106 protein-coding genes, 1 tRNA gene, 1 pseudogene and 1 riboswitch (2 of these 109 only partly in view) are annotated in these 115,343 nt (G+C 50.2%); of the genes and pseudogenes, 27 read left to right on the forward strand and 81 right to left on the reverse strand.

The genetic code is table 11. From position 1 onward, the window contains the following. Nucleotides 1–520 carry the 5' portion of a uroporphyrinogen decarboxylase gene (gene hemE / locus AB4124_RS00850; RefSeq protein ID WP_339266847.1) on the reverse strand. 539 nt of this gene lie to the left of the window's left edge, so the window shows 520 of its 1,059 coding nt (coding positions 1–520); it begins with the start codon at nucleotides 518–520; the stop codon falls past the left edge of the window. A 237-nt stretch (nucleotides 521–757) separates the two neighbouring features. Between hemE and AB4124_RS00855 the strand changes: the two genes are divergently transcribed. Next, nucleotides 758–1,969: an MFS transporter gene (locus tag AB4124_RS00855; RefSeq protein ID WP_076325712.1), complete on the forward strand. Its 1,212-nt coding sequence runs from the start codon at nucleotides 758–760 to the stop codon at nucleotides 1,967–1,969. A 233-nt stretch (nucleotides 1,970–2,202) separates the two neighbouring features. Here AB4124_RS00855 and AB4124_RS00860 read toward each other — a convergent pair whose 3' ends face one another. After that, entirely contained in the window at nucleotides 2,203–2,838 is a 636-nt protein-coding gene (locus tag AB4124_RS00860; RefSeq protein ID WP_441970617.1) for an O-methyltransferase, read from the reverse strand. Between the two features lie 162 nt (nucleotides 2,839–3,000). Between AB4124_RS00860 and AB4124_RS00865 the strand changes: the two genes are divergently transcribed. Both AB4124_RS00865 and AB4124_RS00870 read left to right on the forward strand, forming a co-directional pair. Beyond that, on the forward strand, nucleotides 3,001–4,149 hold the full coding sequence (locus AB4124_RS00865; protein ID WP_339291302.1) for a THUMP domain-containing class I SAM-dependent RNA methyltransferase: 1,149 nt from the start codon (nucleotides 3,001–3,003) through the stop codon (nucleotides 4,147–4,149). A gap of 105 nt (nucleotides 4,150–4,254) precedes the next feature. Next, the gene (locus tag AB4124_RS00870; protein WP_441970619.1) at nucleotides 4,255–6,240 is read left to right on the forward strand and encodes an LTA synthase family protein; all 1,986 of its coding nucleotides are present in this window, start codon (nucleotides 4,255–4,257) and stop codon (nucleotides 6,238–6,240) included. A gap of 192 nt (nucleotides 6,241–6,432) precedes the next feature. Here AB4124_RS00870 and AB4124_RS00875 read toward each other — a convergent pair whose 3' ends face one another. The 7 genes from AB4124_RS00875 to racE form a co-directional block, all read right to left on the reverse strand. After that, nucleotides 6,433–6,753 (reverse strand): hypothetical protein, encoded by a 321-nt coding sequence (locus AB4124_RS00875; protein WP_441970621.1) that lies wholly within the window; start codon nucleotides 6,751–6,753, stop codon nucleotides 6,433–6,435. 122 nt (nucleotides 6,754–6,875) lie between these two features. Beyond that, a complete protein-coding gene (locus tag AB4124_RS00880; RefSeq protein WP_076325705.1) occupies nucleotides 6,876–7,142 on the reverse strand; it encodes a hypothetical protein in 267 nt (88 codons plus the stop codon). 133 nt (nucleotides 7,143–7,275) lie between these two features. Next, entirely contained in the window at nucleotides 7,276–7,497 is a 222-nt protein-coding gene (locus tag AB4124_RS00885; protein ID WP_076325704.1) for a DUF1450 domain-containing protein, read from the reverse strand. 30 nt (nucleotides 7,498–7,527) lie between these two features. Beyond that, nucleotides 7,528–7,830: a HesB/IscA family protein gene (locus AB4124_RS00890; RefSeq protein WP_441970623.1), complete on the reverse strand. Its 303-nt coding sequence runs from the start codon at nucleotides 7,828–7,830 to the stop codon at nucleotides 7,528–7,530. A gap of 103 nt (nucleotides 7,831–7,933) precedes the next feature. Then, complete coding sequence (locus AB4124_RS00895; RefSeq protein ID WP_215158683.1) at nucleotides 7,934–8,209, reverse strand: hypothetical protein; 276 nt, start codon at nucleotides 8,207–8,209, stop codon at nucleotides 7,934–7,936. 198 nt (nucleotides 8,210–8,407) lie between these two features. Then, a complete protein-coding gene (locus AB4124_RS00900) occupies nucleotides 8,408–9,610 on the reverse strand; it encodes a M14 family metallopeptidase (protein WP_441970625.1) in 1,203 nt (400 codons plus the stop codon). Between the two features lie 231 nt (nucleotides 9,611–9,841). Next, the gene (gene racE, locus AB4124_RS00905; protein WP_441970627.1) at nucleotides 9,842–10,648 is read right to left on the reverse strand and encodes a glutamate racemase; all 807 of its coding nucleotides are present in this window, start codon (nucleotides 10,646–10,648) and stop codon (nucleotides 9,842–9,844) included. Between the two features lie 262 nt (nucleotides 10,649–10,910). Here racE and AB4124_RS00910 point away from each other — a divergent pair, with 262 nt between their 5' ends. Continuing rightward, on the forward strand, nucleotides 10,911–11,978 hold the full coding sequence (locus AB4124_RS00910; RefSeq protein ID WP_441971605.1) for a nitric oxide synthase oxygenase: 1,068 nt from the start codon (nucleotides 10,911–10,913) through the stop codon (nucleotides 11,976–11,978). Nucleotides 11,979–12,104: 126 nt separating this feature from the next. Here AB4124_RS00910 and AB4124_RS00915 read toward each other — a convergent pair whose 3' ends face one another. The 5 genes from AB4124_RS00915 to AB4124_RS00935 all read right to left on the reverse strand — a co-directional run bounded on the left by AB4124_RS00915 (nucleotide 12,105) and on the right by AB4124_RS00935 (nucleotide 15,601). Beyond that, a complete protein-coding gene (locus AB4124_RS00915; protein WP_430105628.1) occupies nucleotides 12,105–12,467 on the reverse strand; it encodes a YtxH domain-containing protein in 363 nt (120 codons plus the stop codon). Between the two features lie 15 nt (nucleotides 12,468–12,482). Continuing rightward, on the reverse strand, nucleotides 12,483–12,935 hold the full coding sequence (locus tag AB4124_RS00920; RefSeq protein WP_430105630.1) for a DUF948 domain-containing protein: 453 nt from the start codon (nucleotides 12,933–12,935) through the stop codon (nucleotides 12,483–12,485). 277 nt (nucleotides 12,936–13,212) lie between these two features. Further along, complete coding sequence (locus AB4124_RS00925) at nucleotides 13,213–13,635, reverse strand: DUF86 domain-containing protein (RefSeq protein WP_076325697.1); 423 nt, start codon at nucleotides 13,633–13,635, stop codon at nucleotides 13,213–13,215. Between the two features lie 44 nt (nucleotides 13,636–13,679). Continuing rightward, nucleotides 13,680–13,967: a Dabb family protein gene (locus AB4124_RS00930; RefSeq protein ID WP_076325696.1), complete on the reverse strand. Its 288-nt coding sequence runs from the start codon at nucleotides 13,965–13,967 to the stop codon at nucleotides 13,680–13,682. 197 nt (nucleotides 13,968–14,164) lie between these two features. Continuing rightward, on the reverse strand, nucleotides 14,165–15,601 hold the full coding sequence (locus AB4124_RS00935; RefSeq protein WP_441971607.1) for an NAD(P)/FAD-dependent oxidoreductase: 1,437 nt from the start codon (nucleotides 15,599–15,601) through the stop codon (nucleotides 14,165–14,167). 76 nt (nucleotides 15,602–15,677) lie between these two features. Further along, a riboswitch (purine riboswitch) is annotated at nucleotides 15,678–15,777 on the reverse strand. 287 nt (nucleotides 15,778–16,064) lie between these two features. On the opposite strand from AB4124_RS00935, the gene AB4124_RS00940 reads away from it, so the two are divergent. Then, nucleotides 16,065–16,661, forward strand: a complete 597-nt coding sequence (locus AB4124_RS00940; protein WP_076325695.1) for a helix-turn-helix domain-containing protein — start codon at nucleotides 16,065–16,067, stop codon at nucleotides 16,659–16,661. A 167-nt stretch (nucleotides 16,662–16,828) separates the two neighbouring features. Continuing rightward, entirely contained in the window at nucleotides 16,829–17,020 is a 192-nt protein-coding gene (locus AB4124_RS00945) for a hypothetical protein (protein ID WP_098748076.1), read from the forward strand. Between the two features lie 99 nt (nucleotides 17,021–17,119). On the opposite strand, the gene AB4124_RS00950 is transcribed toward AB4124_RS00945, so the two are convergent. The 10 genes from AB4124_RS00950 to AB4124_RS00995 form a co-directional block, all read right to left on the reverse strand. Then, nucleotides 17,120–17,848, reverse strand: a complete 729-nt coding sequence (locus AB4124_RS00950; protein WP_379414282.1) for a WD40/YVTN/BNR-like repeat-containing protein — start codon at nucleotides 17,846–17,848, stop codon at nucleotides 17,120–17,122. A 243-nt stretch (nucleotides 17,849–18,091) separates the two neighbouring features. Further along, nucleotides 18,092–18,823 (reverse strand): glutamine amidotransferase, encoded by a 732-nt coding sequence (locus tag AB4124_RS00955; protein ID WP_076325692.1) that lies wholly within the window; start codon nucleotides 18,821–18,823, stop codon nucleotides 18,092–18,094. Nucleotides 18,824–18,889: 66 nt separating this feature from the next. Beyond that, nucleotides 18,890–20,200, reverse strand: coding sequence for an ArgE/DapE family deacylase (locus tag AB4124_RS00960; protein WP_339266873.1), 1,311 nt, complete (start codon nucleotides 20,198–20,200; stop codon nucleotides 18,890–18,892). Between the two features lie 90 nt (nucleotides 20,201–20,290). Beyond that, nucleotides 20,291–20,800: an ureidoglycolate lyase gene (locus tag AB4124_RS00965; RefSeq protein ID WP_098748085.1), complete on the reverse strand. Its 510-nt coding sequence runs from the start codon at nucleotides 20,798–20,800 to the stop codon at nucleotides 20,291–20,293. A gap of 24 nt (nucleotides 20,801–20,824) precedes the next feature. Further along, nucleotides 20,825–21,856, reverse strand: coding sequence for an autoinducer 2 ABC transporter substrate-binding protein (locus AB4124_RS00970; RefSeq protein ID WP_441970633.1), 1,032 nt, complete (start codon nucleotides 21,854–21,856; stop codon nucleotides 20,825–20,827). A gap of 5 nt (nucleotides 21,857–21,861) precedes the next feature. Beyond that, nucleotides 21,862–22,806 (reverse strand): ABC transporter permease, encoded by a 945-nt coding sequence (locus AB4124_RS00975; RefSeq protein WP_076325688.1) that lies wholly within the window; start codon nucleotides 22,804–22,806, stop codon nucleotides 21,862–21,864. Beyond that, on the reverse strand, nucleotides 22,803–23,765 hold the full coding sequence (locus AB4124_RS00980) for an ABC transporter permease (RefSeq protein WP_098748090.1): 963 nt from the start codon (nucleotides 23,763–23,765) through the stop codon (nucleotides 22,803–22,805). Before AB4124_RS00980 ends, AB4124_RS00975 begins: the two co-directional genes overlap by 4 nt. Further along, complete coding sequence (locus AB4124_RS00985; protein WP_441970636.1) at nucleotides 23,762–25,273, reverse strand: sugar ABC transporter ATP-binding protein; 1,512 nt, start codon at nucleotides 25,271–25,273, stop codon at nucleotides 23,762–23,764. Before AB4124_RS00985 ends, AB4124_RS00980 begins: the two co-directional genes overlap by 4 nt. A gap of 156 nt (nucleotides 25,274–25,429) precedes the next feature. Beyond that, the gene (locus tag AB4124_RS00990) at nucleotides 25,430–26,338 is read right to left on the reverse strand and encodes a ribokinase (RefSeq protein ID WP_441970637.1); all 909 of its coding nucleotides are present in this window, start codon (nucleotides 26,336–26,338) and stop codon (nucleotides 25,430–25,432) included. A 16-nt stretch (nucleotides 26,339–26,354) separates the two neighbouring features. Beyond that, nucleotides 26,355–27,371, reverse strand: coding sequence for a LacI family DNA-binding transcriptional regulator (locus AB4124_RS00995; protein ID WP_430105643.1), 1,017 nt, complete (start codon nucleotides 27,369–27,371; stop codon nucleotides 26,355–26,357). A 1,378-nt stretch (nucleotides 27,372–28,749) separates the two neighbouring features. Here AB4124_RS00995 and AB4124_RS01000 point away from each other — a divergent pair. The 4 genes from AB4124_RS01000 to AB4124_RS01015 all read left to right on the forward strand — a co-directional run bounded on the left by AB4124_RS01000 (nucleotide 28,750) and on the right by AB4124_RS01015 (nucleotide 30,812). Then, nucleotides 28,750–29,502: a MerR family transcriptional regulator gene (locus AB4124_RS01000; RefSeq protein ID WP_441971609.1), complete on the forward strand. Its 753-nt coding sequence runs from the start codon at nucleotides 28,750–28,752 to the stop codon at nucleotides 29,500–29,502. 6 nt (nucleotides 29,503–29,508) lie between these two features. Beyond that, on the forward strand, nucleotides 29,509–29,871 hold the full coding sequence (locus tag AB4124_RS01005) for a DMT family transporter (protein WP_430105644.1): 363 nt from the start codon (nucleotides 29,509–29,511) through the stop codon (nucleotides 29,869–29,871). After that, on the forward strand, nucleotides 29,871–30,185 hold the full coding sequence (locus AB4124_RS01010) for a DMT family transporter (protein ID WP_441970640.1): 315 nt from the start codon (nucleotides 29,871–29,873) through the stop codon (nucleotides 30,183–30,185). Before AB4124_RS01005 ends, AB4124_RS01010 begins: the two co-directional genes overlap by 1 nt. Nucleotides 30,186–30,341: 156 nt before the next feature. After that, nucleotides 30,342–30,812 (forward strand): DinB family protein, encoded by a 471-nt coding sequence (locus tag AB4124_RS01015; protein WP_441970642.1) that lies wholly within the window; start codon nucleotides 30,342–30,344, stop codon nucleotides 30,810–30,812. 69 nt (nucleotides 30,813–30,881) lie between these two features. Here the strand turns inward: AB4124_RS01015 and AB4124_RS01020 are convergent, their stop codons facing one another. The 18 genes from AB4124_RS01020 to AB4124_RS01105 form a co-directional block, all read right to left on the reverse strand. Continuing rightward, nucleotides 30,882–31,112, reverse strand: a complete 231-nt coding sequence (locus tag AB4124_RS01020; protein WP_430105647.1) for a hypothetical protein — start codon at nucleotides 31,110–31,112, stop codon at nucleotides 30,882–30,884. 181 nt (nucleotides 31,113–31,293) lie between these two features. Further along, nucleotides 31,294–31,497, reverse strand: a complete 204-nt coding sequence (locus AB4124_RS01025; RefSeq protein WP_441970644.1) for a hypothetical protein — start codon at nucleotides 31,495–31,497, stop codon at nucleotides 31,294–31,296. A gap of 229 nt (nucleotides 31,498–31,726) precedes the next feature. Then, a complete protein-coding gene (locus tag AB4124_RS01030) occupies nucleotides 31,727–33,010 on the reverse strand; it encodes an MFS transporter (RefSeq protein WP_441970645.1) in 1,284 nt (427 codons plus the stop codon). Between the two features lie 404 nt (nucleotides 33,011–33,414). Beyond that, a complete protein-coding gene (locus AB4124_RS01035; protein ID WP_430105658.1) occupies nucleotides 33,415–33,675 on the reverse strand; it encodes a hypothetical protein in 261 nt (86 codons plus the stop codon). Beyond that, nucleotides 33,639–33,800 carry a glycerol-3-phosphate responsive antiterminator gene (locus tag AB4124_RS01040; protein WP_430105659.1) on the reverse strand — a complete coding sequence of 54 codons (162 nt, stop codon included), beginning with the start codon at nucleotides 33,798–33,800 and terminating at the stop codon, nucleotides 33,639–33,641. The genes AB4124_RS01035 and AB4124_RS01040 overlap by 37 nt, the downstream gene beginning before the upstream one ends. Nucleotides 33,801–33,820: 20 nt before the next feature. Then, nucleotides 33,821–34,696, reverse strand: a complete 876-nt coding sequence (locus AB4124_RS01045; RefSeq protein ID WP_441970648.1) for a metallophosphoesterase family protein — start codon at nucleotides 34,694–34,696, stop codon at nucleotides 33,821–33,823. Between the two features lie 4 nt (nucleotides 34,697–34,700). Next, nucleotides 34,701–35,009, reverse strand: a complete 309-nt coding sequence (locus tag AB4124_RS01050; protein ID WP_430105663.1) for an HAD-IA family hydrolase — start codon at nucleotides 35,007–35,009, stop codon at nucleotides 34,701–34,703. A 419-nt stretch (nucleotides 35,010–35,428) separates the two neighbouring features. Then, nucleotides 35,429–35,827 (reverse strand): VOC family protein, encoded by a 399-nt coding sequence (locus tag AB4124_RS01055; RefSeq protein ID WP_441970649.1) that lies wholly within the window; start codon nucleotides 35,825–35,827, stop codon nucleotides 35,429–35,431. A 171-nt stretch (nucleotides 35,828–35,998) separates the two neighbouring features. Next, on the reverse strand, nucleotides 35,999–36,151 hold the full coding sequence (locus AB4124_RS01060) for a hypothetical protein (protein ID WP_430105667.1): 153 nt from the start codon (nucleotides 36,149–36,151) through the stop codon (nucleotides 35,999–36,001). Between the two features lie 37 nt (nucleotides 36,152–36,188). Beyond that, complete coding sequence (locus AB4124_RS01065) at nucleotides 36,189–36,611, reverse strand: YciI family protein (RefSeq protein WP_430106789.1); 423 nt, start codon at nucleotides 36,609–36,611, stop codon at nucleotides 36,189–36,191. Between the two features lie 122 nt (nucleotides 36,612–36,733). Further along, complete coding sequence (locus AB4124_RS01070) at nucleotides 36,734–37,999, reverse strand: RNA polymerase sigma factor (protein ID WP_441970651.1); 1,266 nt, start codon at nucleotides 37,997–37,999, stop codon at nucleotides 36,734–36,736. Further along, entirely contained in the window at nucleotides 37,996–38,430 is a 435-nt protein-coding gene (locus AB4124_RS01075; protein WP_441970653.1) for a YciI family protein, read from the reverse strand. The genes AB4124_RS01070 and AB4124_RS01075 overlap by 4 nt, the downstream gene beginning before the upstream one ends. A 123-nt stretch (nucleotides 38,431–38,553) precedes the next feature. After that, nucleotides 38,554–39,216, reverse strand: a complete 663-nt coding sequence (locus tag AB4124_RS01080; protein WP_430105671.1) for a DUF998 domain-containing protein — start codon at nucleotides 39,214–39,216, stop codon at nucleotides 38,554–38,556. Between the two features lie 16 nt (nucleotides 39,217–39,232). Continuing rightward, nucleotides 39,233–40,039: an alpha/beta fold hydrolase gene (locus AB4124_RS01085; protein ID WP_430105672.1), complete on the reverse strand. Its 807-nt coding sequence runs from the start codon at nucleotides 40,037–40,039 to the stop codon at nucleotides 39,233–39,235. A 305-nt stretch (nucleotides 40,040–40,344) separates the two neighbouring features. Next, nucleotides 40,345–40,917, reverse strand: coding sequence for a dihydrofolate reductase family protein (locus AB4124_RS01090; RefSeq protein ID WP_441970656.1), 573 nt, complete (start codon nucleotides 40,915–40,917; stop codon nucleotides 40,345–40,347). Between the two features lie 462 nt (nucleotides 40,918–41,379). Continuing rightward, nucleotides 41,380–42,543: an MFS transporter gene (locus AB4124_RS01095; protein ID WP_441970658.1), complete on the reverse strand. Its 1,164-nt coding sequence runs from the start codon at nucleotides 42,541–42,543 to the stop codon at nucleotides 41,380–41,382. Nucleotides 42,544–42,614: 71 nt separating this feature from the next. Next, entirely contained in the window at nucleotides 42,615–43,193 is a 579-nt protein-coding gene (locus AB4124_RS01100; protein ID WP_430105676.1) for a TetR/AcrR family transcriptional regulator, read from the reverse strand. 32 nt (nucleotides 43,194–43,225) lie between these two features. Next, a complete protein-coding gene (locus tag AB4124_RS01105) occupies nucleotides 43,226–44,050 on the reverse strand; it encodes an SDR family NAD(P)-dependent oxidoreductase (RefSeq protein ID WP_441970660.1) in 825 nt (274 codons plus the stop codon). A 177-nt stretch (nucleotides 44,051–44,227) separates the two neighbouring features. Here AB4124_RS01105 and AB4124_RS01110 point away from each other — a divergent pair, with 177 nt between their 5' ends. Then, on the forward strand, nucleotides 44,228–44,701 hold the full coding sequence (locus tag AB4124_RS01110) for a tyrosine-type recombinase/integrase (protein ID WP_441970662.1): 474 nt from the start codon (nucleotides 44,228–44,230) through the stop codon (nucleotides 44,699–44,701). A 2-nt stretch (nucleotides 44,702–44,703) separates the two neighbouring features. Here the strand turns inward: AB4124_RS01110 and AB4124_RS01115 are convergent. Continuing rightward, nucleotides 44,704–44,790 (reverse strand) — tRNA-Leu (locus AB4124_RS01115). 636 nt (nucleotides 44,791–45,426) lie between these two features. On the opposite strand from AB4124_RS01115, the gene AB4124_RS01120 reads away from it, so the two are divergent. Continuing rightward, a complete protein-coding gene (locus AB4124_RS01120; RefSeq protein ID WP_441970664.1) occupies nucleotides 45,427–46,110 on the forward strand; it encodes a lysoplasmalogenase in 684 nt (227 codons plus the stop codon). Nucleotides 46,111–46,229: 119 nt separating this feature from the next. Here the strand turns inward: AB4124_RS01120 and AB4124_RS01125 are convergent, their stop codons facing one another. The 5 genes from AB4124_RS01125 to AB4124_RS01145 all read right to left on the reverse strand — a co-directional run bounded on the left by AB4124_RS01125 (nucleotide 46,230) and on the right by AB4124_RS01145 (nucleotide 51,628). Then, nucleotides 46,230–46,943: an MgtC/SapB family protein gene (locus AB4124_RS01125; RefSeq protein ID WP_098748124.1), complete on the reverse strand. Its 714-nt coding sequence runs from the start codon at nucleotides 46,941–46,943 to the stop codon at nucleotides 46,230–46,232. 44 nt (nucleotides 46,944–46,987) lie between these two features. Then, entirely contained in the window at nucleotides 46,988–47,593 is a 606-nt protein-coding gene (locus AB4124_RS01130) for a glycerol-3-phosphate responsive antiterminator (protein ID WP_076325856.1), read from the reverse strand. 67 nt (nucleotides 47,594–47,660) lie between these two features. Further along, nucleotides 47,661–48,473 (reverse strand): HAD-IIA family hydrolase, encoded by an 813-nt coding sequence (locus AB4124_RS01135; protein ID WP_441970667.1) that lies wholly within the window; start codon nucleotides 48,471–48,473, stop codon nucleotides 47,661–47,663. A gap of 335 nt (nucleotides 48,474–48,808) precedes the next feature. Then, nucleotides 48,809–50,572 carry a glycerol-3-phosphate dehydrogenase/oxidase gene (locus tag AB4124_RS01140; protein WP_441970668.1) on the reverse strand — a complete coding sequence of 588 codons (1,764 nt, stop codon included), beginning with the start codon at nucleotides 50,570–50,572 and terminating at the stop codon, nucleotides 48,809–48,811. Between the two features lie 198 nt (nucleotides 50,573–50,770). Further along, nucleotides 50,771–51,628: an AraC family transcriptional regulator gene (locus tag AB4124_RS01145; RefSeq protein WP_213643828.1), complete on the reverse strand. Its 858-nt coding sequence runs from the start codon at nucleotides 51,626–51,628 to the stop codon at nucleotides 50,771–50,773. A gap of 126 nt (nucleotides 51,629–51,754) precedes the next feature. Between AB4124_RS01145 and AB4124_RS01150 the strand changes: the two genes are divergently transcribed. Genes AB4124_RS01150 through AB4124_RS01160 form a run of 3 tightly spaced genes read left to right on the forward strand, consistent with a single transcriptional unit; the run spans nucleotide 51,755 to nucleotide 54,614 of the window. Beyond that, nucleotides 51,755–52,813, forward strand: coding sequence for a Gfo/Idh/MocA family protein (locus AB4124_RS01150; RefSeq protein ID WP_430105684.1), 1,059 nt, complete (start codon nucleotides 51,755–51,757; stop codon nucleotides 52,811–52,813). After that, entirely contained in the window at nucleotides 52,810–53,667 is an 858-nt protein-coding gene (locus AB4124_RS01155) for a sugar phosphate isomerase/epimerase family protein (RefSeq protein WP_441970670.1), read from the forward strand. Before AB4124_RS01150 ends, AB4124_RS01155 begins: the two co-directional genes overlap by 4 nt. A gap of 50 nt (nucleotides 53,668–53,717) precedes the next feature. Next, the gene (locus tag AB4124_RS01160) at nucleotides 53,718–54,614 is read left to right on the forward strand and encodes a sugar phosphate isomerase/epimerase family protein (RefSeq protein ID WP_441970672.1); all 897 of its coding nucleotides are present in this window, start codon (nucleotides 53,718–53,720) and stop codon (nucleotides 54,612–54,614) included. Nucleotides 54,615–54,771: 157 nt separating this feature from the next. Here AB4124_RS01160 and AB4124_RS01165 read toward each other — a convergent pair whose 3' ends face one another. Beyond that, entirely contained in the window at nucleotides 54,772–55,803 is a 1,032-nt protein-coding gene (locus AB4124_RS01165; RefSeq protein WP_441970674.1) for a Gfo/Idh/MocA family protein, read from the reverse strand. 23 nt (nucleotides 55,804–55,826) lie between these two features. Further along, on the reverse strand, nucleotides 55,827–56,714 hold the full coding sequence (locus AB4124_RS01170; RefSeq protein ID WP_441970676.1) for a sugar phosphate isomerase/epimerase family protein: 888 nt from the start codon (nucleotides 56,712–56,714) through the stop codon (nucleotides 55,827–55,829). Nucleotides 56,715–56,933: 219 nt separating this feature from the next. Here AB4124_RS01170 and AB4124_RS01175 point away from each other — a divergent pair, with 219 nt between their 5' ends. Beyond that, nucleotides 56,934–57,839, forward strand: a complete 906-nt coding sequence (locus tag AB4124_RS01175; protein ID WP_441970678.1) for an AraC family transcriptional regulator — start codon at nucleotides 56,934–56,936, stop codon at nucleotides 57,837–57,839. Here AB4124_RS01175 and AB4124_RS01180 read toward each other — a convergent pair. The 3 genes from AB4124_RS01180 to AB4124_RS01190 form a co-directional block, all read right to left on the reverse strand. Beyond that, entirely contained in the window at nucleotides 57,825–59,030 is a 1,206-nt protein-coding gene (locus AB4124_RS01180) for an aminotransferase class I/II-fold pyridoxal phosphate-dependent enzyme (protein WP_441970680.1), read from the reverse strand. The two genes, AB4124_RS01175 and AB4124_RS01180, sit on opposite strands and share 15 nt — an antisense overlap. 6 nt (nucleotides 59,031–59,036) lie before the next feature. Next, nucleotides 59,037–59,954 (reverse strand): D-alanine--D-alanine ligase, encoded by a 918-nt coding sequence (locus AB4124_RS01185; RefSeq protein ID WP_441970682.1) that lies wholly within the window; start codon nucleotides 59,952–59,954, stop codon nucleotides 59,037–59,039. 245 nt (nucleotides 59,955–60,199) lie between these two features. After that, a complete protein-coding gene (locus tag AB4124_RS01190; RefSeq protein ID WP_441970684.1) occupies nucleotides 60,200–61,654 on the reverse strand; it encodes an aminotransferase-like domain-containing protein in 1,455 nt (484 codons plus the stop codon). A gap of 248 nt (nucleotides 61,655–61,902) precedes the next feature. On the opposite strand from AB4124_RS01190, the gene AB4124_RS01195 reads away from it, so the two are divergent. Next, on the forward strand, nucleotides 61,903–63,147 hold the full coding sequence (locus AB4124_RS01195) for an acyl-CoA thioesterase/bile acid-CoA:amino acid N-acyltransferase family protein (protein WP_441970685.1): 1,245 nt from the start codon (nucleotides 61,903–61,905) through the stop codon (nucleotides 63,145–63,147). Nucleotides 63,148–63,239: 92 nt separating this feature from the next. Here the strand turns inward: AB4124_RS01195 and AB4124_RS01200 are convergent, their stop codons facing one another. The 14 genes from AB4124_RS01200 to AB4124_RS01265 all read right to left on the reverse strand — a co-directional run bounded on the left by AB4124_RS01200 (nucleotide 63,240) and on the right by AB4124_RS01265 (nucleotide 84,814). After that, a complete protein-coding gene (locus AB4124_RS01200) occupies nucleotides 63,240–64,904 on the reverse strand; it encodes a DUF4091 domain-containing protein (protein ID WP_076324095.1) in 1,665 nt (554 codons plus the stop codon). 464 nt (nucleotides 64,905–65,368) lie between these two features. Continuing rightward, nucleotides 65,369–65,878, reverse strand: coding sequence for a DUF4188 domain-containing protein (locus AB4124_RS01205; RefSeq protein WP_076324096.1), 510 nt, complete (start codon nucleotides 65,876–65,878; stop codon nucleotides 65,369–65,371). Nucleotides 65,879–65,884: 6 nt separating this feature from the next. Next, a complete protein-coding gene (locus tag AB4124_RS01210) occupies nucleotides 65,885–66,526 on the reverse strand; it encodes a TetR/AcrR family transcriptional regulator (RefSeq protein WP_076324097.1) in 642 nt (213 codons plus the stop codon). A gap of 173 nt (nucleotides 66,527–66,699) precedes the next feature. Continuing rightward, complete coding sequence (locus AB4124_RS01215) at nucleotides 66,700–67,872, reverse strand: glycoside hydrolase family 88 protein (RefSeq protein WP_441970688.1); 1,173 nt, start codon at nucleotides 67,870–67,872, stop codon at nucleotides 66,700–66,702. Between the two features lie 32 nt (nucleotides 67,873–67,904). Next, nucleotides 67,905–70,274 (reverse strand): helix-turn-helix domain-containing protein, encoded by a 2,370-nt coding sequence (locus tag AB4124_RS01220; protein ID WP_441970690.1) that lies wholly within the window; start codon nucleotides 70,272–70,274, stop codon nucleotides 67,905–67,907. Between the two features lie 147 nt (nucleotides 70,275–70,421). Next, complete coding sequence (locus AB4124_RS01225; protein WP_441970692.1) at nucleotides 70,422–72,125, reverse strand: alpha-L-fucosidase; 1,704 nt, start codon at nucleotides 72,123–72,125, stop codon at nucleotides 70,422–70,424. 10 nt (nucleotides 72,126–72,135) lie between these two features. Next, entirely contained in the window at nucleotides 72,136–73,014 is an 879-nt protein-coding gene (locus AB4124_RS01230; protein WP_076324101.1) for a carbohydrate ABC transporter permease, read from the reverse strand. Nucleotides 73,015–73,028: 14 nt separating this feature from the next. Further along, the gene (locus AB4124_RS01235; protein WP_441970694.1) at nucleotides 73,029–73,976 is read right to left on the reverse strand and encodes an ABC transporter permease; all 948 of its coding nucleotides are present in this window, start codon (nucleotides 73,974–73,976) and stop codon (nucleotides 73,029–73,031) included. 88 nt (nucleotides 73,977–74,064) lie between these two features. Next, complete coding sequence (locus tag AB4124_RS01240) at nucleotides 74,065–75,669, reverse strand: ABC transporter substrate-binding protein (RefSeq protein ID WP_379406337.1); 1,605 nt, start codon at nucleotides 75,667–75,669, stop codon at nucleotides 74,065–74,067. Nucleotides 75,670–75,900: 231 nt separating this feature from the next. After that, nucleotides 75,901–79,137, reverse strand: a complete 3,237-nt coding sequence (locus AB4124_RS01245) for a M60 family metallopeptidase (RefSeq protein WP_441971611.1) — start codon at nucleotides 79,135–79,137, stop codon at nucleotides 75,901–75,903. Between the two features lie 228 nt (nucleotides 79,138–79,365). Next, entirely contained in the window at nucleotides 79,366–79,935 is a 570-nt protein-coding gene (locus AB4124_RS01250) for a helix-turn-helix domain-containing protein (RefSeq protein WP_036660138.1), read from the reverse strand. A 33-nt stretch (nucleotides 79,936–79,968) separates the two neighbouring features. Next, nucleotides 79,969–80,937 carry an NAD-dependent epimerase/dehydratase family protein gene (locus tag AB4124_RS01255; protein ID WP_213643810.1) on the reverse strand — a complete coding sequence of 323 codons (969 nt, stop codon included), beginning with the start codon at nucleotides 80,935–80,937 and terminating at the stop codon, nucleotides 79,969–79,971. 16 nt (nucleotides 80,938–80,953) lie between these two features. Continuing rightward, the gene (locus tag AB4124_RS01260) at nucleotides 80,954–82,144 is read right to left on the reverse strand and encodes a glycine C-acetyltransferase (RefSeq protein WP_339291366.1); all 1,191 of its coding nucleotides are present in this window, start codon (nucleotides 82,142–82,144) and stop codon (nucleotides 80,954–80,956) included. Nucleotides 82,145–82,309: 165 nt separating this feature from the next. Further along, nucleotides 82,310–84,814, reverse strand: coding sequence for a M60 family metallopeptidase (locus AB4124_RS01265; RefSeq protein ID WP_441970697.1), 2,505 nt, complete (start codon nucleotides 84,812–84,814; stop codon nucleotides 82,310–82,312). Between the two features lie 197 nt (nucleotides 84,815–85,011). On the opposite strand from AB4124_RS01265, the gene AB4124_RS01270 reads away from it, so the two are divergent. Further along, nucleotides 85,012–85,845: an AraC family transcriptional regulator gene (locus AB4124_RS01270; RefSeq protein ID WP_441970699.1), complete on the forward strand. Its 834-nt coding sequence runs from the start codon at nucleotides 85,012–85,014 to the stop codon at nucleotides 85,843–85,845. A gap of 137 nt (nucleotides 85,846–85,982) precedes the next feature. On the opposite strand, the gene AB4124_RS01275 is transcribed toward AB4124_RS01270, so the two are convergent. From AB4124_RS01275 to uvrA, 4 genes are all read right to left on the reverse strand, one after another. Beyond that, on the reverse strand, nucleotides 85,983–86,885 hold the full coding sequence (locus AB4124_RS01275) for a LysR family transcriptional regulator (protein ID WP_076324109.1): 903 nt from the start codon (nucleotides 86,883–86,885) through the stop codon (nucleotides 85,983–85,985). A gap of 432 nt (nucleotides 86,886–87,317) precedes the next feature. Then, the gene (locus AB4124_RS01280; RefSeq protein WP_430105719.1) at nucleotides 87,318–87,707 is read right to left on the reverse strand and encodes a tautomerase family protein; all 390 of its coding nucleotides are present in this window, start codon (nucleotides 87,705–87,707) and stop codon (nucleotides 87,318–87,320) included. Nucleotides 87,708–87,802: 95 nt separating this feature from the next. After that, the gene (locus AB4124_RS01285; RefSeq protein WP_430105721.1) at nucleotides 87,803–89,566 is read right to left on the reverse strand and encodes an ABC transporter ATP-binding protein; all 1,764 of its coding nucleotides are present in this window, start codon (nucleotides 89,564–89,566) and stop codon (nucleotides 87,803–87,805) included. A gap of 30 nt (nucleotides 89,567–89,596) precedes the next feature. Next, nucleotides 89,597–92,098, reverse strand: coding sequence for an excinuclease ABC subunit UvrA (uvrA, locus tag AB4124_RS01290; protein WP_441970702.1), 2,502 nt, complete (start codon nucleotides 92,096–92,098; stop codon nucleotides 89,597–89,599). A gap of 322 nt (nucleotides 92,099–92,420) precedes the next feature. On the opposite strand from uvrA, the gene AB4124_RS01295 reads away from it, so the two are divergent. Both AB4124_RS01295 and AB4124_RS01300 read left to right on the forward strand, forming a co-directional pair. After that, entirely contained in the window at nucleotides 92,421–93,047 is a 627-nt protein-coding gene (locus tag AB4124_RS01295) for a CGNR zinc finger domain-containing protein (protein WP_441970704.1), read from the forward strand. 202 nt (nucleotides 93,048–93,249) lie between these two features. Continuing rightward, the gene (locus tag AB4124_RS01300; RefSeq protein WP_441970706.1) at nucleotides 93,250–93,951 is read left to right on the forward strand and encodes a MerR family transcriptional regulator; all 702 of its coding nucleotides are present in this window, start codon (nucleotides 93,250–93,252) and stop codon (nucleotides 93,949–93,951) included. A 185-nt stretch (nucleotides 93,952–94,136) separates the two neighbouring features. Here the strand turns inward: AB4124_RS01300 and AB4124_RS01305 are convergent, their stop codons facing one another. Together AB4124_RS01305 and AB4124_RS01310 are read right to left on the reverse strand one after the other, a co-directional pair. Then, entirely contained in the window at nucleotides 94,137–95,030 is an 894-nt protein-coding gene (locus AB4124_RS01305; RefSeq protein WP_441970708.1) for a DUF4097 family beta strand repeat-containing protein, read from the reverse strand. A gap of 143 nt (nucleotides 95,031–95,173) precedes the next feature. Beyond that, on the reverse strand, nucleotides 95,174–96,097 hold the full coding sequence (locus tag AB4124_RS01310) for an NADP-dependent oxidoreductase (protein WP_441971613.1): 924 nt from the start codon (nucleotides 96,095–96,097) through the stop codon (nucleotides 95,174–95,176). Nucleotides 96,098–96,229: 132 nt separating this feature from the next. Between AB4124_RS01310 and AB4124_RS01315 the strand changes: the two genes are divergently transcribed. After that, complete coding sequence (locus tag AB4124_RS01315) at nucleotides 96,230–97,105, forward strand: LysR family transcriptional regulator (RefSeq protein WP_441970710.1); 876 nt, start codon at nucleotides 96,230–96,232, stop codon at nucleotides 97,103–97,105. A 688-nt stretch (nucleotides 97,106–97,793) separates the two neighbouring features. Here AB4124_RS01315 and AB4124_RS01320 read toward each other — a convergent pair. The 6 genes from AB4124_RS01320 to AB4124_RS01345 form a co-directional block, all read right to left on the reverse strand. Beyond that, nucleotides 97,794–98,936: a glycerate kinase gene (locus AB4124_RS01320; protein WP_339266955.1), complete on the reverse strand. Its 1,143-nt coding sequence runs from the start codon at nucleotides 98,934–98,936 to the stop codon at nucleotides 97,794–97,796. Nucleotides 98,937–98,996: 60 nt separating this feature from the next. Beyond that, nucleotides 98,997–100,265 (reverse strand): GntP family permease, encoded by a 1,269-nt coding sequence (locus AB4124_RS01325; protein WP_441970713.1) that lies wholly within the window; start codon nucleotides 100,263–100,265, stop codon nucleotides 98,997–98,999. A 131-nt stretch (nucleotides 100,266–100,396) separates the two neighbouring features. Further along, on the reverse strand, nucleotides 100,397–101,581 hold the full coding sequence (locus tag AB4124_RS01330) for a sugar diacid recognition domain-containing protein (protein WP_441970715.1): 1,185 nt from the start codon (nucleotides 101,579–101,581) through the stop codon (nucleotides 100,397–100,399). A 449-nt stretch (nucleotides 101,582–102,030) separates the two neighbouring features. Continuing rightward, a complete protein-coding gene (locus tag AB4124_RS01335) occupies nucleotides 102,031–103,392 on the reverse strand; it encodes an ABC transporter substrate-binding protein (protein ID WP_076324120.1) in 1,362 nt (453 codons plus the stop codon). A gap of 73 nt (nucleotides 103,393–103,465) precedes the next feature. After that, a complete protein-coding gene (locus AB4124_RS01340; protein WP_076324121.1) occupies nucleotides 103,466–104,290 on the reverse strand; it encodes a carbohydrate ABC transporter permease in 825 nt (274 codons plus the stop codon). Then, complete coding sequence (locus tag AB4124_RS01345; RefSeq protein WP_441970718.1) at nucleotides 104,287–105,219, reverse strand: carbohydrate ABC transporter permease; 933 nt, start codon at nucleotides 105,217–105,219, stop codon at nucleotides 104,287–104,289. Before AB4124_RS01345 ends, AB4124_RS01340 begins: the two co-directional genes overlap by 4 nt. A 319-nt stretch (nucleotides 105,220–105,538) precedes the next feature. Here AB4124_RS01345 and AB4124_RS01350 point away from each other — a divergent pair, with 319 nt between their 5' ends. Together AB4124_RS01350 and AB4124_RS01355 are read left to right on the forward strand one after the other, a co-directional pair. Further along, entirely contained in the window at nucleotides 105,539–106,141 is a 603-nt protein-coding gene (locus AB4124_RS01350; protein ID WP_076324122.1) for a TetR/AcrR family transcriptional regulator, read from the forward strand. Nucleotides 106,142–106,294: 153 nt separating this feature from the next. Continuing rightward, entirely contained in the window at nucleotides 106,295–106,858 is a 564-nt protein-coding gene (locus AB4124_RS01355; protein ID WP_076324123.1) for an HXXEE domain-containing protein, read from the forward strand. 3 nt (nucleotides 106,859–106,861) lie between these two features. Here AB4124_RS01355 and AB4124_RS01360 read toward each other — a convergent pair. Together AB4124_RS01360 and AB4124_RS01365 are read right to left on the reverse strand one after the other, a co-directional pair. Then, nucleotides 106,862–107,296 (reverse strand): annotated as a pseudogene (locus AB4124_RS01360) (acetamidase/formamidase family protein); the annotation flags it as partial. Between the two features lie 96 nt (nucleotides 107,297–107,392). Then, complete coding sequence (locus AB4124_RS01365) at nucleotides 107,393–108,067, reverse strand: S1 family peptidase (RefSeq protein ID WP_256720705.1); 675 nt, start codon at nucleotides 108,065–108,067, stop codon at nucleotides 107,393–107,395. Nucleotides 108,068–108,487: 420 nt separating this feature from the next. Between AB4124_RS01365 and AB4124_RS01370 the strand changes: the two genes are divergently transcribed. The 4 genes from AB4124_RS01370 to AB4124_RS01385 all read left to right on the forward strand — a co-directional run. After that, complete coding sequence (locus tag AB4124_RS01370; protein WP_441970721.1) at nucleotides 108,488–109,687, forward strand: oxalate decarboxylase family bicupin; 1,200 nt, start codon at nucleotides 108,488–108,490, stop codon at nucleotides 109,685–109,687. 195 nt (nucleotides 109,688–109,882) lie between these two features. Then, nucleotides 109,883–110,335 carry a MarR family winged helix-turn-helix transcriptional regulator gene (locus AB4124_RS01375; RefSeq protein ID WP_076324127.1) on the forward strand — a complete coding sequence of 151 codons (453 nt, stop codon included), beginning with the start codon at nucleotides 109,883–109,885 and terminating at the stop codon, nucleotides 110,333–110,335. Beyond that, nucleotides 110,332–113,502, forward strand: a complete 3,171-nt coding sequence (locus tag AB4124_RS01380; RefSeq protein ID WP_441970723.1) for an MMPL family transporter — start codon at nucleotides 110,332–110,334, stop codon at nucleotides 113,500–113,502. The genes AB4124_RS01375 and AB4124_RS01380 overlap by 4 nt, the downstream gene beginning before the upstream one ends. A gap of 264 nt (nucleotides 113,503–113,766) precedes the next feature. Beyond that, on the forward strand, nucleotides 113,767–115,343 hold the 5' portion of the coding sequence (locus AB4124_RS01385; RefSeq protein WP_441970725.1) for an ATP-binding protein. Its footprint extends 1,558 nt past the window's final position; only the first 1,577 of its 3,135 coding nucleotides appear in the window; the start codon lies at nucleotides 113,767–113,769; the stop codon falls past the right edge of the window.

A 115,343-nucleotide genomic window follows, 5' to 3' on the forward strand; every position in this document is an offset into this window, starting at 1 on the left:
ACCATACCTTCGGCTCACTGTACATGAGCTCTTTCGTGCGAAGATAATTTTTGGATGGTCTGCCTTCGATCAGATAGCTGGCAATCGTGAACGGAGCACCGGCAAACGTGATTAGCGGCACTTCCAGCTCCTTATCCAGGATACGGATCGTCTCCAGGACATGTCCAAGATCCCCCTCGACATCAATCGGGCGTAGTTTCTCTACATCCGCCGCAGATCGGATCGGATTATCAATCACCGGGCCGATATTTTTCACGATATCGAAGTCTACCCCGATTGAGGCAACGGGATTCATAATATCGGAATATAAAATAGCCGCGTCTACACCAAGCTTCCGTACGGGCATCAAGGTTACCTCTGCCGCCAGCTCCGGTTGACTGCATATTTCCAGTAAGGAGTACTTTTCTTTAATCTTTCGATACTCCGGGTCGTAGCGTCCCGCTTGACGCATGTACCATACAGGAACATGATTCACTTCCTGCTTACGGCAAGCGCGAATGAATTGATCGTTATAGGTCATGATTAGGCCCCCATCAATGTGTATAAAGTTTCCTAAATTTCATTATGCCCTTTTTAAAAGTAAGTAACAACCGTCTTACATGGACAACCTATGAAAATCACATGACAATCTTATGACATTGTTAGCTTTTGGCACTTTTTAAATATGTTATACTGAAAGAACGGCATTTTTAGGGTAGTCCCACAATTCGTCCGGTTATTCCGGGCTCGACAGCTTAGAAAGGAAGTGAAGGGCACATTGACCAATTGGAAAATCAATCTCATTGTGCTTTGGTTCGGACAGTTTTTGGTCAACTCCGGGATGACCATGATCACCCCGTTTCTGACATTATATCTGGCGCAAGACCTGAATGTTGTTGGAGACCGGGAAATAGGACTATGGGCAGGATTGATATTCGCCGCCAACTTCCTGACATCATTCATTTTTCAACCGATCTGGGGGAAAGTCGCAGATAAATACGGACGCAAAATCATGCTGCTGCGCTCCGGCTTCGGCATGGCGCTGGTCATTGCCTGCATGGGCTTTGCTACCCATCCATGGCATCTGCTGGTTCTGCGTTTGCTGAACGGTACCATATCGGGATTTAATCCTGCGGCGATATCGCTCGTATCAAGCACGACGCCAAAGAATCGAATGGGATTTGCGATGGGCATCATGCAGTCCGGACAAGTTGCAGGCACCATTCTCGGTCCGTTGATCGGCGGACTCATGGCCAGTTGGGTCGGATTCCGGCCAATCTTCTATATCACCGGCGGACTGATCTTTGCCGCTTCGATGCTTGCCTTGTTCCTGGTTAAAGAAAACTTCAACCGCGAGCAGGCAGCCAAGGCGCCGCAGCCCTCGGTTATTGCCGGGCTTAAAGAGCTGAGCCACATTCCGCAGCTGCCGGCGTTATTCGCCGTCACGTTCCTGCTGCAATTCGCCATGATTAGTCCCATGGCACTGCTCCCGCTGTACGTTCAGAAACTGCATGGAACCGCGGTGGATATTGCGATATGGGCCGGGTTCGTTGTAGCCGTAACGGGGCTGTCAAACATGATCGCCTCCCCGATTCTCGGCAAGCTCAGCGACAAGGTCGGTGCGCACCGCATCTTGACCTACGCCTTGATCGGTACGGGACTTACGCTGATCCCGCAAGCCTTCGTTCAATCGGTGTGGCAGTTGATTATTGTGCGGTTCATGATGGGCGTCTTCATGGGCGGGCTGCTGCCGAGTGTCAACGCGCTGATTCGCTCTTACACGCCGGACGGCATGGAAAGCCGCTCCTTTGGTTTCAATACAAGCTCGCTTGCGCTTGGCAACATGCTGGGCGCGGTGATCGGCGGATTCTTATCCGGTTTCATCGGAATCGAAGGATTGTTTATTACTTCCGGCTGCCTGTTGATCATCAATATGATGTGGGTGAGACGAAAGCTGTTCTCGCAAAAGCCTTCGCCCAAATATCGTTGATCCCCCTGGGTCTGTCATCTAGATGGAGCGAGTCTCCCAAACCAAACAACAAAGGGCTGTCCCGTGGTCTACATCGACCCGTGGACAGCCCTTTGTTATATTCATGTACCCGTCAAATCACCTACATCCATGGGCCATGCGCCGGATTATACCAGGCGGCAAGCTACAAAATGACCCGATGCACTCCTTCCAATGGTTATCTGATCGTCCAGCACATCTCGCTATTGATTGTTTCATCCTTTAACTCGTGCAAGGATCAGCCCGTCATAAGCTGGCAGCAGCGTGCTAACCAGCCTCTTGTCCGTCGCGATGACTTCATTAAACCGGCGTACCGCTTGAACCGAAGGACCGTTCTTCTCCGAGTTCAGTGTTCTGCCGCGCAAAAAGCAGTTATCCCCAGCTATAAGCGCACCCGGATTCGCAAGCTCCAAGGCATTGTCCAAGTATAGAGGATAGTTCTCCTTATCCGCATCAATAAAGAAAAAATCGAATGTCCGCCCTTCCTGCTTCAAAGCTTCCAGACTATCCGCCGCCGGACCGATGCGGTACTCCACCTGATCCTTGAATCCAGCCTTCTCCAGATGCCTGCCTGCAAGTTGCGCATATTCTTCCTTCAGCTCGAGTGAGGTGAGTTTGCCGTCCGCAGGAAGCCCTCGGCACAGACAGATGCCGCTATAACCGCCAAGGGCACCGATTTCGAGAATATTTCTAGCGCCGGCCGTCTGTACCAGCATGGTCAGCAGTCGGCCATATGCCGGTGCCACCGAAACCTCCGGCATCCCATGCTCGCGGATGGCCTCTATCACGAACTGAAGCTCTTCATCTTCAGGGTATAATTGGTTAACATAATCATCAGGGGTCGTAAGCAATGAAGCCGCCTCCTTTGTCTTCATAAGATGCGTTGTTTCCCGTTAAACCTAACGAGAACTATCATATGATAATTGTCTTAGTCAATGCAATCGCCTATACTATATAGATTGAACCGGCGGCGACTATCGCCGTACACATGTTAAATGGAGTTGACATCGTTAATGCCTCGATTACAATTGATCGCGACGGCCCCGATGGGGCTGGAAGCCGTCGTTGCCCGCGAGTTGAAAGAGCTCGGGTACACCGACATGGAAGTAGAGAATGGTAGAGTTACCTTTTCAGGTGACCTGATTGATATTTGCCGCTGCAATCTGTGGCTCCGGACGTCGGACCGTATTCTCGTCAAGATGGGTGAGTTTAAAGCCTTTACCTTCGACGAACTCTTTGAAGGAACCAAAGCTCTTCCATGGGAAGAGTGGATTCCAGCGGATGGCGAATTTCCTGTTGAAGGACGCTCCCATAAATCGCAGCTTAGCAGCGTTCCTGCCTGTCAGGGCATCGTGAAAAAAGCAATCGTGGAGAAGCTTAAGCTCTCGCACCGTACGGAATGGTTCCCCGAGGATGGCCCACGTTATGTAGTCGAGGTTTCTCTCTTGAAGGATCGAGCCATACTGACCCTTGATACTACAGGGCCAGCCCTTCATAAACGTGGCTACCGCAAGCTGGTTACGGAAGCTCCGCTGAAGGAAACCATGGCTTCCGCTCTGCTGCAATTAAGCCGCTGGGGCCCACATCGTCCGTTGTATGACCCGTGCTGCGGTTCAGGCACCATTCTGATCGAAGCCGCGATGATGGCCTGGAATATTGCGCCCGGCCTGCGCCGCTCGTTTCCGTCCGAGCATTGGGATATCATCGGAGACAACCTCTGGGAAGATGCACGCGAGGAGGCTTTTGACGCTGTGAAGGACGATATTCCGCTGCATATCGCCGGAAGCGATATCGACCCGAAAGCGATCGAAGTAGCCAAAGCTGCCGCCAAAAGTGCGGGACTTGCCGGCGAAATCGACTTCAGGGTCCTTCCAGCGGCCAAAGCCATACCTGAAGGTGAATATGGTTGTTTTATCACCAATCCACCCTATGGCGAGCGGTTAAGCGAGAAAGAGGAGGTTGAACGTCTCATCCGCCAGCTCGGATCCGTAACGCATTCACTCCCGACCTGGTCCTTCTTCGCACTTAGCCCGACCAAGCAATTCGAGCATTACTTCGGCCGCAAGGCGGACAAGCGCCGCAAGCTGTTCAATGGCCGGATCGAATGCCAGTATTATCAATACCTGGGCCCCTTGCCGCCGCGTAACAAATCGGCGGAATAACGAAATGACGCTTCCTGCAATCGCCGCCCTTGGGCGGCTTTTTTGCTCGGTCATCCAGGCCAAGCTATAATAAAAAGATGTTTTTGAAAAAAGGAGGATACCCACGTGCTCTCATCCCCATCACGGAGCGATATCCGAAGCCGGGTCTCCAAAGGGCTGCATTACCGATACACCGCATATTTATTATTCCTTATCCTCATGATGTACAAGCTGATCATGCTTGATCACCATCTCCATATTACCAACATGAAGCTGGATCAGGCAGACTATGTGATCGCTGTTGGCTCGCTCCTGCTGATCTCCTTCTGGACCTTGTGGCTTCCGGCAAGAGGCCGGCTTGCGGCCTTAACTTTATTAAATCTCTTCTGGACGGGGATTCTGTACGCCGATTTGATCTATTATCGCTACTTCGATGATTTCATTACAGTGCCGGTACTTATGCAGGCCGGACAAGTCGGTTCCCTCGGGGATAGCATTCGTTCCCTGATTCATGCGTCCGATCTGTTCTTTTTTATCGATTGGCTTATGATCGTCCCATTTACTGCCGTGATGGTGTTCAGCAAACGGAGATCCACCTTTGGAACCTACGCACTCCCGGGTGAATATCGCCAGCATCGGCGGAACCGGATCATTCGCCGTTTGGTAACAGGCACACTTGTGTTCATCCTCGGCATGGTCATGACTTTCATTCCGATCAAGAAAGCGTCCAATACATGGGCCGTTGGCCTCTTTGAAGGCAATTGGTGGAATATTACGCTGTATAATGTGACGGGACTGATCGGCTTTCACGGTTATGATATCTACCGTTATGGACGAGATCATCTCGTGGGGCAGCCCAAGCTTCCGGAAGAGGAAATCAATCAGATCAAGGCATGGTTTGATGCTAAACGTATGAAGCCGTCCGATACGAACGCCTTGTTCGGCAAGTATAAAGGCAGCAATGTCATCATGATTCAGACGGAGGCCTTCATGAATTTTGTCATCGGCCAGTCGATCGGGGGGCAGGAAATCACCCCTAACTTCAACCGTTTGATGAAGGACAGTATGTATTTCAGCAATTTTTATCATCAAACCGGTCAAGGGCGAACGTCCGACGCGGACTTTGTCACGCACAGCTCCTTGCTTCCGCTGCCTACAGGTTCCGTATTTACGCGATATGCTGATCGCGAGTACGATACCCTTCCGGAGATTCTGAAAGAACAGGGCTATGGCGCAAACGTGTTCCATGCCTATGACAGCAGCTTCTGGAACCGTACCACAATGTACCGAGAAATGAATTACGACCGGTTTTACAGCAAGAAAGATTTTGAAATGAACGATGTGCAGGGATGGTCATTGAGCGACAAAGCGTTCTTCGCGCAATCGCTGGATGCGATGAAAGGCATCAAAGAGCCCTTCTATTCCTTCCTGATTACGTTAACGAGCCATCATCCGTATTATGTCCCCAAGGATGGGGTGAAGCTGGATACAGGGGCTTTTGAAGGCTCAATATTCGGGAACTATTTGCAGTCGATCCACTATGTTGACGAAGCATTCGGCCAGTTTGTCGAGCAGATGAAACAGCAAGGACTGTGGGATAACACCATATTGATCATCTATGGGGATCACGACAATTCGATCAAAGAAAAAGCGGACTATGAGAAATTCCTGGGACGAGAACTGAATGCACTCGACATGGAGCAAATCATGAATCAGGTTCCCCTGCTCATCCGCCTGCCTGATGGGAAGCAAGCCGGAGTATATCCGGAAGCCGCTGGCATGATGAACGTGACACCAAGTATTCTTCATCTTCTCGGCGTGCCAAAAGAACCGTATTACTGGATCGGAAGCCATCTGTTCGATAACAAGCCGCGTCTAATTCCGCTGCGCAGCGGCGCATTCTCCGATGAGAAAGTGTTCTACCTGCCCACCGAAACGGCCGGACTTGAAGGGGGAACCTGCTACGATCTTGCGACGCGTCAGCCGACCGATATTCAGGCCTGCCGTGAAGGTTATGATAAGACACAGGAGCAGCTGCGTATTTCCGATCAAGTGATCACGTATGACCTGCTGAAGTTATTTAAATCACAGGGCGAAGCGAATGCCCGATAACCGGGCCTAACATTAACAAATTCCAAATTTTATTCAGCCTCTGATCGCTGTTGACTGGGGCTGCTTTAAACCAAACCAACCAGGCTGATCATATCCATCAGCCTGGTTGGTTTTTTGAGCTAGGCGTGTCCGAAGAGGCACGCCTAGCTGCATTTATGAAGAATCATCTTTTTACTGGTAACATTTCTTATATCAAGCCCGGCGGGTAACCGACTCAAGATGTTTTCTCCGATTGACAAGCGTTCCGTACATCAGCACAAGCCCCATCCATGCCAGGATAGCTACAATCCCGAGTGTCATATAGGCAATGTCAGGTGCAAAGAGTCGTATGGAATTCCAAGGGGAGCTTGTCAGACGCGTGAAGAGCGGAATGATGCCAGCTGACATCGCAAATAGAACCAAACTCAGCGGAAGCGTGAGATATAACTTCAAGTTGCGTTTCTTCATTCTTAGCAGCAACCATATCAGAATAGCGAGCAGGATGAACAAAGTTCCCGCCAATCCCCAAATCATCGGATGGACTCCAGCGGAAGGAGATCGGAATCAAGTATATAATTCAAATACGTATACAAATTCGTAAAAAAAGCCCGTTCATTAGCTCGAAAGCTATTGAACGGACTGCACAGGATCATAAACTACTTTTTAGCTGAACGAAGCTTGGACAGACGTTCCTTCTCATCGCCTAACAACTCTTCCGCCAATTCCACCGCGTTTCGATTTCCCTGCTCAATTACCTGGGAAACCGCTTGCTCCGTATGGGATAACGAATTCTCCGCTTGCTGAATCAGCTGTTCCGTCGGATGGGACATTGCCGAGGATACTGCACGGTGCAGCTTCTCCACGGAATCTAGCGCGCTGTTGCTGGGACTGTTGGAGTGTAGACTGGAATCGTGACTGTTCATGACGGATGCTCCCTTCTAAAGTTGTTGTTCCCGTTGCCCTCTTAGCATGGATGGCTGAGCCAGGAACTATACCCGTAGAATGGGAATTCCACTTTAACTTCAATGCAGATGTGTTAAACAGCCTGTTTGTTTGTTATTTCACAAAAGGCAGCGCCTTTGCCAGCACTTCATCCTCTGTAGGCGCGCTGACATAACGGCCATTGATATACATAAATGCTCGTTTGCCGCAAGGACCGCAATAGGATTTACAGCCGATCTTAATGTCAGCATCCGGTACCATTTTCTTAATTTTCGGGATCATTGTCTTCAACTTCGTATGTCTGCACTTCTCGCAGACTCGAATATCATTAGCCATTGTTCATTACCTTCTTTATTCTGAAGTAACCTAGTGGTCGCCGTGATTGCCCTGGGACGGATTCGTAATTACAAAGCCTTCCTCAGGAAAATAAAGATAGTCGATTTTGACGCCGTCCAGGAAAGGTTGTCCTGCCTCCAAAATGACGTCGATCTCTTTATCTGTGGATACGATGACATCATTTTCCTTAGGCGTGTCCAGATCCAGGCCGTAGTGGGCATGATCGCCATGCGCATGGGTAACCAGCACGCGGAGTTTCTTATCCTTGTTCTCTTCCTTTTCCAGCTCTCGCTTTAACACCTTGGCGGCATTACGGGTAATTTTACATTTCACGTATATTCATCTCCTCACGGATGTTTCATTCAATATGTTATTGTAGACCCCTGCCAACTTTTTCGCAAGGGTCCGATCCGTATTGTTACCGCCCGAAGCTCATTTACCGTACGCGCTTGGCGGGGCCCTGGTCCTCACCGATCAGACCTGGATATTTCCGTTCGACACGGGATACGAACCAGTTCATCAGCAGCATCGTGACTCCGATGTCATCGATCGGCAGCAAAGGCATAAAGTCCGGTAGCACCCAGTACAGCACAACGGGGACCAGAAATAAAAGCTTGTCCCCGAGTGCAACCCGGGAAGAGGCTAAATACCCGAATATCCGCTGGAATACATGCGACCAGCGCCGAAGCGACCATAATCTTCTCCACTTCATAATGTTCCCTCCATTCCAGGCAGCATGTCTATATCATTACCCAATTAGCAAATCTCTAAGAAATCCCGGAAACACGGTATTCCGGTGGCTGCAGCAATAAAAGCGCGAAAAGAGGCCACTGCCTTGTGATCCATTAAAGCAGCGGCCGTATTCTTCTATATTTTATACGTTAAATAGACCTATTCGTTTCAAACGATCTTATTCCAAAGACATAAACGCAGCTAGAATAGAACCCACCTCGACGCACAGATCCTCGAAATCCTCAAGCGGCAGCGGATTCATCCCATAACCAATCTCCACGGTAAACCCCGGCCTCCGGTAATGCTGAATGAACCAATCCTTGTATCCTGCATCGCTGCCCTGCAGCTTCACCGGCCTGTAACCGCCGGCCTGACCTAATCTTCGGGCCATGTCCTCACTCTCCGGAGGTTCGTAGTCCCTATAATTCCAATAGATTTCCCTGCCTTGGCTGTGCAGGGAAATGGCCCGTTCCGGAGATATCGATAACGTATGCTGATAGACGGCCTCGGCTTCTGGCTCACTTAGCGGCTTTGTCCCCGCATAATCCTGCGGCGACGGATGGATCTTGCCCCTCCGCGCGACTTCTTCATTCCAATGCGCAGGGAATTGATCCCCCAAATCCACGCCGTTAATATTAGCCTTCCAGCGGCGAAAGTCCTCGCGCCCGCCATTCCATTCGAGCAGACGCTCATAATATGGATGAGAAGGGGTAACGCCTTCTTGGACAAGCTCTACCCCATCCGGGTTCGCCATCGGCACGATCCATAACGTATAGTTCCGGTACCACGCATTCGGATCCTGAAAATAAACCGGTGACTCTTGCGATAAAGCCTTGCTATATTCCTCCATGAATCGCATCAGACAAGGGGTTGTGATCCATTCATTGGCATGCAGCCCAGCGTTTATGTGAAGGTTCTTCGGGCCTTTGCCGATTTTGGCCGCATAAATGGGTTTGCCGAGCACACTTCGGCCGATGACACGCCACTCCATAACAGGGTAGCGAAGCTGCATCTCTTGTATATCACGTTCCAGATCCCCCGGTCCGTATTCGCCGGTTAATCGTATCATGCTCCTATGCGTGGTACCCGGCAGAACGATCGTTTTTCCCTGTGGCAGATGATGAGCTGATAATCCGGGATTCAGTTCTTCCAAGGCTTCCTTCCGAAACCGGAACGTACTGGCAATACTATCAAAGGTATCATGTTCCTGAATGACATACCTTCGGCGCAACGATGCAGGAAGATAGAGCATTTGCCCCTGCTGGAGATACGGCTGCTGCGCCGCCCATGGATTCGCCGTAATCAGCTGTTCATACGCCAGACTATATCTGGCAGCCACGCGTCTTAGCGTGTCGCCCTTCTGTACGACATATTGCTGCATAATGGATTCCTTTCCGCGGCAAAGCCGCTTCAATTAGCGTCCATTCCATGTATATGAGCAGCCGGTTGTCCAACATGTATGATACAAAAGATCGAAAAAGGAGCGGATATCCCCATCCTTTTCGAACCCTGGCACGAGAAATAATAAAGGCAGGCAAGGTGTAATCCCTTGTCCTGCCTGCGCTTGCTTGCTCTTATTCATTCTTGATAAGCTCTAAGGTATGAATGTGAATTATAGCTTCGTAATTTGCCAGACTACAGGCGTCCGCTTGATATACTCTCCGAGCCATTCGGTCGCAATGCTCTGAAAAATGACCGGATCTCCTGTACAGAAAAATTGATGCACCGGGCTCTCCATGCTGCTCGCGAGCTGGCCTTTATCGTACAGAATCGTGCTGACCTCGCGAGCCGTCTCATCGGCGGAGCTGATCAATCTCACGGACGGCCCCATAACCTTCTGGATCGTATTCATCAGGAACGGATAGTGAGTACAGCCCAGGATCAGGCAATCAATGGAGGTATCCTTGATGCCTCTCAAAGATTCTTGCACCACCTGCAAGGCATCCTTGGATCGGAACAATCCGTGTTCGACGAGCGGTACCAGTTCGGGACAGGCTTGACTTTCCACCTCGACGTAAGGCGAGAGCTGTTTCAGAGCCGCTGTATATGCTCCGCTGCCAATGGTTCCGACAGTACCGATCACGCCGACGTTACCGGTCTTTGTTGCGCTTATGGCGGCACGCGCCCCTGGGTGAATGACACCGATGACCGGTACAGGCACTTTGGACGAAATATAATCAAGCGCCGCCGCCGTAGCCGTATTACAGGCGATCACAATCATTTTAGGATCATACTGAATTAAATAATCTACAATTTGCTCCGTAAATAAACGGACTTCTTCCGGCGTACGGGGTCCGTAGGGTGCGCGGGCTGTATCTCCGAAATAAATAATTTTCTCTCTCGGGAGCTGTCTCATCACTTCTTTAGCGACAGTCAGCCCGCCGACACCCGAGTCTAGTATTGCGATTGCTTGCTGCACGAACCCACCGCTTCCTTCTTGTCAAATTCATGGTTTACAGTGATACCATATGTCATTTCGGATCGAAATGTACCTTAAATCTTACCCCAATTCCCCCCTATCTTCAACAAGGGCGCCGCTCCCAAAAGACCGTTGGTTAATTGTTCAAGTAATTGTAGGACTCTTGCGCCGGTCGCTGACCTTAGGTAGTTTATACTATAATAAGCGCGCGTATAGTAAAGGAGAATTCTACGTGAATGACAACATACATCATACCGACCTTATGGAAGCTGCGAAGCCGTTTATCGAGCTTTGTTATGCAGAATTAAACCGCAGCCCGGAAGAAGCCGAGGACCGGCTCATGAACATCCGCTCACAGATCGAGCTGACAGGTACATATGAGCATACACTTGAGGAACTGACGCATGGGGCCAAGATGGCTTGGCGAAACAGCAACCGCTGTATCGGCAGACTGTTTTGGGATCGTCTCAAGGTATTCGATGCCAGGCACTTAACGGAGACCTCTGACATTTTCTCGGCACTCCTTCACCATATCGAGAGTGCCACCAATGGCGGGAAAATCATGCCTACGATTACGATTTTCAAGGCTGCACGTCCAGGGGAGGCCCCGCTTATTATCAAAAACCACCAGTTGATTCGGTATGCCGGTTACGAAACGGCGGACGGGACGATTGGCGATTCGGCTTCCCTATCCTTCACGAAGGAATGCATGGAGCTGGGGTGGCAGGGAGACTTGACCGACTATGATGTGCTGCCGCTGGTTGTGCAGCAGGGGAATGAGCCGCCGGAGTGGCTCGCGATACCGAAATCCTACGTGCTGGAAGTCCCTTTGGAGCATCCCGAACTTCCTGTTCTTAAAGCGGAAGGTATAAAATGGTACGGGGTGCCTCTCATCTCAGACATGCTGCTTGAAATCGGCGGCATTATGTATACGGCAGCACCGTTCAACGGCTGGTATATGGGAACCGAAATCGGAGCCCGTAACCTTGCGGATGAAGGGCGCTACAACAAGCTTCCGCTTATTGCCAAGCTGATGGGGCAGGATACTTCCAGCGAAACTACCTTATGGAGGGATCGCGCATTGGTTGAACTCAATGCTGCCGTGCTCTATTCCTACAAAAAAGCGGGCGTCAGCATTGTGGACCATCATTCGGCAGCAGCCCAATTCGGTTTGTTTGAACAGCGCGAACAGCAAGCCGGGCGGGAGCTCACAGGGGATTGGAGTTGGTTGATTCCTCCGGTCTCGCCGGCTACAACCCATATTTTCCACACCTCTTATCATAACGACATCCGTTCGCCGAATTTCCATTACAGGAGCAAAGGGCAGTAATCGGGGCTTTATTTCGAATTGTTTATACACAACAAAGCCGGGGCTCTTTGCCGCCCCGGCCTTCATGTATTTTGATATGATCCTTATCCTTGTAAATGAGTGCTGAAGCGGTCATCTGATCCCGGATTAATCGTTGACCTTCACTTCGGCAGCAGTGGACACATAAACCTCTTCTTCAAAATCCTCGTCAAACGCGGAGACCTGTGCAATTTCCTTATCCGCCATCCAACTTTCTTGCCGGTTGCGCCAGGACTGAATGTCGGAGATCACATTCTCTGCCCGATCCGTCATAATGCCGATCAGGTTAACGCCCTGCTCTCCTACCTTCTCTGCTGCCTCCTGCACCTTGGTGCCGATGCCGCGGGCGCCGTCGGCAATGTCATTCCGAAGCTCTTTGCCGGATTTTGGAGCCAGAAGAAGTGCGGTAACAGAACCTGCAACACTGCCGATCAATACTCCCCAGAGGAGCCCTTTGCTCTTCTCTTTCATATTCCATCTCTCCTTCTATTTGGCTTGCCCTTCGTCGGACTTGGAGGTGTATTTGTTCCATGAATGCCAAAGCGTCATTCCGGCATCAACCCACCGGAACACCTCCCCGATCTGCCGTTCATTATCGAGGCGAGCACGTTCCAGATGCTCAATGGCAGTTATGGAAGCTTTTTTCCCTACAGCATGAACCGCATCGGCCGTCTTGGCTACCGCTGACGCAGCATCGGACATGGAAGCGGCAATAGCTTCGCTCGCTGCCAGCTGACGCTGAATCATCTCTAACGAGACCGATGCCTGCTCCAGCACCTGTGAGGCTTCTTGACTCAATCGGCTACTGTCTTCCTCAAGCCTGCCCAGCATGGTCTCGGCCCGCCCGATCAGCTTTTTAACCGACACCATCATGATCACCGCCGCAACCGCGATCAGAACGATGCCGATAGCAGCGGCCAGCGCACTCCATTCTGTCATCGGGAACTCCTCCTTTCGTCCGACCGGGCGAATGCCTAGTCGCTTGATGCATTATAAGCAGTATGGGCTTGTCTTGACACAACATCGGCGATTTTTTTATTCCAGCAGAGAAAAACCACGAGTATCCCCTACAACTTCGGAACATCCCAGCCGCTTGAGATAAAGACAACAAAAAAACAGACCGTTCAGGGATTCCCAGAACGGTCTGTTATGGATGAATCGTATGGAAGAGCCCATGGCGCGTCATGGATATCTCTTTTTTAAAACTATACAAGCCTCAGTACATCTCGTTCTTTAAATACTCACGGACATTTCCCGCAAACTGCTCCAGCACATCAGGCAGAATCGGGGTTAAAGAATGAAGCGTATGCCTGTCCCAATCATAGTAGTCCTGCACGAGCGGTTTACGCAATCGAACCAGCTCCAGCAGCACCTTATGAACCTCTTCAGGGAACACCTTTTCCTCATGATTAATATCCATGATATCTTCATAACTGCTGGCATCCCGCATAATAAATCCGTCAATCAAGTAGCTGCCGACATCCGTTACGACTTCGATCGCCAGATGAAGCGCACGCTCCTGAACCAAGCCCAGCACCAGGCCTCCGTCCCATGATTGTGCCGCAGCACGCAATCCTTCCGCAATTTCGGGAATCGCGCTCAGACGCCGTTCAATTTGTTCTTGATTCACATAATACACCGCAAATCTCCTCCAGCCTGTTGTTGTAAAGTCTATATCATTGCTTACACTTCAAAATCAACGCTAAGCGTATGATCTTTCACCGTATTGATGTATTGGATCACTTCCTGGTGAACAGGATGAACGGCATATGCTTGTAAATCTTCAAGATTGTCCACTTCAACGATCAAAGCCAAATCATAAGAGCGCTCGGAGCGAATAACATCGGCACCCGCCTCAAGGGATCTTAGCATCGGAATCTTGCCATCCATATCACGCAGCACCTGCACCGTCTTCTCAATATTCTCGGCGGATGAATCCTTCAATTTAAAAAAAACAATATGTTTAATCATCGTCCGTTCCTCCATCTCTAGCATTTATGTAAATCTTTCGTATCTATCATACCCCGTTCGTCCGGAAAAAGAAATCGCTACCACCAACATATCGGACATCTCGGCTGCGCCAGATCTAGCCAAATAGGAGCACCGTCTGACTTACGCCAGAACGCGCTCCTGAAATCGAATTCTATTTAAGGGAACAACCGCTAAAATCACGAACCTAATTGGTTCAGCATGTTCTGGGCAATCCAGACGCCGGCGGCACCTGCCTGAGCAAGCCCCCTGGTAATTCCGGCACCATCCCCGCCACAATAAAGACCCTTGATTTCCGTCTCGAAGGACTCCGTCAGCTTCGGTCTTGCGGAGTAGAACTTGGCCTCCACCCCGTAGAACAGCGTGTGCTCCGATGCGATCCCCGGCGTGACTTTATCAAGCGCTTCAACCATCTCGATCAGGCTTTTCATAGTGTTGTACGGCAGCACCAAGCCAAGATCTCCAGGAACCGCTTCCTTCAGCGTCGGCTCCAGAAACCCTTCACGAATTCGGCCTTCGGTGGATCTCCGGCCGCGGAGCACGTCACCGTATTTCTGTACAATGACCCCGCCGCTGGATAGATCGTTAGCCCGCTTGCATATTTCACGCGCATATTCGTTAGGCTTGTCAAACGGCTCCGTAAACTTATGGGATACGAGCAGCGCAAAGTTCGTATTGGCTGATCCCAAAGCCGGATCTTTGTAGGAATGGCCATTGGCTGCCATAACTCCACTATGGTTCTCAACCACAACATGACCGGAAGGATTGCTGCAGAACGTACGCACCCGGGTTCCAACCGAGGTGTTAAAGATGAATTTGCCTTCATACAAATGTTCATTGATCTCGCGCATGACCACATCCGAGGTTTCCACCCGAACGCCCACGTCCACTTGGTTATTATGCATTTTCAATCTGCGTTTTTTTAATATACCGGTCAACCAGGCGGAGCCGTCACGCCCAGGGGCAACCATCACTAAATTCGCCTCATGGACCTCCCCGCCTTTCATTGTGATACCGGTAATACGGTGGGTTCCGTCTTCTTTGACGGTGACAATTTCCTCGACTTCCGCCCGGAAAGCCATATCAATTCTTGTCTTCAAATATTCATATATCGACTTCAGAATCTCCAAATTCTGCTCAGTTCCAAGATGTCTTACCTGAGCGCGAAGCAGCTTCAGGCCCGCTGCGTATCCACGGTGTTCAATATCCCGAATCGCATGGGTTGTCGGGTCCGTAATGGCAGGTGTCGCTCCATGCTCCAGATTGATGGCGTCGACATATTGGATGAGCTCCATGACTTTGGAGCCAGGCAAATAATCGGTCATCCAGCCGCCAAACTCCGTGGTGATGTTGAATTTGCCGTCGCTGTATGCTCCCGCCCCACCAAACCCGGCTGTAATCGAGCAAGCCGGCAAACAACCGGCAAATTCCTTACGTCCTACTGCCGGTGGACAGAGCTTAATCTTCTCCTCCAGGATCGGGCAGCTTCTCCGGTAAATATCATGTCCCTTGTCAACCAGCAGCACCTTGCTTCCTGGTGACTTCAATGTCAGTTCATAACAAGCGAAAATACCAGCCGGACCGGCACCAACAACGATAACATCATATTTGCTCATCATATCCCCCTGTGTGTTTGACTGTCGCTTTGCGCACACCGCTTCCGGGCACAAAAAAATCCTGCTCCGAATAGGTATGCTTGCGCATCCTATTCGTAGTCAGGAATTTAAGGTCCCTTGTAGAAACCCCTGAACCTTATTTTCAGGGATATACGAATAAGCATCTTTTTTCTTTATCAACCGTAGTTAATATAAAACGAATTAACGAATGAGTCAAGTTAAATCATGTTCATTGTTCGTATTTAACCTCTTATATTCTGGTTTTAAATGCGATTCACCCCGAGTTAAACGTCAAAAGGCGAACAATAAATTATAATAATCAAATAAACGAGTAGGTCCATCGGACCATTACATCGGACTTATAAATCATGTAACAACGAAATGGAAACAATTGTTTTATGTTTGGCTATTGAAAAGTGAGTGTCGAATATTGTAGTATTGTGTTAAAAAAATCGGAGGAATTATGCCTACACAACTGCAGCAAGAAAAACACTCCATTGAGGCGTGGTCCCTGATCAATCGTAAATATTTGGGGAAAGGTGTGCGAGTCAAGCGCTTTCGCCGGCCGACCCGCTGCCAAATTCGCAACCGCGTCCTACTAGCCGTACTTATGGCCAACGATATCAAGTTGTCGCAATTGGCCGAGGAACTGGGAGTATCCTCCCGTAGTGTCAGCGCCTGGGTATATGAGGGACGCGTTCCCGGAAAAAACAACCTGGAGAAGGCTTGTGACTACTTGGGTTATCCCCGCCACATACTCTTCAGAGAGGAACTGCTGGACAAGTCACCTTTAATCTGTCAGCCGGCACCTTCCCGCTTCATGAAACGCACCCTGACACGCTCACCGGTTAGCAACCGGATTCTGACAGGTCTGTGCATGGTTCATGATTTGTCGGTAAGCGATGTCAGCCGCTGGATCGGCGTGCATCCTGGCACATTCCGCAAATGGCTGCACCAGGGCACCGTACCATCCCCAGCGTTCCAGGAAAAAGCGGAGCAGTTCTTCCGTATCCCTAAATCTGTTCTATTCGCAGATTGCGCATTAAAGCAAAATTCCTAATCGAAGTTGCCGTAATGCCATAACCATACTTATATTTCAACCCATGCTCAGCTTGCCGGATCGCTCTGGCTAAGCCGGGCTTATTTTCTGTTATGGCATATTTCGAGACGATCAGGGAATACAAGTAACATTCAGAATTGCAACACTCAACTTGAGGTGACAGACATATGACGTTACGTCATAAACAAATTGGCGCTGCACTGGGATTGCTCACTGGAACAACCATGGGAAGCGGCATTGGATTCCTGCTCGGCTGGCACTCCTTTAATTTGATCGTCCTGGTGGCCCTCTTCGGCTTATTCGGAGTTGCGGCTGGTCTTTGGCTAGGCTCCCGTATGATATTCAAAGAGCTCCCTTAATGAATGATATGATATTCATCGTTCTGCCTCTTCCTCGCTGAGAATGGAGGCATAACCACACAAAGAAGATCGGAGGGTTCCGATCTTCTTTGTTATGCATTAGTTATGGGTCCTTGTATTAACAACATACAATGGTCCAGACACAGCGCCTACGTTCTTGGGAGCTTCAGCAGCTCCATCGGTGATAGCTCCCGTGGCAGGGCTGCTGGCGGTCGTTTCCGGTATATCCTGGTCGCTCCAGGTTTTACCTCCGTCCTCGGTTTTGGCTTGACCGCTGAATCCCGTTTCAGGCGAGATGAAATGGAGAAATCCGGCGTTCGGCGTGCTTCCAATCCAAATCCACGTCTCCCCGCCATCCGTGGTGCGATACAGATCGTTATTCTCCATCACGGTCCAGGCCTGTTTGCCATTCAGCGCAAAGATTTGGCGTACCGTGCCTTTCGGCTGAGCCTGAACCTCCCATTCCGTACCACCGTTATCACTAAAAGCAATCCAGCCTTCCCCGCCAATCCAGCCCGAGCTATGATTAATGAGCCGGACCGCCGTCACATCCGCTAAATCCACATCGGGTTCAGCGGTCTGATGATCGGGCGATACGTCCGTATCCTCTACTGCAACGACACTGCTTCCCGCGGTGTCATCACCTCCTGAAGCTGAGCCGGAAGGGAGCTCTGTCTCCGGGGTATTCTCATTCGAAGAAATCACCGATTGCTCAGGTACCGGATGCTGAGCCACATTCCCCTCATCCGTTGGTTGACATCCAACAGACAAACTCACAACAACGAGCATCGACAACATAAAGCTAAACCCTATTCGAGGTTTTATCACAGGATCACACCCCTTGTATTCAAAATAACTCGCCCGTAACTTCCGCTAACAGGTCTTATATTATAAATCCAACTCCATTGAATTCACCTTAAAGCTGAACGGTTCCTCCTGTTTAGTATAACGCGAGTTCTGCATGAAGAGGAACGAAAAAAAGCTGTTCTCCAAGTTAAATTTCCACTTGAAAAACAGCTTTGCTTCATAGATGCGGTCGAGAGGACTCGAACCTCCACGGGGGTTAGCCTGCTAATCCAAATACTTGATAAGCTTGGACCAAAAGGCCGAATAGTGCTCCCAGTTCATAAACTCCAACGATCCCCAGTGCGGCGAACAATCGCTTGCAAAGGCTGCCGTCTTGCCGGCTCCGTAGGTTCCAACCGTCAGAATGGCATCGCCTTCATGGCTTAGCAATTCCTCTGCCCCCGGCTTGGCTGACAGTTTATTATAACCCAGCAGCCTAGGCCATTCCCCCAAATCATTTACCAGTGGATGCGGCTGCGATACGACAGGCGAGAAGCCGCTCGGCATCTCTACCCGATCATCTTTGTCCATCATGACTACCGGCAGCACATCGGCCAATATCGTATTTCTATAATTGGCTTTTCCTTCGATTCCCATGAAGGTCAGGTAACCGCCAACCATCAGCAGGCCGCCCCCTTCAGCGACATACTGCTTCATTAGCTCAAGGGCGTTCGGAATGATTTGCATTTGATAGAAGGTTGGATTTTGGAGCAGGAATGTGTTGGCCCCTACGTCACTAAGTACAATCGCATCATAGGCTTTTAGCTCTTCCAACGATTGAGGGAAGCGCACCTGTACTTCATGCGCAGGCATATAGGTGACGTCAATTCCCTCCTGACGCAGACAGGACAGCAGATAGGTTGCTCCCTCCTCGTACTTGGTCGAGGTAAAGCTGTCATAACCTTTCGTATGAATCATATGCACAACCCAAGATTCGCCAACAAATAAGATTTTCATCAGTTCAAGCACCTCCGTATTGTATATCACCAGGCCCTATACCTACAGGCCGTCTTGATCCCGTTTTTACGCTTCCGCGATTTCACACCAGTCCACAATCGTTTTGGCAATCATCTTGACCGCCTGAATCACTTCATCGACAGGTGTAAATTCGTCGCTATGATGGGCAAGGCTTGGGTCGCCTGGTCCAAAGTTAACGGTCGGAATGCCGACGTTCACCGGCCAGCCCATATCGGTATGGAAGCCCAGTCCTTCGATCTTCCCTTCCTCTCCAATAGCCTTCAAGGATTGTACACAAGTCTGAACAAAGGGATGAGACACATCCGTTTCTGCACAATCGGCATCCACCAGCCATTCGATTTCCGGCATATGCTCACGCAGCCAAGGATCTGATTCCGATACCTCGCGCAGAAAGTCCGTCAATTCCTTCTTTACGTTACCGCCTACAAGCTTCTCGTCACGCTCCGATGGCAAGTATTGCGCGTTAAATACGATTTCCGCCTCATTTGCGAAGGAGGTCGGATATTCCCCAGCGTTTAATTGCGCGACATGCACCTGACAAGGGATCGCCAAGTAGGGATGAGTCTTGCTGACAGCCCATTGCTCATTCAAGCGGTCCAAATGCTCCAGAATATATCTCGCTTTCTTAATCGCATCCACCGCGCCGCCGTCCTGCCAATCCGCTTGTGGCATCTCAATATGGCCGCTGCGGCCTTGGATTTTGATCTTCCCCCATAAAATCCCACGGCACAGCGGGGCGATCGTTAGCGAGGTCGGTTCTGTCAAAATGCATGCATCTGCTCGATAGCCATGGTGGATGAAATCAAGCGCCCCCATGCCTCCCGCTTCTTCATCGACGACCGTGCCGACAACAACCGGACCTTTAAGCTTAAACCCGCTGCGAAGAATCGCTTCGACGGCCATAATCATGGCTGCGACTCCGCCCTTCATGTCAACGGTGCCGCGGCCGTACATCTTCCCGTCAATCACTTTGCCCTCGAACGGATCGACCGTCCACTTGGAGCCTGCCATGACGACATCAATATGGCCAAATAAGAGCAAGGACTTGCCTTCCGTTCCTTTGCCAAACGTAGCCGCCAGATTGGGTCTGCCCGTAAAATCTCTTCCCGCATAATAGCCCGCCATGCCTTCATATTGCTTCAGTTCATCAGCGACGGGCTCCCAAATCTCGATGTCCGCACCCAGTTTCTCCAGCTTGCCGGCAATAAATTGTTGCAGGTCCTTCTCTTTCGATGGCCCTGGCTCCTCGAAGAACCAGGGGTTCACGCTCGGAATTTGAATAAGCTGTTGTAAAAATTGAATAATTTCATCTTGATGATTCTCGATCCAATCCATCACTCTTTGTTCTTGGTTCATCTCTCTCTCTCCTTTGTGGCAGCACTCTCCTGATACCGCATGAATCCGCAGCTGCCGTAAGCAAGAGTATCAGGAGCCGTGCCTGCTCCCTTATTCGAATCGAACAGTGCTTCCGTTCATAAAATCAACCCACGGATTGATCATCTCATCCCCGAATTTATCCTTTTTCTTCTCGATGCCGAACATATAACGGGCGTCGTCCGCAGCCGGGTAGGCCGGGCTATGCCAGACCCCCCGATGGATGACGATAGCTTGTCCGGGCTTGATTCGGAAGCACTTGACGGTGGAAGCATCAGGGCTTTCATCCGGATTGTCAATATCCATGCACAATGCTACAGGCTGCACAATCTCACGATCAAAGGTAAGCAGAAGCTCTTCGCGGCTGACATGCCTCTCCATGGCTGTGACGACAAATTCGCGCCGCTTGGTGTCGACAAGTCCAAATCCGATGGGCTCCCATACGTCCAGCATTTGAACATAGCTCCAGCAATCCCACCCGTCACCGGATTTGGAAGGGTCAATCGCCGGCACATCCACTACTTTGCCATAGGGAGCAAAAGCCTCCTCCGTTAAATCTTCTATCTGCACCTTATACTCCATTAAGGCCGCCTCCTAAGGGTGTTATTAGAAATCAAAGCTGTCCACATTATCGTTCGTGACTTCAAGGGTGCCAATAAAAACACTTTGCCCGTCTACCTTCACAGTCCCTACTGTCGGAATCTCCATGCCGTCCTTGATTTCCTTGCTTTGGGCCAGTTGATCCAGGATATAGACCGTTACGTAAGCCAGCTTGCCCGGATCCCAAATAATATCTGTTTTGATCGTGCCGTTCTTGATGTAATTTTTCACGACGCTCGGCACGGCAATGCCTGTAATGGCCACTTGGTTCTTCTCCAAAGTGCCTGCCTTTACAGCTTGCTCCACGACCTCCGCGGCTGCAGGAGGTTCGCCGCCTGCAAATCCGATTATGCCTTTCAGATCAGGGTAGGTTTGAAGCAGGTTTTGCGCATTGGCATACGCCTTCTGTTGATCGTCGTCGCTTGCAACGGTCGTTACGACCTCAATCTCCGGATAGTTGGCTGCAAAATAAGCTTTAGCCGCATTGGATTTGGCAATCTGGTTTTGCGAGCCCAGACCGGCTACCATGAACGCGACCTGTCCTTTGCCGCCGATTTCCTCTCCGATCGTTTTGGCCAGAAGCTCCCCGATTTCTTGGTCTGTAGCCGGAGCTACATAATATTGGCGGTCTGTGTCCGGCGCGTCACTGTCCCAGGTCACAATATTGACGCCTTGGCCTGCCGCCTTCTTGAACACAGGGCCTACCGCTTTCGCATCATTGGGCGATACGCCGATGCCGCTTACTTTGCGGGTCAGCATATCCTGAATCATATTAATTTGCTTGGAGGAATCCGCCTCTGTCGGCGCATTGAACAGAACCTTTACTTTCAAATCGGCCTCCGCCTTCTTCGCGCCCTTCTCAGCCGCCGCCCAATAAGCAGGACCGATGGACTTTGGATTCATAAAGTAAGTTCTGGATCCCGAAGCTCCCTGGTTCGTTTTGCCTCCGTTATCCGTTTGATTCCCGCTTGTACTTCCGCATGCTGCCAAATTCAAAGCCAATACGCCCGTCAGTAACGTCAATGCCAGCTTTTTCATAGGTTTCACTCTCCATTGAATTTTTTGTTTCCTACAGCAAGCAGAAGCAATGCCCCTAATATGACTGCCTGGTAAAGCACGGATACACCTAACAGATTCAATCCATTACGCAAAAACACGATGATCAGCAGCCCGACAAATGTGCCTGAAAGACTCCCCCTTCCTCCAAAAATATGTGTGCCCCCTATCAGAGTCGCTGTAATGACATCGAGCTCTATATTGGTACCCGATGTTGCCTCTGCGCTTGCCAGACGCGACACCAGAAATATACCCGCCAAGGCCGAAAACAATCCGCTAAGCATAAAGAGGATAAACCGGATGCGTACGACCGAGATACCTGAGTAGCGGACAACCTCTTCATTGTTGCCAATGCCGTACACATAAGTGCTGAATCTTGTTTTCTTCATGACAAAGCTGGCCAGAAGGAACATCACCACTAGGAAAATCGCATTAACCGGAATGCCGCCGACATACTGCTGGCCCATAAAGTAGAATGCATCCGGAAAGCCGCTAATGGGTCTGCCCTGATTGATTACGTAGACCAGACCCCGCAGCATCACGAGCATGCCAATGGTGACGACGATCGCCTGCATGCGGTGCCTTGCGATCAGATAGCCGTTAACCGCCCCGCACAGCAAGCCAGCCAGCAGCCCAATGATCACGCTGATCCATATATCGAGGCCCCGCTCAAAGGCAACTCCCATACTTACAGCGGAGAAAGCGAGAATTGAGCCTACCGAAAGATCCATGGCACCGGATATGATGATCATGGTCATCGGTATGGCGATCAGCCCTACTTCAACCATCTGGTTCAGCACATTCATAAAGTTGGTGACGGTCAGGAAATAGGGAGACAAGAAGCTGAACAGCACGATAATGACGAGCAGCAGCAGCATTTGAACGATCAGCTTATTTCCCCTAAGCGGGAACCGGCTTGTCCATGTACTCATACCAAATCCCCCTCTTTTCCTTTGTTTTGCCTTATACGCTGCAGCGTATTAATGACAATTGCCAGAATAATCAGAAAACCGGTTGCAGCATCAACCCAGAACGGAGAAACCTTGGATATAATGAGCCCGTTTTTGACAATGCCCATAAAGAGCACACCCAGCATCGTTCCGGCTATGGTGCCGACTCCTCCAAAGATGCTTCCCCCGCCGATAAGAACGGCTGCCATGACTTCAAACGCTAAACCGCTGCCTGCTGTCGAGGCTTGCACACTGCCTACCTTTGCTGCGAAAATAACCGAGGCGATCCCGACTAGCAAGCCGGTTAATACATAGACCTTAAACTTGGTTCGGGCTACGCTGATTCCCGCCAGCTTGGCTGCTGGTCCATTCCCGCCAATGGAGTAGATTCTTCGGCCCTCACGGGCGAATTTCATTAAATAAATGAAGACCGCGATAAGAATGACGGCTATTAGCAGCGGGAAGGAAATGCCGAGCAAATACCCTTGTCCGAAGAATCGAAATCCTCCCGGAAAGTTCGTCATCCAGGTTCCTCCGCTGATCCCTACCGCAATGCCTCTGAAGATATACATGGTGGCCAAGGTGACGATGATGTCCGGTATTTTCCTAACCGCAATGAAATAACCATTGACCATGCCGCATAGAACCCCGATGCATATCCCCATAGCGGCTGCAATCCATGGATGGATGCCATGGCTGAGAAACAATCCGACAGAAGTCGCTGTCACTGCCAGCACGGAGCCGACGGATAAATCCATGCCCCCCAGCAGAATGACCATCGTCATCCCGATCGCCACGATGAACATGGAGATGTTCTGATCCAGAATCAGCCTTATATTTTCGAATTGCAAGAAGTCAGGAGATATAATGGAAAACAACAGCGTAACGAGAATGGTAAATAAAATAATAGGCGCTTCATGCACATTTAGTAGGCGTTTCATATGCGTCCTCCTTCTGAAAGCGGATGTGAAGCACGCTGCAGCAATTGTTCCTGATCAGCCTCGCCATGTGCAAATTCATGCACGATCGTGCCTTTGTATAGCACCAGGATCCGATCACAGAGTCCAATCACCTCCGGCATTTCGGACGAAATCAGCAGGATGCTCAAGCCTTCCTGGGCCAGTTGATGAATAATATTGTAGATCTCCGCCTTCGCTCCGACGTCAACTCCCCGGGTCGGCTCCTCCAGAATAAGAATATCGGGATTCGCTGCAAGCCATTTGCCAATCACAACCTTTTGCTGGTTGCCGCCACTCAGAAAGTCTACGCTTTGGCCATCGTTGGGCGCTTTTATTCGAAGCTTCTCCATATACTCCTTGCTCATCTCTTTAATCCGCGCCTCGTCCAGCACCGTATACTTTGAAAGCTGCGGCAGCATCGGAATGGACAGATTTTGCCGAATTGACATCGGTTTAATGATGCCTTGACGGTGACGATCCGGCGGAACATAAGCAATCTTTTTTGCTTTGGCCTGGCTCGGATTATTGATTTTCACCGCTGCGCCACGAATAGTGATTTCACCCGTTCCCCGCTTTAGACCGAATAAACGCTCGGCAATCGTGTGCGTGCCCGAACCCGGAACGCCGAACAACCCTAATATCTCTCCTTTTCGCAGCTCAAAAGATACACAGTGTGCGGAATCGAGCGACAACTGCTCGACCTTCAGCACAACCTCTTGATCGTGCTTCTTCTCCCTGACCGGATATAGCTGGCCAACCTCTTTGCCCACCATCATTTGAATCAAGCTCTGTTCGGTAACCTCTTCGATTCCTCGGGTATCAATCTTGGCTCCATCCCGCAGCACCGTTACCTTATCCGCAATTTCAAATATTTCCTTCATGCGGTGAGAGACATACACGATGGCTACGCCCTGCGCCCGGAGCCGGTTGACCACATCAAACATTTTTTTCACTTCGTTTTCCGGAAGCGCCGCTGACGGTTCATCCATAATGAGCACATCCGCCTGAAAAGACAGCGCTTTCGCAATTTCGATTACTTGCTGGCTGTGAACGCCAAGATGCCGGACCTCCTGGCGGACATCAATTTCACCTCCCCCTATGGAATCAACCAAACGCTGCGCCTCGTCATACATTTTGGACCACTGTATCCGGCCGAATTTGCCCACCATTTCCGGACGGTCGATAAATATATTTTCCGCGGCTGTCAAATTAGAAAACAAATTGAATTCCTGATGGATAATGGACACTCCTTGCCGCTGGGCGTCAAGCGGGTTGCCGAATGTCACTTCTTGGCCCTTCAGTCTGATCGTTCCTTGCGTCGGTGAATATACGCCGGACAAAATTTTCATCAACGTGGATTTCCCTGCTCCGTTCTCCCCCATAAGCGCATGCACTTCGCCCGGATACAGCTCAAAGTTAACATCGGATAACGCTTTGACCCCTGGGAATTCCTTGCTGATGCCTTCCATTTTCAAAACCGGATGCCTCATCGTTCGACCTCCTATTCACCTTACTAAGCTGCTTTTTGGATAACTTTAACAAGACTAAGCGTTAAATCACCAAAGTCTAAGAATACAGGTGTCCCTTTCCAGGAAAGAAACCCCGTATATTACCTTTTTTTATAACGGTCTTATTAACCTATTGTTCTACACCGTAAGAAACGATTGTACCTGTTCTTCTGTCGGAATCGAGCTTTGGGCACCTGGTTCAGATACAGCCAGCGCCGATGCCGCTGTCGCGTAGCACAGACAATCGCGCAGCTCCGCTCCCGTTACATATTTGGCTGCGAACGCTCCGATGAAGGTGTCTCCGGCCGCTGTCGTATCCACTACGTCAACCGAAAATGCAGTTAATGTGATTTGCCTTCCGGATTGGTCCATATAGATAGAGCCTTTGCTTCCCAAAGTAATAATGAGATGAGGAATGCCGTCATTAAGCAGTTTCTTTCCGGCCTCCAGAGCCTGGCTGCTTCCTTCAATACGGATGCCACTCAGCTCCTCCGCCTCGACCTCATTCAGAATGAGGAAAGTGACCTTGCTCAGTTGGCTCTGGTCAAACCCGTCAATTGGAGCTGGATTCATAAATACCGGAATACGTTGTTCTGCCGCTTTATCCAGCACCCTTTGATTGGCTGCCGATGATATTTCATTTTGCAGCAAAATGACGTCGAAACCAGAGAGGTCCAATTTATCTACCTCGTCTGCACCATACCTTCCATTAGCGCCTGAGGATAAAATAATGTTGTTCTCGCCTGCTCCATCGATTGTAATCAAAGCAAGCCCCGTCATACACGGCTTCTCGATAACATGATCAAGATCAATCCTAGCCTCCGCCAATTCCCTGCGTATGTCGACCCCAAAGGAATCCGAGCCCAGTGCACCCGCCATAGCGACCGAAGCTCCGGAGCGAGACGCGGCAACCGCCTGGTTAGCCCCCTTGCCCCCAATAAAGAAACGGGTCTCGTTGCCTTGTATCGATTCGCCGGGAATGGGGTGACGCTCAACCTGTGTGACAATGTCCATATTCATGCTGCCCACTACCAAGATTTTCGCCATAGCTCTCCCCCCAGTATTACTCCTTCAGTCTTTTGACTGAGCCGAATTTCTTCAATTCAACATCCAATATCATTTTTTTCAGCTTCGTCCGCTCTTTAGGCTCTCCCTTGATTTTTTGAATGAGCATTTCCGCCGCTTGAATTCCCATCTCTCTTGTCGGTCTGCTGACCACGGTCACTCTTGGCTGCACGAACTGGGCAAGCTCGTTATCATCAAAGCCAATTAAAGAAATATCCTCTCCGATTCGGAGATTCAAATCGCGTATCGCTTTAATCGCACCCGTACAGATGACGTTGTTAGCCGCAAATATAGCTGTCGGTGGCTGCTCGGATTGCATAAGCTCCATCGTAAATCGGTAGCCGTCCTCTTCCAGCCAATTCCCCTGCTTGTGATAGGCAGGATCGGGTGTCAGGCCGCTCTCATGCATAGCTTGACGATATCCCCAATAACGGTCCTTGCCATCGTTAAAATCATGCGCCCCATCTATAATGGCAATGCGTTCATGACCATAGTCCACGAAATGCTTGGTCGCTTCGTACGCGCCGCGGAAGTTGTCGATTAAGACACCATCGTGGCCGCAATCGTTGATATAACGGTCGACAAGGATGGTAGGCTTGCGAATGTTCCGGTAAAACTCTGCATCCTTATGCGTACCGATTAAGATGATTCCATCCACATTTTTCCCTAGGAAGCTTTCAAAAAATTCTTCCTCCTCTGCCTCATCGCTATTCGTGGAGACTACTAGAGTAAAGAAGCCTTCCTTCTTGGCCACCTCTACCATGCCGCCAATGACTGCGGTGTAGAAGGGATTCTGAATCTCCGGCACCACGACGGACAGCATGTTGGTTTTTTTATTGACCATCGATGCAGCCATCGTATTCGGAACGAAGTTCATCTCTTCTATTATTTTGAGTATTTTCTTGCGAGTGGCTTCACTTACGCGATCTCGTCCATTCATCACTCGGGATACCGTAGCTACAGATACATTTGCTTGCTTGGCTACGTCCTTAATTGTAATTTCCTTGTTCGTCATAGCCACCCCCCTTCCTTTAGTTTAAAGTCATAACGTTTTCTCAATATTTCCCTTTGATAATAAACGAAATGAGTTCATTTCCCACTCTAAAAATGTAAACGTTTACGCAATTTCTGATTTTATTGTAGTTCATGATCAATCAGATTACAATAGGTTTTTTTCGAAAAATCAAAAAAATAAAACGGTTACATTTTTAATATCTAACATTAATGTGTTAGATATTTGTTTGGTATTTAACTTAAATTTTAATATAACTTTGTATTTGTGGCATATATTATAACATTAAATCAAGTCTTTCATTGGTATCGAGTAAACATTAGGAAAAATCATACAATTTTTATTAGAATCTAACCTGTCAGCCACTCCTCTAAAAACCAGAAGTGATTTAACCCATTGTTTCCTAATTTAAGACTCCTTTTTTCCAATCAATTCCTTGTTAAAACGTTTACGCAATTTGCTTCAAAATGCGCATTGATAATGTAAATAAAAAAATGCCTGGGGGACAATCAGGAATAAAAACCTGAATGTTCACAAGGTCAATGGAAGTATGCCGCGAAAAAGTGCTACGTGTATACGCACAATCCGAACCTTTTCTCCAATAATGAAGTGTCATTTGTCAATACCTCTGCTGATGAACTAGTAAAACAAATATGGGCAGATCGATCAGGGAATATATGGCTGATGGGTGGTGGAGAGATCACTCGTGAGTTTCTAAATAAGAATTCTAAAGTAAATTTACTTTTAGAAAGTTGTAGTAAAGTCGGTGACAGTGATGTCCTAAGAGGAGAGTAGTTTATCGCAAATAAAATGGTTGAAAGTTGTTCGATCATGAGTGTAGAGACTCTTGATATCGACGTCTCCACCTTGATTGAGAAATTGGAGGAGGGCGAATTAGAAGCCCTTTTCCACCACAAAATCCGAATATCCATTATTAATAATGTCCGGTGGGAGCCAGTTTGTTCACGCTTCCGCCCATGAAAAATAAATGGTCTGCTCCACTTTCCAAGGCGCCATCCAGGCGATCGACCGATCGCAATGCAAAACAGTTCAACACTCTTGCTATTAAAACTAATCTGCCCGTTCAACGCCGCCATTGCCTCTGCGGGGATCGGGGATTTCTCGGAGAAAGCCCAACAAGTTTTCATTCATCTTCGTTCAACTTCCTTTTTTTGAGTTGAGCAATCTATTCAACAGTGCCCCATTCTTTCCCTTTCATAGCATTAACTTCGTAAGCGATTGCCATGAAATTCATCCATGCCTCTTGACTCTCACCCTAACGTAAGGGTTTAAAATAGACTTAGTTCGTAGCAAGAGGAGGTATGAAAAAATTTATAAAATTGGACAACTGGCCGAGAAAGCCGGTATTTCTATTCGGACGCTGCGCTATTATGATGAATTGGGAATTCTAAAACCCTCCTATGTGTCGGAAGCTGGTTATCGGTACTATAACCATGAAAACATCATGAAACTGCATCATATTACCATGTTGAAGCAGCTTGGCTTCACGCTGCCACAAATTCGCACCCTGTTTGAAGAAGAGGCCGGATGGTCCCGTGCAGAACGCTGGACGCATGAAATTCGCTTGCAGCTAAACATGATTGATAAGGAGAAGAAAAGGCTCGCCATGCTCGAACGCATGCTCCATACAACGCTCCGCACGATCGAACTACGGGAGGATATTCTGGCAGAAGAGCTGCTCCTATTCATCCACTCGCTTCAAATGGCGGAAGGCGAGAACGCAGCGAATTCCGTTCAGCGTGAAAATCGCCGCAAACAATTTACTTCCGATGAGCTACCGATCATCGAATCGCTGCCGCGACTCGATTCAGACGATCACAGGGCGGATGAATGGATTCACTTGCTGCGGGATATTCGCGATCACCTCGGGGAGCCGCCGAATTCCCCGAAATCGAGGCAACTGGCGAAGCGGGTGCTAGAATTAGGGGAACGGTGGTTCCAGGGACGGGAGGATGTACAGGAGAAGTATTGGGATTGGATTCGTCCCGAGCCTGGGGCCAAGGAGAAGGTTCTTGGCTTGGATGAAGCTACCATGGCGTACATGGACAGGATCGTAGACGTATATTTGCGGGAGGAACAGACTGCCCCATTGAATGAACATGAAGGGAAGTGAGCGTAGTTGAACGAGCAAGTCAAGTGGAAGAAAACTCGCAAGCCAATCACTAAAAACAAGGCATGGGCTTATGTCGTGATTGGAGGCGCTCTTGAAATTGTCTGGGCCTCCGGATTTAAATATGAAGTGATTCCTTCTATCATCGTGCTGATTGCGTTATTGACAAGCTTTGACCTTGTGATCGAGGCAACCAAGATTTTGCCTGTAGGCACAACCTACGCCGTCTTTGCCGGCATTGGTACCGTCGGCACAATCGGCGTAGAAGCCTTTTTCACCGGCGAGTTGAGCCTGCTTAGAATCGGCATAATCTTGCTGTTGCTGCTGTTTATCTTCGGGTTGAAGATGACAAGCGGAGAGGAGCGATACTGATGAATTGGACGTTGCTCATCTTCGCCGGATTGCTCGAGGTCGTCGGTGTCATTGGAATCAAGCGCGTATCCGTTCGCAGCAATTGGATCAACAACCTCATCCTCATCTGCGGATTTGCCGCCAGCTTCCTGCTGCTGCTCAAAGCTCTGGAGACCATTCCGCTATCAACCGCTTACGCCGTCTGGACTGGGATTGGAACCGTTGGTGCAACCATCTTGGGCATGTTGTTTTTCAAAGAATCCAAAAACCCGCTTCGCCTATTGTGCATCTTGGGTGTCATCGGCTGCATTATCGGGCTTCGGCTGGTGGAATAATGGGAGGCGCAGGGGAGGAATCAATAGGGAACTTGCCGAAAAAAAATAATTTAAGGTGACTGATTATCGTTTAAAACCAGACAGTCCTTTGTTCTATAACGAAAAATAACAGGATCAGTTGCCTGCCGCATGAATAATGCTAGAGGAGAGGATTGGATGGAAAAGTTGATGGAGGATTACAGCGAGGACTATGCACTGTTGCGAGCAGCTGTCGAAGGACTGTCTGAAAAAGAGTTGCATTTCCAGCCCTCACCTGGCAAATGGAGCATCCATCAGATTGTGATCCATGTGACGGATGACGAAATTCTGTCGACACATCGGTTGAGAAAAGTCTTGGCGGAAGAAGAACCGCTTCTGCTCTCATTTGATCAGGAGGCCTGGGTGGATAACTTGGGGTATGAACGGTTGAACCGCGACCAGCACCTGCTGTTGTTCCAGATGCTGCGGGTCAGCATGTTGCCACTTCTGGAAAATCTGACTCTCGGCCAACTTGAGCGAGTCGGGAAGTATCCCGATGGAGTGCGGTACACGTTCAAGGAACTGTTGCAATTGCGCGTCCAGCATGTCCGTGACCACCTCGCGCAGATCGAGCGGGTAAAGCAGGCCTATCGGAGGGCTGGTGCATAAACTGCGTTAGGCAAACAAAACCAGCGGCAATTTAAGACTCTATGCTTAAGGTCTTAAATTGCCGCTGGTTTATTTTCCATCTTTCTCATTTCCTCGTTTGAAATTCCCTGTCACTTTTGCCATAACTAACTGAATCTCCAGATAATCTTTACCATCGATTGAACTTAAAAATTTCTCACTTGCCTTGCCGGTGAGTATGGCTACTTGTTTCCCTTTCCAATAAATAAAGACTTTATGATCTTTGGTTATCTTATAAGTAAAAACTTCTTCAAAAAATCGATTTCGTTTATCCACGTTCAACTCATCACGCCCTTTCTGCCGACTTCGGAAGCTCTAGTTGCTAGGGTAATCAACATAAATGACATCTTGCAACTCCTCCTTGGTTCCTATTCGCCCCACCTGGCTGGCGAAATGCTCCGGGGACTTGTGTCCTTCGACATCGACGACAAACGGCGGTTCGTGAAGCGCCAGCTTCTTTATATCAGCCCCGGCCGCTGCCGTCTGCAAAAGCCAGAACCGCCCCGGAAGACAAGCCCCAGACATAAGCCGAGCCGCCTGCTTCGTTAAGAATCGCCTGAAGGTTCCATCTCGCGCTCGATGGCATAGGGCGGCGTACTCCGCTATCGCTGCGGCCGCGGCGGTCATAATTGTATACCGTAAAGCGCTCGGACAGCAGCCGAGCCAATTCCACCTGCCCTGGAAATTGGTGATGGCTTTTCAGTTGGGCAGAGTGCTCTGTTACCGCCTAAGATGATAGAGAATGCGAGTATTGCCGCCGCTTTTTATTTCCCATCGATATTGAAGAGAAATATATTATGAGGAAAAATTCATCGCATCGACGCCTATATGCGCTATCTTTTGTTTACATTTGAACAATAAAACAACCTGAAAAGCCTAGCAATTCAATGACGAGGTCACCCCGAAACAGCCTCCGAATGTTCCAACTGTTGCTGGCGTCTCGTCTCCAGCTTCGGCAAGACGCTAATATAAAAGACGGCGACGATCAACATAACGGTTCCCATTCCGTAGAAGATCATATCCACGTTGATAAACCGCGGGAACGTAACTGCGATTATGCCTAATGTCGCGGTTTGAGCCAGCATCATCAGCGGATTAATCCAACCTTGCACCCGTCCCATCAGTTTCGGATCAACAATTTGAGGCATCCATCCGCCGATCGCTACATTAATTGGACCCAAGGTTAAACCGATACAAAAAACGAGTATATAAAGGGTGAATTTCGATGGAGTAAATCCGGCGAATACGATCAGAGCACCAGCAAGCAGAATACCGCCGATTAACATTTGATACAGCTTGACTTTCTTAGCCAGAAACGTCGCAAACACACTTCCCGCCATGATCGAAATACCGAACAACATAGATAGCACAACCATGCTATTCTCATAGTTGATCGGGTCGAGCTTATATTTGGTCACATACATAAACAGTACCGAGAAGCCTCCATTCACAATACCAAACAGGAAAAAACCTAAGATGATCGACAACAGCAGTTTATTTTGCAAAATATAGATCAGCCCAGCTTTAAAATCGCTGAGGACATTGCCGAAGTTAAGCTCCCGCCATGTTGTTTTGCCATTCGGGCAACGTACTTGTTCACTCATTTTGCAGGTGCGGATAAAACAGCCTGAAACAATAAAAGCCAGCGCATCAACCAATATGGCTCCCTGTATACCGATAAAGCGATAAAAAAACAAACCCAATGCCGTACCGAACAACATAAAAACGCTCATGACCATCTGGTTTAATCCCGCCGCTGTCGTATATTCGTCTTTATGCAAAACTCCTTGCACCATGGCGGCTTCAGCTGGAGCAAAGAAATTGGAGACCGCACTCCTTAAAAATAAGAAGGCAAAAATGAGCGGCATCCACCCCAGCGTAACGGCACCCAAAAATGTTAATGAAAGCGCAGCACTGATCCAGTCGCTGATCGCTGCAACCTTCTGCCGGTCCATCCGGTCAGCGACCACCCCGACAATAAAAAAGACAAACAGCGTTGGCAGCGAATACATCATTTGTGTTAACGTCGTATAAATCGGTTGTGCCCCGAAACGCTCAAGCAAATAAAAAGCGAAGGCACTCATGCCGATCTCCCTGCCCATTTGCGAAGTCAACGTCGCCGAAAATAGCCTGCGGTAATTATCGTTTCGAAATACTCCAAGCGTACTTTTCTTTTCCATTCGTTTTTCCCTACTCTCTGGACTTGAGTCGCTGCCAACCCCCATGCTCGAATTCATGAAGATCACCCGGTGCCTGCATGACGCCATCCAACGTAACGAATTGCTGCATGATGATTTTCCCCATTTTTATATCCATTCTTTCGTGTCGTGCGGTCGGTTCCAAAACGCTACGCACCCCTGAATTCCCTTCATCCAAGTTCAGCTAAAATTTCGCCGCTATAAAGGCTACGAACGAGAGAAGGGCAAATCGACATCCCTGCCATTATTTCTGTGACAATCTTCTGTCTATTGCTACATCGGTATGCGCGCTGCTCCGAAGATCTCGTAAGATCAAGCCAGAAGCAAAAGAAAGGTATTACTTCAAATCAGGAATGTCCACGAGAAAGGAAAACCAGCGATTGACCTTAGTCGCCGGGATAGATCGGCAAATTCCGTCGTAGAGCGGCACGGATATCGACGATTTTCAAGGCGGTGCGCCCCCTTCCTCCTATGCGATTTTCCGCAATTATATAACCAACCGCCGCCGGAAGTAAGGCCGCTCGCCGCCAGGATGGCGTCTTCCTCCAGGGCACGGAAACGGCGGCCGCCCCCTCCACGGGAACGTCCGCCGCCTTCATGCCCGATCCGATCAAGCTTGCCGCAAATCCTCGAACGAGAGTCCCCACAGCGACGGCTCGCTGACCGACAGCGAGGTGGCTCCGGCGTTCAGCGCGGCCACCGCCTCCTGTTGCGTTTGAATGAGGCCGCTGGCGATGACGGGACGTTGCCCGATTTGATACAGCAGCGACATCGCGGGATGCTCCTTTCGCTTCAACGCAGCGGAACGAGGCGAACGATCCGGTATCCGCCTGCGAAGCCGGCCTGCGTGACATATTGACACGAGCCCCGGCCGAACGCGTCCGCGTGGGCGAAATGAACGTGCCCGCAGCACACACCCATCAAGTTACCGTGCGGATTGACCATGAGCAAGTCGTAAAAAGCCCGGGTGGCGGGGGTTGCGTCCGCCACCTTCCATCGCGCCTGCTGCTCGGGATCCCAGCCTTCAGCCGCCATCATGATCGGCGAGCTCCAGTCTTTCACCACATCGCCGAGCAAGCTCGGAACGTAAATCGGGATATGCATGAACAGTAGCGTGGGAGCGCCGCCGGCCAGCCGCTTCTCCACGAACGACAGTTGCTCGTCCGTGATCTGGTACGTACTGTTGTCGACCGCGAGCAGGTCGACCCCTTGAAGCGTCAGCGCCCGAAAAGCCGGATCGCCCTTCGTCAGCCGGTCAAACTTCGGGTACTGGCCCTTGCGGGTCTCCTCGCTCCAGGGCTCGAACGGATATTCCCAGTCATGGTTGCCCGGCGTATACAGGTATGGGGCCTGAAGCGCCTCAAGACGTCCGGTCAAGTAATCCAGGTTCCCCAGCGTGGCGCCATTCACCGCGTCGCCGGTCAACGCGACGCAATCGACCGCATGCTCATCGGCGTATGCGAGCGCCCGTTCGAAACGGTGCCGGGTATCGAGCGCGTCGAGGCCGTATGCGCGAATCGACTCGACAAGCGCGCCCGCGCCTTCCCGATCGTCCGTCTCGTTCAGATGGCAGTCCGTCAGGTGAAAAATCGTCAGCGGACGCGCCAGCCCCTCCACTTCGATGATCGCCTGCTTGTCGCTTGAAGCGAGAAGATGATTGAACTTCATTGCCTCAGCCTCCTAATAAGTGATGGATGTCCGGCAAATGCCGAACGATCAGGTCCGCGTCCGGATGCGAGCTTGCCGAAAATGCGGCTGCCGATTCGTCCAGCCCGCTAAGCCACGCCGTAAGCATGCCGGCCCGCTTCCCCCCGACGATGTCGGTGCCGTAATTGTCCCCAACCATGACGCAGCTGCCGGCCTGCCAACCGCCTAGCTCCAGCGCGTACCGAAACAGGTGAGGCTCCGGCTTGCCCGCGAATTCCGCGCGGGCGCCGACGGCCGCTTCGATCGCCGCGACAAGCACGCCGGTCTCAGGCACGCTCGCCCCGCCCGACCCGGGATGGGGCCGGTCGGCGTTAGCGGATTGGGATCCAGTGCGCAGATTTTGAGTTTGGTTCTCATGCTTCCCTGCGAGATGTCTCTTGTTTCACAAGGTTAAGCGCCAAATGTCGCAGGATATTCAGATTTTCGGCACCATGCCCGACGCGCCCGACTCTCATCTTCGCGCATCACGGTGTCCAAGACCCAATGCACCGTCTTGTGTTGGTCGCCTATTTGCCGTTCCGAAATGATCATGCCGATACCGGCAAGATTGTGCTATTGCATTTTGTCTGGCATCAGTCGATCTCTTCCGTCACATAACAGGTTCGTGTCCCAATACGGCCGTGCTCCCTGGGAAAGCACCTCTTGTTCCAAACAGTCTTCTTGTAGATCGAGAATGGCAGTGTTGAAATTAGATTAACCTTCCTGCGAGATCTTCCAGTTGATCCCGTACTTGTCTACGACCTCGCCATAGTGCGCTCCCCAAGGCCCTATTTCCAACGGATAAGTCTGCGTACCGCCCTCCGCGAGGTTGGCATAAGCTTGCCTTGTCGCTTCCAGATCACTGAAGGTCAGTCCGAAGGCGATACTGCCATCCGTGCCGACCTGACCGAAGGCTTCGGACAGAAACAGTACATTCCCCCCGGCTACCGACAGCACCATGTGCATCACTTTGTCCTTGATCTCCTCAGCGGCGTCAGGCAGCTGGCCGTGTGTCATCACGGATTGAACCTCGCCGCCCAATGCTTGGATGTAAAACTCGGCTTGTGCTCTTGCGTCTGTCGAAACGATGTACGGAGTTAACTTTGCATTCATTTGAATCTTCCTCTCATGGTTTGATTTGTGCCAGGATTACAGATGATTTATTCATTCCGAGATCCGGCCTCTATTAGGACGACGAACGCAGGACAAGAAAATCGACATGCATGCCAAAGGATAAGTCAATTTCTGTCGTCCATCGCGACTTTGCCCGCGGCGCCTTTACAACTAAAGCGAGCTGGAAGCCTGACTGAGCAGCGATACTAATTGTTCTGAATCAAACGTCTCCCCTTTGCGCAGCTTCAATGTTTTTCTTTCCGGAGGACCATCGAACATGCCTCCCGGGAACGCCTCGATAAAATCGGTTACCTCCTGATTCATTCTTCATACGCTCCTTTAAAATTGAAAGTTGTAATCACTATAATCTTCTTAGCATGTCGAGATGATCTTGCAAATCAGCTTCCATGGTCTGCATGCCAGATTCCGACAGTGAATTCACATTCTCTTCCAGCCCTCGTATTTCAATCGTACACTCGCGGCCCGCTGGAACCGGCATCCGAAGTGCCCATTTCAGAGCCTCGTTCTCTGACCTTACATCAATCACCGTGTATTCCGCAATGAGCTCCTGATCTGCCTGAAAAGGGCCGGCCTGTATCTCCGGCTCCCCGCCAGCAGGCGGATAATATATCCTTAATCCGCTAGAGCTGGGGCGAAGCTCTTCGGCGGCTAGAAGCGCACCGACTCTGGCCAAAGACTTCTTGTACGTCATCATCGCAGCGACTTGTTCCTGACTTTGATTGACCCCAGCCTCCGAGTACCCGGTCGCCTTGACGATCAACATAAATCGCAATTGGGTTTCCTCCTTCCGTGGGAAGCTGACTTGAACAGCAGCCCGCAGCTGCTATCCTCCTCCCTACTAGCACGACGAACGGGAAACCCCGTCATCGACATAAGGAGAAAAAATTATTTGGATGTACCCAACCCGCATTCAGTTGCCCGTTGAAGCAAAAGTTCCCGCTCCCGGGTATTTCGGGTCATCGATGCAGCGCGTTCAAATTCTGCCCGGGCTTCATCGTACCGCCCCAGTTTCGTAAGAAGATCGCCGCGAACGCTTGGAAGCAAGTGGTATCCCTTTAAAGAAGGTTCGGTATTCAACTCGTCGACGATCTGCAGCCCGAAGGCCGGACCGAAAGCCATGGATAAAGCAACCGCACGGTTTAATTCAACGATGAGCGAAGGCGCCTTCCTCGCAAGTGCTTCGTAAAGGGCCGCAATGCGAATCCAATCGGTCTCAGCTTCGGAACTTGCCTGGGCATGACAAGCGGAAATCGCAGCCTGAAGTGAGTAAGGCCCTAGCGGCTGTCCCAGCTTTCGGCTGCGCTCCAGCGCCGCCAATCCGCGGCGGATCAGCAGTTGATCCCACTTCGCACGGTTCTGATCCATGAGAAGGAGCGGTTCTCCGCTCGCGTTAACGCGAGTTTTCAACCGCGATGCTTGAATCTCCATAAGAGCAACCAGACCGTGGACTTCCGGTTCATGAGGCGCGATTTCAGCAAGAATGCGTCCCAGCCTAAGCGCTTCCTGACATAACAGCGGCCGAACCCATTGATCCCCGGAAGTTGCTGAATACCCTTCATTGAACATCAGGTAAATGACCTCGAGTACTGCGGACATGCGGTCTTTAAGTTCCTCCGCCGTAGGTACCTCAAAAGGGACCTTCTCGGCATTGAGCGTTCTCTTTGCCCGGACAATCCGCTGGGCGACCGTAGACTCGGCAGTGAGGAAAGAACGTGCGATTTCATCTGTTGTAAGCCCGCATAACAAGCGAAGCGTCAGCGCCACCCGAGCCTCCTGCGATAACACCGGATGGCAGGTCATAAAGATCAGACGAAGGAGATCGTCACCGATCTCTCCGTCTAAAGTAAGGTTCTCGTCATCCTCCGTATACAAATCCATCGTGCGGGCGACTTCTACATACTTCTGATCGCGCAGCTTGCTCCTTCGCATAAAATCGATCGCGCGCCGCTTCGCCGTTGTCATCAGCCAGGCACCCGGATTATCAGGAATGCCTGTCTCCGGCCAACGTTCAAGGGCAATCACCAAGGCATCCTGGGCCAGATCTTCCGCGAGACCCACGTCCCTTACCATTCGCGTCAGTCCCGCGATAAGCTTCGCCGATTCCATTCGCCATATGGCATCTATGGTTCGATGTGTCTGGGACGAATTCACGCTTTTTTCTGCCCCTTGACTTGCTTGCGAAGGGCCGTTTCCTTGGCCAGCGTTTCGGGATTCTCCATGAGGTCCTCCGCTTCGAACACCTGTCTGAGCTCAATATCACCCTGCCCAAATCCATGCGGATCCGGCATACGTAGTGCCCATTCGATCGCTTCTTCCTTCGATTTGACCTCAATCAGCGTATATCCGGCGATCAACTCTTTTGCCTCCGTAAACGGACCATCCATCATTTTGGGCTTGCCCCCAGGCTCCGGATAAGAAATCCGGATTGCGTTTGAACTTGGCTGCAATCCATCCGCCGCCAACAGCACGCCGGCCTTGACCAATTCTTCGTTATACTTCTGCATGGCATCGATCAACTTCTGGCTAGGCATGACTCCCGCCTCTGAATCGGTTGTAGCTTTGACAATTAACATAAATCTCATAGGTCGATCCCTCCTAATTTTATGGCGATTTCCTGCCGCGATGTTAAGCGCATAACCTAATGCAGATCGATCTCGCCATGTTATGTATCAAGTAGCAAAATTCACTCTTTACTCTTGGTGAATCTAAACCTGAAGAGCTTCGGCACGTAATCTAGCGGAAAGAACCGAAACCCAACCGAAAGCAACAATTCCGGCGCACCCCATGATAACGCCAATCCAACTAGCGATACTCGAGCCAATCATGATAAGCACAGGCGCAAGAATACAAGATGCAATACAATAGATACTCCAACCACGTTCGCCTTGTATAGCAAACCGACGTGCAAAGACAATGCTTGCTACAATTAGACAAATAAATGCTGTAAAGAACGCCACGGAATGAAGTGCTGCATGGCCGCTCATCGATGTCGGCATTTCCGCAGGGGCACCTGAGGGAAAGCTGAGGCCAGGATCCGGGCGAAACAGACCTGCCATGAACATGCCAATCCCATAGATTCCAATGAGCAACGAACCCCACGTGCCTCCCATACGCCCTCGAAGTAAACGTCGCACTCCAATCGCTGCACAAACAGCAAGCAATCCTGTAATGAAGAAATTAGCGCTTTGAATCCATCCCATATCCCCCAACGTAAGGGTACTGATGGCGTGTCGCCTGATATCGAATCCTGTACGTGTAAACGATTGAATAATGGCTACTACGTAGAAAAGAGGTGCTGAAACAACCCCGCCCATCAGAAGCAGACGAATCGCCCTTGTATTCCGTTTGTTTGTAAACATAATAATCATCTTCCCCTCTCATTGTTCAATTTATAAAGAATGCTGCAAGCTCAGATGAGATCTTTTTGGTATCGAGTTTTTTGGTATGACCAAGTCCCTTTTTGCTCAGCAGCCTTGCATTTGGAAGTATTCCCGCTAGTGCTTGGGCACCATGTCGCAACGCAACCGGACTCTCCGTTCCTTCAATCACAAGGGTTGGCATCGTAACTTCATCCCACAATTTTTCAGGCAGTGCCTTTCCATCCATATATCCATCGAGCAAGGCTGCGTCGTAAGGAAGCGTATGGGCAACAGCCATGAGATTGGACCACACGCCTGGCATCACGCGCATCAAACTGACCACAAATGAAGGCGCACCCATCCCCTTGGTCATAAAATACTTAATGGCCTCGCCTCGGCGATTCGAGGATATAAGCACTGAAACCTGCTTGACGAAATCTTCTGGCGGCTTGTGACCCGCATCATCGACTACAAAGGGTGGTTCATGCAGAGCGAGTTTCTTAATATTTGCCCCCGTCGCTGCTGTCTGCAGAGCCAGAGCCGCCCCAGATGACAATCCCCAAACATAGGCCGAGCCACCGGCCTCATCGATCATGGCCTGAAGATCTTCCATCTCGCGTTCGATGTTATAAGAGGGTGTATCTCCGCTATCGCCGCGGCCGCGGCGGTCGTAATTGTAGACGGTGAAATGCTCTGACAACAGGTTAGCCAGCTGCACTTGTCCGGGGAATTTGCGATAGCTGAACGCACCCGCAACCAGAATGAGTGACGGCCCCTGGCCAACTTTATCATAGGCAATCTTTGTACCGTCCTTCGAAGTTACTATGTGCATCGTCATGTCTCCTTTTCAGTTAAACCTGATTTATTTTGAGGTTCTCCCCTGCCCTCGCGGGCAAATATTCGAGCCTCTATTCAGACGACGAACAGATAACGGCGAATTCGACACACTCGCAAAATTTTTTTATGGTACCGTATGCACCCGTATTCTCCTTAGCAGTCATTGCGAATGATATTACTGGATCAACCAATGTGTCGAGCCATAATCCTCATCTGAATGGGCAAAAAGACGTCTCCATCTCCACTTTCGCAACGATGATGGAGACGTCTTTGGTTGGATGAATTCAGATGGCTTTGTTGTTAATTGCCTATCTCGGGCTGGTAGATGTGAATCGAGACACCTGATCTTAGCGTTTTGACGTCCATGAGGCGCATAGTAGCCTTCTCGCTTCCCTCTCTGAACAGCCGTTGTCCTCGACCTAAGATCACAGGGTGGACCCAGAGCCGGTATTCGTCGATGAGATGATGCTTCATCAGCGTTTGTGCCAGATCGCCGCTGCCTACGACCAGCAAGTCTCCTTTGAGCTCCTGCTTGAGTTTCGCTGCTTCTTCGGCCGCATCGCCATGGATGATGGTGGTATTCCAATCCGCATGGTTCAGAGTTCTCGAAGCCACGAACTTCGACATGCCGTTCATCCGATCGGCCAGCCCCTGCATGCCGGTCGCTGATGGCCATGTTGCCGCGAAGCTCTCGTAAGTTTTACGCCCCAGAAGAAGCGCTTCAACCGCGTGGGCCTGCTCGACAATGAGTGCCAGGTGCTCCTCGCCAACATATGACCGCTGCCAGCCCCCATACTCAAATTCATAGAGATCGCCAGGCGCCTGCATGACTCCATCCAACGTAATGAATTGCTGCATGATGATTTTTCCCATTTTTATATCCGTCCTTTCGTGTCGTGCGGTCGATTCCAAAACGCTGCGTATCCCCCGAATGTCCTTCATCCAAGGTCAGCTGAACTTCGCCGCTATTAAGACTACGAACGGGAGTAGGGCAAATCGACATCCCTGCCATTTTTTCTGTGGCAATCTTGAATATAGTGATATAAAACGACCTCAACCTATGTAATGCCCCCTCTGTCAAGACACGAAACCGAAGAAAATAAAGCTAAGTCTTCCCCCGTTCGTTTGGTAGATTTTAAGAAGCTTTCGATGCAGTCGACAGTTCATAGATTGCATTCAGCTTAGCGTCTCCAAGTGCTTGGTAGGGGCCCTCCTGATTATAAAATTACACATAACGAGCTATCCTTTGCGCAATGGTTATGGAGAGTATCCAATGCTAATCGCATTTTACGAGAAATGTTGGAGCCGGAAAAAGAACCGGTTTATAAGGCTGCATTAGGCTTCTTTTAGTGGTTTACTTTTTAATGAAAACGAGTAATTTACGGCAAACATACCGATCACAATACTAATTGCTCCAATCCAGCCCAGATTCATGACTGATGTTTGGTTTACCACCCATCCGCCTGCACCGGCTCCAACAGCAATTCCAAGTTGAAGCACGGAATTGTTCAAGCTGAGCACCAAACCGGAGGAGTTCGGAGAAAGCGATACAAGATAGTACTGCTGTGCAGGCGTTGTCATATAGGCAGATCCTATCCAAATGGCAAGGATCATTATAGCCCCTATAAATGTTGTTCCCACCCAAGAAAGTGCCGCTAGCGACACAGCGTGGAGCAGCAGACTGACAAGCAGAGTCCGGTAAATCCCCCACCGGTCAGCGCCGTATCCCCCAATACGCGAACCTATTACAGCAAATACTCCGCATATGAATAGAGCTGCGCTGATCTGTGCCGTATTGAGGCTTGCAGCCTCCTGTAGAAAGGGGGAGATATAGGTAAATAGCAATTGATACCCTATGACCCAAAAAAACGTAATGAACAATCCGCTAATGATTCGGCGATCCCGCAATACCGCAAGCTGCGTTTTTAACGAAACCGATTCCTGACTTTCCATTTTGGGAACGGATGCAGCAATCCCGATGATTGAAAACAGGGCTAAAATATTGATAAACATAAAGACCAAACGCCATCCCCAATATTCTCCTATTAAAGTCCCAAGCGGAACGCCGACGACCAAGGCCGTGCTTGCACCCATGATAATGATGCCGATAGCACTGCCCCGCCTCTCCGGCGCTGCCATACTTGCGCCTACAGTCAAAGCGACTACTGTAAACACACCAGCACTCGCCGCCTGAACAATTCTGGAAGCCATGAGAATGGTGAAATTAGGGCTGAAGAAGGCAAGCAAATTACCGATGACGAAAACAAAAAAGGTAAGCAGAAGAAGTTTTTTCCTTTCCATCCTTGAAGTTAGCGATAGCAGTATGGGCGATCCAGCCGCAATGACAATGGCATAGACGGTCACCAATTGCCCGGCCATACCTACGGACACATTCGTATCCTGCGCAATCATTCCCAGAATACCCGCTACAACAATTTCGGCTGATGCCATGACAAATACGCAAAAGGCAAGTAAATAAAGGACCACGTTCTTGTTCATTTTCAATCACCCTTTATCCATCACATTATTGAACAATCATTAAATAATAAAGAAAAAAAAGGGACCGTCTTTCAATCGAATATCGAAAGAGTGACCCCAACGATGTCCTCCAGAACAGTCATATCCGTTACTGTCTTGGCGGTAACCATCAATCCCCCTTGCGCATTGTTCAAATATCGCGCAAGCGCCATAAGATCCTGATAGCGCTCATTGATTTCTCCCTGTTCCTTGGCTCGGGTCAATGCAAGGTAATAAGCGCGTTCAAGACGGATTCTTTCCTTTTCTATATAATCGGCAATCTCGGAGTCATGCGGTGCGAGTTCCACGCAAGTATTGTTTATGAAACATCCCCTCGTTCGATCCGAACGGACAAGACCTGCCAGCAATTCATGAAATACTTGAGTGATGGCTTCTTTTCCCGAAGGCGTATGTTCGAGCGTATGAACCACCGTACTTTGATTGACATAATGCTTGAGCGCCGCGAAGAACAAGTCGCGTTTGCCCCCGAAAGTATTGTAAAGACTTTGCGCCTTGATTCCCACATGATTCACCAATTCTTGCATGGACGCACCTTCATAACCATACTTCCAGAAATAATCCATAGCTTTGGAAAGAACCTCTGTCGTATCGAACTCTCTGGGTCTGGCCACTATATTTCCCTCCTCGTACAAACAACTTTAAGTCAATGTGACAGCAATTCCCGGGTGACGTCATAGAGCCGCTTCGCGGCGTCCTTGTCGAAGGACTTGTGCTCTACACTGATCCGCTTGCCCTCCACGAAAGCGCTCAGCGGCTCGGCCGGCGGAGCGTTGATAATAACGGCAATCGGTTCGATGCTCTCCTTCACCGGCTTCCCGAATTTCTTCATCGCCACGATGTGAGCCGCAGTCGGCTCATCGTACTCACCGGAGAAACTGGTAGACGTTGTGCCCGGGTGGAACAGAACGTATCGGGTTCGGCCCGCTCCGCGCTTGCCAGCGAAGGCGACACCGAGCAGGTCGTTCAACTTGCCGCCTTGCGTCAACGCCGTGCCTCCGTTGTAGCCCTGCTCTAGCCCGAGATCGTCCCACTGGATCACGGATATGTCGGCTCCAGGCCCGGCCACATTCATGATAATTGGGTTGTTGGCCTTCTCCAACAGCTCGACCAGACCGTGGCTGAGGAGAAAACGGCTCAGGTAGAACAACGCGAAATTGTCCTCGAACCCTTCCGCTGTTTCCAACCGTGTCGTACGATAGTGCCGCGCACACAATACGAGCGCGTCCACCACAGAGAATTTCGATTTGATCTCCTCGATAACCTTCTTGTTCTCGCTAACCAGGCTCAGGTCTGCTTGGATGAAAAAAAACCTCGCGCCAGCGTCAATTTCGTTGGCAGCTTCGATGAAGGCCCTTCCCTTCTCCTTATTACGGCCGATGACGATGATGTTATCCCCTCGGATTAGATAGGTAAGCGCGAGCGCCTTACCTATTCCGTCGGTTCCACCGGAAATCACAATATTCTTCACTTGGCACCTCCTTTACCAAGTAGCTTACCAGTTTTTTAATGAACATTCAATAATGATTTGAATAAAGCAATGGCTATGGTTACCAATATTCAAATCGCTGCCCCTACAAATGAAGTATGAGAGGAAGCCTACCCAAAGTAGGCCATATCACCATAAAAATCATTGTAGAGAAAGAGCGTGCAAAAAAACAAAGCAAGCTATCGTACTTTGCTTTTCGCACCTGTTTTCTTTGAACTGTTGCTTCGACTTTGGGAGGAACAGCAAAAAAGTCGTGCCTTATTCAAGGACTCGTACCAATACCAATATGAGGAATACATTTACGTAAACAAGCTGGGGGACCGAATCAAATCGGGGTATATCACTCAATATTTTCCAAATGTTCTCAAGAAGCACGGGCTTAGGCACCTTCGTTTCCACGATCTTCGCTATAGTTGTGCGAGCCTGTTACTTACAAATGGCGTGAGCCTGAAAGAAATTCAAGAATGGTTGGGGCATAGTCATTATTCGACGACGGCTAGCATTTATGCTCATCTTGACTACAGCTCAAAGATTTCGTCAACTCAAATCATGAGCAACACATTACAAATCCCAAGAATACAAAAAGCTCCTGAATTGTCGCAAGGACAAATCCAAGAGCTTGTTCATTGTTAAAGTGGTGCGGTCGAGAGGACTCGAACCTCCACGGGGGTTAGCCCACACGGACCTGAACCGTGCGCGTCTGCCAATTCCGCCACGACCGCATGTATGTAAGTCGGTATCGTGTTGATCACCGTATTTAAGATTATATTACGCCCAGAGTTAAAAAGCAAGCATTATTTTTGAAAAATGGTCGAAACCATACATCCCGCATGATTCCGACCATTCAAGGCAACATCAGATCGTCCATTGATCATGAATAATTCCGCATAATACCCATGTATTCCCTTCCTGCTGAAACACAAGGCGCAGGCTTTCCCAGTCCATGCCGGTATAATCAGGGATGAACCTCATCGAAATAATACTCGACGATGACTCCCCCTTTATACTGGCTGGTCGATTGTTCAACCTATTTCATTCGCTGTTGAATGGGTTGTAACCCACCCAAGGCGCAGCGGCAAAATCGCTTGTGTAAATAAATGACGATACGGTTCCGCTTTAAACCTCGGTTCACGCTCACTGGTTCCGAATACTCATCCTCCATGGTATGTTCCCCCTTATACTAAGATAACTAAGATATAAAATCACGAAATATATTTCCCGAGCAATATTCAGCAGATTTAATGTATTTCTATTGATGTTTTACATTCCTATTTCATGCGGACAGGAAAAGAGGAATCAGGACGCCGAGCGAAGAATTGTCTAAACATGGAAATCACATTCGTTGGGAGGATTCTCATTTGAAACGTTATGGGCTGCCATTGGTCATCCTGATCATGAGTCTGCTTTATATTTTCCTGATTCCATCCGAACCCCTAGCTGTCAAACTGCTGTTTAAGCTGGTTCCGATGTGGCTCATCATTCTGTTTGCTTATAGGCAATTTCCGCCCCATCGATCCAAAGTTCACTATCTCCTGTTAACCGGGCTGTTCTTCTGCATGATCGGGGATGGAACATTGATCTGGTTTGTGGTCGGTCTCACCGCCTTTCTGATTGGACATCTGTTCTATACGGCCGGCTTCCTGGGTCAATGGCGCTATACGCTTTTGCGTCTCCTCAGCATCGTTCCGGTTGCAGTCTATTCCGTATGGATGGGCAATGAATTGGTGACTTCTATCAAGACAAACGGTGACCAAGCTTTGATTATTCCGGTTATTGCCTATATCACGGTTATTTCGCTGATGCTCTGGTCGGCGATGATGACCGGAAACCGATGGGCGATGATCGGGAGCCTGCTGTTTGTGATCTCGGACTCCATCCTGTCCTGGAACATGTTTGTTGCTGATATCCGCTATTCGGACGTGTGGATTATGACGACCTATTACGCCGCCCAATTTCTCATAGCTCGAAGCATCGCGGCTTTTGATAACCCTAACGCGCAATACACAAACACCGCTGCACTGAACACCTCCATGTTCAAATAGAACGCAGTAAAGCTGAGCCCGGGTCCACCTTGCACCCGGGCTCAGCCCTGTTCATCATTCTGCCATTCAAATGATCTGACCATCGTCCATTCGAACATAAAATAAATCCAATAAGGCCCTTAATCCCGCCAGTTCATGCGAACCTGCTTAATCCCCTCTACCTGCCACAATTGCTCGAACAATCCGTTAATTCCCTTGCTGTTAAAAGAATAGACCCGGAATTCCATCGTCACCTTGGTCGAATCGTCTTCCGTCGTGTCATTATTCACGATCATGCCTTCCACCGTCATATTTGCCTTTTGCAGCAATTCCGTAATGGTACTTACATGAACTGGACGATCTCCAGCCTCAATGATGATCTTCAAACTGCCTGACTTTTTGATAAAGAGAAATTTTGATTCCAATTTATTCAACACCAGCGTGCTGACGAGAACGATCGCCGTCGTTATGATCGCGGGCCAGTAAAATCCGGAACCGACACTTAAACCGATAGCCGCTGCTACCCATAGGGTTGCCGCCGTGGTAAGACCTGAAATGATATGATTGGAACGCCGCAATATTGCCCCGGCACCAAGGAAACCGATACCGCTTACAACTTGTGCCGCCAGCCGGGCAGGATCAACCCTCGCATTAGGATGATTGATCAGTGCAGAATCAAAACCGTAAATGGAAGTCAGCATAATCAGTGTTGATCCGACAGCCACCAAGAGATGGGTTTTTAAACCGGCCTGCTTGTTTCTGCGTTCCCGCTCCCAACCGATTAAACCGCCAAGCAATGCAGCCAATAGCAGCCGCATCAGCATGGTCTCCGTATCCAGTTGAAACACATCCATTCCCTAATCTCCACCCATCTTTGTCATTTACGGAGGCTCTTTCGCTATACCATATGTTCATCCTGCCAGCGCCATAGCTCTTTGCTGGAGGTGGATATGCCAATTACACCGCTCTTCAAAGCTGTATCAAAATCCTCCAGATCGATCATGAGTCCTCCTGCGATGACGGGCACGTCCACCTCTGCACGAATCCGTTCCATAATCCGCTGACACACCATGCCCGGCAGCACTTCAATGGCATCCGGATTGGAGGCCTTAATCATCTTGATCCCGTTGTCCAGGGAAACAGAATCGAATACAAACAGTCGCTGAACCGTTAACAAGCCCAGTTTCTTCGCTTCAACAATCGCGGTGTTTTTTGTCGTAACAATACCATCGATGCCAACCTTTTCTGCTAAATACTTAACCCCCGTCTTGTCTTTGCCGATCCCTTCAATCAGATCAAAATGCACAAACGAGAGCTTGCCCGCCTCCCGAATCTGCTCAACAATCGATTCGATGATAAAAATATCGGTCTTAAGAATAAACACGATATTCGATTCGGTTGCTAGTACATTGGGGAGTTCATCGGCATTCATTAATGAAGTAATAATGGGCTTACGCTTCAAGCAATACGAAATTCGTTGTGCACCTTCAACACTGGTTTTCATGTCTTCACCTCGTTGCCGCAGCAGCATCTCCAATTCTCCCGTTGCCCCGGCTTATTTTTGTAAATACTCATGACTTGGCTTCGTCTGCCTGCTTCACGGCAGTACCGCTGAGATAAATATCGTAGACGGAATTCAGTACATAGGTGGGCTTCACGCTGCTGTTCATCAGATCGTCCCTGGTTGATACGCCTGTCAGCACCATTGCCGTACTCATCCCTGCCTGATTTCCCATCTTGATATCCGTCTCCAGCCGATCCCCTGACATCAGACAATCTTCAGCCTGCACTCCCAAAATATCAAGAGCCGTCAATGCCGTCAAGACGGAGGGTTTGCCCATGACGGTCGTGATTGTTATACCGGCAGTGCCTTCGATAGCACCGATCATACCGCCGCAATCCGGCACATCGCCGCCAGGCATTGGACATGTTCGATCCGGGTGGGTGGCAATCACTTCAGCGCCCCGTTTAATCGCCTGATATGCAAAATCCAGATGACGGTAGTGAAAATCCCGATCCCAAGATACAACCACAACATCGGTTTCCTCCGGCGATGAGGCGAATCGTATTCCATTGTCCAACAGCTCATTCTTCAATATATCTTCGCCAATGATATACACGTTTGCGCCCGGATGATGTTTTTGAAGATAATGAATCGTAACGAGTGCAGGATTCAATATATTATTCAGTTCAACTTGAATGCCAAGCTTCCTTAATTTCTTCAAATAGTTTTCCCTGGAATCTATCGTTTTGTTGGTCAAAAACAATAGCCTCTTACCTAGTCCCTGCAAATAATGAATGGTCTCCACCGCACCATCAATGGCCTCAGCCCCAAGATAAATCGTGCCGTCCAGATCAAAAATATACCCTGAATAATGATCCATAATTTCGTTCTCCTCTGCATGTTCAATCTGTAATTTCGCCCGTAAACGTAAATTGGACATGTTCTGGCCAGATCAGTTCTGTTATGGACCCACAGTCCCCATCCGTAAAGTATACATATGACAACGTCATGCCCTTTAGTCCTTGGACAAGCGGTTCCACGCGGATACAAAAAAATGAGAAGCACTTTGCATTGAAAAAGCCTTCATTCATGACAAATGAAAGATTCTCGTTATGCAAAGGGCTTCTCATCATCTCTGCCCAGCTCTATAACTTTATATGGTTATACTACATCCACATTTTACATTTGACAAGATGCTCCTGATAAATAAGATTCCTATCGATTCATCGCTGAAACGGCAGACGAATGCTCGGCTTCCTCGTCGGAGCGCGGTCCTGTGACGCCTTCCCGATCCGGCAGATCCGTAAACCGTTCCATCCTGCTGTCTTCCACCATTCCCCATGCCAATTGCAATTGATCCTGCAGCAGCTCCCATTGCCTGTTGACTTCCACATGATTCCATTCTAAATATTCACGCATTATTCTCATCACGGAAGCAAGGGTTCGCTCGGTTTTTTGCCGGTCGAATAATATCCAGCCTGTTCTTCTTAATAGAAAATCCACTGCGGTCATCGTCATCTCATATTCGATGGAATACTCGATTTCCGCGCGTAACAATCGATGCTCGACCGTGTCTGCTTCCTGCGAAGAAGCACCGATCCGGTTCATCAGTTCCATCGTATTGGAGCCGTACCTGTTCATGAGGCTCACAATGTCTTCGGGTCTGATGCCGAGGGATTCACCCTGCTTGATTAACTTCTTCTGAACCTCCTCATAGGTGAGGCCATTCAGGTCGCCACCGCTGATGGGAACACGATCCGTCGTACAAGGAGGATAGATGGTGCCATCGCCGTCTTGAAGCTGTCTGGCTGCAAGATTCACGACCTTTTCAGCCATTTTCCGAAATCCGGTCAGCTTTCCGCCTGCAATGGTGATCAATCCGGAATCGGATATAAACATCTCATCTTTCCTTGATATTTCCGAAGGATCCTTTCCTTCCTCGCGGACGAGTGGCCGTAACCCCGACCATCCGGATTCAATATCGTTCAGCTTCAGCCTTGATTCCGGAAAAGCATGATTCACCGCATCGATAAGATACCGCCGATCCTCCTCGGTAATACCGGGCGTCTCAATCGTACCCTCATAAAGGGTATCGGTCGTTCCGATGTAGGTCTTGCCCTCTCTTGGAATGACAAAAATCATTCTCCCACCCGGCACATCGAAATAAGCAGCCTGGCGTATGGGAAGCTTGGCATGATCCACCACCAGGTGAACGCCTTTCGTTAAGAGCAGCCGCTTTCCCTTGAGCGAATTATCCTTGAGCCTGACCTGATCCACCCATGGCCCGGCCGCATTGATGATTTTTTTGGCGCATATCGTATAGGTCTTATCACTCACTTGGTCTTCTACGTGAACTCCTACTACTTTTCCTCCTCGATACATGAATTCCTGGACTTTGGCATAATTCGCGATAAGAGCTCCTTTGGCCCTTGCAGACTTCATCACTTCAACCGTTAATCGCGCATCATCGGTTCGGTATTCATAATAATAACCGGAACCTTTTAATCCCTCCTTTCGAAAGAGCGGTTCAAGGGTCAGGGTACTCTGGCGCCGGAACATCTTTCGCCGTTCACTTCGTTTGACCCTTGCCAACCAGTCGTACAGATACAACCCGATCGCGCTGGCAAGATAACCATAAGTACCCTTTTTATAAATAGGGAGCAGCATGGGAATGGGCTCCACCAGATGCGGGGCGCTCCGGTGAAGCAGTGCCCGTTCAGAACCTACCTCGCGTACCAAGCCGATCTCTCCTTGCTTCAAATACCGAAGACCGCCATGAATCAGCTTCGTTGATCTGCAACTCGTTCCCGAAGCAAAATCATTCATTTCCACCAATCCGACGCTCATCCCTCTACAGCTGGCGTCCCAAGCAATTCCCGCACCCGTGATACCGCCGCCAATCACCAGCACATCCAGCTTTTTGGCCGACATGTCCTGCAAATATTGGGTCCGCATCTTGGCGGATAAGCTTGTGTACACCTGACATTCTCCTCTCTGAATTTAAAATTCAAAAAAGAACCGCCTCTGCTAAGAATACATACCGAATACAGTACGCATTTAAGCAAAAGGGTTCTCCGTTATCTCCGCCACTTTATGCAATAAATATGATTATTCATTATAGGTTGCTTTTATACTTATGTCTACATGGAGCCCATTCAGAACCGTTAAAGCCGATTCTCACTTTTTTCGTAAAGCCGATGGAGCCATACTTTTATATTCCTTGAAGGTTCGACTGAAATAATAAATATCATTAAATCCGGTTGCAGCCGCGATTTCGGACACCGTAAGCGGACTTTCCCGAAGGAGATAATCCGCCCGGTTGAGCCTCGTCTCATTCACATACTCTGTCACGGTCCGACCGCTGATCTCCTTGAACAAGCGGCTGAAATGAAAACGGCTGAGACCAGCCATGCTTGATAGGAACTCCACTGACAAATCCTCCCGGTAATGCTCCTCGATATACTTGAATATCGGGGCAAAGCGCTCTACATTCTTCATCCGCCGGGCGTATTCATCCAGTGTAAGGACCGTCGCTACATAACCTCGTACAAGCAGCGTAAGCAGCCGATACAGCTCTGATTTGACCGCCAGCTCATAACCGAATTCCCGCTGTTCCAGCTCATGAATGATGGACAACATGGAGGCTAGCGCATCATCCCCGCTAATTCGATTCTCGAAGATTAGCCGGTTCTGGGTGATGGGTGTGATGAATTTCATCTCGGTTGCATCCAGCGAATGGCTCTGAAGCAGCGAAAAGTCCGCGATTAACGCATAATAAAACAAATGATCCGATAGGCTAAGGCCGTAATGCAGCTCATTCCGGTTAATGACGATCATATCGCCTTCTTTGACCGTGAAGGTGGACGAGCCGCACTCCAGACTCGCTTCCCCAGATACAATATATAGAATTTCAAGATGTTCATGCCAATGATGGTTAAACAAAACCTGTCCCCGGCCGTCAAACTCGCAACGATGGACCTTAATCGGAAACTGAGGATCCGGCATTGTCATCGGTTCTTGAAGTGTTTTGTCCAATGTTCTGATCTCCTTCCAGTAAGACAGCACAATTGTACAAACAAACAGCACGGTTTATCATGGTGTCTTCCTCTAAAAGCATTATAATACGAAAGTGTAATGCAGTAAATTCAGAGGAGTGAACTCATGAAATCTATTAATATTGGCGTCATTGGCACGGGATCGATCTCTGCTATGCATTTGCAATCCTATCAAAAACATGCGAACGCGAATTTGCTCGCCGTGTGCGATTTAAATGAAGAAAGAGCACAGCGTGCAGCTGAACAATACGGTGCTACCAAAGTCTACACCGATTATAACGAACTTCTGGCTGATCCGGAAATCGATGCTGTAAGCATCTGTACCTGGAACAATACACATGCCGAAATCAGTATTGCGGCACTGAATGCGGGCAAACACGTTCTGGTTGAAAAACCTCTCTGCCGTACCGTTGAGGAAGCGCTTCAAGTTCAAGAAGCCGTTAAATCTTCCGGCAAGCTGCTTCAGGTCGGCTTCGTAAGACGTTACGATCCTAACGCTCAAATGCTCCGCGAGTTTGCAGACAAGGGTGAATTCGGGGAAATCTATTTCGCGAAGGCTTCCTCCGTTCGCCGCCTCGGCAATCCAGGCGGCTGGTTCTCTGACATTGAGCGTTCCGGCGGCGGACCTCTCATCGATATCGGCGTGCATGTCATTGATCTGTGCTGGTACATGATGGGTCGCCCTAAACCAGTTTCTGTCAGCGCCAATACATACCGGAAGCTGGGCAATCGCTCTAACGTTCGCAACCTCTCCTTCTACAAAGCGGCTGACTATGACGCGGAGAAGAACACGGTTGAGGATATGGCGAATGCGATGATCCGTTTTGAAAACGGCGCCTCTATACTGGTGGACGTCAGCTTCACGCTGCACGCTAAGGAAAATCTGCAATCCGTTAAATTATATGGAGACAAGGGCGGCTTTGAGATTGATCCTGAAGTGGTCATCGTCACGGAGAAACACGATACCATTATCAACATTCAGCCTCAGACAGACAGCACAGGATTCGCGTTCGACGCGGCTTTCCAAAGCGAAGTCGATCATTTCATTTCCAGCATCGAGAACGGCACATCACCTCTCAGCCCAGTAGAAGACGGCGTTGAGATCATGAAGATTCTATGCGGGATCTATGAATCCGCCGAAAAAGGGGTTGAAGTTCTACTATGAAACTTGGAATAAGCTCGTACAGCCTGTACCAGGCCATGAACAAAGGCGAAATGACCATTACCGATGTCATCGACTACGTTGCAGAAATCGGTGGAGAGCATATCGAGATCGTTCCGCTCGGCTTTAACCTGAAGGAAGCACCGGAGTTGATCGATACAATTAAATCCCATGCCGCTTCCAAAGGGCTTGAAATTTCCAACTATGCCATCGGCGCCAATTTTGCGGAATTGGATGACGCTGCATATGAAGCGGAGATTGAACGAGTTAAAGGTGAAGTGGACATTGCAGCCGCACTTGGCGTTAAGCTGATGCGTCATGACGTAGCCTCTTCCAAAGACTTGTCCATCACGCATTTCCTGGAGGAGCTTCCCCGCCTCGCCAATGCATGCCGGATCATTGCCGATTATGCGGCTGAACGTGGCATTACGACAAGCGTGGAGAACCATGGCTATTTCATTCAACATAGCGACCGTGTAAAAGCGCTGGTTCAGACCGTGAATCACCCTAACTTCAAAACAACCCTGGATATCGGAAACTTCCTCTGTGCAGATGAGGTGTCCACTGTGGCTGTGGCGAACAACATCGGCTTGGCCTCGATGGTTCACTTTAAGGACTTCTATTATCGCCCGGCTCACCGCGCACCTGGATCCGGTTGGTTTAATACCTCCAGCGGCAACTGGCTGCGTGGCGCGATTGTCGGCCAAGGCGATATCGATATGCCGGAAGTCGTTCGCATCGTGAAGGAATCCGGTTATGACGGCTACATCTCGATTGAATTCGAGGGGCTGGAAGATTGCCGCACGGGAGCTAAGTTTGGATTGGAATATGTCCGTAAAGCCTGGAATGAAGTTTAAGTTAGACGGTCGATGGATGAACACAAGGATGATACAAGGGGGATATTAGGATGTCGAAGCCTATCATGCCTAACAAAATTGGCGTTATTGTTGACAGCTTTCGAGTTGGAGTAAGAGACGGCCTTCTTAAAGCCCGGGATGTCGGAGCAGACGGCGTTCAGATCTATGCCGTTCATGGCGAAATGGATCCGCCCAACCTCTCTGCTTCGGCCCGTAAAGAATTGAAGGATTACATCGATTCACTGGGACTTGAAATCTCCGCTCTCGTTGGTGACCTTGGCGGACACGGTTTCCAGGACCCTGCCGAAAATGCGGCTAAAATCGAGAAATCCAAACGAATCATGGAGCTCGGCTTGGAGCTGGGAACCAATATCATCACCACGCATATCGGTATCGTGCCGCAAGATCATAACAGCCGCGTATATGAAACGATGCATAAAGCTTGTCTGGAGCTTAGCACATTCGCGAAGTCGATGGACGCCTTCTTTGCCATCGAGACAGGTCCGGAGCCTTCTGCTCATTTGAAATCATTCCTGGATGGTCTCGGTTCCAACGGTGTGTCCGTTAACTTTGATCCTGCCAATATGGTCATGGTCACTGGAGACGATCCGGTACAGGGTGTGTACAATCTGAAGGATTATATCGTTCATACACACGCGAAGGACGGAATCAAGCTGGCTGACTATATCGATCCTCGCGATGTATACGGTGATTTCGGATACGAAGCACCTGCGCTTGACCATGACAAAATTGCCGATATGGCCGAATCCGGCGAGAAGTTTCGTGAGGTACCTCTTGGAGAAGGTGGCGTTAACTGGAATGCTTACTTGCAAGCTCTCAAGGATATTGGCTATACGGGGTATCTGACAATCGAACGTGAAGTGAAAGCCAATCCGGAAGCGGATATCAAGCTCGCCGTGGACTTCTTGAAAACATTCAGAGCTTAACATTTACACGATTATTTAGTGTTCTTGCTGTGGGATGTCAGGCGCTATTGCTTTGGTCGTCTGCAATGAGCTCATTAACCAAATAACTAAACAAGGCCAATCAGGTTGTTCCCTGATTGGCCTTGTTTATATTTGTTCTACCCTATAGTAAGTAAAATTAGGATACTACCTGTTTCCCAGATACCGTCTCCAAAGCGCCGTTCGCTCTCGCGGAACGAATCTCGGCTTCAATAATTTCCAGCGATCCGGCAGCGCTTTCTGGTGTACATACCGTTACCGGCTTTCCTTGCGCAACATGGTCAATGAAATACCGGAGTTCACGGTAATAGCCGGAATCCTCGGACAGCTCAGCCGTAAAGCCTGGAGCGTTTTCAGGGTACACCGTCAGTTTATTATTCTCAAACACCAGCGTAGCCTCTTCCAGATTTACCCGATATCCCATATAAAAACCGTGCTCGCCATGCAGTGTCCAATCCGCATGCGCGTTAATCACTTTGCCATCCGGGAAACTGTAGTGGGTGGATACGATATCGTACGAGCTTCCTTTAATAATCGTTTTGGCAAATGTCGATACCCGCTCCGGTTTGCCCATAAGATAGTGGATCATATCCACGTCATGCACATGCATGTCCGTAATGCAGCCACCACTCTTGTCTCCTTCCAGGAACCAGCCTTTAGGCGGCTCCGATCCCCGGAAGAATTCGCCTGCAACGATGCTTCCATAACGGCCGTCCTCCACACATTCTTTCAAATATTCATAGGCTGGCCAGAAACGCAGGCATTGTCCGATCATGAGCGTTTTTCCTGTGCGCTCCGCTGTTTTCACCATGCGCCAGGCTTCCTCCGAGCTGCCTGCGACAGGTTTCTCGCACATGACGTGAATGCCCTTCTCCAGCAGCATGCAGGACATGTCCGCATGCAAATATGTCGGCAGGCATACATCCACTATATCCAGCTCTTCATTCTCCAGCATTTTGTCCACATGGTCATAAAGATGATAGGGCTCCAGGTCGTATACATCCCGCTCGGTCGCCATATTGCCGTTGGCTTTGCTGTCCTTAAGCTCATCAATACGCAGATCGCAAATCGCCACCAGTTGGATGTCCGCACCCTCTTCGGCTAGTCGAACATAATTATCGAAATGCATGCGCCCCATGAAACCAAATCCCAATATTCCGATTTTCAGCATTCTCTTTCCCTCCGTATCCCTTATTATGATTGGCCTTGATGCTGGCGTGCATCCGGCTTGCGCAAAGATGGCGTACGTCCAAGAATCGCATCCATTGCATTGGATGTATTAAATATGATCTGCTCCGAATAGTGGGTATACGCCGGGATCATCTCTGCCGTGACATAGTTGTCATAGCCGATCAAGCGCAGCGCTTCAACAACGGCCGGATAATTAACGTCCCCTGCCAACAGGTCAACAAAACCGTGCAATCCGCCTGCCTGTCTGCGGTAATCTTTGAAATGGACTTTTTTGATCCGCTCACCCAAAATCCGAATCCAGTGCTCCGGATAACCGTTATGCACAACATTACCTACGTCGAAATAGGAGCCGACATATTCGGAACCGATCTCATCAATGAAGGTCCGCAACTCCAGCGGTGACAGCAGGAATTTATTCCATACATTCTCGAGTGCGATGGCCACGCCGGCGCTTTCCGCGTAAGGAACCAGCTTACGAATGGATTCTTGAGCCCGCTCGTAGGCATATTCGTAGTCAATGACTGCTGAACCGGGAACGAAATCGACCCCGACCGCCCCTGGGATCACAAGTATGGCATCCACTCCAAAAGCGGACGCGAGTTCCAACTGCTTCTTGCAAATATCCATGGCCTTCTCACGGACAGCCGGGTCATCACTTGTCATCGGGTATTCCCAATACAAACCTGTTGCCAAACCCGCGATATCCAGGTCCGCTTCTTTCAGCTGTGCCGCTATGGCCTGTACTTCCTTATCGCCAGCCTGAAGTCCGAGCTCCCCTGTTTGGTTTAATGACAATTCGATTCCTTCAAACCCTGCTTCTTTTGCCAATCGGATGCAGTCGGAGATGGAAGCATCTCCCGGGAACGACCAGATATTAATCCCTTTCTTCATCGTGAATCCCTCCTAAAATCAATAGGTTGATGTTGTAACACTCGTTTTCTGAAACACATCATTTGACTTTTTCCGTCAAGTTGTAAATAAACCATTCGGATGTAATAATACTTATATAATAAATAAATATTCCGTCAAATGATTTAGATAGAAAAGTGATTATTTGGACAATTCCGTTCTATTTATCATCTCTTAATAACATTGTGGAGTGAGTTTACAATGGCCGATATGGACCTCAATTTTCCGATAAAACGCGAAGCGCCTTTTCGCGAATGGTCACCCTGCATTCACTATGCGCAGTTTCAACGCATGGCGACGGGATCACTCCCGCAGCGCAGGTTATACGATTTTGAACTGCTCTATGTATACCAAGGGGAAGCTGCCACCACGATGTACGGGAACCGCTATCACATCGAAGCTGGTCAGCTGATCTTCCTGCCGTCAGGTGTTTACCATCAGAATGAGGTGGTTTCCCATCCTGACGCGCGGTTTCTGGGGATTCATTTTGATTTCTTTGATGAGCTGGACATACAGACCGAAGCGGATATGATCGTGAATGAAGCCGTGCTGGATACGGATAAATTCGCGCATGAAGCGGTGTCCTCGGCTTTTCCCCCACTCTCTTCCCGTGTCATCTACACGCCCCCATTGCCTTGCGTTCAGATGATGGAACGAATCGTGGAGGAATTCACCCTGCGTCCAGCCGGCTATGAGCTTGCCTGCAAAGGGCTGATGCTGGATGTGCTGGTTCAGCTGCTACGGACGCATCCTTCCCAAGCCTTGACGGAAACGTCACCGCACGATGCCAAACTGATTGAACTGATGTCTCAAATCGAAAAAGCTCCAGCCAAAGACTGGAGCAACAAAGTGATTGCGGAGCATTTGATGTTAAGCCCGGATCATACCGCCAAATTGTTTAAACGCTTTGCCGGAATGCCGCCAAGTGAATTCGTGCAAACCGTTCGTCATCGCGAAGCGCGCCGGCTTCTCCGGGAATCCGACATCTCGATCGAGATGGTTGGCGAAGGGGTCGGATACCCGGACATTCATTATTTTAGCCGAATCTTCCGCAGACTGGAGGGAATTACCGCTACCGATTACCGTAAACTCTCAAGAATTCTGTAAGGTGGGCAGACCATGGTCAGCACTTGCATGCGTTCGAAGCCAGCGCTCCATTCGATCGAGTGCTTCGCTCAATTGATCGGACGAAGTTGCATACGAGCAGCGGATAAAGCCTTCGCCCCCGGCACCGAACACATGACCGGGTACAACGGCGACTTTTGCCTCCCGAAGCAATCGCTCCGCAAACTGCTGCGAGCCCAGACCCGTTCCGGTTATGCTGGGGAACGCGTAGAAAGCACCCTGAGGATCGCGGCAGCCTAGGCCGATATCGGTCAGACCTTGCACAAACATCCTTCTGCGTTCATCATAAGCCTGCTTCATCACGTCCCGATCCCCGAGTCCATTCCTTAAACATTCGAGAGCCGCAATCTGCCCCATGATGGGTGCACAGAGCGCAGTATACTGATGAATCTTGACCATAGCGCTCACCAAGTGGGAATCGCCGCAGAGGTAACCTACCCGCCAGCCCGTCATGGCAAAGGCTTTGGAAAATCCACCGATGACGATGGTGCGCTCCCGCATCCGAGGCAGCGAAGCAATACTGGTATGCGTGCGGCCATAGGTAAGCTCGGCATACATCTCGTCTGAAATCACCACCAAATTGTGCGTAACCGCAAGGTGCGCAATCGGAAGCCAATCCTCATAGGTCATCACGGCGCCTGTCGGATTGCTTGGAAAGTTAACAACGATCGCTTTCGTCCGAGGGGTAATCGCCTTCTGCAGCGCATCCGCAGTCAATTTGAAGTTATGCTCTGCTGAGAGCTCCAGTTCAACGACAGTTCCTCCGTTCAATTGCACAAGAGGAGCATAAGCGACATATCCCGGCACGGGAATAATAATTTCATCTCCCGGCGAAATGAGCGCCCGCAGCGTAAGATCAATCGCTTCGCTGCCGCCAACCGTGACCAGTATCTCTCTCGTCGGTTCGTATTGCAGCTGGAATTCAGTAACCAGATATTCCGCAACCCCTTCCCTTAGCTCCATTAGCCCTTCATTCGGCGTATACATCGTGCGGCCATGCTCCAGAGCTCGTTTGCAGGCCTCAATCGCACACGAGGGCGTCACAAAATCCGGTTCCCCCACGCCGAGAGAAATGACATCATCATCCGCTTCCGCCGCATTAAAAAATTGCCGGATGCCGGAAGGCGGCATGACTTGCACCGTTGATGTTAGAAAGCTGCTCGTTGTATTCATATGCCTCTACTCCTTGCCTTCGCTTTTTCGTTCCAATAATGAAGTTTCAATGATGGCATCCAAAAGCCCGCTGAACGAATAGCCCGCCGCTTCCGCGCTTCTTGGCAGCAAACTGTTCTTCGTTAAACCCGGAAGCGTGTTGACCTCTAAAATATAAGGAGTCTCTTCCTTCAGGATGATATCGATCCGGGCATACACACTGCACTTCAGCGCCTTATAGCATTGAAGCGCAGCTGCGCGCACCCGCTGCTGAAGTTCGGCAGGAAGCTCAATCACTTGCTCATCCGCTTCGCCTTCTTCGTATTTGGATGTATAATCGAAAAACTCGGAGTTCGGCTTGATGGACACAATCGGGAGCATCTCGCCGTTCAAGACCGGGCAAGTGATCTCTTCTCCCTTGATCATTTGCTCGATCATCACCGAGCGGTCCCACCGCAATGCCTCTTCGACGGCAGAAGCAAGGGCTGCCGAATCACGCACGATCCGAGTGCCCACGCTGGACCCGCCTGCATTCGGCTTCACCACGACAGGAAATCCGAGTCCCTCCACGTCAGCGGCGGCCAACTCCTCCATACTGCTGACCATGATCCAATCGGCTGTAATCAATCCCTCGTACCGCAGCAGCTTCTTGCTCAGGTCTTTATCCATGCAAACGCTGCTGGAGAGAACGCCGCTGCCTGTATACGGAATGCCCAGGGAGTCGAGTGTGCCTTGCACCGTCCCGTCTTCCCCGTATTGCCCGTGCAGGGCGAGCAAAGCAATATCGATGCCTTTCGTTTTGCTGATCAGCTCGCGTTTATTGTTAATCTCGATCGGATAAACCTCGTAGCGGCTTTTATCCAGATGAGCGATCATCTCTTTGCCAGTCATTAGCGAAACTTCACGCTCGGATGATACGCCTCCCATGATGACGCCAACCTTCATGATGTAGACCTCCTAAAAGTTTTGTGACACCTCTCCGCATGCTCCGCCTTCACCGTTGAAGTCAAAAGTTCTTTTTCTCAGACCAACTTCCTTGCAAGCTGATCATCACTACGCATGCGGATTATTCTTCCGATCTCTGTTGCCCTCAGATTTCTACTGATTTGAATATTCATGGTTGAAATCCGACGGCAAAGGAGAACGCTGCGCTTCTACAGAATCATTCCGCCTTCTCCGTTGTAGCTTTATTACACCAGCTTTCTGGCCGCCTCGCCGATGATGCGGATTCCCTTCACGATGTTCTCGTCGGAGACGCGGGAGAATCCCAGACGCATGGTGTGATGGCCGCCGCCATCGGTATAGAAAATGTCGCCCGGCGTGAACACCACGCCCTGGGCTGAGCAGGCTTCCAGCAGTTCCCGGGTCCGGAAGTCGGGACCGAATTCAACAAACAGGTGAAGCCCGCCGTCGCCGGACAACCGCTCCATCGGAATCCACTCCTCGCAGCAGCGGATCGCCAGCTCATATTTCCGCTTGTACTCGGCCTTCGCCCTCTTTAAATATTTCTCGAAGTTGCCGTTGTACAAATATTGAAAGAGCAGGGATTGATCCAGGGTCGACGTATGAATGCTGCGGGCGCGCTTCACGCTCTCCAGATAATGAATCAAGGTCTTGTCGGCAAGCACCCAACCGACTCGCAGGCCAGGAAATAGGATTTTGGAGAAGCTGCCCAAATAGATCACGCTGTTGTTCTCTCCGCCTGCACATGCAACGAGAGGCGCGATGTGCGAGCCCGAATAGCGCAGCTCTTCGTTGAAACCATCTTCGATAACGGGAATTTCGTACTCATTCAGCAGCCGGAGCGCTTCCAGCCTCTTCTGGTGAGACATCACGATTCCTGTAGGATTATGATAGGAAGGCACAAGGTACGCCATGTCGTACGTCCGCTCCGACAGCTCGCGTGCGAGCTCCGTCAAGCTAATGCCGTCTTGCTTCATCTCGACGCCGGTAATGGCGTACCCGTGCATTTTAAAATTTTTAATAGCTGTATGATGGGTAGGATTCTCGCATAGAATGCGGCCATGCCCTTTGTTCAAGGCGGATAGCACCAGACTTAATCCTTCCGTAAAACCGCTGGTGATCAGCATATCCTTACCCTGAATGTTCACACCCTTGTTCTGCATATAACGGAGGAGGTAATCAATAAGCGGTTTATAGCCCTTGGCGTAACCGTAGTTTAGAAGTACATCACCTTCAAGCGACATCCGGTCCAGGAATGCCCGTTTGACATTTTGCAGATCGAACAGCTTCTCATCGGGAGCGATGCTTGTAAAAGATATGGAGCCCTTCTCAGCGCGGATGCCGTGTTTCATCAGATCATTCTCTTCCGCAAGCCTGGCGTATTCGTTCAGACGAGGACCCCAGTCCAGCCGTTTGCCTTCGGGCTGCATGGATGCCCCGCTGATCGAAGGGACAACAAAGTGCCCTTGCCCTTTAACCGCGTAGATATAACCTTCATCCTCCAAATCCGAGTAAGCACTCAGGACCGTATTACGGCCTACCCGAAACAGCGCGCTTAGCTCGCGCGTAGAGGGGAGCTTCTGATCGGCTTGCAGCGCCCCGGTCGTCATCAAGCGCTTCATGTAATCTTTAACTTGAATGTACGCCGGACGATCATCCGCCAACTTGAAATCCAAATACATCGTTCTTACCCCCTTGCTCTTATGATGGCATAAATTCGGCGGTACCACTAGAACCACAGCAGGCCTCTTTCGCCTCGGGCGTGGTTTGCCGGTGACAGGCCGACTTTTTATATCAAACAACCTTGGCCAATTCTTTGGATTTAACAGGATTTAAGTGTCTATTAACAGAACTATACCATCTTGACACGAATGCAAAGGAGATTATGATGGTGAACCTTCCAATAATTGTAATAAGCAATCTTAATTCCATGATAAACGAGCCTATAAAGATATCTGCCATGGGTATGCAGCCACGGGAAGCCGTGACGTTCCACCTCATCAAAAAAATAAACGAAGAACGTTATTTAGCTTCATGGGCAAGCTTTAGGGCAGATCAACACGGCAAGGTTGCTCTGGACGAGCTAGCTCCTGATCACGGCACGTACCGCGGCATTGACGGTATGGCTCTGTTTTGGTCCATGAAGCCGGTCACCAAAAATGTAATGACGCAATATTTTGACAACACGTCGATTCAGACCGAGCATCGTGATGAGCTATCTCCGCAAGCTCTACTTGTCCTGCTGGAAATGAACGACAAGGTGGTTGCACATCAAGTGATCACCCGCCATTGGATGAGCGATGACATAAGGAAACTTAACATTCGGGAAGCCGGTTTAACTGGTAGTTTTTTCTATAGCCAAGATATGAACCCCAGACCTGCCATTATGGTTGTTGGTGGATCCGAGGGAGGAATAAATGAGAAAACCGCCGCTCTTTTAGCCTCACACGGATTCACGGTGTTATCCCTGGGCTACTTCGGCTTGGAGAGTCTACCAAAACAACTTAGAGATATTCCGCTTGAAACCATACAGACGGCTTTAACGTGGTTGCACAACAGACCTGAAGTTCAGGCAGGCGGAATCGGCATTCATGGTACCTCCAGAGGCAGTGAATTGGCTTTGTGGTCAGCGACCTTGTTTCCTGACATTCATGCAGCGGTTTCATTAAGCGGATCGGCCGTATCATTCTGTGGCATTGTTCCGTGGACTGATCAGCCGACACTTCCACCTGCATGGACCTACCAAGGACAGCCGCTTCCTTACCTTCAGCCTGATAATCCAATCGAATTAGCGCGTGAATGTAAGGATATGTGGACCAACCGGAATGGAAATCCCTTCAGAACCTGGCATGACGGACTTGCGAAAAACACGGATTTGGTTGAAGCTGCAACCATTCCTCTAGAAAGGATGAACGGCGAGCTCCTCATGATATCGGGATTGGCTGATGAGAGCTGGAATTCCGCTTATCTCTCGGAGCAAGGTTTCAAACGAAAGACAGCTTTCCGCAAAGACGCATCCAAACATCTGATCTATGATGGGGCAGGACATTACATTGGTATACCTTATCTGCGAGCGGTGTCCTCCGATCAGGGAAACCAACAGGCTCTTGCACAAGCAAGCGTAGAATCATGGAAAGAAACCATTCGTTTCTTCAAGCGCGTATTATGTAAATAAAATAAAGGTCTCACATTCCTATAACGGGAATGCGAGACCTTCTTATACAGAGTTCAATGCCGCCAAGATTTAGTTTGTACTCACCAGCCGGCTTACTTCACAACCAAACTTTCCTTGATCTTATCGTTGATCCACTGCCGCTTCGACAGCAGCCATTCCTGCTCCCTCGGATACGTCTTAAAGGTGATTGGCTCTTCGAGCCCTTCCTCCAGCGCCTGCAGCACAGCCTCTCTGCCGATCTGCGTCTCCAGCAGCTGAAGCGCTCTCAAATCCTGAAGCGCTTCCTGAAATACCTTCAGCCTAATGGATTCAATCGGTCCTTCTTCACCAGGGTATACCACAAAAGCATCCCCGGAAGGAAAACCGCAATCCGCATCCGTCACCTTGAACGGATCAATGGCGCGTTTCGAGTATTGCGAATTCCAAAAGTTATATCCCCAATGGAGAAATCCCTCGATATTAAACTTATACAGCTGAATCCCGATGATCCGGTTTCTTGCCGAAGGCAAATTGAAGAAACGGTTGGACACTTCCTTGTACTGGGAACAGCAATAATAGGTCCACAGTGGCGTTACCTGTTGATCCAGAAAAGGCTCAATGTGATTGCTGGCCGGAATCGGACGCTTCACCAGCCCCTGCTCATAGAACGAAATATCGGAGAGCGCATCAATGATCGGGTAATCCGGCAGCAGCTCGTTCATCAACCGGCTTGCATGACCGTAGGCCTCCAGATGGGACTCGGATGGCTCATCGGATACATGGAAATAACAGCGCTGCTCAAGTCCCCGGCTTTCAATCCAACCGGTGAGGTCCGGTATGAATTGTCTGATGAAGGCATGATACTCTTCTCCGGTTGCATCCGTCTCCCATCCGAACAGCTTCTCAGGCTTTCCCTTCACGTTAGCCATAATCTTCGGCGCATGCCCGGCTCCCCACTGGGTGAAAAGATGCGAGAATTCCAGATACTGAATCCCATTAGAATCACACAGGTCTGCCCAGCGGTCCAGCTTATCAAACCCAAATGCATATGTTCCATCCTTGTTTACAACAACGTCAACCAGCTGCACCGTTGGCCGTTCTCCGCCCACTTCCGTATCCAGCGGAGGCGTAAACAATGGCGTCAGGATCATATTGATGCCATGCTGAGCGGCGGTCCGCATAAACTGACCGATCAACGTCCAGTGCCGTTCACTAAATATCTCCACCTCGTAGTAGTTCGCCAAGCAATCGGCATGGAACCATTCCGTATGAATCAGCGTCTGGTCCGGCAAGATTGCCGGAATCACTTCGAGCGTGAACACCTCTTCTCCAAGCGACTCCCCTGACTCTTCTTCAAAACAGACCCGGATTTCATATGTACCGCCCTTGATCTCACCCTCAGGCTGTACCGTAATCCATAGACTTCTCCACTGGTTCGGGCATCCGGTTATCACAGGCTCTGATGTCAGAGGCAGCAGCGGGTCCGGATACAGCCCGGGCGCAGCTCTTAAGATAAACTCGTCATGATCATAATATGTAGGCATCTCCGATGGAACCAGGCCTACAGAACGGACGGTAATCCGCTCGCTCAACTCAGATTGCAGATGAACCCGGATGTTTTTCAACAAGCGATTGGAACGGTAAGCAACTTGAAACGAGTACGTCTCATTGCCAAACGACGACCCTCTGTCATACGAGGCTTGGGATAGTTCTTCATCGGCAAATACTTTGGACAAAGAGCTCAACAGCCGGGTCTCAAATGATACGGAATGACTCATGCAGGTTACACCTCTCTACAATGAAATGGGATACTTTCACGTACATCTTACACTAATCTGGATGAAACGGAAGGTGAATTTTGCGTTTTCGAAAAAAAAGGAGCCACCGCTCCTTTGCGGTGGCCGCCTTATTATGGCTCCATACCGGAATTCCGCGAAGATGCTAGAATTCTCCCATCAATCCGAGCTACGGTATACTTCAAAGCCGGACAGACGCGGACACCATCTCGATTCCAAAATGGTAAGCCTGATATATTGAGCCCGTACAGCGGGAAAGCGGCAAATGCGTTTGCGCCCGACATAGAAGAATGAACGGGGATTACCAACACTTTTTTGGAGTACGGAAGAAAAACAAGTCTAAAGCATCACGACTTCCATAGCATTTACACCGCCCTTAAGCTATGGTAATTATCCTTGTCTTAAGCTGCGGCAACAGAGGGAGATCAACCGACTATAGACCGAAACTACGGATTTGGAGGAGTCGGCACTGCTGGTTCTCCCTCGCGGCCAAGCCGCCGGCTTGCCGTTTCCCTGCGTCCCGTCGCGGGGACATGGGCTCCCGCTTTGGCCAAACCGAACCTCGGCATATTGTTGTACAGACATTCATATTGTCCTTCCGGAACCAAATAGGTTTCGTGGAATATCCCTACGTCCCCTCCCGTTCCAATCTTGCGGTTGAAATCCTGCCATGCCTTCAGGTGATTGGCTCCGTGACGGGCATAATGCTCCAGGTGTTCGAAACTCCTCCAATATTGAATAAGAGTAAGCCCCTTGCCGGAAAAATGATAGGTACCGTCCATGAAACCGAGCTCATCCTTGTTCCGGTACAGCTCCTGAAGCATCGGGGACATGGCATTCATGACAGGCAGCCACTTATGGACCGCCCACCACTTGTTAATCCGAAACCCGATCACGAATACAACGAAGGATCCTTCCATGTGTGCGGTATATCGACCTGGAATGACTTTGCTCATACCTGTTCACTCCTCTTCCTTTATTTCTAGCAGACCAAGATGCGTTTCGTAAAAGCGACTGATTTCGGTTGAATTATACAATTGCGCCGTCAGAAACGCGCCATAAAAAATGGTGAAACAAATCTGTACAGCTTGCTCCAAGGTAAAAGCTTTGTTCAGCCTTCCGGCTTGCTCCTCTTCCTTCATGAACTGCTGGAACAAATCGTACATGTTAGGTGACTTGCTTCCCGCTTCCTCGTGTCCGGGAAAGAGCAACGATACTTCCGCAGAGCTGAGCTCCGGCATGCAGGGCTGCATGTTCTGCTCCGCGAGAAAGGAGATCAGGCTTGGCATCATGCCTGGCCTCACTTGATGCTCATTAGCCACTTGGGACAACAGATGCCGGAAAGCCTGAAATCCCTTTTTCCCTTCCGTATCGATCTCGATAACCCGCTTGGTCAGCCATACCCGCATAAAATAAATCAGCAGATCCTCTTTGCGTTGATAGAACTTAAAAAAAGTGACTTTTGAGATTTCGGCTCGCCTGCAGATGTCCTCCACCATAACCTGGCTGAACATCCGATCGCTCATCAAGGATAATGCCGCTTCATACAGCGCGATTTTGTTCTTGGCTTTTTTTAATTCCCTTAATGGGATATCCGGATCCATTGTGATAGCCCCCTTAAAGTTAACTTATGTAAATAAATTAACACGAGTTAATTTATTTTGTCAACACAACCATATCAAATAGCAGACAGTCAAAATACCCCTAACATCAGGCACGCTGATGTTAGGGGTACGGCATACATTCACTCTGTCTTTTGAATACGGATCCTCTTCATTTACCAGTACATATCCCAATCTTTATAGACCCTTACCAAAGCTTCAAAATAGAAATAGTCCCCCCAAATGCAGCATTCGTCGATTCCGTTGCCGAGCGGCTTTCCGTACACCGCATGCTGCAGAATGCCGTTGGATCCTGGGAGCGATACCGTCGTATAGCGATCGCTTAATGACCCCAGAACGCGCAGTGCCGCGTTCTCGTACGTACGACGCCGCGGGTGTGAGAGCGGCAAATGCTTTGCCAGTTCCAGCATTCCACATACCGAAATGGCTGCGGCCGAGCTGTCCCTCTCTTCTTTTCCTTCGGTGAATATCAAATCCCAATAGCACACATAATCCTCTGGCAGCCGATTCAAAAAGTAATTCGTGACTCGCTCGGCATCATGCAGCAGCGATTCATCCTTCGTATATGCGTAACTGAGCGGCATACCGTAAATGGCCCAGGCCTGACCGCGGGACCAGCATGAATGATCCGCATATCCTTGGGACGTTTGCCCAAACCTTGGTTCTCCGCTCTCGACATCCATATAATACGTGTGATACGTTGAGGAATCCTCGCGGATCAAATAACGGGAGGATTGCTGCGCATGGCTTATGGCGGCGCGCCGATACTCCGGTTTGCGGGTTTCCTCTGTCGCCCAATAGAGCAAAGGCAAATTCATGCAGCAGTCGATGATCATTCGGCCGCGCTGTGAAGGCTGGTCCAGCTTGCCCCAAGCCTGAATGATCCCGGCTTTCTCGAAATACCGCTCCATCAACAGGTCTGCTGCGGCCAAGGCAATCCGTCTTGCTTCCTCATTCCCGGTCAGCTTATAGGCGGCAACGCAGGACAAGGAATACAAAAATCCCAGATCATGCGTCTCCGTGGCGATGCGCTGCTCCACGCGCTCCTTGTAGCTGTGGAGCTGAAGCTCCGCAGTCGACCGGTACTTGGCATCTCCCGTGACTTCATAAGCCAGCCACAGCATTCCGGTCCAGAATGACGAGGTCCATTCCATATTGCCGATTGGCTCGTAGATATGATTGCGGCTTGCAGGGGATGGAAAACAGCCTGAAAATGTGTCTAAATTCTCATCAATCTTATGCAGCACGAATTCGATGGCGGCTTTGGTCCTTTGCTGCGTCCATGTCGTTATCTCGCCGTATTTTAAAGGTTCCTGGATCGCTTCCATTTCTAATTGGCCACTCCTCTCCGCGTTTAACGTTATTGCCCGCTTGCGCTCACCCGATATTTGCCGGGGGTGACCCCCTCCAATTTCTTGAATGCCCGGATGAACACGACATCATTGGTATAGCCGACCAGTTGGGCCAGCTGCGCATTGGTCAGTTCCGATTGCTCCATCAATGTCTTCGCTTTCTCAATTCTCGCTCGGGTAATATAGTCGGTGATATTGCATCGATTCATCTTCTTAAAGAAACTCGAAATATATTGCGGCGTCATGCCGAAATGATCGGCGATCATACCGAGTCCTAAATTATAATCGGTTAAATTCCGGTCAATGAATGCCATCATATCCTGCTGCAGCTGGATGCTGTGATCGCTGTGCTCCGTATGAAAGAGACGGGTCAGCTTTTCATACAACCGCTTGGTCTCAGCCTGCATTTCATCGCTTGTGGCACAACCGAATATATGCTTTACAGGGTCAAAGTTCGGGCCCAGCAGGCTTTCATGATCCGTGTTCGTCAAATTCAGTATTTTCAGAAATGTGCTTATGATATTGAAGAACAGGCATCTGCCCAGTTCAGGGGTCATGCCCGCCGAATTAAAATTCATCGTATAAATATTGTCCAGCAGCTTAGCGACGTTTTCCTTATCTCCGCCTCTCACATGATTGACAAGCTGCGTCTCGAATTCGATCGGATAGTAATAATGATGCTTAATGTCCCGCACATGACCGAAGTGAATGATGGAATTTCTTCCGCTGAACATTCGGTAATCCAGAGCGGCCATGGCTTCGAGATAAGCACTGCCGATGGTTCCGTTTCCTGTGTGTATGCTGCTGACGGCAATGGTCACGGAAATGTGGAAACGGTCCTCCAGTATACGGAGCAATCGCTCTGCAATCTCATGAAGGAAGAGCTCGGCATCCGCCTCCTCAACCGGATGGAAATTGACCAGGAACGCTACCCGGTCGCGTTCCATATCGACGGCGAATCCCTGGTGACCCGAATTCGCAATGTCCGTGCCGATATTGGAGACAATAAAGCGGATTTGCGTCCAATCTTGCTCGGATGGTTCCGGTGACAGTCTTGAAATATCCACAGCTTGAACGATGATTACTGCAAACATATCAGACCCGAAGTGGATGCCCATGCCCACTAATGACGGCCCTCCTTGATTCTCCGCATGATCCGGATCGATGTACCCCCGAATGAGCCTTGACAGAAAATCAGCGCGGATGACGGGCGTTTGCCTGAACAGTCGCTCTCTCAGATGCCGCTGCTCAACGAGCGAGCCTTCGATTGTTTGCAAAATGAAATCATATTCGTTCGCGGCCGGCTTATCCTGAATCGGCTTTCCTTGAAGAATGGCATCAACCACCCGTTTGACGGGACTGTATTGTCGGTATGCAAACCAACAAGCAACGGCTGCTCCTGCGACAAGCGAAACGACAAACACCGTCAGCGCCATTCTCTTCAGTTGTGTTACTCGTTCCATGACACTGTCCATCGGCATGACGGATACATACTGCCAGCCGGCCTCCCTGGATTCCGTAAAAGTGATCATGCTGTCCGTGCCATTTAATGCTGTCTTGAACAATCCCGATGGACCGGCTAGTCTTTCCGTCACCTGCACGGACAGCTCCGAGTCCGAGGAACTTGCGATCACGCCCCGTTCCTTATCGAGGATATAAATCTCGCTGTCGTTGGCGGACTCGATTTGCCGGAACATTTCTTGAAGCTGCTGCCCATCGATCATGATAACCAACGTTCCGCGGATATTAGACACTTCATGAAGCGGAAGGGATTGCGCATAAGTGATCACATTCGCCGGGTTGCCATTTCCTTGGTTCGGGTCCTGAAGCAGCACATCGGAGGGCAGAAATGCCTTGTTATGATAGCTGCCAAGCAACGTCCGCTTCCATGTATCAAAGTCCATATGCCCAAACCGGTAATACTTGTCGTAAAAGGTTCTTGCATCCGTCCGCAATCCAGGCTTCAAAATGACGTCTCCCGCCTGCAGATGAACATAGTAGTCCTTCACGAATCCGCTTACAAAAGATTGATAACGATTTAAGTAATCGCGGACGAATTCTACCTGGCGGTACGCCCCCCCTTGATCATGCCGATCAAGATTCAGCAAATAAGCCAGTTTGGGGTTAAACATAATTTGCTTGGCCAAAATATCCACTTCTTTAAGCTTGCTGTCCATGGAAAGCCGCAGTTGTTCCAGCATCGCCGAATTTGAACGCTCCGCATTGTTTTCCATCACGTTTTCCACCCGTCCATATAGAAAAAGCCCTACGGTCATAGGCAATAAAAGGATGAGCAAATACGAAACGATCATGGTTTTCAAGACGCGTCCCCGACTGCTCTTTCGCTTGCCGGGAAGAAGGCCGGGTATCGAGATCATGACGCATTCCTCCAAGAAAATGTATGGAAAAACCTATTTCTTGAATCCTTCGCCAAACGGACTAGCAAACCCTTTAATAATTTCGGTCACCCCAAGAGAGACGCCACCCCCCGTTAAAAGGGATGCTTAAATTTTGGGTACGGGGTATTAAAACACCTGAACTAATCGTACCGAACGAAGCTTCACGGCAGCCGCCTGCCAAATTTCCGGTCCGAAAGGTTTCGGCTTCGCAAGCTTGGTCGATAAGGTCAATGCATACGTACCTGGATTGTCAATGACGATTCGCCCGATCGATGACTGAACCTCGGTATACGGATGCTGGCAGGATATGGAGTCGCTGACGACCTTATCCTCTTGAGGAACACACGCAATCGTCTGCTCTGCTGCCTGTACGGTGACTTCATGATCATATTCCTTTTCCCAAACGGCATCGGATCTTTTAAAGTTGACGAGTTTGATTTCATATATGCCGGACGACGACGCCTTAAAGGTCCACCGGGCCTCGTTCATCCCGTTGCCTGTCGTTATGTCCGACAGTACAAGATCCAAATGAATGGCGCCATCCGCCTGTTGGATAAAACTCCGATCTACATCGATCCTGCCCTCGACTTCCAATGCAATAACTGATACGTGATCTTCCGGAGGAAGCTCCGGCAATCGGATCCGCATCGCGTGATGGTCCGTTTCCGGCCGATAGCTCTGTTGCACGGGAAGACTGCCTGTACTCGGGTCTGTGAACAGATAAGCTTTTTTAACCGTATTTCTCACCCCATTCAATAACAGTTCTTCCGTTGGCCAATAGCGATTGTACACATGGAGGAAGAGCGTATTTCCTTTCACCGTAATCGCCCCCCATTCCAGCTCGTAAGGGAACGGGCTTGCGCTTGTGCCGTAGACCGCCTCTCCATTTCGCGCCAGCCAACCGCCAACTTCCTCCAGGCGTAGAGCGGATTTTTCCGGAATTATTCCTGTTTCCGTAGGGCCGACATTGAGCAGCAGATTTCCTCCCTTGCTTACGATGTGCACCAATTTTCGGACCAAAGCATCCGCCGATTTCCATACTTGATCCTTCGTGCTGTACCCCCACGATTGATTTAGGGTCATCGGCGTCTCCCATTCCCTTGTTTCCTCGCCATGCATCGGGATTTCGTTATCACCCTTGGATTGGTAGTCTCCGAAATCAGGCCAATGGCTTACCCTGCTGTTAATCAGGCATTCGGGCTGAAGCTCGCGGATCATGTTCACCATCGTTTCGCTCTCCTTCTTCGACAATCCGCCGGATGTGTCGAACCAGAGCAGGCCGACCGGACCGTATTCCGTCAGCAGCTCGCGTACTTGTCCCTTCGCTTTATGGTTCCAGTAACTGAAGAACGCCTTCTTCTCCAGCTCGTAGTCCCACAGATTGTTAAACGTATCATGAAGCGCATGCGGATGGTGCCAATCAATGACATGCGAATAGTAAAAGCAGAGGCGGATTCCTTCCTCCCTGCAGGCCTCGGATAATTCCTTCAACGCATCCCGGCCGAATGGAGAAGCATCCACGATATTGAACGGGTCCGTCCGTGAATGGTACATGGCGAAGCCATCGTGATGTTTGGCTGTAATGACGATATATTTCATGCCTGCGCTTTTGGCGCAATTCACCCAAGCTTTGGCATCAAACTGTGTCGGATTGAATTCCTCGGCAAGTTTCTCATATTCCTTTACCGGTATTTTGTTGGCATACATGACCCACTCCCCTTTGCCGAGCAGCGAATATACCCCCCAGTGGATGAACATGCCGAATTTGGCATCCTTCCACCACTGCATCCGGTTCTTCCTTTCCGTTACGATCTCTAATGAGTCAGCCATCGTACTCCTCCTATTCCTTAATGGCGCCGATCAAAACGCCTTTGACGAAATATTTTTGCAAAAACGGATACAGAAGCAGGATCGGCAATGTGGATACGATAATCGTTGCATATTTAATGGTGTCCGCGATCGCCATCCGGTCTCCCGAGGCTTCCGTCATCATGCTGTCCGTTGTATTGGTTATGAGAATTTCCCGTAGCACGAGCTGGAGCGGGAATAGCTCCCGGTCCCTTAGATAGATGAGCGCCCCGAAATATGAATTCCAGTGCCCCACGGCATACCATAGAATCATGACGGCGATAACGGGCATGGACAGCGGAATAATGATCCGGAACAGAATGATCAGATCGTTCGCACCGTCGATTTTCGCCGACTCCTCAAGACTAATCGGGACGGACTGAAAGGCGGTCCGCATAATGATCATATTGAACGTGCCAATCATCCCGGGGATCAGCATCGCCCAGATCGTGTTCAGCATCCCCAGGTTATTGATCAGCAAATAAGTCGGAATCAGGCCGCCGCCGAAAAACATGGTGATGACGATCAGCATCATCAAGAGATTTTTGAAGTACAGGTTTCTGCGGGACAGCACGTAAGCACCGATCGCCGTGGCCACCAGATTGATGGCTGTACCCGCCGCGACGTAGATCAGCGTGTTCCGATATCCCGTCGTAATCATCGGGTTGTTAAACACCGCCTTATAGGCTTCGAAGTTAATGTCAAGCGGAGCGAACAGCAGCCCCCGGTGTTGGGCCAATGAAGCGGGATCGCTGAACGAAGCGAAGGCAACATACACGAACGGATATAAGGTGACGAAGCAGAGGCCCGTCAGGATCAACGCGTTCAAACAGACGAAGGTTAACTCTCCTGCGGATCGTTTGTTAGCCATGAACGCCCTCCTCTCTACCACAGTTTATGTTCGCTGACCCGCTTGCTGATCGAGTTCGCGAGTACAAGCAGGATGAAGCTGACGACCGAATTAAATAATCCAACGGCGGTCGTGAAACCGTAATCCGTCTCCAGAACCCCTCTACGGTAGACAAAGGTCGAGATCACGTCTGCCGTTTCATAAGTAAGCGGGCTGTACATCAGCAATACTTTTTCGCTGCCAACACTAAGCATGGAGCCCATATTGAGAATAAAAATGATGATGATCGTTGGCAGCATGCCCGGCAGCGTGATGTGCAGCATTTGTTTCCACCGGCCAGCCCCGTCCATCTTGGCAGCTTCGTAAAGGGTCGGGTCAATGGTGGCGATGGCGGCAAGATAAATGATCGAACCCCAGCCTACGCCTTGCCAAATGCCTGAGCCGACATATATCGTACGGAACCAACTGGCCTCGCTCATGAACGGAATCGATTCGATGCCGAAAAAGCCCAGAATCTGATTCACCAAGCCATCTCTTGCAAGAAAATCGAACATGATCCCTGTCACCACGACGATGGATACGAAATGCGGTAAATATGATATCGTCTGAACCGTACGCTTAAAAAGCCGGCTGCGGATTTCGTTCAGCAGCAGGGCAAGAATAATCGGTGCCGGAAACGCGAAGATAAGCTCATAGACATTGATCAGCACCGTATTGCGCAAAAGCCGTTCGAAATAATAGCTGTTAAAGAAATTGCGAAAATGCTCAAATCCGATCCACTCGCTTCCCCAGATGCCATCGGCAATGCTGAAATCTTTGAAAGCCATCAAGAGACCGTACATGGGTCCGTAGTGGAAGACGGCATAGTATAGAATGACGGGAAGCGCCAGTATATAAACGAATTTATTCCTTCTCAAATCGTTCGCAATCGTTGTCCATTTCCCTTTGTGATGCTCGAAGGGATTATCCTGGGTTGCAGACAAACGAATCCCTCCCTCCAAATCAATTTATATTGCAGCGCCAAGAGCGGCGGAGACTGCAGATTTCCGCCGCTTCAGGACGTTTAACCGTTTACCGTTTACCGTAACGCTCCAAGGCTTTTTGCTGTATTTCCAGAGCTTCGGCAAGACCCATGGATTCAATGGTTTTCACATACTTGTCAAACTGATCCAAAGGCTCGGCGCCCATGACGAACTTCAAGTACATCTCGTCCTTGTATGTGTTGATGTCCGTCATGATTGAAGCATAGCGGCTGCTCTCGGATTGGGTCGGCGTTGTGCGCGGCATTTTCTTTTCCATGGTCGGCTCTGCCCAGATGATCTTGGACTCCAGCTGATCCGGCTCGGTCGTGTATTGTTGATCGAATCGTATATCAAGCATGAACGGTCCGCTGAAGGTTGCGCGGTTATGCTTGGACATGGACTGGATCAATGGCAGTCCGGAAGGATCTTTCAATACTTCGGGCTTAAATATCGGCTTGCCGTCCTCCATCGCGTAGCTGACGCCCTCTTTTCCGAAATTAAACAACAGGGCACCTTCCTCGGAATAGCCGTAATCCAGCCACTTAACCGTTTCAATCGGATTTTTGTTGCTGGTGGTAACGGCTGCCCCGATTCCGTTAAATGCATAGTCCTTATATCCCCAAATCTGCTTATCGCCTTGGTTCATTACAGGATAGGGGGCTGCCACCAATCTGAAGTTCGGATCTTTATCCTTCATCAGCGTTCCATACTTGCCAATCCCGCTGCCGGTGTATAGAATCGCTGATCCGATTTGCCCGCCCGTAATCTTGGCCTCCAGCATTTTCTCATCGGTCGTCGCAAAGTCCTGATCAAGTAAGCCTTCTTTGTACCACTGGTTCATGAGCGTCAGGAATTCCTTGAACCTCGGGTCCGTCGGGCCGTATTTAACCTGTCCTTCCTCTTGGTAAAATCCGGCATTAATTCCCCATGCCCCGAGAAAAGCGGTCGTTGTATCGACATCTCCTTTCGTCAGATACAAGGGAATCTCATCCGCCTTGCCATTGCCATTCGGATCTTGTTCCTTAAAAGCCTTCAACACGTTGTACCATTCATCAATCGTTGTCGGCATCGAAAGCCCCAGCTTATCTAACCAATCCTGCCGGACCGTCGGTCCGAGAAATACCTTAAGCTTGTCGTCGGTGCGCAGGAACGGGAACACATATATGCTGCCGTCATCGGTCGTAATTTCCTTCTTCCACTCCGGATGCTCCTCAAGCACCTTTTTAAAGTTCGGGGCGTATTGGTCGATCAAATCATTGAGTTTGATGATTTTGCCGTCCTTGATCGCCTTCTCCGGTCCCCCCGGGTAACCGGCCCATGAATACTCGATCACGTCCGGGAGCTTATCCGAGGTCATCATGAGGTTGAACTGCTCCGTAGCCTGCTGGCCCTGCGGAGGATGCTGAAAATCCACATTCACCCCGGTTATCCTCTCCAGTTCCTTATAAGCCTCGATTTCGTTATAACTTTTCATCGTAGCGGACACTTGGCTAACGATTTGCACCCAATACGTCAGTTCCGATAGAACCGGAGGGGATTCCGGGTCCAACGCTGCCTCCGGTTGTTCCTTGGCAGAGCCGCCGCAGCCTGCTGTTATGGCGATGGTGGCGGCAAGCAAAACCATCCAGAATACTTTAAACCTGTTGACCTTCATTATCATTTGCCTCCCTTTTCATTTGCATGTTGTGTGAACTTCTGGTTTGTTAAGCACCACCTTACTGAACATTCTGGCGATTGAACACTGCCGTGTTTTCTAATTGTGCAGTATATTTTTAAGGCAGTACATTGTCTATATTTAATCTTGGACTGATTTATTTAACGATAGATGGTCATTAAAGAGTTCAAGGGCGGCCGAAACGGCCGCCCTTTTCATCAATATAAGCTGCTAGGAAGCCGAGCTGCGGCTTCGGATGTAGTCTATGTCTCCAAGAAGAAGCTCCGCGAAGCCAGAATCGATATGCTTGCCTTGCTGCGCTTTGATGGCATTCTCCAGTGAAGTCAGCGCATCTTCGATGGCTTCGCTTCGGGCCAGATGCCGCTGGAGATCCGAGATTTTAGCCAATAAGCTTTGGGAGATACCACGATTATCGATCCATCCCTTCTCTTCCCCTGCTCTCACGATATCGTCGAGCTGTTCCTGATTCACAACAACTTCGAAAGGATACTCGCGAACCGTGATATTCCCTGCTGCATCTTCTGCCGATATCCGAAGGGTGTGTGGTCCGGCCGTTAGCGTTAACGCTTCTACAACCACCGTATCAGGAGCTTCCTTACCATCCAGCTCCAAGGCGATATTGGATACACCGCTTAATGTGTCCGAGATTTGAGGCGAAATGGTGATATGCTCGGTTTGGTACACGGACTGGGTCACGTTTGCCGTGATTTCCGGCCCGGTCCGGTCGATCTTCACCGTCTTGGAAGCTTCGTCGCTTGTCACGCCCGACATAGCGGCCGCTCGGGCATGTATCGTTGTCTGGCCTTCCGCTTCTACAAGTATGGGAGCCGTGTAATCCGTCCATTTGCCTTCGGATCCGATCTTGTACTGGCTTCGCATGCCCGCCGCTTCAGCTTCCGCTGTCATGGCAACGGTGACCTTCACCGATTCACGGTTCCACTCGGTGTCCATGTCGGCCTTAATCTCGGGAGGAGCGTTCAGCGTATTCGTCTCCCGCAGCCGCCATACTTCCTGCGAAGGCATCGGCAGATTCAGGGCGTCAACGCGGGAACGAACCTCATCTTTGGAATACGGCAGGGCCCATTTGTCAAAGAATTCCGTCAGATTCTCGCCTGCGATTGTGGATGCCATGACCACAAACGTATCGATCTCCTCTTGGTTCGTCGCAGGCAGCTGCGACGCCGGCAGCTCCCGGTAGGCCTTGTGAAGCTCGGCGTAAAAATCCCATCCATAAGCCAGGGAAAGCTGGCGGAACATCACGAGATAGCCGAAGAGATCCAGCTGGCCAGAGGCGCCGAACGACCTGCCCGGAAGATCGCTTTCGATATATTCAAACGCTAAGTCATAGGAATCTTTCCCATCGGCATTGCGAATCAATAAGTTGCTGCTGTTGCCGAATTTCTCTTGGACGTATAAGGAGTAAATATTTACCGTGATTTCACCCGTTACGTTCCAGTTCCAGGCTCCTTGCTGATATTCGTGGCCGGTCTCGTGCCAGAAGCCCCATCCTCCCTGAGTAACTCGGGATATGTCCACGGCATGGCCCGCTGAAGGATCGATGTGGAACATGATCGGATAGCCTGCATGCATATAACCCGCACTAATTTGACGATCCGCAACGTAACGGAACGGAAGGTCTATACTCTTATGCGGCAGCGGTTGATTTGGGGAGAGTCCTGCGACTTCCTCTGTGTAGTCCACGATCGCGTCCCACTTCTCCAATAATTGCTGCGGATCTCCAAGCTGCCTGATATACTCGGACGGAAGCGTCAAGATCACTCTGCGTCCTTGAAGTTCTGACCATGGAGAAGGATAATATCGAATCGCATCTTCCCATTCGTCAGAAGAGGTCTCACCAAGGATATAATACGGAGCACGAACTCCCCCGCTGATTTCAATATTCTTCTCAACGCCAGGCTGCAGCTTGGTCGGAATCAGGTAAATCAGACCGCCATAAGGGCTGCGAATCCGATTTTCACCCGGAAGGAGCGGCTTTCGCTGCGTTATGACCGGAGGTCGTTCCCATTCCGTTTTACTTGTCAAATTGTCCGTGTGTGCCCCAATCTGCACATCCAGATGCTGCGTGCCTTCAGGGACCTGAACCGTTACCCAATCTCCGGCCGGCGCGTACAGCCCCGTGCTGATCCAATTCTTCGGAACCGTCCCTTGACGTAAATAGTCAAAGGTTGAATAATCAAAATTCACGTGAACGGATTGTCCCGTCACTCGCGGGGCGTCCGCCGGAACAGCTCCAGGAAATTGATCGGCATAAGGGGATTTGGGGGCCGTCAGATCATTGCCGATCCGCCCCAATTGAAATGCTAACAATGCACTGGTATAGGGCGCCTTGGAACGGTCCAGCGGAAACGTAAGCTGGGACTCCAAATCGCTGGCATCCTGCTCGATCACGGCATACAGCGGACTTTGAGGGGTGATGCTGCTGACGGTTCCACCTGTCACCGAAGCGATGACCTGCAGCTTCTTATCCGCGCCGGCGCCAGGCCGCCCGACGTTCACCTGATCCGGTGACAGCGTTCCTGCCTCAATCGCTTCGGCCTGCTCCAGCAGCTTTAGCGAATGATAATTGGCGGATTGCTCCGTCGTCAGTTTAGGCAGGGTTTCCGTTCGACTCGATGCCGTATTGTTCATTAAGCCGAGGCCCATCCGGTTCAAAAGACGCTGTACCGGGAAATCCTCACTGAGCCTACCCGACCGGCCTTCATATGCATTCCCGAGAAAGACATGCGGATGCTGCTCCATCACCCAGCCCTTTAATGGAACAACGACATGACCGCCTTGCGCGACGTAGTCCTCGAGGAGGTCGACCTCACTATCCTTCAGGGTACCGTCAACATAAGCTACGGGGTAGCGGGACGGATCCAAGTGCTCAGGCGTGAATTGCTCCAACCGGACCAGATCGATCGGCACATCGGTTTCGATGGTATAATTTTTCCACGTTGCCGACAACATGGGCAATCGGCCCTTGCCTTCCAATGCCTCCTGATAGGTCAACGTCTCGGAATCCTCGGTCAGCCACAGGAGGATGTTACGGGCCACCGTCTTCCGCTCATCGGTAATATCGGAGGTAAACTTGAAATAGGAATCGTCACCTGCAACAACAACTTTGCCTTTTCCGTAACGGGCAGCCGCGAGAATCGGCGTCGTATCGGGGTTCACCGCCAGGACGAAGGCTTGATCTCCGATGGCAGCTACTCCCCCGTTATACGTGGCCGATACCGTCGGATAACCGGACAAACCCTTGTAAATAACATCAAGATCCTGTTGAGTCGCCATATTCGCGGCGGTGTTCGAGTCTAATAAATGAACATCAGCCTGCTCTGTCATACCATCGGCCGCCATCAGTGTCTTTCCTGCTGGCGGAACGGCCACAAGCGCGCACGCAACTGCCAATAACAGCTTCAACCACTTTTTGGTGTGGAAACCCATAGTCAACCGTTCAACTCCTTTGTCGATGATTTCGTAATTAGCAATGAGACGAATAACTTCGATTCCACCTCCCCTGCGATCCCTTTCTCCCCACGTCCTAAATATAAAACGGCCGCCCGGAACACCATACAGTCGATTTTTAAGATCGGACTGTATTTTTTCCGGACGGCTCTGCCTTTTTTTAATATTCGGTTGACGGTAATCAAGCGGTGTGCCTGTTTCTAATGATCAGCCCCTGGCTGCGGCATCCGCATAGAAGATAATCGTGTAAAATTTCGTTGTTTCATTACCAGGATTCACGTACCGATGGGGCCGGTTAGCCGAGAAATGCACGGAGCTTCCGGCAGGCACGGTGTAGCTTTCGTCTTCGCGCCAGAGCTCCAGCTCCCCCTGGTGCACAAAAATATACTCCTCCACGCCATCATTATGAGCTTCAGATCCGTGATCACATCCCGGATCCATTATAACCATGTAGGACTCAAATTTGGTGCGCAGGTTGTAGGAGAACAAAGGGTATACCCGGTACGCGCCTTCTGCCTCGTGAAAAGGCTCCACGTCCTCAGGTGATACCACGGTTACTTCGGTTTCCGCCTCTTCGATGAGCGTGGTGAATGAAATGCCGAGGCCGCTAACGATGCGCCACAATACGGAGATCGTCGGATTGGAATCCCCCCGCTCGATCTGTCCCAGCATGGCTTTGCTTACACCGGTCAACTCGGCTACGTTATCGAGGCTGAGGCCCCGTGATTTGCGAATGGCTTGCAGATTTCTCCCTACTTTTTTATGAATGGGTTCCAAGTGTAACCATATCCTCCTTCTGAAACTAAGCCGTTAACTGATCTTGCTCTGATCCGCTTGCGGCTTCTCCATAAGCTTTGACACCATATCATCGGTCATATGGTTCAAATCATATTGTACATCAAATCCCCATTCTTCGCGTGCTGCAGTTGCATCGATGGAATCCGGCCATTCGTTCGCAATCGCCTGACGGACAGGATCCACGTCATAGTCGAGGCTGAAATCCGGTATATGCCGGCGGATGCTAGCCGCAATCCCCTCAGGATCGACACTCATCGCCGTGACATTAAAGGCGTTACGGTGCTTCAGCTTGGACGGATCAGCTTCCATCAATGTCATGATGGCGGAAATCGCATCCGGCATGTACATCATGTCAAGGTAGGTCCCTTTATCAATATAGGAAGTGTAGCTTCCATTGCGGATGGCCTCTACATACATCTCAACCGCATAATCCGTCGTTCCCCCGCCCGGAGGCGCGGAGTGGGAGATCAGCCCTGGAAAGCGCAATCCGCGGGTATCCACTCCGAATTTATGGTAATAATAGTCACACAACAGCTCGCCCGAGACCTTGCTGACTCCATACATCGTTAACGGGCGCTGCACCGTGTCTTGCGGCGTTGCTTTTTTCGGGGTATCCGCCCCGAATGCCGCGATGGAGCTCGGCGTAAAGAACTGGCAGGATAATGCCCGTGCCGTCTCGAGGGCACTTAACAAACCGCCCATGTTCAGGTTCCACGCCAGTGCCGGATTGGATTCTGCCTTGGCGGACAACAGGGCTGCAAGGTGGATAATCGCATCCGCCCGGTGTTCTTTAGCCGCTTCGTGGAATGCGTGGTGGTCGGTTACATCCAGTATTCTGAATGGTCCTGATTGGACCGTTTCATGATGGATTTGGCGAATGTCCGTTGCGAGAACAGCTTCTTCACCGTAAACTTGCCGCAATTTCGCCACCAGGTCTGAGCCAATCTGACCGAGCGCACCGGTTACCATAATTCGTTTCATCACTTGTGCCCCCTTATTAGATCAGACCCAACTCGCGTCCGATGGTTTCATATGCGGAAAGTGCGCGATCCAGCATCTCCTTCGTATGAATGGCGGTTGGCATATTCCGAACTCTTCCCGTGCCTTTTGGTACCGTCGGGAACACGATCGATTTGACATACACGCCTTCTTCGTACAATCTGGTGCTGAATTTCTGGGTGGTTGTCTCATCTCCAATAATGCACGGCGTAATCGGAGTTTCGGTACGACCGACAGAATAGCCAAGACGCTTAAGTCCTTCCTGCAGATAACGGGTGTTCTCCCACAGCTTCATTTGCAGATCTTTGCTGTTCTGCAGGATATCGATAGCGGTAATACAAGCGGCTACGGTGCCTGGAGGCAGCGCCGTGGAGAACAGGAACGGCCGGCTGCGGACCTTGAGCCAATCCACCAGATCCCGTGATCCAGCAACATACCCGCCGACAACGCCAACCGCCTTGGACAGCGTGCCGATCTGAATATCTACCCGCTCCGACAACCCGAAATGCTTCACCGTACCTGCACCGCCCCCAAGAACGCCAGATCCATGAGCGTCATCCACATAAGTAATCAGATCATAGGTTTCGGCGATCTCCACGATTTCGGGGAGCTTCGCAATATCGCCATCCATCGAGAACACGCCATCGGTAATGACCATAATTTTGTTATATAAACCGGATTCTCTCGCTTCTTGTGCTTTCGAACGCAAATCGTCCATGTCCGAATGGTTAAAACGAATAACCTTCGCCTTGGTCAATCGGCAGCCATCAATAATGGACGCATGGTTGAGCTCATCCGACAAAATCGCATCCCCGGCACCCATCACCGCCGAGATTGCCGCCATATTGCAATTGAAACCGGATTGATACGTCAGCACCGCCTCGGTTCCCTTGAACTGGGCAAGCTTCTCCTCAAGCTCTACATGAAGTGCAAGCGTTCCGTTAATGGAGCGAACAGCGCCGCTTCCAGTCCCGAAATCGGTAGTAGCCCGGATTGCCGCTTGTTTCAATCGCTCATCATTCGCCAGTCCGAGATAGTTGTTGGAAGATAAATTCACGAATTCACGACCCTGAATGGTAATGAGCGGACCATTCGGACTTTCAAGAGGCTGGATCGTATTATAGAGTCCTTGCTCCTTGAGTTCTGTTAGATTATCCTGTAAGAAAGCGCTTAACGATTGACTGGACATATGAAATTCCTCCCGTGGATCCGAAGTATCTTAACGTACATATCATTTACCATTCCATTGTATGCAAAAAGTCACACGCATGCAATATCCTGTACAAAAATATGTTATATTGCATAAACAAAAAAGCCATGCTTCCTCAATCGAGAAAGCATGGCTTCTTCATGGTTATTCTTTTAACGTCCAAATATCGGTATGCGGCTTAGGCAAATTCAATGAGGCAATCCTTCCTCTTCCGTCTTCCGTCAGACCTATTGCCCATTTGTCGAAAAATTCAGTCAGGTCCTCCCCAGCCGTTTGAGAAGCTATGACGGCAAAAGTATCCACCGTACCTTGAATTTCGTCGCGAGATAATTCGCGGTATTTCTCGAATATCCGGGTATAGAATTCCCAGCCGTAAGCAAGCTGAAGCTGCTTGAACATCACCAGTCTTTCATAATTGCCGATTTGGCCGTATTTTTTTGCCGGATCATGGTTTTCTACAAATTCGATTCCCCGGTCATAGTAATTCTTGCCGTCATTCCCGATTTTCAATAGTTCGGAGGCATTCCCATACTTCTCTTGGGTGTACAGTGAGAATAGGTTAACGGTCACTTCCCCTACATCGCTCCAGGTCCATGTCCGCTGCTGGTATTCATGCCCAAGTTCATGCCAGAATCCCCAAGCGCTTGTTTTTACATAATGGACATCCAGCAGGTTGGCCGCATAACTGAACGGCATCATGATCGGATATCCCGCATGCATCGCCCCGGAAGAGATCTGTCCGTCGGCGACGTAACGGCGGTTCAATTGATGGGCGGTATGAGGCATCGCCCTGTCCGGATCAAGGCCTACCAGTTCATCATAACTGTCGTAAATTTCGTCCCAGGTCCGCATCAACTCCTCCGGGTCGGTTACTTGGCGAATCAAATCCGAAGGGACCGTCAGGATCATTCTTTCGCCTTGAAGCTCCGCAAAAGGGACGGCAACCGGCCCCGTGCGAATTCTATCCCATTCCTCAAGCGTAGTCTTGCCGAGCACGTAATGCGGTGCTTCCGCCGCCCCGCTGATCTTGACGGTTGCCCGAAAATCATCCTTCGCCTTTAGGGGAATGAGATATATGAAGCCACCATATGGGCTGTTGACTTGATGGATGCCCGGGGTCAGCTTCTGGTGGTTTACGATAAGCGGAACTCGTCCCCACTGGCCGGATCCTCTCAAATCGTCATCATGCGAACCGATTTGAACCGTTAAATGCTCCACGCCTTCCGGTACTTCAAGCGTAATGACTTTACCGGGGGGTGCATACAATCCGGTACTGATCCAATTTTTCGACGGAAGGGCGTGCGTGTACATCGTATTGGGGAAATCAAAGTCGACCTCGACTTCGCGGTCGTTAACGATGGCCGCTTCCTCCGAAACTACTCCCGGAAATGCGTCGGCATACGGAGATTTCTCGTTGGCCTTATCCAAGGTAAAATGACTGAAACGGAAGTTATGCAGCGCATTCGTATAGGGCTGCTGAAATTTTTGGATCGGGAACTCGGCGGGCGGCAGGCTGTCGGCCTCTGTATCTGCCCAAGCGTACAGCGGGGATTCGCTGGATAACGTTTCGAGCGTCTCGTTTAGTATATTGTAGAGCCGCTCCTGTTTTTTGTTCGTGGGTGTGCCCGGCGGACCGATATTGATTTGATCGTAAGTGATCGTTCCCTCTTCCACTTCCTTGCCTTGAGCAAGCCGTGTCTTGATATGATGATCGTTGGCTTGCTCATAGGTCAATGCCGATTCGCCCACATTGGACTCTGAGCCTCTATTCATCAGCGTCAGTCCAGCCCGGTTAAGCAGCTTTTGAATCGCAAAATCACGGCTGAGTCTGGCTCCCCTCAGATTGCCGACCTGAAGCACGATTTCCTCAGGGGTATCACGTGTTATTCCCTCGATGCCGCTCAGGTTATCCGTCACGACGATGCCGCCTCCTAACCGTAGATATTGATCCAGCGCTTCCAGATCCTTATCCTTCATCGTATGGTCTACATAGGCTGCCGCATATTTTTGCGGATTCAGGTTTACGGAAGCCCAACTGTCGATTTTCACCAATTCAATGGGTAAATCCGAATTTACCGTGAGAGCGGCAGAGGTAGTTATTAATCGAATTTTCTTTCCCGGCTTCCTTAATGCATCCTCATAGCGGTTCGTATGATCATTTCCTTGACCTTGATTCGTAGAGGCATCGTCCGTCAGCCACCATAAAATATTCCGGGCAAGCTTACTCGCGGGATCACCCGCCGACCCGGACAGATTGAAATACTCCTTGCTCCCGGCGACAACGATACGCCCTTTGCCGTAACGGGCTGCCGAGATGGCTGGAATATAATAATCGGGCACGTTGATATTGAATGCAGCGTCCCCTACTGCAGCAACGCCGCCGCCAGCGAAATATGGAATCGCTTGCAAATCCTTATAAAATATGCTGAAATCGTTCTTAAGTACGTCCAGTGGCGTTCCTGCTAACCAAGCGGAATCAGTCGCTCTGGATGATTCAAGTTCGGGCATCCCGGTGGTATTTGCCATAGCAGGATCCGTCACCGTCCGTTTACTGATCTCCGCAGGTTCGGCAGTTGCAATGGATGCGGTCATTAATAATATCGCTGACCCGATTACTGCGAATTTCTTAATCCGTTTCATCATCTTCATTCCTTAACGATTCCTCCTCGATTTCCTTTGATATCCTGATGGAATGGCAAATCAGCCCAAAGCTTTGAAGTCATTTCCTCCTCTTGATATGTCATTGAATGGGATTCCTCATTTAGCTTAATGAATGCCGCTCGGATTTGTAATGCATAAAAAACACATCAATGTATCCAAAATACACAACCGGTAGGGGGCAGCCAATGGATATTAATCACCTGAAGTTGATTCAGAATTACCTCGCTAACACGAACCTTCGCTTATCCATTGCCAAGGTTGATAAAGTGTCCCAGAACTGGCGCTTCTTTAATATGAGGCCGTCCTATAACGCCCTTTATTTTATAAGGGAAGGGGAAGGCTGGATTAAGATCGACGAACAAGAATATCATCCCTCCCCCGGACAAATCGTTCTCATGCCAGCCGGATCGCTTCATTCCATCTCTGTCGTTAACGACAACACCTACAGGAAGTTCTGGTGCCATTTTACCGCCAAGGTGGACACGCTGAACTTGTTTCAGCTGATTCATCTTCCCCACGTGCTGGATGTGCCGGACGAGTCATATATGGAGCAGTTATTCAAGGAATTGATCGATGCCTATCGGAGCAGCGCTTGGACCGCCCCACTGCAAAGGAACGAACTACTGATGAAGCTTGTCCGACATTATCTTGACATCGTTCCCGAGCGCCAAATCTCGCTGTCCATGCTGCCTGATATGCAGAAGCTGAACACGGTATTCCAGTATATCGAGGAGCATATCAGCGATAACGTAAGCGTGGAACAATTGGCGGGACTTATCCATTATAATCCCAACTATTTTATCCGCTTCTTCAAATCCAAAATGAAGATGACACCTGTGCAGTATATTATTAAAGTCAGGATCGAGAAAACGAAGGGTCTATTGATGACCACGGATTTGACGCTGGAGGAAATCGGGAGGAAGGTGGGAATGGAGGTCCATTATTTATGCCGGGTATTCAAGCAGTTCACCAACATGTCGCCGGGGGAATTCCGTAACCAGATCATGTCCAACCGCTAATAAAAATCCCCCTGAGAGGGTTATCGGAATCCTTTTCCGATACCTCCCAAGGGGGATATGATGGGCGACTATTTGGTTACGAATTCCAAATATCGTCCGCAATCTCCTTAATGAATGATAGTTGCTACCCATCAAAATCAGGTGGATATCGCTTCATGCAGCGCCTCGACATAAGCGGCAGCAAGCTTGGACAGAGTCGCATTCTTATGACTGATCCATCCGACGTTGATCGTCTCATCACATGCGAGCGGAACCGGAATAATCTCGTTCCCGTTCAGGTCAGCACTCAGCACTCCGGTCGAAATGGTATAGCCGTTCAGACCAATCAGCAGATTGAACAGGGTCGCGCGGTCATTGACCCGGATGCTCTTTTTATGGGATAACGTGCTGAGAATTTCCTCGGAGAAGTGGAACGAATTGTATTCCCCCTGCTCAAAGGATAAATACGGATAATTCTGAAGCTCGTCAATGGTCACGATGGACTGCTTCGCCAGCGGATTTTTGATGCTGATAAAAATATGCGGCCTCGCCGTAAACAAGCTGGTAAACTGCAGTCCTGCATCCTTCAACAGCTTGTTGATCACCTTGGCATTGAATTCATTGAGGTACAGAATGCCGATTTCGCTGCGCAGGGTTTTAACATCCTGAATAATTTCATAAGTCTTCGTCTCCCGCAGGGCCAACTCATATTCATCCTGTCCGTATTCCTGAACCAGATTCACGAAGGCATTGACCGCAAAAGCATAGTGCTGAGTGGATACCGAAAAATGCTGCGGAGAAGGCTTCGCATTCAGATAACGCCCCTCCAGTAGCTCGGCCTGCTCTACCACCTGTCGTGCATATCCTAGAAACTCCGCGCCCTCTTTGGACAAGGATATGCCTTTGTTGGTCCGCTCGAATATCGTAATGCGGAGCTCCTCTTCCAGATCCTTGATCGCGTTGGACAGACTGGGCTGGGAAATGAACAAACGTTTGGCCGCCTCATTCATCGAGCCTCGATTGGCTACCTCAATGGCGTACTTTAATTGTTGTAAGGTCAAAGACGAGCCCCCCTTTTATATTTCATGTTCAAAAAACACTCGTGCATCATATCTACTGCTATTCATGCTTCAGAGGCAGAAATACGGAAACACCGACCCTGCCAAGGTTCGCTTTGTACTTGGATGGATCACCGTGAGCAGATGGAATCCGGCTAGCAATCGAAAGCACCAATCGGTTTGGAGACTGCTGTATCAACTTTAGAACCATTATAACCCGTTTCCATCATAAGAAGTGATCTGGTGGAACGTCTATATCAGATCCAAAAAAATGCGGCTGGATTGTCGATGTTTCTCATACATGAGGGGGGTTACACGCATTACGAAATCGGGAGTGCCACCGTCAATAGACACGAATGAAAAAAAACAAGCGCCAATCACCAGGCTTCTTCGAAGTTATTGGTAATTGAGCGCTTGTTAAGACTAACTAAGGCTCTAAATATTCACCTTATAACCCAGAGCCAGTTCATCCCCCGGAAGCCCCCGGATTCCCCAGTTATGCTGCGGTGTCTCAAATATCGTAATCTCCACATCCTGTGGTGCGATATGCAGCGTATTCTGAATCCGTTCGAATAACAATCGAATCAGATGTTTCTTGGCCTCCACAGTACGACCTTCAAATACGCTGATCTCGATCACGGTGTAGCGATCCGTTCTCCCGTCAGGGAAGCGGAAATCCTCCCTGTTCATGGGAAAAAACCGATGGAATTTCTTATCCACCGGAAGTTCAAACGCTTCGACCACGCATGCGTGTATCACTTCCGATAATTGCTCTTTGACTGGGTTCAACCGATCCCGGACGCCGTAAATTTTGATCTGCGCCATGCTCTGCTCATCTCCTCTATTCTCATCTAAGCTCAAGCTATGTTACCTAATATTTCTATTCGATTCGAGCAGTATAAAAACCTTCCTGTATGGTCCTACTCCCCGGTCTGGAACTGCTTCTTCGCCCATTCTACATAGGATGGATGGTTCCGGATCAATTCCTCATGCGTCCCGCTTCCCGTAATATGGCCCTTCTCCAGAACAATAATCTGGTCAGCCTCGACGACAGTCGATAACCGGTGCGCGATGACCACGGTCGTACGCTCGACCATCAGATTGTTCAGCGCCTTCTGCACTTCATGCTCGGAGTCGCTGTCCAGGCTTGCCGTCGCTTCATCCAGAAGCAGGATGTCCGGCTTCCGGAGCAGCGCCCTTGCAATCGCCACCCGTTGACGCTGACCTCCGGATAACTGGATGCCTCGCTCCCCAACCTCCGTGTCATATCCTCTCGGCAAAGCCTCGATAAATCCCTCCGCATAGGCCAATCTCGCCGCTTCAGCAATTTCCTCGTCGGAGACCGGCTCTTCCCGTCCATAGACGATATTGTCCCGAATCGTTCCGGTCATCAGCGGGCTGTCCTGGGACACATACCCGAGCTTTCGCCGCCAGGACTCCAAAGTATAATCACGGATCGCTTCCGAGCCAAAGTAAATCCCCCCGCCGGATGGCGCGTAGAATCGCTCAATCAAGGAGAACACCGTGGTTTTGCCGCTGCCGCTGGGTCCTACCAGAGCGGTGACCTTCTTGGCAGGAATCGCAAAGGATACCTCGGACAGAATGGTCTCGCCTTCATGATAAGCAAACGTCACCTCTTTAAATTCAACGTCCCGATGCCCTTCCGGTGCCATGCGCACCGCACGATCGTCGCTCTCCGGCTCATATTCGAGGATAAGTCGCAATCTCTCGGTTGCCGCCATCACTTTTTGGAGCTGGGAATAGAAAGTGGCAAACTGGCTGAAAGGAAACATGATCTGGAACAGCAGCAGAATAAACGATACCAGTTCGCCTGCACTGAGTGCCCCTGAAGAGACGCGAACGCCGCCGTATCCGATGATGACCACCAGCAGCACAACCATGACCATCGACATCAACGGAATCAGGACCGAGTTGATCTTGGCTTCCTTCATGCCAAAACGGTACAGGCTGTCCATATCCTCGTACCCGCTTTTCTCCTCCCTCCGCTCTGCATTGGAGGCTTTCACCAGGCGAATCTCGCCGATCACCTGGGTCAGCATGGCGGACAGCTGTGCCAACTGTCCATACATACTGATGGAGATTTTGTACATCTTCCCGCCAATGGGCATTAATATGCCGAACCCTACCGGAACGGCAATCAGGATGATGAGGGTCATCCGCCAATCCAAGTAAAACAAGATTGCAACGGCCCCCAAAACGGTCAATAGATTCGAGCAAAAAGCAATCAAATGATCCGTGATCAGCGTTTTCACTTCGTTTGTATCGTTGGTCACCCGGCTCATCGTTTCTGCCGAGCGATGCTTGTCAAAGAACGGAACCGGTAAGGCCAGCACCTTGGTCCAGAGCCGTTTCCGAATTTTGTTGACCGTCTGGTTCCCGACATAGGCAAGCATATAATAGGAAAGTCCGCTCGCCACGGCTTCCAGCAGGAACAGAACGGCCAAAAAGCCGACCATGCGAATATTGAACGAATCTGCCGCAAAATTATCGATGAATTGGCCGGTGATGAGCGGGACGACCAGTCCCGTCACCGCACCAACCAAACTGAGCACGATGGCCAGAAAGAGCACCAGCTTCGGAATACCCGAAGAACGCAGAAGCTTCAAAAAATATCGAATCGTGGTTTTTGTAACCTTACCCTTTTCTTCTACGGTTTGCTCCACATGGAATTCCTCCCTTTTCGCATCCATCCGTCACATATAGATTTCTTTGATAAAACGGCCGGTAAACGAGGCTTCCACAGCCGCCACGTCTTCAGGCGTTCCTGTCGCCACCACAGACCCGCCGGCAGCTCCTCCGCCAGGTCCGATATCGATGATCCAATCCGATTTCCAGATCAAGTCCAGATTGTGTTCAACCAAAATCACAGTGTTCCCCGCGTCCACCAAGCGGTTGAGCAGAACGAGCAGCTGCCGGACATCTCCTGGGTGAAGCCCGGTTGAAGGTTCATCCAGCAAATACAGCGTGTGATTTTTAGTTTTTTTGCTTAGTTCCTTGGCCAATTTAATCCGCTGCCCCTCACCGCCGGATAAGGTACTCACCGATTGCCCCCACTTCAAATACCCAAGTCCGACATCGCAGAGCAGCTTTGTCAATTCCATTATTTTCGGTCGATCCTCCAGAATCGACAGACTTTCCTCAATGGTCATATCCAAAATGTCGGAGATGGTATAACCGTTATAGGTCACGCGCAGAACCTCTTCCTTAAACCGTTTGCCCTTGCAATCCGAACAACGTACTTCCAGCTCCGGAAGGAAGTGCATATGCACGGACACCACGCCAAGGCCTTGGCATGTCTCGCATCGTCCACCTTGCGTGTTAAAGGAAAAGTGCTTGGCCGTCAATTGACTTTCCTTGGCTTCCGGCAAGCTGGCGTACCAGTTTCTGATATGGGTATAAACATCGGTATACGTAGCAATGTTGGAGCGCTGCATTCGGGATACCGGCGATTGGTCAACCGTAATCAGTTGCCCTACCGATTCCCAACCCGTGATGGCCTTGCAGCCGATTGGAGTTGATTGATCGCTTCCGGATTCCGCCAGAAGATCAAACAAAAGCGTGGATTTACCGGATCCCGATACACCTGTCACCGATATGAGACAGCCGAGCGGGAAAGAGGTCGTGATATGTTTCAGATTTCTTAAATGTGCATCCTCGATCGTCAGCAGCCTTCCGTTTCCAGCCCTGCGCTGACTCGGTGCCGTGAGCATCGTGTTATCCCGGAAATAGGATCCGGTCACAGACTTGGGATTTTGGATCAATTCCTCCAGCGTTCCTTGACCGACGACCGTACCGCCCATCGTTCCCGCACCCGGTCCGATATCAATGATATGGTCAGCGGCCCGCATCACTTCTTCGTCATGCTCGATGACGAGGACCGTGTTGCCCAGATCCCTCAGTTGTTTCAGAACCTGGATGAGTCCCCTGGTATCTTTGGGATGCAGTCCCGTTGTCGGTTCGTCCAAAATGTAAAGCACCCCCGTGAGGCCTGATCCCAGAATCGATGCGAGCCGAAGCCTCTGGGCTTCTCCGCCCGACATGGTGACGACCTGCCTCTCCATGGACATGTAACCCAGCCCGACATCCATGATGCGTTGCAGTCTCACGACAGAATCATAAATAAGCGGTTCCACGATCGTTAATTGGTCCTCCGTCAGCTTCTTCAGCAGTGCCTCCATCCAGTTCAAGGCTTCCCCGATCGACCAGGCGTTGACTTCGTTAATGGAGACTCCCTCTACCCGGACGCGGCGGCTGTCCTCCTTGAGCTTCGTTCCGTGACAATCCGGACAGACATGCTCATGAAACAGGGAGGCTTCACCGGACTCGCTCCCCTTCTCCCGGTACCTTCTCCATATCCCGGTAACTACACCCTCGTACTTGCCTTGTCCTACGGTCTTCGGCGGCTTCATCTCAGGAAAATGCCGGCTGAACTGCTCGCTCTCTACACCGAAATACAGGAGATCACGCTGAACATCATCATAATCCCGAAGCGGCATGAACTCATCGAATGCGAACCCGTAATACTTGGCTGCCGCTTTCAGAATGCTGGTGTTATAATCGGTAAGAGCGCTGTACCACGTTGCCACCCCGCCGTCTCTTAGGCTTAATTCCGGACGGAACACGGCATCCATGTTCAGACTCACCGTTTGACCGAGTCCGCTGCATGTTTCGCATGCGCCTTCCGGCTTGTTAAAGGAAAAATGCGACATCGTCAATTTTTCGAGACCATGGCCGCATCGCCTACAATGTACCGTCTCGTGAGAATCGCTGATCTCTTCCTCATCCGCTAGCCCGTGATAGACTTCTCCATCCACATGAGGCATCACCGTATCGCCACAGGTCGGACAAGTACGTTCACCAAGCTTGGCAAACAGAATTCGAAGCAGCGTGTAGATATCCGTCACCGTTCCGATGGTGGATCTTGGGTTCCGGTTGGTAATGTGCTGTCCCACGCTGATCGACGGGGAGAGTCCTTCAATCGAATCCACCTTCGGCTTGCTGACCGAGTCCGACACCATGCCCATGGATTCCATGTACTGCCGCTGACACTCCCGCTGAAGCGTATCCATCGCGAGCGTGGACTTGCCCGAGCCGGACGGCCCTGTCATGACAACCAATTTGTACTTCGGGATTTCAAGCGAAACATTCTTCAGATTGTTCTCCCGGGCACCGCGAATCTTAATCGTTCCTTCCATTTTTTGAGCCTCCTAAAAGTTTTTTGGAGCATAACTTCATTGGAACACTTCGCAATCAAACTCGCTTCGAAAACATACTCTTTCATTTTGGAAGCTAGCTCCCATACTTCATTTTACAAACCCATCTTACAACATTGATGCAAGTACATAATTCCAAACAGAAAAAGGTTGATCTATCGCCGTTTTGGAAATCAAAAGCCGTCACGGAGCTTTAAGGTTTATGTATAATGTTTGGTGCCGTTTCATATGTGTAAACACAGCATGGACTATATAATGGGCTACAAATAAGTACTTATCGTATGTTCTGAGGAGAGCGGTACCTATGCCGAAAAAAATCGCACCCGAGTTTTATTTTATTGGCAACCATCCCGTATTGGATTTCGTCAATACCAAAATTGCTGTCAACGGTCAGCCGCTGGATTTGCTGCATGACTTCGAGGCTTTACTGGATTGGCAGGTCAAGGCTAACCTGCTGACCGAGGTAGAGCGAAACTTGCGCAAGGCGGTATGGACTGGCTCCGAGGAGGAAGCCGGGATCGTGGAAGCCGCCAGATTGCTCCGCGATCACCTCTTTAATCTGATTCAGCCGGGCAGTGTGAACGAAACCTCAACGGAGGCAAGTCTACAGTTTGTCAATGGGCTGCTGCAGGAGCAAATCATTCGCACAACGCTTGTGGCAGAAGGCAGCACGTACAGCCGCAAAAGCCGGATGCTGTTTCGCAAGCCGCTGGATCTGTTGACCCCGATCTCCGCATCTGCCGTTGATTTTTTAACTACCCATGACTTGAAACTGGTGAAAAAATGCGAAAATCCGGCATGCGTGCTTCGCTTTTACGACAATAGCAAAAACGGCACAAGGCGCTGGTGCAGCCCCAAAACATGCGGAAACCGCATGAAGGTCGCGGCTTATCTGGAGCGTCAGAAACAGCAGCAAACGAAGGAATCTTAGATAAACCATCTAAGATTCTTTTTTAATACCCAAAACAATACTTTACAAGTTAAAACATTTTTGGAACGGCAATCATCATGACATAGATCAAGACGATGATACCGCTATTTTCCCAGCAGACTTTTCATTGAGCCATGCTTCATGATACAATCCCCCAGAAAAAAGGATTCAGGCAGATCCGCATGAGGCAAGGGGGACCATCATGGGTATCAGACCGATTGATATCGCCAAGAAACTGGGGATTACCACAAGTGCGCTCAAGCACTATGAGCAATGGGGGATTGTTCCTCCCGCGAAGCGTGCCCCGAACGGATACCGGATATATACCGAGGAGCATGCCGCTTACTTTGAGTGCATCCGAGCCATGTTTCCTGGTTTCGGCGTAGACGTTACGAAGCAAGTGATGGTCAAACTGCAGGAGAGCGAGCTGGATGAAGCGCTCTGGATCGTAAGTGAGGTCCAAGCCAATCTCCAGCAGGATAAAATCCTCGCGGAGCGGACCATCCGCATTCTGGAAACCGAGCAGCTTGACGTGGTCGATACCCGTGGCCGCAAAAGAGAGCTGACCATCGGGGAGGTTGCGGCCGAGACCGGCGTTCCCACCTCGGCCATCCGCCACTGGGAGAAGGAAGGCGTCCTTAATCTGCCTCGGGATCGGGAAAACGGCTATCGGAAGTTCGATGGCGCCCAGATCCGGCAGATCATGATCATTCGGATTCTCCGCTCAGCGAATTACCCGCTGGAGGTCATCAAGGATGTACTGCAAGAACTCGAGCATCATCAAGTCGATAACGCCAGACGAGTGCTCAAGGACACGCTGGTATACCTCAACTACCGCAACCATAACCAAATACGCGGCGTTCACTATCTATATCAGCTGTGCCAAGTGCTGAAATTAATGTAAGGCCCATTCCCCATTCACACTGTGGTTTAACATACAAAAAAAACAATCACGGATGTAGATCATCCGTGATTGTTTTTTTGATCCTTAATCACCATATATTAGGGAGACTCAAAGAGTTTCACCGATTATCCAAGAGGTTATCTCGTTATGGAAATTGGCATGTGCTCTTAGCTATCATGTGCCGCTTATGGATTAACTTTGATGGAACCAAGGGCAGTCGTCAGGGATATTTTCGCTCCGCCGCCGTTTATGTCACTCTGACCCCGGCTTGCTCCAGTAATCTGTCCAAGCTCGGTTTCGGTATCCAGCGTGTATTTCATGGACGGCGCAAACATGGCCGTGATGCTGCCTGCCGATGTGTTGGCCGTCAGCGTGCTGTCCTTATCGATCTGCTCAAGGTCCAGCTTAACACTGCCCGCTTCGGATACGATCTTGGAATTGCCCGTGATTTCCGTTTTGGCGAGCTGAATTTCCCCGGCTCCCAACTGAAGGTCAAAATCCCCCTTCAATTCGTTCACCCGAATCTTCCCAACATCATTCTTGATGCGGATATGCTGCAGGTCTTCCGGTACTTCGATCACATAATCTATCATGAATCCGGAGTCGCCAAATTGCTTCTGCGACCAATCCCATAAACTCTTGCTGGAGTCCTCCATAGGGTGCGTTCTTAATTCCAGGATGTCGTCCTTGAGCGTAAAGGAAGTAGCGGCCTGCTCCGTAACCTGGGTACGAATGTTGTCATTCTTGAAGAAGCCTTCGTTAAACCACACGGTCGTTTTCACTTTGATCTCATCACCGGGTGCAGCGATGAGCTCCACATTGCCTACGGCATGGTCGATGGCCAGTCCCTCGGCTGTGCCGACTTCCTGAGCCGTCGTCAACTCGAACTCTTTCCCTTCCCGCTTTACATGATCACTGATAGCAAGTGCTGAATCGCCGGCCATATTCCCGACTTGCGCTAATTTACCAAGCTCCCGATTTACCGCTTCATCCGCATTTTGGGCGACGTCGCATCCGACCAGCACGGCAAATATCAACAGCGATGAAATTTTCACTGCCATCATGCTATGTTTTCTCATAAAATCCTCCACGTCCATTCCTATGTATGTATATGTCCATTATATCGTGAAGGAAAAAGTTAACACGCTGCCACGGACCAGTTTCTTCCTGGACCTTAGTCTGGGACGCCCCTCCGTCTTTTGTATGACGCTGCACGTACGAATCATTCCTCCATCGCTATCCGCAGCACGACCTTCCCCCGAACATGCCCGGACTCCACGGCGCGATGCGCTTCCGCCGCTTCGCTCAGCGAAAATGTCCGGGACACATGGATCTTCAATTTCCCTTGTTCATATAAGTGAACCAGTTCAGCCAATCGATCCTTAGATCGCTGACTGCGGATCGCGCAAACTCCCAGTTCTTCTACCTGATCAAAGGCTACAATCGTGCCGATGCGGCTCCGGTCTCCGACAAGCTCCACCGAGGCTCGCAGCGCTTCTTCGCCAGCTGCATCAAGCGCAGCACTCACTCCCTCGGGGGCTGCCGCCTTGACCCGGTCTACAAGACCTGGGCCATAAACAACAGGAACAGCGCCCAGTGAACGAAGATAATCATGATTTCGCTCGCTCGCCGTTCCGATGACCCGGGCTCCCCTGGCTCGAGCGATCTGGACGGCAAAAGAACCGACGCCACCTGCTGCCGCATGAATCAAGACCGTATCCCCGTGACCAACCCCTAACGTCCCAAGTGCCGTATGAGCGGTTTGCCCCGATGCGGTCAAGACTCCGGCTTCTTCCCAAGGCATGGAATCCGGTTTGCGTACAACTTGATCTGTGCTGACCACCACATACTCAGCGTAGCAGGCGAGTAAAGACCAGCCAATGACGTCCTCTCCAACCTCAAAGCTGGTGACCCCCTCACCTACCTGATCTATCGTTCCGGCGAACTCGTTACCAAGGATTTGCGGCATCCGCAATGTCACGCCGGGCGGCGCCCAGCCGCTCCCCCTGATCCCGCAGTCGGCCGGTTGCACGCCTGCAGCCTTGACTTTAACCCTTATCTGGCCGTTACCGGCCTGAGGATCTTCAAATTCCAAGACACGCAGGACATCCGGCGGTCCAATCGTACTAAACGCAGCGGCTTTCATATCGATCATCCTTTCATGAATTCCTTGATCTTGTTTCTGAGATCATTCTATAATCATCAATAGATAATAAAAAATACAAAATTGTCTATGTATATATATACTGGAGTATATAAGCAAGGGGGGGGGACCGTAATGGAAATGTTACAGCTGAAGTATTTTGTAACCGTAGCAAGACTTGAACATATGACCAAAGCCGCAGAGGAGCTCCATATTGCTCAGCCGGCGCTCAGCAAGACCATTTCCAGACTCGAAGAGAATCTCGGCGCTCCGTTATTTGAACGCCAAGGCCGGCAAATCCGTCTCAATCCGTATGGCAAAGCATTTTTGGCAAAAGCCAAAGCAGCCCTGCAGCTGCTGGAAGAAGGACGGAGGGAAGTCGAGGATCTGGCGGGACTGGAGCATGGGCGCATTCATATGGCCTTATCCAACATGGAGCAACTCAGAGAGCCTTTAAGATTGTTTCTAAGCAAACATCCGAAAGTCAACTTTCATATCATCCAGTCTTCGATGGAGGATATGGTTCAGACCATTGAACATAATGAGGTTGATTTCTTTCTCACTTCCATGCCCATCCGGCACCCGGATATACGCAGCTTGCCTTTGCTCGTCGAAGAGGTGTTCTTGGCCGTTCCCCCCACCCACCGTTTAGCCGAAAAAAATCAAATTCACTTAAGCGAGGCTGCAGGAGAATCATATGTCGGTTATAAAGAAGGCCATCCGTATCAGAAGATGAATAATGAGTTTTGCAAACAAGCCGGTTTTCAGCCGAAGGTCGTCTGCGAGGTGGAAGACCCCGGAACCATAGCCGATCTGGTCCGTTCTGGATTTGGCGTAGCTTTAATCGGTGAATGCAGAAGCGGCAAGGAGTTAAAGCTGACGAAGCTAAGCATTCGAGAGCCTCAGACTCGTCGCATATTCCAAATTGCATGGCTGGAATCCAGGTACTTGTCCAAGGCCGCAATTGCCTTCCGTGATTTCCTCGTGGAATATTACGCGGAATCACGGTAAGCCGACCACAAGGGGCTGTCCCAAAAGATCTTAGATCTTGCGGGAGGCCCCCTTCTTGCTGTTAGAAGAACACTCCGTGTACGAATCGTTACTACCATCGCTGCTGCCCCCACATTTCTTGGAATGGTTCTGGGTAAAGACGAAATGTGGGGGCAAAGGCGAGCGCTGACGCTTGTCCGGAATCGTTTCGTCCTCTCCGCTACGCCATGCAGATTTCTTACTTTTTTAGACGCAAAGAAACCGTTTTTCGGTAAAATGGAGGTGCTATCCAAACCATTGATGGATTTGGAGGAAGATATCCCTTAGGCACCATCTGGTTTGCATCTTCAATGAAGCCATCAACACGTTTGGACGAATCTTTGCGAGTGCCTATCCCGGCGGCGGTCAATAGATGAAAAAACAGCAAAATAAAGGAATGGCGGTTCCAGGGAGATCAGCCCTGTACCGCCATTTCTCTCTTTGACGTAATTCTAGATCCGTTGTGTGTAAGCGTAGACGATGACTTTGGTGAGCATCTTGGGATGGTACTGTCTCGACGCCGTCTCATCGAGTAAGCAGTTACTTATGGGACGACCCCTTAAGTACCACTCTTAGATGTTTACGTTATACCCTAGTGCCAAAGCAACAGGATTGTCAATCAAATCCTATACTCGAATTCCATCATGCCCGCCTCTAATCGTCATCTTATTCAAGCCAACTTGCTACCGCATTTTAACGTCATCGCCATATTGCGCGCTGTACGCTCCATATTGGCGGCGGCTTGTCTTATCGCATCGTCCAGGCTGCATACGCCGGGCACAATCGTGAACACGATATCGATGCCATGCTCAAGCACAGCTTCATGCCCGTCCGCAAGCGAGCCCGCGATGCCGATGACCGGCACTCCGTACCGCTTGGCCGTCTTGGCCACGCCCATCGGCGTTTTGCCGTAAATCGTCTGGCCGTCTATGCGGCCTTCTCCCGTAATGACGAGATCCGCATCCTTCACTTGCGAAGCCAGCCCCGTCGCTTCGATAACGATATCCACGCCCCGCTTCAACTCAGCGGCCAAAAAAGCGAGCATACCGGCGCCAAGCCCTCCGGCTGCGCCAGCGCCGGGAATCTGGGCCACGTCGCGGCCCAAGCATGCCTTAATCATCGCCGCATAATGGTCGAGATTGCCGTCAAGCTGCTGTACCATGGCTGGATCGGCCCCTTTTTGGGGGCCAAATACGGCCGAGGCGCCGCGCTCTCCGGTCAGCGGGTTGTCCACATCGCACGCGGCCACGAAGGCAACCTGCTTCAGCCGCGGATCGGCTCCGCCCGTATCGATGCGGGCAATGCGATGCAACTCTCCACCGCCATGGCCTATTTCCGAGCCATCGGCGTCAAGCAGCCGCACCCCGATCGCCTGCGCCATGCCAGCGCCGCCGTCGTTCGTGGCGCTGCCGCCCAAGCCGAGAATAATCGTGCTGACGCCTTCGTTCAGCGCCGACGTAATAAGCTCCCCGGTGCCGCGCGTCGTCGTCGCGAGCGGATTGCGCTGCTCCGGCGGCACAAGCGCTAGTCCCGAGGCGGCCGCCATTTCGATAATCGCAGTCTTTCCGTCACCAAGTATGCCGTAGAACGCGGTCACGGGGGTGCCAAGCGGTCCCGTCACTTCGCGGTGAACCAATCGTCCACCTGTCGCATCCACCAAAGACTGCACCGTGCCCTCCCCGCCGTCAGCCATCGGCACATTGACGATATCCGCTTCGGGATACACGGCGCGTATTCCCTTCTCTATGGCATGACATGCCTCTAATGCGGATAAACTCTCTTTAAATGAGTCTGGAGCAATTACAACCTTCATTCTCTCCACTCCCTCTCCATCAGTCTTAACCAACTGCCTGAACAATCATTTTGCCGTAGATTACAAGAACCAGCCGAACACGCCGAACACCAATGTCGATACGACGGCCAGGACGAGACCGATTGCGGTCTCATACGGAATAAGGCGCAGTCGCTCCTTCATCACCATGTTGACGCTTCCGCCCGTTGCATGGAAGAAGCTGCCGTGCGGCATATGGTCGAAGACGGTCGCCCCGGCGTGAATCATCGCCGCAGCGCCCAGGGAAGCAACGCCAAGCCCCATAATCGTCGAGCCGAACACCGAGCTGGCGACTGCGGTACCTGCTGTTGTCGAAGCGGTGGCTAAGGACATAAACGCGCCGCTTATCGGCGCAAGCAAGTAAGCCGGCAAGCCGGAGGAGGCCAGACTGTCGATGATGACATCCTTCAATTGCGAATTCGATATAATGCCGGCCAACGTCCCTGTGCCGAGCAGCATGACAGCCACGCCCGACATTTTGCCCAAGCCCGATACCGCAAATTGATTGATCTGCTTGATGCGGCCCATGCACAAGGCGCCAACGAGCCCGCCGACCGGCAGCGCGATAACCGGATCGATGACGATGCCGGCAATCGGGCGCAGCGCCAACAGCACAATCGCCGTGATCGGAGCCATCATTGCTGCCAGGAAGCTCGGAAGCTGCTGAGCGCCGTCGTCTACGCTTTCCTGGCCCGTGATCTTCGTTCCCTTTTTGGACAGGCGCTTCGCGATCAGATAAGTGGCAAAAAGCCCAAGGACAGCCGGTATGATTCCTGCCATCATCATCGATGTCAGTGGAATATTGAATGCCTCTGCCGCCGAGATGGCGTTCGGATTCGGCGACATAATGTTGCCGGCCTTCCCGCCGCCGATCATGGCAAGCAATATCGCCATGCGGGACAAGTCGGCGCGCTGCGCAATCGCGATCGCAATCGGCGCCACCGTAATGACCGCGACGTCGATAAATACGCCGACCGCCGTCAGTACCATCGTCGCGAACGCCAGCGCAAACAGCGCACGCGTCTCGCCGACCTTGCGAATCAACGTTTCGGCAATCGTCTTCGCGCCGCCCGATTCAATCAAGACGCCGGCAAGCACGCCGGCTGCCAGGATGCGCAGCACGGCCGGAATCATGCCCTTCGCGCCATCCATCATCAAATTCACCGAATCAACCAGCCCGATTCCGCCGACGACCCCTCCGGCAAGTGCCCCAATCATCATGCCATAGGCAGGAGGGACTTTACGCAATATAAGCACAATCGCCACAACCAATGCCGTCAAAGCACCAAGTACAGTTACAGATACGTCCATAGTCAAGACCCCCTAATGTGTTGTCTCAATTCGTTATACTATTACTGTACCTGTAATGTGAAAGCGCTTCATCATGCATAAAAATGAAATAAAGCGCTTTATTGAGCGTGTTTTTTGTTCAAATGCACAAATCATGCATGTTCCTTCCAGACGCCGTCACTCTCCGGCTTCCTCTCTTTCAGCGCGCTTAGCCAGCGGGCCGTCATTAGCGTATATAAATCGCGAAAATGCTTCGGGTCTTTGCCGGTCGCCTCATGAATGCGCTGCAGTCGGTAGCGAAGCGTATTCCGGTGAATCGACAGCCGCTCGGCGATGCGCTGCTGCTCGCCGTTCTCATCATAATAGGCCTCCAGCGTCTGCTGAAGTTCCCCGCTCTTATCCTCCTGCGCAAACCGCCGCCATAGCCGCTGCAGCTCTTCCGCCACCCACGAGGGCGTAACGTTCGCTGCCACGGTCTCATTCGGCATATCTTCGCCGTAGTATACCGTCTGCCCCGGGTATATCGCCTGGCCCGCCCGCATCGTATCTTGCGCGGAACGGTAAGACGCGATTAAGCCGTCGATGCCGGAATACGCCTTGCCAACCGCAATGCGGAGCGGCGCAATCCGCTTCTCCTCCAGCAGCCTGCGAATGTGACGGATGCCTTCGCATATATCGGCGTTCGGCTCCCGCGGGTGGAGATGGGGCTTATACAACACGATTTGGCGCGTATTGTGAATGGCGATCAGGTCGATGGCGGGCCGACCTTCCAATATTTCAATCACCTGCTTGAGGGTAGACAATGAATTCGCGTCCTGCGCACCGATCAGCTCCATAATGCATGCAACCCGCGCTTTATCCGGATGGAAGCCAATCCGTTCCGCCTGGAGGCGCAGCATGGCGTTATCCTCGCCGTCCGCATGAATGATGGACTGAAGGAAATCCTCCTTCATCCGCTTATCCCATTGGGCTTTTTCCAGCAGATCTGCTTGCTCCAAGTACATTTCCGCCGTCATTTTCACCAGCTCGCCGTACTTGGTCACCTCGTTCGGATCGCCGGTAATACCGATGACCCCAACAACTTCGCCCTGGAAGTGAATGGCCAGATTCGTACCGGGCAGCACCCCTTGCAGCTTGCGCGCGCTTTCCTCGTCAATCTCGAAGCGACCCTTCCTCTCAATCGCAATGAGCGCCCCTTCATGCTTCTGATATAAGCGCGAGCGGTCGCCAGAACCGATAATCCGCCCCCGTTCATCCATGACGTTCACATTATAATGAATCACTTGCATCGTCCGCGTTACAATTTCTTGCGCCAATTCCTTAGTCAATCTGCTCATCTTGTCTATCCCCTGTCTATGTCCGGCATGATATGAAAAAACGCCCTCCATCCGATAAGCGCGATTAATCGCATTCTTCCGGGATAGGGGCATTCAGCTTCGAATAACGTTATTATACGCCCTAAATGTGAGTGTTAACACGAGGAAGGGAATTTCCTCACGAAGTGGCTGTTATTCGGTGAGTTACTATAATTAACGATTATTTTGTCTGAGTATACGCTTTCGCGTTTCTTTTGTAAACTCAAACACCACCAGTATAGCCTCAAGAGAACGCAGGTACTCATGATTCCGTCGCTTGCGGTTGAGGTGGATTTCTTTCTAAGAATGTATCGCTTAAGCGAAACTTCCCGGTGAATCGTTATTGGCTGAGCATTCATGCCACGAACCAACAAGCCGATCCTGATGGATCGGCTTGTTACTCCCTGTCTCTCCTGAGGCTCCCCTCTATGCTACTTCACGGTACGGTTATAATCCTGAATCTTGGTCGTAATTTCTTTCGCTGCGTCGTCCAGTGCCTGCTGCGGTGACTTTTTATTGTTCAGCACCTCTTCAATCGCCCCTTCCACAATCTGTCTTGCCTCGGGGAATACGCCCATCACGGCACCCTGGGTCGCTTTAACCAGCTTCGTCTGGTGCAGCTGATCAATGGCTGTCTGGAATTGCGGGAATTTCTTCAGATTCTCCTTCACGCTTTCTTCCTCATACGCCTTCGTGGTAATCGGGAAGTACCCGGTATTGATATGCCAGTATGCCTGCTCCGATGGAGAGGTCAGGAATTTAATGAACTCCCATGCGGCTTTTTGCTCTGCTTCAGGACGACTGTTCATCATCCACAGGCTTGCTCCGCCCACGATAACACCGCCTTCTTCCGCTCCTTCCGGCTTCGGAAGGAAGCCTGTGCCTACTTCAAACTTGCCTTCCGAGCTATCCACAAGTCCCTTCAATGCTGCGGTTGAGTCCAGAATCATGGCGACCTGACCGGCCGAGAATGCCTTCTTGGAATCATCGGTTTTACGTCCCAGGTTATTGGCTGCCTTGGAATCGATCAGATCCTTCCACCAAGTCAGCACCTTTACGCCAGGCTCGGTATTGACTAGTGACTCGGTCGCCAGATCGTCTCGGCCGTTGCCGTTGTTCACATACTCCGCACCCTGATTGGCAAACAACTGCTCCATAAACCAGCCGTATATAGCAAAATTCGCTCCAACCGCCTTCCCTTTTTTCGATATCGTGTCTGCCGCGATTTTCAGTTCTTCAAACGTCTTAGGCGGACTTTCCGGATCGAGCCCCGCATCCTTGAACAAGTCTTTATTGTAATACAGTATCGGATTAGAGGAGTTGAAAGGCATGGAATAAAGCTTATCCTCAAATGTATAATACCCGCTGATGTTAGGCTCTAGCTGCGACACATCCCACTGATCCGCATCAATGAACTCCTGCATGGGTGTAATTAGTTTGGAATCGATCATAAACCGGCTGCCGATCTCGTACATCTGGACCACGGAGGGTCCCTCGTTTGTTCCCATCGACGCCTTCAGTTTACTTAACAGGTCATCATAGGTTCCCTGATACACCGCTTCTACCTGCACCTTGTCCTGTGAAGCGTTAAAGTTGGCGACCAATTGATCAACCACCTTGGTATTAGCTCCTCCCATCGCATGCCAGAACACCACTTTTTGAACACCAACATCGGTCTTTGGTACGGAATCCGTCCCCTTATCAGGCTCCTCACCCATGTTAATGTTACACGCGCTAAGCAGCAGCATGATCGCAGCTAACACGATACTTACCAACCTCGTTCTTTTTTTCATCCGCGATTCCCTCTCCTTTCGTTCGTAAAATGCTTCCTATGATAAACCTGCATATGACAGGCCAACCACCGCACTAACCTTTCAACGCACCAGCGGTAATTCCGCGCACCAATTGTTTGACGCCAAAAGCCAGCAGCACAAAGGAAGGAATCAGCACGATGGTCACGCCGGCCAGAATCAGGTTCCATGACATCACCTCAGCATGCTGCAGCATAGCCACCCCGATCTGTACGGTTCGCATCGAGGCCTGGTTTGTGATCAAAAGCGGCCACAAGAAGTGATTCCAGTGCGTGAGGAAGGTATACACCGCCAAGGTAGCAATGGAAGACCGGGACAACGGCAGCACCATGGACAGAAAACTGCGGATATGACCGCACCCGTCGATTTTGGCCGCATCAAACAGCTCACGCGGGAGCTGCAGAAAAAACTGGCGCAGCAGAAACACGCCAAAGGCCCCTGCCATAAACGGCACGATCAATCCCTGGTAGCTGTCCATCCAGCCCCAATCCTTAATGGTCAGATAATTCGGAATAATCGTGACTTCCCAAGGAATCATCATCGTTGACAAGAAGAGTCCGAACAGCAGTGCCTTACCCTTAAAATTAAGAAATGCAAACGCATATGCGGCCAGACTTGATGTAATGACCTGACTGATCATGATGGCCGACGAGACAATGAAGCTGTTCAGAATAAAGCGAATAATCGGGAAGCCGGAGATGGCCTCCGTAAAATTGCCCAGATAGAAGCTCGACGGGAACAGCGGTGGTGGGAAATTAGCTACCTCCTTCTCGGTCATAAAGGCTGAGAACACCGTGAAGATGAGCGGATATAACACAATCAAAGACAGGAGGATGAGCAGCAGATAGGTAAACAGGGACGTAATTCCGCGCAGGGTCATTGGTAATGCACCTTCTTTTCCAGAACTTTAAACTGCAGCAGCGTAAGGAGCAGAATAATCGCAAACAGGATCAGAGCCTGTGCGCTGCCGATGCCAAACCGGAAATTGACGAAGGCATCCTGATAAATGGAGTAAACCATGACATTGGTGGAGTTGATCGGACCTCCCTTGGTCAGAATGTGAATTTGCCCGAATGCTTGAAATGCACCGATAACCGATACAATCAAAGCAAAGAAAATCGTAGGTGACAGCAGTGGCAGTACGATTTGGATAAAGGTCCGGATCGGCCCGGAGCCGTCCATTTTGGCGCTCTCGTATATCTCCTCCGGAACTCCCTGTAAACCGCTGGACAGCACAATAAACAGAAACCCCATGTTCATCCAGATCGTCATGATCGAGATCGAGATCAGAGCCCAGGAAGGATCGGTTAACCAAGGGATCGGCCCGAGATGAACGAAGCTTAGAAAATAGTTCAGCATGCCCGCCGTAGGATGAAACAACAAAAACCATATAATCGAGCCGGTCCCGACGGAAATGACAATCGGCAATGAAAAGACAAACTGAAACACCTTCATCCCTCGCAGCTTGTTGTGGGTAATGGCGGCAAGAAACAGCGACCATATCAAGGAGGTGGGCACGGTAAACAAAATAAACATCAGCGTTACGCCAAGATTCTTATAGAATGATCCTGATGATAAAAGCCGGATAAAGTTCTCCAGCCATACAAATTCGACAACCTGGCCTCGGGGATCAGTTATGGTCATGCTAAGATAAATCGATTTCAGCATGGGATAGAACAGAAACATAATAAACACGATGATGGAGGGTGCCAAGAATCCATAGGCTAAAGCGTGCTCACCCCATAGCTTTTTTCTTATCGCTGCACTCTTAGGTTTCTTGTCATGTAAAACGCTTTCATTTCTAGTCAACCAACATACCCCTTTCTTCGAAAATTTCTCTCTGCCACTCGAAAAAAAACGTAAGGATTCGCAAAAAAGAGAACAAAAAAACACATAAACTGCATGCCGAAAAATAGACAAGCAATTTATGTGATTCTCCTGTTCTCCATCACATATGCAGCATGCTCCAATCAATCCTCCCTTCATTATTATCAACAACAATTAAAATTTAGAACATTCCATGCCTTGATATTTCGAGCCTTGACAATACCTGGAAATGACAATATTCTTGAGTAAACACTCAGTATATGGGATTCGTCATTTAATCAAAAAAGGAAGCCATCTGCCTATGCCGACAACAAACAATCGAAACGCCAAGAAGGAACGGATATTGAACGCCGCTCTGAAGCTGTTCTCACAGCAGGGATTTCATGCGACGACAACCAAAGAGATTGCCGCCGAAAGCGGCGTAGCCGAAGGGCTGATCTTTTACCACTTCGGAGATAAGCGCAAGCTGCTGCTCTATCTCGTGAACAATTTTTCCTTTGTACCGCAGGTTCAAGAGGATGCCCGGGAACTGGCAAAGCTGCCTACGGAGGAAGCCCTGTTTCAATACGGCTTGACGTACCTCCAGTTTCTCAGGGCTAACATGGACTACGTAATGCTCATTTGGTCACCCGAATTAATACAGGATGCCGAAGTATCGAATGAGGTGTCTCGGCTGATCGGTGGCTTCGGGACAGCAGGCAGCAGCATACTCAAACAGGCGGCGGGATCGAAACATCAACCTGAACATACGATTCAGGTTGCGATGATGATGATAACCTCCTCCATCCTGGTTTACTTTATGCTCCAATCCCGTTTCGGGAAGGAGGCGCTCCCGCTCGGAGACGAATCGTATATTCGTGAGCTTGTCCGGCTGCTGATGCACGGATGGAATGGACAGTCATAATCCGGTTCATCAGACAAGATGTTACACACAGCAATGAAAAAAGCTGATAGCAGTACCGAGATTCATCGCTGCATCAGCTTATTTCATGCTCTCATTTTGAGTGTATACTCAGTTTTCTGTAGATGCCATATATATTAAATACCGAAGGGAGTTATGGAATTGACGTTATCGCTCATTCAACACTGGAATCTGAATATGATACTGTGGCTGCTGCCGGTCGTATTTTTCATTCACGATGGAGAAGAGATTGCCACGATGGAATGGTGGCTCAGGAAGAACAAGAATAACCCCTGGATCTCCAAATTCTCGCCTGTCTCCATTCCATGGGATAAACACATCACCCTGCAATTCACATTTGCCGTACTGCTAATCGGCTTCATTCTCACCAGTGTAACGTTCCTTACGGCTCTTAACGCCGAAATCGGCAGCCCATTCAACGTGCTGTTTGCCGGCTTTGTTGCGGTTTTCCTGCTGGATGGTGTGAAACACGTGGGAGCTTCGATTGCTCTTAAGACATACACCCCGGGTGTCCTTACAGCCGCGTTCCTTGAGATTCCTTATGGGATCTATGCGCTCTATCGCTTTCTGCATGCAGGTATCGTTGATACCGCGGCGCTCATTATTGGAACATTGATCGCCTTGCCCATCGTTCTGTTTCTGGTTTGGTTTGGTCTGACGCTCGGGAAGCAAATGGCGCCAATCCGAAGAAATATGTAACGTTTAATATCTCAACTGGTAGTGTTCCAGCACCACATCCGCCAATCCTGCTTGCTCAAGAAGCGGAACAGGTGCCAGGAAGGTGACGGTGATAACTCCCGGATCCCGGCCGATGTCGATGGAACCAGTAATCGTAGCCCGGTTCATCACTTCCGGCACGGAAATACCCAAAACGATTGCTGCCCGCTGCAGCCCGTTGGCGGTCGCCTCGTTCAGAGTGGCGCCTGTGCCAATGAAGGAGACTGGCGCGGTGTCTTCTATCTGATCCAGCCCCCAGCTTCGGGCCGCCTGCAACGCTTGTGCTTTCTCCTCAGGGGTAAATGGCCGAGCCAAGTACGGAAGATCCTCTTCCACTGGCAGCAGCACAGGTCCGTCTAGCTTCAATCCTTTGATGAGAAATGTCCATATGCCCGTCCGTGCGGTCCTCCAACTGGCTACTCGCTCTGCCGCTTCCTGATGAACAATTGGAAGATTATCATGAATGTGCAAAAAAGATAGATGACGTTGGAACAAAGATAAGATGACGGGGGATACTTATTCGGCCTGGAGATTCACTCTCATTATCTTTTCATATTTCTGCAAATAATCGATGGGTATGGCGAGCCCAACGGTAATCGATTGATCTTCCCGTGTTGTAGTTGTAGTGGCAAACACAACAGCGATAACATTTCCTTCCTTGTTGATTACAGGGCTGCCACTGTTTCCGTTATAGATAGGCGCCTGTATCATGAGCATGGGAAGCTCTCGATTAGCTGTTGGAGTTAATCCTAGCACGATACCTTCAGTGGCGATTCGGTTGAATGATAACGGATTTCCGATGACATTTATAGGTTCGCCCTCTTGATACGGTGTCTCTGTTTCTAGTTGAAGTGTAGGCAGGTCGGTCTCATTGTCTCTAATCTGAAGTATGGCAATATCGAGCTCTATGTCACTGACGATAACATCTGCGAGATATGATTTACCATGAAGAAATTGAACAGTGCCAACTTTGTCATCTTCCGTTACATGTTGATTCGTAATAATGAGGCCGCTTGCGGCTACATTGAAGCCAGTGCCTTTCCGATCGCCGGCATTTATGTTGACAACGGCTTCTTTATAATGCTGGATCTGTTCATTTTGCGATAATTGTGAGTCCTTCTTCAAAAACCGAAGTGACGGAAGATTATAAATTTGCGGAACAAACGCGATCAGATTGCCGAATAGCAGCATGACCAGCAAAATAATGATTGTTTTTTTGATCCATATTCTTTTGGGGGGAGTATTTAGCTCATCATCTTCATTGTCGTCCTCCGTGTTCCAACCCTCAACTTCATCTTCGGGGGCAGGGCCAACGGTATCATCTAATAGCTCGATAGATGTTTTTGGATCATGTTGCTCATCGTTATGGATGGAAAATACCTCCTTGCTAATGAGAAAATAGAACTTTCACTGATTCAAGATGATTATATCAAACCTTGGCAGACTGTGATCGGGTACGAATTGAAATTTATGCAAGATAAAAAAAACAAGCTGCTTCATGTACCTCACAAAAATCTTCATATAAGCCAAGCGCTGGCTCATAACCATAATAGATAGCAGTTTAAACGGAAACTTTGCGAGAAAAAAACGTATGGAGGGAGATACGCATTCATGGACGATCAGAATCAGAACCAGAACCGAAGAAATCAACACCATGTGCCTCAACCGATACGCCGTGACGGAGCAGGCGGACCGGATTATGGTCCGCGGGATGTAATGAGGGATATGCAGAATCCCGACATGCTTGTGCCTCCGGTCACGGATTCGGGCTTGCTGCCCAATTTGAGGGTGTCGTTCTCCGACACGCATATGCAGCTGAACCATGGCGGCTGGTCGAGGGAAATCACGATACGGGATCTCCCGATTGCCACCACACTGGCCGGTGTGAATATGAGCCTGACGCCCGGCGGCGTTCGGGAACTCCATTGGCATCAGCAAGCGGAGTGGTCCTACATGATCTGGGGCAGCGCCAGAATCACGTCAGTCGATCAAAACGGAAGAAATTTCATTGCGGATGTGGGACAGGGTGATCTGTGGTATTTTCCCGCCGGTCTCCCCCACTCCATCCAGGGACTGGAGGGAGGCTGTGAATTTCTGCTTGTGTTTGACGATGGTCACTTCTCGGATCTGAACACCCTGTCGATTTCCGACTGGTTTGCCCACACGCCGAAGGATGTGTTGTCCGCCAACTTTGGCATACCGGAGAGCGCTTTTGACCATATCCCGGACAAACAGGTTTATATTTTTCAGGATCAGGTACCGGGTTCACTCGAAAGTCAGGAGATCCAGTCGCCATATGGTCAGGTGCCACTCAGCTTCAAGCACCGGCTGCTGGCACAGGAGCCTATCGTAACCCCGGGGGGCTCCGTAAGGATTGTCGACTCGAGCAATTTTCCGATCTCCAAAACCGTTGCAGCCGCACTCGTCGAGATTAAACCTGGCTCGATGAGAGAGCTCCATTGGCATCCGAATCAGGATGAATGGCAGTATTACCTTGCAGGACAAGGACGAATGACCGTATTTGCAGGCAATGGGGTGGCTCGGACATTTGATTACAGGGCCGGCGACGTCGGTTATGTGCCCTTTGCCTTTGGCCACTACATACAGAACACGGGCACCGAGTCTTTATGGTTTCTGGAGATGTTCAAAAGCGACCGATTCGAGGATATTTCCTTGAATCAGTGGATGGCTTTGACCCCTCGCGACCTGGCCCAGGATAACCTGAGAATCGGATCCGAAGTCACCGATGCTCTGCGCAAAGAAAAGTGGCCTGTCGTAAAATATCCGGGATATTCGTATTATCCAAGATAATGCCTGTTCTCCCCTGTTTTTTTCGGATATTGCCCCATTCTTACAAAATGCTCAAGCAGACCTGCCGAGGGATTGGCATTCCAAGGCAGGCTGCTGCATGTGCCGTCAAACTGACATTGACTTTTTTTTACTCCTGCCATATAGTTCATTAATGAAACTATATTACACGTGAACTATTCGAGAGGAGAACTATTGTTGAACGACAAGGCAAAGCAATGGATCGACCGATATGTGGATGTCTATCTGCTGGTCACCCGGCGGATCAACGCCCAGATTCGGGAGCATCTTGGTGAGGATCTGACCAATGACCAGTTTCAGGTTGTGCGTTTAATCAACAGCATGGATCACTGTACTTCGTCCCATTTGGCGGAGACACTCGCCGTTGGCAAGAGCTCGATTACCGCCATCGTCAATCGTCTCGTGGATGCAGGCATTATTGACAGAACCCGAGATGAAGCGGACCGAAGGCTGGTATATCTAAATGTAACGGAATACGGAAAATCTATTTTTGAATCCGCCCAGGAGCAGATGCGGGAGATCATCTCCCCCTACTTGCAGCATTTTGAAGAAAAAGATATTGAAATGTTCATCTCGATGTTCGAGAAGCTGGGGCAATTGATGTTTGAATCAGGGGGGAGAAAGAATTGAAAGCCATACTGAAAGCAAGATGGGCCCTTATCGTTCTATGGCTGATTGCGGCAGTCGTGCTGTTTTTGTTCGCACCTTCCATGTCGGACCTGGTCCGGGAGAAGGGGCAGTTATCCGTTCCTGACGGATACACCTCGTCGCGGGCCGCAGAAATTCTCAAGGAAGCTTCCGGCGGCGAAGGCGGGGAGACCTTGCACCAGGTTGCGCTCGTCTTCAATAAACCCGATGGGTTAAGCGAAACGGATAAGGAGAGTATCCGAGAGGGCGTTCAAGCTTTAAACAACAATAAAGAAAGCCTCCATATTGATTCCATCAATGAACCGTTCACGCAAACGGAGCTGGAAGACACGCTGATTGCCAAAGACGGCAAGACCATCATGGTCGCGCTTCAGGTCAGCGGCGGCCAGGAAGCCGTGAAAGCTCTGCCCCAGAAGGTTGATCAGGTGCTGGAAGGCGTTCAAGCCGATCATTACCTGACAAGCGAAGGTCTCATCAATGAAGATACCATCGTCAGCTCGGAGGAAGGCCTGAAGAAAACGGAATATATTACGGTTGTCTTTATTCTCCTCATTCTATTCGTTGTATTCCGTTCCTTCGTAGCACCATTCGTACCGCTGTTGACCGTAGGTCTCAGTTATATCGTGTCACAGTCAGTCGTTTCTTTTCTCGTGGACCAATTCAACTTCCCGATATCGTCCTTCACCCAGATCTTTATGGTGGCCGTCATGTTCGGGATCGGAACCGACTACTGCATCCTGCTGATCAGCCGGTTTAAGGAAGAACTCACCACGTCGGAGGATACCAAATCGGCCATCATTGAGACTTACCGAAAAGCCGGCGGCACCGTGCTTTATTCCGGGCTTGCCGTATTTGTAGGTTTTGCAGCGATCGGGTTATCCAAATTCATTCTGTACAAATCCGCAGTTGCGGTTGCAATTGGCATTGCCGTTATGCTTCTAGCATTGGTTACAGTCGTCCCATTCTTCATGGCGGTGCTGGGCAAGAAGCTCTTCTGGCCGTCACGCGGCAAGCTGGAGCATAGCGAGAATAAGCTTTGGGGAGCGGCAGGTTCCTTCTCTCTTAAGCGCCCTTGGGCGGCATTGCTTGTCGTCGCTGTGATCGTGGCCCCTTTCTTGGCTACATACAGCGGCAAACTGTCATTTAACAGCCTGGAGGAAATCGGGCCAAGTTACGCTTCAGTCAAGGGCTTTAACATTATTTCGGATAGCTTCGGTCCCGGACAATCGCTGCCTTCCACCATCGTGATCAAGAACGATGACCGGATGGATACGGCAGAATACATGGGACTCGCGGAAAAAATCAGCCGGGAAGTGGAAAAGGTTGATGGCGTATCCAGCGTACGCGGGCTCTCCCGTCCAACCGGTGAGCAGATCAACGATTTCCTCATTCCAACGCAAGTGAAAACGTTAAATGAAGGATTGGGAGAGTCCAAAGACGGACTGACCCAAATCCAGAATGGACTATCCGAAGCAGGCAAGCAGCTCAGCGAGAATACGCCGAAGCTGAATGAAGCCGCAGCGGGAGCCAAAGAGCTGACCAAGGGAACCGCCGACCTCAAGGACGGCATTACGGAGCTTGGCCAAGGCCTCAGCGCCATTCAAAAAGGAATCCAAAGCGGAAGCGCAGGCGCAGGCGAACTCAAAACCGGGCTTGCCCAAGCTGCGAAAAGCGCGAAAGAGTTAGCTGCAGCCCATGCCCAGCTTCTTCAAGGTTATAAACAGCTTGATACCGGATTAGCAGCTCTTGACGGCGGCGTTGCCGAACTTAAAGAGCAACTGGGCGGCGTGGCGGCTGCACTGAGTGGACTTGAAGGCTCCTTCACGGGATTGGAGAGCAATTACCCGGAACTCATTCAAGATACCGACTATCAAACCATTAAGGGTACCGTTACGCAAACAGCTGCAGGCACAGCCGAACTGGCAGCAGGGTTAGGACAAATCTCCGAGCAGCTTAAAGGTGCGTCTGCCGGCTTATCGGAAGCAAACGCCGGCTACGCTAAGGCAGCCGCCGGGCAAACGGCGCTTGCCGACGGTCTTCAGCAGCTCGTGACCGGTATCGCCGAGCTGCAATCCGGCCTTTCGCAGGCAGCTAACGGGCAAGGACAGATCGTGAACCAAATTCCTTCCATTACGGGCGGTCTGGACCAGCTGCAGGTCGGGCAGAAGCAGCTTGCCGACGGCTTTGGCGATCTAACCGGCCAGATCGGAGAGCTTACGGCAGGACTGAACTCCAGCGCGGACGGATTGAAGCAAATTTCGGACGGACTGCATTCCGCTCAGGATTATCTGCAGCAGATCCAGGACGTTCAGGATGAAGAGCTCAGCGGGTTCTTCATTCCGCAGGAAGCCCTTGAGAATAAAGAATTCCAGACGGTATTCGATACCTATCTCAGCAAGGACCGCAAAGTGATGACGCTGGACGTGGTTCTGGCAACCAATCCGTACAGCGAAGAGGCGCTGGGCAGCGTCGAACAGATTCAATCCGCGGTAGATCGCGCAGTAAAAGACACGAAATTGGAGAATGCCGAGGTTGCTATCAGCGGCATTACCAGCACGAATAACGATTTGCAAAACATATCGAATGAAGACTACGCGCGTACCGTGATTCTCATGCTGAGCGGAATCTTCATTATCCTGGTCGTGCTGCTGCGCTCCATCGTGATGCCGATCTATCTGATTGTCTCACTGGTCATCACATACTTTACGGCTGTCGGCGTAACCGAGATGATCTTCGTTCATGGCTTCGGGTATTCCGGCATTACCTGGGCCACGCCGTTCTTCAGCTTTGTCATGCTGATCGCGCTTGGGGTGGATTACAGCATTTTCCTCATGGCGCGCTTCAACGAGAACAAGTCCTGGAATGTTCAGGATGCCATCTTACATGCCATGCGCAATATGGGTACTGTGATCCTGTCCGCGGTGGTCATTCTTGGCGGTACCTTTGCGGCGATGTATCCGTCCGGCGTACTGTCCATGATGCAGATCGCAACGGTTGTCCTGGTTGGACTTGTGCTCTACGCACTCCTGTTCCTACCATTCTTCGTACCGGTAATGGTCCGTATCTTCGGCCGGGCTAACTGGTGGCCGTTCACCCCGAAGGAGCAGGACGCAAAGAGCAGCCCTTCCGGACATGACGTAGGAATGTAACAATTATAAAGATGACCCAAACCTAACAATATTCACAATAACCGCCTTTTTCCTGATTGATGACAGGTAAAAAGGCGGTTTTTTATACGCCATATCATTAAAAATGAACGGAAACCTTGTTCGTACTTGGAACTGCCTCCAAAGAACTGAACAAATGCTTTTTGCAGGGGAATAACTATACGACCGTCACATTTTCTCGTATATTAAGAAGAAGAATCTCGAATTTCACAACAACCCATACAAAACCTAGAAGGAACGTGAACCGTGCCGACGCGATCTGCAAAAAATACATATCACATGGGAAGTAAAAAGATTGTTCAGTATATATTGGCAATTACTGTTTTTCTGTCCTTGCTCCTCAGCATTCGCTGGTATTGGATCGAAGCCTTCGTTCCTCCCCACCACCCGAAAGCCTCCCAAGGGGTGCTCGACTTGCGCAGTTGGGACCTCATTCATTCCAAATCCATAACATTGGACGGGGAATGGGCGTTCTACCCTGACAAACTCGCCACAAAACAGGAGCTGGAGCAAACCCATCCGCAGCATCGCTATGTGCAGGTTCCGGGAAATTGGCAGGGAAGCCAAACGAAGGAATCCGAATCCGCCTATGGTACCGGCACCTATCGGCTTCGTATTCTGATTGATCCAGCCTTAACCGCTCCCCTTTCCTTCTGGATCCAACAAATTCAGGCTTCGGCGAGCGTCGAGATAAACGGGCTTAAGGTAGGGGAGATGGGCAAAACCGGAGAGGACGGAAAAGACACCTATTCACCGGCTCGAAGTCCCTTCGTTGTCGATTACGCTCCCGCTAACCACACGCAAGAAATCGATTTGATTATACGGGTGGCCAATAATGAGCATCCGCTCAAAGGCGGAATCGTAAATTCCATCAAGCTGGGATCCAGCGAAGCCATCCACGATGAACGCGGACTTTCCATCGATCTTCAACTCATTACATTCGTCGTGCTCATCCTTCACGGTCTGTATTCCTGCATCCTGTTTTTATTCAATCCGAAGGAATGGACGCTGCTTGATTTTTTCCTGCTGCTTCTCACCGCATCCGTGACGATTGTAGTGTCAGATGACGATTTACTGCTGAAATGGCTGTCCATCAATTACACTTGGGATCTTAAAATCTCCATTTTGTCTTATTCTTGGCTATCTTTTTTCATATTGAAAATGACCAGAAGTTTCACCATAAAGACTCGCAGCCGATGGTTTATCGGTTATGGCATTTCCCTGCTTCTATATTCCGGATTTATTGCAATCGCACCTGCTTCCCTTGTGTTCTGGACGGTGGAATATAAAGTTTTTAGCATTTATTATATATTGCCGGTTGTCATCTCTATCTATATGTTCGGGAGAATGGTGGCTGCAAGCCGGGATGACGCGATCTTTCTGCTCCTGGCAGCCAGCGGCATTTTCTCCAGCGTGATCTGGGGAGCGCTTAACAAATATCAGGAGCTTCCAACCGTATACTACCCCGTTGATGTCATCTCGGCCATCATCGGTTTCTCGGCCTATTGGTTTAAGCGTTATTTCCGCAATGCCGATAAAATCAGCAAGCTCAACCGCCAATTACAGAAAGCGGACAAAATGAAAGACCGGTTTCTAGCCCAGACGTCACATGAGCTGCGAACGCCGCTGCACGGGATTATGAATATCGCCCAGAGTGTGACGGACAGGGAGCAGCATCATATGGACAGTCGAAGTGCAGAGGATATGAATCTCCTTATTAAGGTTGGACGTCAGATGTCGCATTTGCTGAATGATCTCCTGGACGCAGTAAGGCTGAGGGAAAAGCGAATCATACTGCATGCCGAGCCGCTGTCCCTGCCCTC

The sequence above is a fragment of the Paenibacillus sp. 2KB_20 genome, from assembly GCF_052115765.1.
GTDB lineage: Bacteria > Bacillota > Bacilli > Paenibacillales > Paenibacillaceae > Paenibacillus_AQ.

What these genes read in the sequence shown, in the direction of transcription:
- AB4124_RS01055 (WP_441970649.1), bottom strand. Translation starts at nt 35,827, where the DNA reads ATGAATGCAAAGTTAACTCCGTACATCGTTTCGACAGACGCAAGAGCA.
- AB4124_RS01165 (WP_441970674.1), bottom strand. Translation starts at nt 55,803, where the DNA reads ATGCTGAAAATCGGAATATTGGGATTTGGTTTCATGGGGCGCATGCAT.
- AB4124_RS01075 (WP_441970653.1), bottom strand. Translation starts at nt 38,430, where the DNA reads ATGAGATTTATGTTAATTGTCAAAGCTACAACCGATTCAGAGGCGGGA.
- AB4124_RS01090 (WP_441970656.1), bottom strand. Translation starts at nt 40,917, where the DNA reads ATGGGAAAAATCATCATGCAGCAATTCATTACGTTGGATGGAGTCATG.
- AB4124_RS01295 (WP_441970704.1), top strand. Translation starts at nt 92,421, where the DNA reads ATGCCGAAAAAAATCGCACCCGAGTTTTATTTTATTGGCAACCATCCC.
- AB4124_RS01320 (WP_339266955.1), bottom strand. Translation starts at nt 98,936, where the DNA reads ATGAAGGTTGTAATTGCTCCAGACTCATTTAAAGAGAGTTTATCCGCA.
- AB4124_RS01255 (WP_213643810.1), bottom strand. Translation starts at nt 80,937, where the DNA reads ATGAAACGAATTATGGTAACCGGTGCGCTCGGTCAGATTGGCTCAGAC.
- AB4124_RS00895 (WP_215158683.1), bottom strand. Translation starts at nt 8,209, where the DNA reads ATGAAGTGGAGAAGATTATGGTCGCTTCGGCGCTGGTCGCATGTATTC.
- AB4124_RS01150 (WP_430105684.1), top strand. Translation starts at nt 51,755, where the DNA reads ATGAAATCTATTAATATTGGCGTCATTGGCACGGGATCGATCTCTGCT.
- AB4124_RS01185 (WP_441970682.1), bottom strand. Translation starts at nt 59,954, where the DNA reads ATGAAGGTTGGCGTCATCATGGGAGGCGTATCATCCGAGCGTGAAGTT.
- AB4124_RS00995 (WP_430105643.1), bottom strand. Translation starts at nt 27,371, where the DNA reads ATGACGAACAAGGAAATTACAATTAAGGACGTAGCCAAGCAAGCAAAT.
- AB4124_RS00935 (WP_441971607.1), bottom strand. Translation starts at nt 15,601, where the DNA reads ATGAGCAAATATGATGTTATCGTTGTTGGTGCCGGTCCGGCTGGTATT.
- AB4124_RS01230 (WP_076324101.1), bottom strand. Translation starts at nt 73,014, where the DNA reads ATGGCTAACAAACGATCCGCAGGAGAGTTAACCTTCGTCTGTTTGAAC.
- AB4124_RS01170 (WP_441970676.1), bottom strand. Translation starts at nt 56,714, where the DNA reads ATGAAGAAAGGGATTAATATCTGGTCGTTCCCGGGAGATGCTTCCATC.
- AB4124_RS01080 (WP_430105671.1), bottom strand. Translation starts at nt 39,216, where the DNA reads ATGATTATTATGTTTACAAACAAACGGAATACAAGGGCGATTCGTCTG.
- AB4124_RS01045 (WP_441970648.1), bottom strand. Translation starts at nt 34,696, where the DNA reads ATGAAGTTCAATCATCTTCTCGCTTCAAGCGACAAGCAGGCGATCATC.
- AB4124_RS00940 (WP_076325695.1), top strand. Translation starts at nt 16,065, where the DNA reads ATGCCTACACAACTGCAGCAAGAAAAACACTCCATTGAGGCGTGGTCC.
- AB4124_RS01330 (WP_441970715.1), bottom strand. Translation starts at nt 101,581, where the DNA reads ATGAGCAGATTGACTAAGGAATTGGCGCAAGAAATTGTAACGCGGACG.
- AB4124_RS01175 (WP_441970678.1), top strand. Translation starts at nt 56,934, where the DNA reads ATGGCCGATATGGACCTCAATTTTCCGATAAAACGCGAAGCGCCTTTT.
- AB4124_RS01280 (WP_430105719.1), bottom strand. Translation starts at nt 87,707, where the DNA reads ATGGCGCAGATCAAAATTTACGGCGTCCGGGATCGGTTGAACCCAGTC.
- AB4124_RS01325 (WP_441970713.1), bottom strand. Translation starts at nt 100,265, where the DNA reads ATGGACGTATCTGTAACTGTACTTGGTGCTTTGACGGCATTGGTTGTG.
- AB4124_RS01310 (WP_441971613.1), bottom strand. Translation starts at nt 96,097, where the DNA reads ATGAAAGCCGCTGCGTTTAGTACGATTGGACCGCCGGATGTCCTGCGT.
- AB4124_RS01260 (WP_339291366.1), bottom strand. Translation starts at nt 82,144, where the DNA reads ATGTCCAGTCAATCGTTAAGCGCTTTCTTACAGGATAATCTAACAGAA.
- AB4124_RS00975 (WP_076325688.1), bottom strand. Translation starts at nt 22,806, where the DNA reads ATGAGTACATGGACAAGCCGGTTCCCGCTTAGGGGAAATAAGCTGATC.
- AB4124_RS01300 (WP_441970706.1), top strand. Translation starts at nt 93,250, where the DNA reads ATGGGTATCAGACCGATTGATATCGCCAAGAAACTGGGGATTACCACA.
- AB4124_RS01205 (WP_076324096.1), bottom strand. Translation starts at nt 65,878, where the DNA reads ATGAGCAAAGTCATTCCAGGTCGATATACCGCACACATGGAAGGATCC.
- AB4124_RS01015 (WP_441970642.1), top strand. Translation starts at nt 30,342, where the DNA reads ATGGAAAAGTTGATGGAGGATTACAGCGAGGACTATGCACTGTTGCGA.
- AB4124_RS00985 (WP_441970636.1), bottom strand. Translation starts at nt 25,273, where the DNA reads ATGAGGCATCCGGTTTTGAAAATGGAAGGCATCAGCAAGGAATTCCCA.
- AB4124_RS00980 (WP_098748090.1), bottom strand. Translation starts at nt 23,765, where the DNA reads ATGAAACGCCTACTAAATGTGCATGAAGCGCCTATTATTTTATTTACC.
- AB4124_RS00880 (WP_076325705.1), bottom strand. Translation starts at nt 7,142, where the DNA reads ATGAACAGTCACGATTCCAGTCTACACTCCAACAGTCCCAGCAACAGC.
- AB4124_RS01065 (WP_430106789.1), bottom strand. Translation starts at nt 36,611, where the DNA reads ATGTTGATCGTCAAGGCGACCGGGTACTCGGAGGCTGGGGTCAATCAA.
- AB4124_RS01350 (WP_076324122.1), top strand. Translation starts at nt 105,539, where the DNA reads ATGCCGACAACAAACAATCGAAACGCCAAGAAGGAACGGATATTGAAC.
- AB4124_RS00875 (WP_441970621.1), bottom strand. Translation starts at nt 6,753, where the DNA reads ATGATTTGGGGATTGGCGGGAACTTTGTTCATCCTGCTCGCTATTCTG.
- AB4124_RS01060 (WP_430105667.1), bottom strand. Translation starts at nt 36,151, where the DNA reads ATGAATCAGGAGGTAACCGATTTTATCGAGGCGTTCCCGGGAGGCATG.
- AB4124_RS01180 (WP_441970680.1), bottom strand. Translation starts at nt 59,030, where the DNA reads ATGAATACAACGAGCAGCTTTCTAACATCAACGGTGCAAGTCATGCCG.
- AB4124_RS00865 (WP_339291302.1), top strand. Translation starts at nt 3,001, where the DNA reads ATGCCTCGATTACAATTGATCGCGACGGCCCCGATGGGGCTGGAAGCC.
- AB4124_RS01365 (WP_256720705.1), bottom strand. Translation starts at nt 108,067, where the DNA reads ATGCTGCTATTCGGCAATCTGATCGCGTTTGTTCCGCAAATTTATAAT.
- AB4124_RS01135 (WP_441970667.1), bottom strand. Translation starts at nt 48,473, where the DNA reads ATGGATCATTATTCAGGGTATATTTTTGATCTGGACGGCACGATTTAT.
- AB4124_RS01370 (WP_441970721.1), top strand. Translation starts at nt 108,488, where the DNA reads ATGGACGATCAGAATCAGAACCAGAACCGAAGAAATCAACACCATGTG.
- AB4124_RS00930 (WP_076325696.1), bottom strand. Translation starts at nt 13,967, where the DNA reads ATGATTAAACATATTGTTTTTTTTAAATTGAAGGATTCATCCGCCGAG.
- AB4124_RS01155 (WP_441970670.1), top strand. Translation starts at nt 52,810, where the DNA reads ATGAAACTTGGAATAAGCTCGTACAGCCTGTACCAGGCCATGAACAAA.
- AB4124_RS01225 (WP_441970692.1), bottom strand. Translation starts at nt 72,125, where the DNA reads ATGGCTGACTCATTAGAGATCGTAACGGAAAGGAAGAACCGGATGCAG.
- AB4124_RS01190 (WP_441970684.1), bottom strand. Translation starts at nt 61,654, where the DNA reads ATGTATTTGGATTTCAAGTTGGCGGATGATCGTCCGGCGTACATTCAA.
- AB4124_RS01315 (WP_441970710.1), top strand. Translation starts at nt 96,230, where the DNA reads ATGGAAATGTTACAGCTGAAGTATTTTGTAACCGTAGCAAGACTTGAA.
- AB4124_RS01215 (WP_441970688.1), bottom strand. Translation starts at nt 67,872, where the DNA reads ATGGAAGCGATCCAGGAACCTTTAAAATACGGCGAGATAACGACATGG.
- AB4124_RS01340 (WP_076324121.1), bottom strand. Translation starts at nt 104,290, where the DNA reads ATGACCCTGCGCGGAATTACGTCCCTGTTTACCTATCTGCTGCTCATC.
- AB4124_RS00910 (WP_441971605.1), top strand. Translation starts at nt 10,911, where the DNA reads ATGGAAGCTGCGAAGCCGTTTATCGAGCTTTGTTATGCAGAATTAAAC.
- AB4124_RS01085 (WP_430105672.1), bottom strand. Translation starts at nt 40,039, where the DNA reads ATGCACATAGTAACTTCGAAGGACGGTACAAAGATTGCCTATGATAAA.
- AB4124_RS00885 (WP_076325704.1), bottom strand. Translation starts at nt 7,497, where the DNA reads ATGGCTAATGATATTCGAGTCTGCGAGAAGTGCAGACATACGAAGTTG.
- AB4124_RS01195 (WP_441970685.1), top strand. Translation starts at nt 61,903, where the DNA reads ATGATAAACGAGCCTATAAAGATATCTGCCATGGGTATGCAGCCACGG.
- AB4124_RS01220 (WP_441970690.1), bottom strand. Translation starts at nt 70,274, where the DNA reads ATGATCTCGATACCCGGCCTTCTTCCCGGCAAGCGAAAGAGCAGTCGG.
- AB4124_RS00960 (WP_339266873.1), bottom strand. Translation starts at nt 20,200, where the DNA reads ATGAACCAAGAACAAAGAGTGATGGATTGGATCGAGAATCATCAAGAT.
- AB4124_RS01095 (WP_441970658.1), bottom strand. Translation starts at nt 42,543, where the DNA reads ATGAACAAGAACGTGGTCCTTTATTTACTTGCCTTTTGCGTATTTGTC.
- AB4124_RS01305 (WP_441970708.1), bottom strand. Translation starts at nt 95,030, where the DNA reads ATGAGAAAACATAGCATGATGGCAGTGAAAATTTCATCGCTGTTGATA.
- AB4124_RS01335 (WP_076324120.1), bottom strand. Translation starts at nt 103,392, where the DNA reads ATGAAAAAAAGAACGAGGTTGGTAAGTATCGTGTTAGCTGCGATCATG.
- uvrA (WP_441970702.1), bottom strand. Translation starts at nt 92,098, where the DNA reads ATGGAAGGAACGATTAAGATTCGCGGTGCCCGGGAGAACAATCTGAAG.
- AB4124_RS01355 (WP_076324123.1), top strand. Translation starts at nt 106,295, where the DNA reads ATGGAATTGACGTTATCGCTCATTCAACACTGGAATCTGAATATGATA.
- AB4124_RS01160 (WP_441970672.1), top strand. Translation starts at nt 53,718, where the DNA reads ATGTCGAAGCCTATCATGCCTAACAAAATTGGCGTTATTGTTGACAGC.
- AB4124_RS00900 (WP_441970625.1), bottom strand. Translation starts at nt 9,610, where the DNA reads ATGCAGCAATATGTCGTACAGAAGGGCGACACGCTAAGACGCGTGGCT.
- AB4124_RS01270 (WP_441970699.1), top strand. Translation starts at nt 85,012, where the DNA reads ATGGATATTAATCACCTGAAGTTGATTCAGAATTACCTCGCTAACACG.
- AB4124_RS01130 (WP_076325856.1), bottom strand. Translation starts at nt 47,593, where the DNA reads ATGAAAACCAGTGTTGAAGGTGCACAACGAATTTCGTATTGCTTGAAG.
- AB4124_RS01210 (WP_076324097.1), bottom strand. Translation starts at nt 66,526, where the DNA reads ATGGATCCGGATATCCCATTAAGGGAATTAAAAAAAGCCAAGAACAAA.
- AB4124_RS01010 (WP_441970640.1), top strand. Translation starts at nt 29,871, where the DNA reads ATGAATTGGACGTTGCTCATCTTCGCCGGATTGCTCGAGGTCGTCGGT.
- AB4124_RS00965 (WP_098748085.1), bottom strand. Translation starts at nt 20,800, where the DNA reads ATGGAGTATAAGGTGCAGATAGAAGATTTAACGGAGGAGGCTTTTGCT.
- AB4124_RS01200 (WP_076324095.1), bottom strand. Translation starts at nt 64,904, where the DNA reads ATGAGTCATTCCGTATCATTTGAGACCCGGCTGTTGAGCTCTTTGTCC.
- AB4124_RS01245 (WP_441971611.1), bottom strand. Translation starts at nt 79,137, where the DNA reads ATGGGTTTCCACACCAAAAAGTGGTTGAAGCTGTTATTGGCAGTTGCG.
- AB4124_RS00970 (WP_441970633.1), bottom strand. Translation starts at nt 21,856, where the DNA reads ATGAAAAAGCTGGCATTGACGTTACTGACGGGCGTATTGGCTTTGAAT.
- AB4124_RS01125 (WP_098748124.1), bottom strand. Translation starts at nt 46,943, where the DNA reads ATGGATGTGTTTCAACTGGATACGGAGACCATGCTGATGCGGCTGCTA.
- AB4124_RS01040 (WP_430105659.1), bottom strand. Translation starts at nt 33,800, where the DNA reads ATGTCGCTGCTGTATCAAATCGGGCAACGTCCCGTCATCGCCAGCGGC.
- AB4124_RS01030 (WP_441970645.1), bottom strand. Translation starts at nt 33,010, where the DNA reads ATGGAAAAGAAAAGTACGCTTGGAGTATTTCGAAACGATAATTACCGC.
- AB4124_RS00990 (WP_441970637.1), bottom strand. Translation starts at nt 26,338, where the DNA reads ATGGCGAAAATCTTGGTAGTGGGCAGCATGAATATGGACATTGTCACA.
- AB4124_RS01240 (WP_379406337.1), bottom strand. Translation starts at nt 75,669, where the DNA reads ATGAAGGTCAACAGGTTTAAAGTATTCTGGATGGTTTTGCTTGCCGCC.
- AB4124_RS00955 (WP_076325692.1), bottom strand. Translation starts at nt 18,823, where the DNA reads ATGAAAATCTTATTTGTTGGCGAATCTTGGGTTGTGCATATGATTCAT.
- AB4124_RS01265 (WP_441970697.1), bottom strand. Translation starts at nt 84,814, where the DNA reads ATGAAGATGATGAAACGGATTAAGAAATTCGCAGTAATCGGGTCAGCG.
- AB4124_RS00915 (WP_430105628.1), bottom strand. Translation starts at nt 12,467, where the DNA reads ATGAAAGAGAAGAGCAAAGGGCTCCTCTGGGGAGTATTGATCGGCAGT.
- AB4124_RS00920 (WP_430105630.1), bottom strand. Translation starts at nt 12,935, where the DNA reads ATGACAGAATGGAGTGCGCTGGCCGCTGCTATCGGCATCGTTCTGATC.
- AB4124_RS00945 (WP_098748076.1), top strand. Translation starts at nt 16,829, where the DNA reads ATGACGTTACGTCATAAACAAATTGGCGCTGCACTGGGATTGCTCACT.